The sequence below is a fragment of the Acinetobacter sp. LoGeW2-3 genome (assembly GCF_002688565.1).
GTDB lineage: Bacteria > Pseudomonadota > Gammaproteobacteria > Pseudomonadales > Moraxellaceae > Acinetobacter.
The window spans coordinates 2819355-2934697 of sequence record NZ_CP024011.1; the positions used below are offsets into that span (position 1 = coordinate 2819355).

At 41.6% G+C, this 115343-nt stretch carries 115 protein-coding genes and 1 other RNA gene (2 of these 116 cut by a window edge); 53 read left to right on the forward strand and 63 right to left on the reverse strand.

Annotation, left to right across the window (positions count from 1 at the left end; genetic code table 11):
• A protein-coding gene (locus BS636_RS16400) for a hypothetical protein (RefSeq protein WP_213064241.1) crosses the window boundary here: on the forward strand, positions 1–97 show its 3' portion. 251 nt of this gene lie to the left of the window's left edge; 97 of the gene's 348 nt are visible here — the last part of the coding sequence; its start codon lies off the left edge, out of view; the stop codon is at positions 95–97.
• Entirely contained in the window at positions 94–363 is a 270-nt protein-coding gene (locus BS636_RS13705; protein ID WP_228206910.1) for a helix-turn-helix domain-containing protein, read from the forward strand. Before BS636_RS16400 ends, BS636_RS13705 begins: the two co-directional genes overlap by 4 nt.
• A gap of 12 nt (positions 364–375) precedes the next feature.
• On the opposite strand, the gene BS636_RS13710 is transcribed toward BS636_RS13705, so the two are convergent.
• Positions 376–1638 carry a tyrosine-type recombinase/integrase gene (locus tag BS636_RS13710; RefSeq protein WP_099339282.1) on the reverse strand — a complete coding sequence of 421 codons (1263 nt, stop codon included), beginning with the start codon at positions 1636–1638 and terminating at the stop codon, positions 376–378.
• 972 nt (positions 1639–2610) lie between these two features.
• On the opposite strand from BS636_RS13710, the gene BS636_RS13715 reads away from it, so the two are divergent.
• On the forward strand, positions 2611–3114 hold the full coding sequence (locus BS636_RS13715; RefSeq protein ID WP_099339283.1) for a DUF4760 domain-containing protein: 504 nt from the start codon (positions 2611–2613) through the stop codon (positions 3112–3114).
• 589 nt (positions 3115–3703) lie between these two features.
• Here BS636_RS13715 and BS636_RS16360 read toward each other — a convergent pair.
• From BS636_RS16360 to BS636_RS16365, 3 genes are all read right to left on the reverse strand, one after another.
• Positions 3704–3844: a hypothetical protein gene (locus BS636_RS16360; protein WP_171266031.1), complete on the reverse strand. Its 141-nt coding sequence runs from the start codon at positions 3842–3844 to the stop codon at positions 3704–3706.
• Between the two features lie 390 nt (positions 3845–4234).
• Complete coding sequence (locus BS636_RS13725) at positions 4235–4699, reverse strand: Hsp20 family protein (protein ID WP_099339285.1); 465 nt, start codon at positions 4697–4699, stop codon at positions 4235–4237.
• Positions 4700–5390: 691 nt separating this feature from the next.
• Positions 5391–5531 carry a hypothetical protein gene (locus BS636_RS16365; RefSeq protein ID WP_171266032.1) on the reverse strand — a complete coding sequence of 47 codons (141 nt, stop codon included), beginning with the start codon at positions 5529–5531 and terminating at the stop codon, positions 5391–5393.
• Between the two features lie 465 nt (positions 5532–5996).
• On the opposite strand from BS636_RS16365, the gene BS636_RS13730 reads away from it, so the two are divergent.
• Positions 5997–6632, forward strand: coding sequence for an SOS response-associated peptidase (locus BS636_RS13730; RefSeq protein WP_099339286.1), 636 nt, complete (start codon positions 5997–5999; stop codon positions 6630–6632).
• Between the two features lie 130 nt (positions 6633–6762).
• Here BS636_RS13730 and BS636_RS13735 read toward each other — a convergent pair whose 3' ends face one another.
• The gene (locus BS636_RS13735) at positions 6763–6963 is read right to left on the reverse strand and encodes a hypothetical protein (protein ID WP_099339287.1); all 201 of its coding nucleotides are present in this window, start codon (positions 6961–6963) and stop codon (positions 6763–6765) included.
• A 377-nt stretch (positions 6964–7340) separates the two neighbouring features.
• Between BS636_RS13735 and BS636_RS13740 the strand changes: the two genes are divergently transcribed.
• A complete protein-coding gene (locus tag BS636_RS13740) occupies positions 7341–7601 on the forward strand; it encodes a WYL domain-containing protein (protein WP_099339288.1) in 261 nt (86 codons plus the stop codon).
• A 349-nt stretch (positions 7602–7950) separates the two neighbouring features.
• Here the strand turns inward: BS636_RS13740 and BS636_RS13745 are convergent, their stop codons facing one another.
• The 3 genes from BS636_RS13745 to BS636_RS13755 form a co-directional block, all read right to left on the reverse strand.
• Positions 7951–8232 carry a hypothetical protein gene (locus tag BS636_RS13745; protein ID WP_099339289.1) on the reverse strand — a complete coding sequence of 94 codons (282 nt, stop codon included), beginning with the start codon at positions 8230–8232 and terminating at the stop codon, positions 7951–7953.
• A gap of 382 nt (positions 8233–8614) precedes the next feature.
• Complete coding sequence (locus BS636_RS13750; RefSeq protein ID WP_099339290.1) at positions 8615–8905, reverse strand: hypothetical protein; 291 nt, start codon at positions 8903–8905, stop codon at positions 8615–8617.
• A gap of 264 nt (positions 8906–9169) precedes the next feature.
• Positions 9170–9400 (reverse strand): hypothetical protein, encoded by a 231-nt coding sequence (locus BS636_RS13755; protein WP_099339291.1) that lies wholly within the window; start codon positions 9398–9400, stop codon positions 9170–9172.
• Between the two features lie 250 nt (positions 9401–9650).
• On the opposite strand from BS636_RS13755, the gene BS636_RS13760 reads away from it, so the two are divergent.
• Together BS636_RS13760 and BS636_RS13765 are read left to right on the forward strand one after the other, a co-directional pair.
• Complete coding sequence (locus tag BS636_RS13760) at positions 9651–10133, forward strand: CinA family protein (RefSeq protein ID WP_099339292.1); 483 nt, start codon at positions 9651–9653, stop codon at positions 10131–10133.
• 36 nt (positions 10134–10169) lie between these two features.
• Positions 10170–10787, forward strand: a complete 618-nt coding sequence (locus tag BS636_RS13765; protein WP_416202898.1) for an aminotransferase — start codon at positions 10170–10172, stop codon at positions 10785–10787.
• A 73-nt stretch (positions 10788–10860) separates the two neighbouring features.
• Here BS636_RS13765 and prpC read toward each other — a convergent pair whose 3' ends face one another.
• Positions 10861–12003: a 2-methylcitrate synthase gene (gene prpC, locus BS636_RS13770; RefSeq protein WP_099339294.1), complete on the reverse strand. Its 1143-nt coding sequence runs from the start codon at positions 12001–12003 to the stop codon at positions 10861–10863.
• Positions 12004–12007: 4 nt separating this feature from the next.
• Positions 12008–12892 carry a methylisocitrate lyase gene (gene prpB / locus BS636_RS13775; protein WP_099339295.1) on the reverse strand — a complete coding sequence of 295 codons (885 nt, stop codon included), beginning with the start codon at positions 12890–12892 and terminating at the stop codon, positions 12008–12010.
• A 232-nt stretch (positions 12893–13124) separates the two neighbouring features.
• On the opposite strand from prpB, the gene BS636_RS13780 reads away from it, so the two are divergent.
• Both BS636_RS13780 and argF read left to right on the forward strand, forming a co-directional pair.
• Positions 13125–13778 (forward strand): TetR/AcrR family transcriptional regulator, encoded by a 654-nt coding sequence (locus tag BS636_RS13780; RefSeq protein ID WP_099339296.1) that lies wholly within the window; start codon positions 13125–13127, stop codon positions 13776–13778.
• A gap of 110 nt (positions 13779–13888) precedes the next feature.
• A complete protein-coding gene (gene argF / locus BS636_RS13785) occupies positions 13889–14809 on the forward strand; it encodes an ornithine carbamoyltransferase (RefSeq protein WP_099339297.1) in 921 nt (306 codons plus the stop codon).
• Between the two features lie 53 nt (positions 14810–14862).
• Here argF and BS636_RS13790 read toward each other — a convergent pair whose 3' ends face one another.
• On the reverse strand, positions 14863–16155 hold the full coding sequence (locus BS636_RS13790) for an MFS transporter (protein ID WP_099339298.1): 1293 nt from the start codon (positions 16153–16155) through the stop codon (positions 14863–14865).
• 337 nt (positions 16156–16492) lie between these two features.
• On the opposite strand from BS636_RS13790, the gene BS636_RS13795 reads away from it, so the two are divergent.
• Entirely contained in the window at positions 16493–16969 is a 477-nt protein-coding gene (locus BS636_RS13795; RefSeq protein ID WP_099339299.1) for a hypothetical protein, read from the forward strand.
• A gap of 15 nt (positions 16970–16984) precedes the next feature.
• Here BS636_RS13795 and BS636_RS13800 read toward each other — a convergent pair whose 3' ends face one another.
• The 9 genes from BS636_RS13800 to rpiA all read right to left on the reverse strand — a co-directional run bounded on the left by BS636_RS13800 (position 16985) and on the right by rpiA (position 26627).
• Positions 16985–17338 (reverse strand): YnfA family protein, encoded by a 354-nt coding sequence (locus BS636_RS13800; protein ID WP_099339300.1) that lies wholly within the window; start codon positions 17336–17338, stop codon positions 16985–16987.
• 114 nt (positions 17339–17452) lie between these two features.
• Entirely contained in the window at positions 17453–19729 is a 2277-nt protein-coding gene (gene clpA, locus BS636_RS13805) for an ATP-dependent Clp protease ATP-binding subunit ClpA (protein WP_099339301.1), read from the reverse strand.
• A gap of 9 nt (positions 19730–19738) precedes the next feature.
• Positions 19739–20152 carry an ATP-dependent Clp protease adapter ClpS gene (gene clpS / locus BS636_RS13810; protein ID WP_008304704.1) on the reverse strand — a complete coding sequence of 138 codons (414 nt, stop codon included), beginning with the start codon at positions 20150–20152 and terminating at the stop codon, positions 19739–19741.
• A gap of 19 nt (positions 20153–20171) precedes the next feature.
• The gene (locus tag BS636_RS13815; protein ID WP_099339302.1) at positions 20172–20921 is read right to left on the reverse strand and encodes a DUF6776 family protein; all 750 of its coding nucleotides are present in this window, start codon (positions 20919–20921) and stop codon (positions 20172–20174) included.
• Between the two features lie 75 nt (positions 20922–20996).
• Positions 20997–22052 (reverse strand): N-acetyl-gamma-glutamyl-phosphate reductase, encoded by a 1056-nt coding sequence (gene argC, locus BS636_RS13820; RefSeq protein WP_171266095.1) that lies wholly within the window; start codon positions 22050–22052, stop codon positions 20997–20999.
• Positions 22053–22264: 212 nt separating this feature from the next.
• On the reverse strand, positions 22265–23860 hold the full coding sequence (locus tag BS636_RS13825; protein WP_099339304.1) for a rhodanese-like domain-containing protein: 1596 nt from the start codon (positions 23858–23860) through the stop codon (positions 22265–22267).
• Between the two features lie 74 nt (positions 23861–23934).
• Positions 23935–24876 (reverse strand): aliphatic sulfonate ABC transporter substrate-binding protein, encoded by a 942-nt coding sequence (locus BS636_RS13830; protein ID WP_228206952.1) that lies wholly within the window; start codon positions 24874–24876, stop codon positions 23935–23937.
• Between the two features lie 259 nt (positions 24877–25135).
• Positions 25136–25822 (reverse strand): SprT family zinc-dependent metalloprotease, encoded by a 687-nt coding sequence (locus tag BS636_RS13835; protein WP_099339306.1) that lies wholly within the window; start codon positions 25820–25822, stop codon positions 25136–25138.
• Positions 25823–25955: 133 nt separating this feature from the next.
• Positions 25956–26627 carry a ribose-5-phosphate isomerase RpiA gene (gene rpiA / locus BS636_RS13840; RefSeq protein ID WP_099339307.1) on the reverse strand — a complete coding sequence of 224 codons (672 nt, stop codon included), beginning with the start codon at positions 26625–26627 and terminating at the stop codon, positions 25956–25958.
• A 104-nt stretch (positions 26628–26731) separates the two neighbouring features.
• Between rpiA and ilvA the strand changes: the two genes are divergently transcribed.
• From ilvA to BS636_RS13855, 3 genes are all read left to right on the forward strand, one after another.
• Positions 26732–28270, forward strand: coding sequence for a threonine ammonia-lyase, biosynthetic (gene ilvA, locus BS636_RS13845; RefSeq protein ID WP_099339308.1), 1539 nt, complete (start codon positions 26732–26734; stop codon positions 28268–28270).
• A 188-nt stretch (positions 28271–28458) separates the two neighbouring features.
• Positions 28459–29115: a potassium channel family protein gene (locus tag BS636_RS13850; protein WP_099339309.1), complete on the forward strand. Its 657-nt coding sequence runs from the start codon at positions 28459–28461 to the stop codon at positions 29113–29115.
• A complete protein-coding gene (locus tag BS636_RS13855) occupies positions 29112–30449 on the forward strand; it encodes a TrkH family potassium uptake protein (protein WP_099339310.1) in 1338 nt (445 codons plus the stop codon). Before BS636_RS13850 ends, BS636_RS13855 begins: the two co-directional genes overlap by 4 nt.
• 59 nt (positions 30450–30508) lie before the next feature.
• Here the strand turns inward: BS636_RS13855 and BS636_RS13860 are convergent, their stop codons facing one another.
• From BS636_RS13860 to BS636_RS13870, 3 genes are all read right to left on the reverse strand, one after another.
• Entirely contained in the window at positions 30509–31657 is a 1149-nt protein-coding gene (locus tag BS636_RS13860; RefSeq protein ID WP_099339311.1) for a phospholipase A, read from the reverse strand.
• Between the two features lie 19 nt (positions 31658–31676).
• A complete protein-coding gene (locus BS636_RS13865) occupies positions 31677–34616 on the reverse strand; it encodes an insulinase family protein (RefSeq protein ID WP_099339312.1) in 2940 nt (979 codons plus the stop codon).
• A gap of 165 nt (positions 34617–34781) precedes the next feature.
• Positions 34782–35231, reverse strand: coding sequence for a GNAT family N-acetyltransferase (locus tag BS636_RS13870; protein WP_099339313.1), 450 nt, complete (start codon positions 35229–35231; stop codon positions 34782–34784).
• 274 nt (positions 35232–35505) lie between these two features.
• Between BS636_RS13870 and BS636_RS13875 the strand changes: the two genes are divergently transcribed.
• From BS636_RS13875 to BS636_RS13885, 3 genes are read left to right on the forward strand one after another with little or no spacing between them, the layout of a single operon-like run.
• Entirely contained in the window at positions 35506–36510 is a 1005-nt protein-coding gene (locus tag BS636_RS13875) for an adenosine kinase (protein WP_099339314.1), read from the forward strand.
• A 14-nt stretch (positions 36511–36524) separates the two neighbouring features.
• Positions 36525–36833 (forward strand): Rieske (2Fe-2S) protein, encoded by a 309-nt coding sequence (locus BS636_RS13880; RefSeq protein ID WP_171266096.1) that lies wholly within the window; start codon positions 36525–36527, stop codon positions 36831–36833.
• Between the two features lie 20 nt (positions 36834–36853).
• Positions 36854–37474: an OB-fold-containig protein gene (locus tag BS636_RS13885; protein WP_099339316.1), complete on the forward strand. Its 621-nt coding sequence runs from the start codon at positions 36854–36856 to the stop codon at positions 37472–37474.
• Between the two features lie 56 nt (positions 37475–37530).
• Here the strand turns inward: BS636_RS13885 and BS636_RS13890 are convergent, their stop codons facing one another.
• Both BS636_RS13890 and BS636_RS13895 read right to left on the reverse strand, forming a co-directional pair.
• On the reverse strand, positions 37531–38223 hold the full coding sequence (locus BS636_RS13890) for a YidB family protein (protein ID WP_099339317.1): 693 nt from the start codon (positions 38221–38223) through the stop codon (positions 37531–37533).
• Between the two features lie 103 nt (positions 38224–38326).
• Positions 38327–38797 (reverse strand): DUF6231 family protein, encoded by a 471-nt coding sequence (locus tag BS636_RS13895; RefSeq protein ID WP_099339318.1) that lies wholly within the window; start codon positions 38795–38797, stop codon positions 38327–38329.
• 34 nt (positions 38798–38831) lie between these two features.
• On the opposite strand from BS636_RS13895, the gene BS636_RS13900 reads away from it, so the two are divergent.
• Entirely contained in the window at positions 38832–39704 is an 873-nt protein-coding gene (locus tag BS636_RS13900) for a DUF2797 domain-containing protein (protein ID WP_099339319.1), read from the forward strand.
• Positions 39705–39899: 195 nt separating this feature from the next.
• Here the strand turns inward: BS636_RS13900 and BS636_RS13905 are convergent, their stop codons facing one another.
• The 3 genes from BS636_RS13905 to BS636_RS13915 all read right to left on the reverse strand — a co-directional run bounded on the left by BS636_RS13905 (position 39900) and on the right by BS636_RS13915 (position 42806).
• On the reverse strand, positions 39900–41765 hold the full coding sequence (locus BS636_RS13905) for a SurA N-terminal domain-containing protein (protein WP_099339320.1): 1866 nt from the start codon (positions 41763–41765) through the stop codon (positions 39900–39902).
• Between the two features lie 131 nt (positions 41766–41896).
• Positions 41897–42169 (reverse strand): HU family DNA-binding protein, encoded by a 273-nt coding sequence (locus tag BS636_RS13910; protein WP_004279807.1) that lies wholly within the window; start codon positions 42167–42169, stop codon positions 41897–41899.
• Positions 42170–42326: 157 nt separating this feature from the next.
• Positions 42327–42806, reverse strand: coding sequence for a phasin family protein (locus tag BS636_RS13915; RefSeq protein ID WP_099339321.1), 480 nt, complete (start codon positions 42804–42806; stop codon positions 42327–42329).
• Between the two features lie 202 nt (positions 42807–43008).
• On the opposite strand from BS636_RS13915, the gene BS636_RS13920 reads away from it, so the two are divergent.
• From BS636_RS13920 to fdx, 8 genes are all read left to right on the forward strand, one after another.
• Positions 43009–43653 (forward strand): hypothetical protein, encoded by a 645-nt coding sequence (locus BS636_RS13920; RefSeq protein WP_099339322.1) that lies wholly within the window; start codon positions 43009–43011, stop codon positions 43651–43653.
• A gap of 114 nt (positions 43654–43767) precedes the next feature.
• Entirely contained in the window at positions 43768–44241 is a 474-nt protein-coding gene (locus BS636_RS13925) for an Rrf2 family transcriptional regulator (protein WP_004812744.1), read from the forward strand.
• A 1-nt stretch (position 44242) separates the two neighbouring features.
• Positions 44243–45460, forward strand: a complete 1218-nt coding sequence (locus tag BS636_RS13930) for an IscS subfamily cysteine desulfurase (protein WP_099339323.1) — start codon at positions 44243–44245, stop codon at positions 45458–45460.
• Positions 45461–45563: 103 nt separating this feature from the next.
• Entirely contained in the window at positions 45564–45950 is a 387-nt protein-coding gene (gene iscU, locus BS636_RS13935) for a Fe-S cluster assembly scaffold IscU (protein WP_086174262.1), read from the forward strand.
• A 41-nt stretch (positions 45951–45991) separates the two neighbouring features.
• Complete coding sequence (iscA, locus tag BS636_RS13940) at positions 45992–46312, forward strand: iron-sulfur cluster assembly protein IscA (protein WP_099339324.1); 321 nt, start codon at positions 45992–45994, stop codon at positions 46310–46312.
• A gap of 117 nt (positions 46313–46429) precedes the next feature.
• A complete protein-coding gene (hscB, locus tag BS636_RS13945) occupies positions 46430–46945 on the forward strand; it encodes a Fe-S protein assembly co-chaperone HscB (protein ID WP_099339325.1) in 516 nt (171 codons plus the stop codon).
• A gap of 40 nt (positions 46946–46985) precedes the next feature.
• Positions 46986–48845, forward strand: coding sequence for a Fe-S protein assembly chaperone HscA (gene hscA, locus BS636_RS13950; RefSeq protein ID WP_099339326.1), 1860 nt, complete (start codon positions 46986–46988; stop codon positions 48843–48845).
• Between the two features lie 15 nt (positions 48846–48860).
• Positions 48861–49199: an ISC system 2Fe-2S type ferredoxin gene (gene fdx / locus BS636_RS13955; protein WP_004812732.1), complete on the forward strand. Its 339-nt coding sequence runs from the start codon at positions 48861–48863 to the stop codon at positions 49197–49199.
• A 72-nt stretch (positions 49200–49271) separates the two neighbouring features.
• On the opposite strand, the gene BS636_RS13960 is transcribed toward fdx, so the two are convergent.
• The 5 genes from BS636_RS13960 to aspA form a co-directional block, all read right to left on the reverse strand.
• A complete protein-coding gene (locus BS636_RS13960) occupies positions 49272–50825 on the reverse strand; it encodes an adenylate/guanylate cyclase domain-containing protein (RefSeq protein WP_099339327.1) in 1554 nt (517 codons plus the stop codon).
• A 58-nt stretch (positions 50826–50883) separates the two neighbouring features.
• Positions 50884–51318, reverse strand: a complete 435-nt coding sequence (locus BS636_RS13965) for an HIT domain-containing protein (RefSeq protein WP_004894486.1) — start codon at positions 51316–51318, stop codon at positions 50884–50886.
• Positions 51319–51559: 241 nt separating this feature from the next.
• On the reverse strand, positions 51560–55018 hold the full coding sequence (gene mfd / locus BS636_RS13970) for a transcription-repair coupling factor (RefSeq protein ID WP_099339328.1): 3459 nt from the start codon (positions 55016–55018) through the stop codon (positions 51560–51562).
• A 123-nt stretch (positions 55019–55141) separates the two neighbouring features.
• Positions 55142–55501 (reverse strand): hypothetical protein, encoded by a 360-nt coding sequence (locus BS636_RS13975; protein WP_099339329.1) that lies wholly within the window; start codon positions 55499–55501, stop codon positions 55142–55144.
• Positions 55502–55630: 129 nt separating this feature from the next.
• Positions 55631–57082 carry an aspartate ammonia-lyase gene (aspA, locus tag BS636_RS13980; RefSeq protein ID WP_099339330.1) on the reverse strand — a complete coding sequence of 484 codons (1452 nt, stop codon included), beginning with the start codon at positions 57080–57082 and terminating at the stop codon, positions 55631–55633.
• A 408-nt stretch (positions 57083–57490) separates the two neighbouring features.
• Here aspA and BS636_RS13985 point away from each other — a divergent pair, with 408 nt between their 5' ends.
• Positions 57491–58780: a sodium:solute symporter family transporter gene (locus BS636_RS13985; protein WP_099339331.1), complete on the forward strand. Its 1290-nt coding sequence runs from the start codon at positions 57491–57493 to the stop codon at positions 58778–58780.
• 54 nt (positions 58781–58834) lie between these two features.
• On the opposite strand, the gene BS636_RS13990 is transcribed toward BS636_RS13985, so the two are convergent.
• On the reverse strand, positions 58835–59332 hold the full coding sequence (locus tag BS636_RS13990; protein WP_004786082.1) for an Lrp/AsnC ligand binding domain-containing protein: 498 nt from the start codon (positions 59330–59332) through the stop codon (positions 58835–58837).
• Positions 59333–59450: 118 nt separating this feature from the next.
• On the opposite strand from BS636_RS13990, the gene putA reads away from it, so the two are divergent.
• The 4 genes from putA (at position 59451) to BS636_RS14010 (ending at position 65809) form a co-directional block, all read left to right on the forward strand.
• The gene (gene putA, locus BS636_RS13995; protein WP_099339332.1) at positions 59451–63206 is read left to right on the forward strand and encodes a trifunctional transcriptional regulator/proline dehydrogenase/L-glutamate gamma-semialdehyde dehydrogenase; all 3756 of its coding nucleotides are present in this window, start codon (positions 59451–59453) and stop codon (positions 63204–63206) included.
• A gap of 179 nt (positions 63207–63385) precedes the next feature.
• Positions 63386–64474 carry a tRNA (uridine(54)-C5)-methyltransferase TrmA gene (gene trmA, locus BS636_RS14000; protein WP_099339333.1) on the forward strand — a complete coding sequence of 363 codons (1089 nt, stop codon included), beginning with the start codon at positions 63386–63388 and terminating at the stop codon, positions 64472–64474.
• Between the two features lie 242 nt (positions 64475–64716).
• A complete protein-coding gene (locus BS636_RS14005) occupies positions 64717–64941 on the forward strand; it encodes a hypothetical protein (RefSeq protein WP_099339334.1) in 225 nt (74 codons plus the stop codon).
• Between the two features lie 310 nt (positions 64942–65251).
• Positions 65252–65809, forward strand: coding sequence for a lecithin retinol acyltransferase family protein (locus BS636_RS14010; protein WP_099339335.1), 558 nt, complete (start codon positions 65252–65254; stop codon positions 65807–65809).
• 52 nt (positions 65810–65861) lie between these two features.
• On the opposite strand, the gene BS636_RS14015 is transcribed toward BS636_RS14010, so the two are convergent.
• Entirely contained in the window at positions 65862–66773 is a 912-nt protein-coding gene (locus tag BS636_RS14015) for a bestrophin family protein (RefSeq protein ID WP_099339336.1), read from the reverse strand.
• Positions 66774–66922: 149 nt separating this feature from the next.
• Complete coding sequence (locus BS636_RS14020) at positions 66923–68650, reverse strand: glutamine--tRNA ligase/YqeY domain fusion protein (RefSeq protein WP_099339337.1); 1728 nt, start codon at positions 68648–68650, stop codon at positions 66923–66925.
• Positions 68651–69126: 476 nt separating this feature from the next.
• Here BS636_RS14020 and BS636_RS14025 point away from each other — a divergent pair, with 476 nt between their 5' ends.
• From BS636_RS14025 to BS636_RS14055, 7 genes are all read left to right on the forward strand, one after another.
• Positions 69127–69636, forward strand: a complete 510-nt coding sequence (locus BS636_RS14025) for a peptidylprolyl isomerase (RefSeq protein ID WP_099339338.1) — start codon at positions 69127–69129, stop codon at positions 69634–69636.
• A 104-nt stretch (positions 69637–69740) separates the two neighbouring features.
• Positions 69741–70457: a UDP-2,3-diacylglucosamine diphosphatase gene (locus BS636_RS14030; protein ID WP_099339339.1), complete on the forward strand. Its 717-nt coding sequence runs from the start codon at positions 69741–69743 to the stop codon at positions 70455–70457.
• A 430-nt stretch (positions 70458–70887) separates the two neighbouring features.
• A complete protein-coding gene (locus tag BS636_RS14035) occupies positions 70888–71919 on the forward strand; it encodes a methionine ABC transporter ATP-binding protein (RefSeq protein WP_099339340.1) in 1032 nt (343 codons plus the stop codon).
• 10 nt (positions 71920–71929) lie between these two features.
• Positions 71930–72619, forward strand: a complete 690-nt coding sequence (locus BS636_RS14040; RefSeq protein WP_099339341.1) for a methionine ABC transporter permease — start codon at positions 71930–71932, stop codon at positions 72617–72619.
• A gap of 22 nt (positions 72620–72641) precedes the next feature.
• A complete protein-coding gene (locus BS636_RS14045) occupies positions 72642–73520 on the forward strand; it encodes a MetQ/NlpA family ABC transporter substrate-binding protein (protein WP_099339342.1) in 879 nt (292 codons plus the stop codon).
• A gap of 169 nt (positions 73521–73689) precedes the next feature.
• Positions 73690–74847: a hypothetical protein gene (locus BS636_RS14050; RefSeq protein ID WP_099339343.1), complete on the forward strand. Its 1158-nt coding sequence runs from the start codon at positions 73690–73692 to the stop codon at positions 74845–74847.
• Positions 74848–74965: 118 nt separating this feature from the next.
• Positions 74966–76381 carry an LLM class flavin-dependent oxidoreductase gene (locus BS636_RS14055; protein ID WP_099339344.1) on the forward strand — a complete coding sequence of 472 codons (1416 nt, stop codon included), beginning with the start codon at positions 74966–74968 and terminating at the stop codon, positions 76379–76381.
• 83 nt (positions 76382–76464) lie between these two features.
• On the opposite strand, the gene hpaI is transcribed toward BS636_RS14055, so the two are convergent.
• The gene (gene hpaI / locus BS636_RS14060) at positions 76465–77259 is read right to left on the reverse strand and encodes a 4-hydroxy-2-oxoheptanedioate aldolase (protein WP_099339678.1); all 795 of its coding nucleotides are present in this window, start codon (positions 77257–77259) and stop codon (positions 76465–76467) included.
• A gap of 245 nt (positions 77260–77504) precedes the next feature.
• Between hpaI and nfsB the strand changes: the two genes are divergently transcribed.
• Both nfsB and BS636_RS16500 read left to right on the forward strand, forming a co-directional pair.
• A complete protein-coding gene (gene nfsB / locus BS636_RS14065; protein ID WP_099339345.1) occupies positions 77505–78158 on the forward strand; it encodes an oxygen-insensitive NAD(P)H nitroreductase in 654 nt (217 codons plus the stop codon).
• Positions 78159–78267: 109 nt separating this feature from the next.
• Positions 78268–78489 (forward strand): hypothetical protein, encoded by a 222-nt coding sequence (locus BS636_RS16500; RefSeq protein ID WP_099339346.1) that lies wholly within the window; start codon positions 78268–78270, stop codon positions 78487–78489.
• On the opposite strand, the gene BS636_RS14075 is transcribed toward BS636_RS16500, so the two are convergent.
• From BS636_RS14075 to BS636_RS14090, 4 genes are all read right to left on the reverse strand, one after another.
• Entirely contained in the window at positions 78458–79312 is an 855-nt protein-coding gene (locus BS636_RS14075; RefSeq protein WP_099339347.1) for a DMT family transporter, read from the reverse strand. The genes BS636_RS16500 and BS636_RS14075 overlap by 32 nt on opposite strands.
• A 91-nt stretch (positions 79313–79403) precedes the next feature.
• Positions 79404–80438, reverse strand: coding sequence for a class II fructose-bisphosphate aldolase (fba, locus tag BS636_RS14080; protein ID WP_099339348.1), 1035 nt, complete (start codon positions 80436–80438; stop codon positions 79404–79406).
• Between the two features lie 121 nt (positions 80439–80559).
• A complete protein-coding gene (locus BS636_RS14085; protein WP_099339349.1) occupies positions 80560–80838 on the reverse strand; it encodes a hypothetical protein in 279 nt (92 codons plus the stop codon).
• 165 nt (positions 80839–81003) lie between these two features.
• Entirely contained in the window at positions 81004–82191 is a 1188-nt protein-coding gene (locus tag BS636_RS14090) for a phosphoglycerate kinase (protein WP_099339350.1), read from the reverse strand.
• 140 nt (positions 82192–82331) lie between these two features.
• Between BS636_RS14090 and BS636_RS14095 the strand changes: the two genes are divergently transcribed.
• Together BS636_RS14095 and BS636_RS14100 are read left to right on the forward strand one after the other, a co-directional pair.
• Complete coding sequence (locus tag BS636_RS14095) at positions 82332–82715, forward strand: DUF2237 family protein (RefSeq protein ID WP_099339351.1); 384 nt, start codon at positions 82332–82334, stop codon at positions 82713–82715.
• Complete coding sequence (locus BS636_RS14100) at positions 82715–83308, forward strand: Maf family protein (RefSeq protein WP_099339352.1); 594 nt, start codon at positions 82715–82717, stop codon at positions 83306–83308. Before BS636_RS14095 ends, BS636_RS14100 begins: the two co-directional genes overlap by 1 nt.
• A gap of 49 nt (positions 83309–83357) precedes the next feature.
• On the opposite strand, the gene BS636_RS14105 is transcribed toward BS636_RS14100, so the two are convergent.
• On the reverse strand, positions 83358–84647 hold the full coding sequence (locus BS636_RS14105; RefSeq protein ID WP_099339353.1) for a BapA/Bap/LapF family prefix-like domain-containing protein: 1290 nt from the start codon (positions 84645–84647) through the stop codon (positions 83358–83360).
• Between the two features lie 359 nt (positions 84648–85006).
• On the opposite strand from BS636_RS14105, the gene BS636_RS14110 reads away from it, so the two are divergent.
• Complete coding sequence (locus BS636_RS14110) at positions 85007–86176, forward strand: cupin domain-containing protein (RefSeq protein ID WP_099339354.1); 1170 nt, start codon at positions 85007–85009, stop codon at positions 86174–86176.
• 76 nt (positions 86177–86252) lie between these two features.
• On the opposite strand, the gene BS636_RS14115 is transcribed toward BS636_RS14110, so the two are convergent.
• The 3 genes from BS636_RS14115 to BS636_RS14125 form a co-directional block, all read right to left on the reverse strand.
• On the reverse strand, positions 86253–87032 hold the full coding sequence (locus BS636_RS14115) for a glutathione S-transferase N-terminal domain-containing protein (protein ID WP_099339355.1): 780 nt from the start codon (positions 87030–87032) through the stop codon (positions 86253–86255).
• Between the two features lie 110 nt (positions 87033–87142).
• The gene (rraA, locus tag BS636_RS14120; RefSeq protein ID WP_099339356.1) at positions 87143–87652 is read right to left on the reverse strand and encodes a ribonuclease E activity regulator RraA; all 510 of its coding nucleotides are present in this window, start codon (positions 87650–87652) and stop codon (positions 87143–87145) included.
• A gap of 10 nt (positions 87653–87662) precedes the next feature.
• Positions 87663–88328 (reverse strand): NAD-dependent epimerase/dehydratase family protein, encoded by a 666-nt coding sequence (locus BS636_RS14125; protein ID WP_099339357.1) that lies wholly within the window; start codon positions 88326–88328, stop codon positions 87663–87665.
• A gap of 214 nt (positions 88329–88542) precedes the next feature.
• On the opposite strand from BS636_RS14125, the gene rpsT reads away from it, so the two are divergent.
• Positions 88543–88812, forward strand: a complete 270-nt coding sequence (gene rpsT / locus BS636_RS14130) for a 30S ribosomal protein S20 (RefSeq protein WP_099339358.1) — start codon at positions 88543–88545, stop codon at positions 88810–88812.
• 140 nt (positions 88813–88952) lie between these two features.
• On the opposite strand, the gene BS636_RS16580 is transcribed toward rpsT, so the two are convergent.
• From BS636_RS16580 to BS636_RS14140, 3 genes are all read right to left on the reverse strand, one after another.
• Positions 88953–89075 carry a hypothetical protein gene (locus BS636_RS16580; RefSeq protein ID WP_265735287.1) on the reverse strand — a complete coding sequence of 41 codons (123 nt, stop codon included), beginning with the start codon at positions 89073–89075 and terminating at the stop codon, positions 88953–88955.
• Between the two features lie 121 nt (positions 89076–89196).
• Positions 89197–89946: a histidine phosphatase family protein gene (locus BS636_RS14135; protein WP_099339359.1), complete on the reverse strand. Its 750-nt coding sequence runs from the start codon at positions 89944–89946 to the stop codon at positions 89197–89199.
• A gap of 60 nt (positions 89947–90006) precedes the next feature.
• Positions 90007–90858 (reverse strand): 3'(2'),5'-bisphosphate nucleotidase CysQ family protein, encoded by an 852-nt coding sequence (locus BS636_RS14140; protein ID WP_099339360.1) that lies wholly within the window; start codon positions 90856–90858, stop codon positions 90007–90009.
• 12 nt (positions 90859–90870) lie between these two features.
• On the opposite strand from BS636_RS14140, the gene BS636_RS14145 reads away from it, so the two are divergent.
• The 4 genes from BS636_RS14145 (at position 90871) to BS636_RS14160 (ending at position 93873) form a co-directional block, all read left to right on the forward strand.
• A complete protein-coding gene (locus tag BS636_RS14145; RefSeq protein ID WP_099339361.1) occupies positions 90871–91557 on the forward strand; it encodes an HAD-IA family hydrolase in 687 nt (228 codons plus the stop codon).
• Positions 91550–91990 carry an RNA-binding S4 domain-containing protein gene (locus BS636_RS14150; protein ID WP_099339362.1) on the forward strand — a complete coding sequence of 147 codons (441 nt, stop codon included), beginning with the start codon at positions 91550–91552 and terminating at the stop codon, positions 91988–91990. Before BS636_RS14145 ends, BS636_RS14150 begins: the two co-directional genes overlap by 8 nt.
• A gap of 145 nt (positions 91991–92135) precedes the next feature.
• Positions 92136–93179, forward strand: coding sequence for a recombinase RecA (recA, locus tag BS636_RS14155; protein WP_099339363.1), 1044 nt, complete (start codon positions 92136–92138; stop codon positions 93177–93179).
• Between the two features lie 76 nt (positions 93180–93255).
• The gene (locus BS636_RS14160; RefSeq protein WP_099339364.1) at positions 93256–93873 is read left to right on the forward strand and encodes a regulatory protein RecX; all 618 of its coding nucleotides are present in this window, start codon (positions 93256–93258) and stop codon (positions 93871–93873) included.
• Positions 93874–94434: 561 nt separating this feature from the next.
• Here the strand turns inward: BS636_RS14160 and ffs are convergent.
• Positions 94435–94531: signal recognition particle sRNA small type (gene ffs / locus BS636_RS14165), an RNA gene on the reverse strand.
• Between the two features lie 293 nt (positions 94532–94824).
• Between ffs and BS636_RS14170 the strand changes: the two genes are divergently transcribed.
• The gene (locus tag BS636_RS14170; RefSeq protein WP_099339365.1) at positions 94825–95643 is read left to right on the forward strand and encodes a YbgF trimerization domain-containing protein; all 819 of its coding nucleotides are present in this window, start codon (positions 94825–94827) and stop codon (positions 95641–95643) included.
• A 59-nt stretch (positions 95644–95702) separates the two neighbouring features.
• Here BS636_RS14170 and lpxA read toward each other — a convergent pair whose 3' ends face one another.
• The 12 genes from lpxA to rimO form a co-directional block, all read right to left on the reverse strand.
• A complete protein-coding gene (gene lpxA / locus BS636_RS14175; protein ID WP_099339366.1) occupies positions 95703–96491 on the reverse strand; it encodes an acyl-ACP--UDP-N-acetylglucosamine O-acyltransferase in 789 nt (262 codons plus the stop codon).
• A complete protein-coding gene (fabZ, locus tag BS636_RS14180; RefSeq protein WP_171266097.1) occupies positions 96488–96973 on the reverse strand; it encodes a 3-hydroxyacyl-ACP dehydratase FabZ in 486 nt (161 codons plus the stop codon). Before fabZ ends, lpxA begins: the two co-directional genes overlap by 4 nt.
• A gap of 5 nt (positions 96974–96978) precedes the next feature.
• Positions 96979–98049 (reverse strand): UDP-3-O-(3-hydroxymyristoyl)glucosamine N-acyltransferase, encoded by a 1071-nt coding sequence (lpxD, locus tag BS636_RS14185; protein WP_099339368.1) that lies wholly within the window; start codon positions 98047–98049, stop codon positions 96979–96981.
• A 3-nt stretch (positions 98050–98052) separates the two neighbouring features.
• Positions 98053–98550 (reverse strand): OmpH family outer membrane protein, encoded by a 498-nt coding sequence (locus BS636_RS14190; protein WP_099339369.1) that lies wholly within the window; start codon positions 98548–98550, stop codon positions 98053–98055.
• A gap of 90 nt (positions 98551–98640) precedes the next feature.
• Positions 98641–101142: an outer membrane protein assembly factor BamA gene (bamA, locus tag BS636_RS14195; RefSeq protein ID WP_099339370.1), complete on the reverse strand. Its 2502-nt coding sequence runs from the start codon at positions 101140–101142 to the stop codon at positions 98641–98643.
• Between the two features lie 40 nt (positions 101143–101182).
• Positions 101183–102538 carry an RIP metalloprotease RseP gene (gene rseP / locus BS636_RS14200; RefSeq protein ID WP_099339371.1) on the reverse strand — a complete coding sequence of 452 codons (1356 nt, stop codon included), beginning with the start codon at positions 102536–102538 and terminating at the stop codon, positions 101183–101185.
• 3 nt (positions 102539–102541) lie between these two features.
• Complete coding sequence (ispC, locus tag BS636_RS14205) at positions 102542–103738, reverse strand: 1-deoxy-D-xylulose-5-phosphate reductoisomerase (protein ID WP_099339372.1); 1197 nt, start codon at positions 103736–103738, stop codon at positions 102542–102544.
• Positions 103739–104563, reverse strand: coding sequence for a phosphatidate cytidylyltransferase (locus BS636_RS14210; RefSeq protein WP_099339373.1), 825 nt, complete (start codon positions 104561–104563; stop codon positions 103739–103741).
• Between the two features lie 3 nt (positions 104564–104566).
• On the reverse strand, positions 104567–105319 hold the full coding sequence (gene uppS, locus BS636_RS14215) for a polyprenyl diphosphate synthase (protein WP_099339374.1): 753 nt from the start codon (positions 105317–105319) through the stop codon (positions 104567–104569).
• 7 nt (positions 105320–105326) lie between these two features.
• Positions 105327–105881 (reverse strand): ribosome recycling factor, encoded by a 555-nt coding sequence (gene frr / locus BS636_RS14220; RefSeq protein ID WP_099339375.1) that lies wholly within the window; start codon positions 105879–105881, stop codon positions 105327–105329.
• Between the two features lie 78 nt (positions 105882–105959).
• Complete coding sequence (pyrH, locus tag BS636_RS14225) at positions 105960–106688, reverse strand: UMP kinase (RefSeq protein WP_004812647.1); 729 nt, start codon at positions 106686–106688, stop codon at positions 105960–105962.
• 39 nt (positions 106689–106727) lie between these two features.
• A complete protein-coding gene (gene rimO, locus BS636_RS14230) occupies positions 106728–108071 on the reverse strand; it encodes a 30S ribosomal protein S12 methylthiotransferase RimO (protein WP_099339376.1) in 1344 nt (447 codons plus the stop codon).
• A 351-nt stretch (positions 108072–108422) separates the two neighbouring features.
• Here rimO and glnL point away from each other — a divergent pair, with 351 nt between their 5' ends.
• Entirely contained in the window at positions 108423–109532 is a 1110-nt protein-coding gene (gene glnL, locus BS636_RS14235; protein ID WP_099339377.1) for a nitrogen regulation protein NR(II), read from the forward strand.
• Positions 109519–110991, forward strand: coding sequence for a nitrogen regulation protein NR(I) (gene glnG, locus BS636_RS14240; RefSeq protein WP_071320556.1), 1473 nt, complete (start codon positions 109519–109521; stop codon positions 110989–110991). The genes glnL and glnG overlap by 14 nt, the downstream gene beginning before the upstream one ends.
• A gap of 61 nt (positions 110992–111052) precedes the next feature.
• On the opposite strand, the gene BS636_RS14245 is transcribed toward glnG, so the two are convergent.
• The gene (locus BS636_RS14245; protein ID WP_099339378.1) at positions 111053–111379 is read right to left on the reverse strand and encodes a hypothetical protein; all 327 of its coding nucleotides are present in this window, start codon (positions 111377–111379) and stop codon (positions 111053–111055) included.
• Between the two features lie 204 nt (positions 111380–111583).
• Positions 111584–113464, reverse strand: a complete 1881-nt coding sequence (mnmG, locus tag BS636_RS14250) for a tRNA uridine-5-carboxymethylaminomethyl(34) synthesis enzyme MnmG (RefSeq protein ID WP_099339679.1) — start codon at positions 113462–113464, stop codon at positions 111584–111586.
• A gap of 265 nt (positions 113465–113729) precedes the next feature.
• On the opposite strand from mnmG, the gene BS636_RS14255 reads away from it, so the two are divergent.
• The 3 genes from BS636_RS14255 to BS636_RS14265 form a co-directional block, all read left to right on the forward strand.
• Complete coding sequence (locus tag BS636_RS14255) at positions 113730–114074, forward strand: hypothetical protein (protein ID WP_099339379.1); 345 nt, start codon at positions 113730–113732, stop codon at positions 114072–114074.
• A 126-nt stretch (positions 114075–114200) separates the two neighbouring features.
• Positions 114201–115091, forward strand: a complete 891-nt coding sequence (locus tag BS636_RS14260) for a bile acid:sodium symporter family protein (protein ID WP_099339380.1) — start codon at positions 114201–114203, stop codon at positions 115089–115091.
• 82 nt (positions 115092–115173) lie between these two features.
• On the forward strand, positions 115174–115343 hold the 5' end (the start) of the coding sequence (locus BS636_RS14265) for a bile acid:sodium symporter family protein (protein ID WP_099339381.1). 718 nt of this gene lie beyond the right edge of the window; 170 of the gene's 888 nt are visible here — the first part of the coding sequence; it begins with the start codon at positions 115174–115176; its stop codon lies off the right edge, out of view.

Consider the following 115343-nt stretch of genomic DNA (forward strand, 5'->3'; position numbering starts at 1 on the left):
CGATCAATTTATTGCAAGCGGTGGATTTGATGAAGCTTTTAAAGATGAGTTTGGACTACCTGAAATGGTAAAACAAAGTTTAAAGGAGGTGTCATGATGGCCCTACGTGATTTAAAACAGACAGATGAAAGCCAGCAAAATCACCTGTTAAAAGACTTTATTGAAGCGCCTTTAGATCAAAACTTTGGCCATGAGGTTGTTGCTATGTACCTAGGTTGCTCACCTTGGACCCTGGCACGTATGCGCTGCAATGGATCTGAACTGCCATACACTAAGATCGGACGGCGTATTGCATACAAGAAGCGTGATGTACTGGCCTATGAAAAAAGCCGTACAACAACGTGCACGGCTCAGTATGCATAACAGAAGGCAGGTTTACCCTGCCTTTATTTGTTTTAATCGCTCATCCCAAACGCTTTCATAATTAAAGCAGTCTATTTTTCCTTGATATACAGCTTCAATCATATTCATAGATGCTTTCAGCTCTTCCATGGGAATCTGTACATAGCCACCAGTGACATCAATGCGTGGCTTTTGTGTATGGTTGAGAAGTCGTTTAGTCACATAGATATTGAAGCGTAATAAGTTGCAAATCGTGGCAAATGTACGTCTGAAATCGTGCATCGATACATAATAGCCTACCTGATCACCAAGTACTTTAAGTGCACGATCAACTTTAGTTGCGTGCATATTGGCTGATGTTGGCATTTTGGTTGCCGGGAATACCCAGTCATTTTCACGCAGTAGATAACGATCTTTCAGAATTTTAAGCAGATGATCACCTACTGGGAACAGATGGTCAGTACCGTTTTTTGTATCCCTGAAAAGTACGGTACTAGTTTTAAAATTCACGTCCGACCATTTCAGACCGCAAACTTCCTGACGGCGGCAACCGGTGTACATCGTAAATAAAATGATGTCACGATGCGTATTGGATCTTGCTGTATTTTCAAGATTCAATTCATCCTGGTAATTTAGTACGGCGTTATAGTATTTGTGGATGATGTCTTTATGTAGATGGCGTTGACGGCGTGCAATCACGTTCCAGCCTTTGGTCACCGCTATCACGTCAACCGGGTTAGATTTCAGGATTGGGTTTTCATCGGATGAATACAGCACGTGAATATATTTCCAGAGCGTACCCAGCAATGATACAGATCCATTGGCCGATGACTTGCTGATTTCAGAAACAGATAAAAACTTGTCCAATACTTCATTTTTGGTGATTTCAAATAGCTTTCGATCAGACCAGCCTAGATAAAGATCAAAGTATTTTTTGTACTGGCGAATAGTTTTAGGCTTGAAGTCATTGCGCCGGATGTAGATATCCAGTGCTTGACCTACTGTGATATCCAGTGGATCCTCAGCAGCCTTACCTTTTACTGGTTTCTTATATTCCCCATTGGCAATCTGCGCCAAAATCATTTGTGCTTTGGCACGTGCAGCAAGTGCAGATATTTCATTCGTCTTACCAAGCACAACCCGGTAAAGCTCCCCTGCATGACGGCGCTCAACAATATACGATTTGGATTTAGTGGTGGACCGAACAGCAAACCCAATTAAATCTTGGTCACGGTAAATTTTTTGACCAGAATCAGACAATGGGATAGCATCAACATTAGACTTGTTGAGTTTCATAGATTGTTCATCAAAACTTTAGCGAGTAATGATTTAATCATGTTTCTCAACAGTCTACAAATAGTCTACAAGTCAAATTTTTAGGCAATAAAACACCCCTCAAAATCACTTTAAATTATTGTTTTTATTTAATTTAATAAATCCTCTATGTCTACAAGTATACTATAACAAAAGTAAAAACCGCCGAGTCTGGACTGAATGGGAAGATTGAGCATTTAAATAGCTTTACCTAATAATTCAAAAACTTAAAATATTTGAAATTGCCTTACATTGTATTCTTTTTACCTTTCTTGCAGTTCAATAGTCTACAAATTTTATTTTTTGTAGATGTAAAAATATTTGTAGACTTAATTCTTAATTTACTGATTTTCATATATTTTTTCGATAAAAGTTAGCATAATAAGATTATTTTTCTGAGCGATAGATATAGTGGATTGAGTGGTAATACAACTTTTATATAAAGCACCTAATAAAAAATGGTGATAATTTCAGAAAAGAACTGGACGGGAGCGGGCTTTATATTTGCAAGTAAGTTGGTAATTTTTGAGTAGGATTGAAAGTTAGAGTGTTACCTTGACCAAACTCCCCCCTACTGCTCAAGACAAAAAAAATTTATGATATACTGATAATTATTTTAGCTTATTTATTTTGTATTTAAATGGTAACCATAATAAAAAGAAATATTAAAACTATTGTTCCGTCGATCACATTAAATTACTATTACTTCATGCTAAAGGTTTAAAGAAGTTTAGTAGGATTTTTTATACCCAGCCAATTAATTTTATTACAATCAAATCTTATTTATCACACGTCAACCTAAGGAGTTTATTATGAACAATGCTAAAACTTATTTTGCAGCTGTCGAGTGCTTCGAAGGTTGCAACATCTAATCTAGATTATTCTTTTTCAAGAAGCCCTCTTAAGAGGGCTTTTTAGTGTTTATAGTTTTATTTTTTGCTGGGGTATTAAAGGATGGCATCCGAAGAAATTATTTGGCTGGGGGTTTCGTTAGGTACTTGGATTCAATCAGCAAGTGTAGTTGTGGCAGCATGTGCTTTATTTTTTAATGCGCTGCAAGTTAGAGCGGTAAAAACACAAAATATCCAAAATGAAAAAAAAGCACGACAAAGAGCAACAATAGACTTAGCTCTACATGAGCGAATAGACACTAAATTCATAGAGTGTAGAAAAAAGTTTGCAGAGTTGCGCGATCAAGATAGATTGACAGCTTTAGCTTGTGAAAAAGATAATAAGCTGGACAATGATGCAATTATGGGTTTTTTAAACCATTATGAATTTTTAGCTTGCGGTATTTTTGAAGAGGCTATTGATGGTGAACTCTATAAACGCATGATGAAAACCTCAGTTATTCGAGATTTTGATTCTCTTAAACCATATATAATGGAAATTAGAAATCAACGGAAAAACCAGAATATTTATTGTGAAATTGAGAAGCTAGTTGATCAATGGCGATAAATAAGAAGCCCTCTTCGGAGGGTTTTCTTTCGTCTGAAGTATTAGAAAACATATTAATACCTAGACCAATTTTTTCTTTGATGGGTGCACCATTCTTTACTCTACAGGTGGTTCTGGTTTAGAGAAAATACAAATAGCAGTTCAAAGTTACCCTCTCTTAAATTTTAATCATATCTATAAAAGTTCACATAGAGAATTATTGTAAATGCACTTATTTATATTAAGTTTCTTTTAAGAAATTGCCTTCAAACAATCTTTACATACCTTTATTTCTTCCTTTCTATCCGTGTAATCAAACTCTGTCTTCCCATGTAAAACAAAGCAGCAAAGGATAGAACGAAGCATGATTTGATCTCTAGATAAAAAAATACCTCCTTGGGAAGGAGGTAAAACTTGAGAATCTACAGCCATAGAATCTATGTGCGCATTTTATATAAGTTTGTTTTTTGATCACTGGCGAAAAATTACAATATTTTTCTCAATAAAAATCTTGCTTAGCTCAAGGATAAATTAGGTTAATATTTGATTATTATTTTTTTCTTTTCCAGACAATTGAAGACCCCACTAATTTGTGAGGCCTTCTATCAATTTATTCAGGGGTATTTTCTGCCTTAGGCTCTTTGTCTACACCTTGATGACAGCAGCTTTTGGCATTTCCCTTTTTGCATTTTGCCTTCTTATAACAATAGCCAGCCAGCACACCTGCACCAATTAAAGTTAATAATTTCATTCTTCACCTCAATGTTGTAGAAATAACAACCTATATAGGTATCATCTATATCCATTGCATTCCAAAGCTATTTGGAGTGTTTTTTTAAATGAAAGGTAAATTTATGTGTATAAAATAAAAAAGCTCACATTTCTGTGAGCTTTCCCCTTAATCATTTTGCGCTGATTTAGGATAGTTGACAAAACATACAACGATCAAACATTAGTCAATTTATATAAAATAGAAATATATATAGGAATTAACTATACATCTATAAAAAATAAGTCTAAATATTGATTTTTCAACCAGGTATCGTTGAACTAAACTTATGTTGTGTTATTTCAATCAATAAAAAAACCACCCGAAGGTGGTTTAAATACGCTCTATTCTTATACGAAACCATTTGTATATCTAGTCAGTTTGCGATTCTTGTAATAACTGTTCATTATTTTTATGTCCAATCAGTATTTGTCGTGCCATTGCTTCTTCAGGAACATTACGTTGCAGATCGATGGTCAATAAACCATTGTCATAATCTGCTTGCTGAACCTCGACATGCTCATCCAGACGTAATGACAGTTTAAAGGAACGGCTTGCAATGCCTTTATATAAATACTCAACGTTTGGATCGTTCTTTTCTTCCTCTACTACTTTACCAGTAATAGTCAGCACCTGATTTTCCAAATTGATCTCAAGTTGATCCCGATTGAATCCTGCAGTTGCCACAGATATCCGGTAATTATTGTCTCCTGTCTTTTCAATATTGTAGTGAGGATAATTTGGGGTATCACTTTGCAATGCAAAATCAAATAGATCACTTAAGCGATCAAAACCAATACTACGACGGAATAGTGGTGATAAACTGAAATTACTCATTGCTATAACCTCCTGATTTTATCAACCAGCTGAGATTTCGTTATCAAGTTTGATAACAGAACCAGAAGCAATATCTGTATTGCTATATTATTTATCAGGGTACATGCAGATATTTTCAATAGTCATGGGGAATTGAAAATACATTTTACTATTATTAAAAATTCATAAATTTAATCAATGATTTAAAATATTCTGAAAATTTTATAATGGGTTTTTTAATAAGCAGAATATTTTCTTGATTAAAAAAAACCGCACCTTGGGGAAGATGCGGATAAAACTCGATATTCAATCAAGTGTGGAGCTTTTTGAACACTTAGTAAAATAATCAAGATTCAAACAACTGTCAATCATGCATTCGACTAAAGTCTTTATTGATAAATATAAAATTTTATCTGTATTAAGACTTTTGAGCATCTAACCACTTAAACTCATTCTTTATCCTCACCTATCTCAGCAACATATACCTGATAATCGATTTCAGAAGACCCTCTTAAAGCCAATAAACAAAATATAAGGTTTAGCATAATTTTTCTTCCTATGAATTAGTTTATGGATCTCTAAATGTTTTCCTCTTCTAACTGTATTACTTCAGATAAAATCTTATTTAAGATTAAATAAAATTCTCAACATCACAGTTAAACTTTCTAATAAGAAAATTTGAGGAATATACTTAACAATATTGTTCCAACAATTAGGCTGAGAATTCTTTTAATAAAACTTGTTTGATTGTTTCATCAAAATCCGAAGTTGCGAGCGCTGGCTGATTATTTTTAATAACTTTATAGCAATAGCTTGCAGCCACACCTACACTCATTAATGTCAATAATTTCATTGCTCACCTCAGCTACTTAAAAGTTAAATTTAAACTATCATTCAAAATTGTAGCCTTCCAATCCAGTTTTGATTGTTTTCTGTTCTGTATGTAATTGAATGTAGGTGAAATAAAGATGAGTGGATGAAAAATATACAGTTAGGTAAACTTTGTAATTAAGCTAGTGTCTTCCCATAGAGTTCTGTCAAAAAGGTCAATTAAGCTTATTTACACTACAAATCACCTCCTCTTTAAATGTGCTTTTTCCAATAAAAATAAAATGACAGTTATCTATCAGAGCAGCTTTCAGCTCATTATCAAGCTAATTTCGTTCACACTAAAATATGGATATTTCATGTTTAAGCTTCAAATACCAATTATCCCAAATGGGTGAAAAATGTAATTACGTTTTTAAGTGGTATTAAGTTTCTAGCTGCTCTATCTTAATTTTTATTACCGATAACAATTAGAATGTAGAGGCAGTATATGTGTTCAAACTATGAGTTCCCTTCCAAACAGCGTCTGTCTTTACTCGACATTCATGAAGATCAGCTCGAATTAGACATCAAATCTCATGTCTATCCTATGGCACCCGCTCCCATCATTATGCGTGGTGCCGAGGAATTTGAACTCGACATTGCCCGTTTTGGTCTGATTCCCTCCTGGGCGAAAGAATTAAAATTTGGGCGCCACACCTATAATGCACGTACTGAAACAGTAGCCAAAAAACCCAGCTTTCGGCATGCCTGGGTAAAGAGTCAGTTTGCATTGGTGCCTGTGGATGTCTTTTATGAGCCTAAATATATAGAGGGTGAATCGCAGTGGTTCGGGATCTCACGTGCAGATGGCAATCCTTTTACAGTTGCCGCAATTTATGATGATGCCCATATTGATGGCAAGAAAATCCGGTCATTTTCAATGTTAACCATTAACGCAGATGAGCATCCTTTTATGAAACAGTTTCATCGTCCAGATGATGAAAAGCGCTCACTTATTGTCATCCCCGAAAAGTTACGACAGGACTGGTTGCATTGCAGCCATGAAGAAGCCAATGATTTTTTTCTAGAAATGAAAGACGAGTTTATTGCCAAGCCACGGGATAAAGAAAAATCATTACATTAAAAATTAACACACATGATTACGTTCAATTTCTTTATTTCAATCGTCATTAAAGCAAAGGATTCTATAAAAGCGCTCTGGCAGATAATTATAAGCCCAAATTATATTGGGCTTGGTTAAATAAGAACGAAGTTCACTCATCTACTTCTAAAGGATCACCATCTTCCGGACGGGTATGACTTTTCGCGTCATCAGCTGGATCAACGCTTGAACCATCTTTCGTAATTGCGTTGTATAACTCATCCTCTTTCTTATCATCCATGAATTCCTCATCATCAAATTCCATAGGTTCATTATCATCATCAAAATTTAAAGGCTTTTCTTCATCTTTCATGGCGATCCCTCAATTTGTATAGCAGTAAATCCTCATGCTCAAACATTGGTCAAAGTTATTCAATAGTCAACCATTACCATTTCTGTAACTGGAAATCCAAGAGAATAAAAATCTAAACCTGATTCAAAAAATCTTTGTGCAGTTTGCTTAATAACTAATTACATGATTTTAAAATAAAATTATTTTTTATATGCGCTATTAAAAATAAGCAGATAACTTATGGCAGATTAAAATTAAAAGCATATTGATTAATAAATACACATTAAAACCATAATCTTCTAGAGACACTACATTATAAAATTTTAATTGGAATTATTTTAAAACATCAGCTTATCCATTGTATTTCATGCGATATTTGCATTGATATTGAGGTCAATATGAGTATTCGGCGTATCAAAGAGGTAATTTCCTCAGCTGGACGCAACTTACATACAATTATCATCACTGCCCGTGAAGATGATGGCTCGATTGAAACACGCGAGGCAGAACCTTATAGCTATCGGCGCAAAGGTAAAACTGAGAAATTTTTCTGTTATGACATCCGCAGAGAGGGCATTCGAAATTTCCATGTAGATAATATTATTTCTGTTGAAGAAACTGAAAATACCTTTTATCCACGCTGGATCGTCGAGGTTTAAAAAATTACTTAATGAACAAAGTAATACGTGCGGCATTTATCTTAGCAAAAAAAAGCCTGCATATTGGAATGCAGGCTAACTCTAAGGAACTTAAAAATAAAAAAGAAACTACAGCGTTTTCATATTGTTTAATTTATATTCAATTCTCGTGTTTTTCATTGACTAAATATTCCAAAATTCCATCAATCTTTCTTTATAAGCAGAACGCTTTATCAAACCTAATATGAGTAATTTTGGATTTATGAGTTTTTATTAACTTTGCCGAAATCATGACTTCATATAGAAGTAAATCTAGTTTAAATACCCAAAAGAAAACCGCCTTTCGGCGGCTTTCTGAGATGCTCAAAACTTAGCGTTGTTGTCCGCCTTGGTTTTGTTGATCACGCTGATGCGTTTGCTGGTTTGAATCTTGCTGCTGGCCTTGTTGATTAGGCTGCTGCTGTTGTTGCAGATCCTGCTGATTTTGTTGATCTTGCTGGTTCTGCTGATTTTGCTGACGTTGATTTGGGTTTTGTTGATTTTGCTGGTTAGGCTGTTGCTGTTGCTGTTGATTCGGATTCTGCAATTGGTCTTGCTGGTTTTGCTGACGCTGTTGATTCTGGTTTGGATTTTGTTGGTTTTGATTAGCCATTGGAGATGCTCCTTTTTCCTTTATAAGTAAATGAACTGATCTTTACGAGTTCAATATTTACTCTACAGCCTTCTGCCTAAACTCCAAGTCATAACCTGTTACAGACTGATTCAATGTAAATTAAATCACTTCAACTTATTGATAATGCATTTTTGCACTTACAATATTTACCTAAGCATTGTGAAAATAATAAGTAGATCCATTAATATGATTAAATGAAATCTATATCTTTAAAAATGCAAAAATTTAATTCAATAAAATATAATAATTTCATATAGAAGCGATTAAAACTTATCAATTATGCAATTTTTATTTAATATTTTTTTAAAAATAAAACCCTGTATAAAGCTTTTAAATGCTTTATACAGGGAAAAACCTAAAATCAGTTACATACTAAATTAAAATATGAACCATTCTTAGGAAGATTGAATACTCGAGTTGAGTATGGTGCAAAAATCCAGTTTCCGATGACTTGTGTTTGGGTATAGCCCAACCAGTTTGTACGGCTCTCTACCATATTACAATTCTGCACATAGGGAGAGTCACTGACACCATGCGCTACAACATAGGTACCATAATCTGCAACCATTTGAAGATTGACCAAAGCATTCGCTTGTGAAGAAAGACCGAAGATAAAAGCAAAAGGAATTGCTGCTGCTAAAAGTTTATTCATGATATACCCCCTAAAAAATGAAGGGCAATTCTATTTTTAATTATTAATATTTACTATATAACACAGTACAAAAATAAAACAAACCAACGCTTTAATAATCTCAACTTCTGTAATTTAAAGCACTTTATTTAAATATAATTTAATAAAATTAATGTTATAAAACGAAATTAGTAAGCAAATATTTTTAATGTGTTTTTATCTAATATTTTATTAAAAGAACCTCTATAATAGAGGCTCTTTTTAAAATCTAATTTATAGAATCAATTAAATCGCGACTACTTTTACAATAATCGTTTGAGTGTCTTCTTTTTCATCAGGTAATTGCAGACGTTTTAATTCCTTGCTTTTCACCTTTAATTTTAAATTTTGGTAATTAATAATCGCAGGGATCTGATCAAAATACTGTGCATCCGCATCAATTTCTTCCTGAAATAACGGGGTACCCAACTGATAGTCCAAACTTTTTAGGACCACATATTTAACTGTAGTTTTCATTGTAACAACCTACTTTCATCAAGCACTTTATTTTTATTTTTACCACTGTTTCCACTGAGATGATACCGTTAAATTCAAATTTTGCTTAACTCTTAGCCGAACAGATGGACCAGCTGAACACTAAATATGTGTATGCAATTTTTAGCTTATAACAGCATGTTTTGTATAAATGTATCCAATCGTAAGAGCGATTGAAGAATGCTCATTTCGTCTATACATTCAATACATCTCCCTCAAATAAATGATAGCCATGTTAAAAGACTGTTGTGATCTACTCGAACAAAAAAAACTGAAAGTTGCTTTTATAGAAAGTGCCAGCTCAGGCTATTTAAGCAGCCAGTTTTCGATTTATAAACAATGTGGTGCACAGATCCTATTAGGTGGTCTGGTTTGCTATGACGCTGATCTCAAGATGTCTATTTTAGGTGTGTCTCCAGAGTTAATTGAGGAATATTCACCTGAATCCAAAGAAGTAACTAATGCACTTGCTGTTAGTGGTCATAAGCTTTTTAAAGAAGCCGATATGATCGTGGCTTGTACTGGTTTACTTAAACCTGGCGGTAGTGAATGTGAAGAAAAACCAGAAGGTACGTTTTTCATCTCGATTTTCTTTGAAGGCCAAACCTATGATTATCGTTATTTGATTGATGGTACACCTGAGGAGCGTCTAGATATATTAACGGAAAAGATTGCAGATCAGATGATTGAACTGATTAACCGAAAGGCTGCTTAATCTTACTCGTTGATGGAAATCCGTGGCATGAGGACAATGATGAATACCAAAATCGGCATATTTTTATTTGGTCTTTGTCTCAGCCCACCGAGTTTTGCGACGGTGGGTGGCCCACAGAATATTGAAGTGTTGGGTTATGAAGTGAAAGACCAAAAACTGTATCTGTTACGCCATTATCTGGATGGTCGCGGACGTCTGCCACAACTGTATTATTATAATTTTAAATCCAAAACACCGAATCAGCTGGTTCAGGTCAATTCTCTTTACATCAATCCTAAGACCAAGAAGATTGACTATGATCAAGACAGTAAGAAGTTTGATCAGGAAATTGCCAAAATCAAAAAACGTTTGATACCTGTGATTTCACTACCCAAACAGAACATCCAGCTCAAGGTGTTAAAGACCAGCAAAGGCACATCTCCTGCCTGGCATGATCCAAAACAGAAAGTTCCAAAATGGACTTATCAATACCAGATACAATCAGGTCGTTATAAAAGCCCAATTCAGCAGGCTGTTAGCTATAAACAAGATTTAAGGTTAAACAAGATCTATAAAATTCCGAAACAGGATAAATTACTGGTCACTGTGAAATATTTAGGCATTCCCTTTGAAACCGGGTATCACATTGAAGATCCAGCATTGCTTAGCCGTTAAATAGACATTCAATAAAAATAACCCATAAAAAAGGTCTCATTAGGAGACCTTTTTTATTTAAAATATTTGCACTTTAAACTGCTACGGCGCCGCGCTCAGCAATCGGAACAACTTTACGTAGTTCTGGACCGGTATAGTCTGCACTTGGACGGATAATACGGTTGTCGGCACGTTGTTCCATTACATGTGCTGCCCAACCTGTGACACGTGACATCACAAAGATTGGCGTGAACAGCTTGGTTGGAATACCCATGAAGTGGTAGGCAGATGCATGGAAGAAATCGGCATTACAGAACAATTTCTTCTCACGCCACATCACTTCTTCACAACGAACTGATACTGGATAAAGCACGGTATCACCCACATCTTTTGCTAACTTTTCTGACCATTGCTTGATAATGCCATTACGCGGATCATTGTCTTTGTAGATCGCATGACCAAAGCCCATAATCTTTTCTTTACGTTCCAGCATACCGAGCATTTCACGTTCAGCTTCTTCTGGCGACTTCCAGTTTTCAATCATGTCCATTGCTGCTTCATTGGCACCGCCATGCAATGGACCACGCAATGAACCAATCGCACCGGTAATACATGAATGCAGATCAGATAGCGTTGAAGCACAAACACGCGCTGTAAATGTAGAAGCATTAAATTCATGCTCTGCATACAGAATCAACGATACATTCATCACCTGCTCATGCAGCGCATTTGGCTTTTCACCACGCAGCAAATGCAGGAATTGAGCACCGATCGAATCATCATCAGTATTTTCTTCAATACGGATGCCGTCGTGGCTATAGCGATACCAATAGCAAATGATCGCTGGTAGAGTTGCCAGAATTCGATCTGCCACCTCCTGCTGTTCAGCAAAAGACTTTTCTGTTTCCAGATTACCTAGCATGGATACGCCAGTACGCATCACATCCATCGGATGCGAGTCCGCTGGAATACGTTCCAAAACTTCTTTCAGTGCTTTTGGCAGGCTACGTAGAGATTTCAGTTTAGCTTTATAAGCTGCAAGTTGTTCAGCAGTTGGCAATTCACCAAAGAAAATCAGATAAGCCACTTCTTCAAACTGACAGTGTTCTGCCAGATCCTGTACATCGTAACCACGATAGGTCAGGCCTGCTCCGCTTTTGCCTACTGTTGAAAGTGCAGTTTTCCCTGCAACTTGTCCACGCAATCCTGCGCCAGTGAGTACTTTTCCTTCAGCCATTGTTTTAATTCTCCTGCTTAAACAGTTTATCTAATGTGTCTTCGAAGCTGTGATAGTCTAAAAATTCGTAGAGTTCTTTTCGTTGTTGCATCTTATCCAGTACATTCACCTGTGTACCGTTTTGACGGATCGACTGCATCACTTCTAAAGCCGCCTTTTGCATAGCACGAGTCGCTGATAATGGGTACAGCACCATACGGATACCCTGTTCAGCCAGTTCTTCAGTCGTATAATACGGTGTATCACCAAATTCAGTAATATTTGCCAAAACGGGTACACCGACTGCATCACAGACGGTTCTATACATGGTGATGTCTGTCATTGCCTCAGCAAAGATCGCATCTGCACCGGCTTCTACACAGGCAGAGGCACGATCGATCACACCTTGTAAGCCCTCTTTTTGCAATGCATCAGTACGTGCCATCACTACGAAGTTAGAATCAGTCTTAGCATCCACTGCTGATTTGATCCGATCGACCATTTCTTGTTGTGACACGATTTCTTTATTTGGGCGGTGACCACAACGTTTTTGTGCCACCTGATCCTCAATATGCACTGCTGCTGCGCCCGCTGCAATCATCTGTTTAATGCTACGCGCAATATTAAATGCACCACCCCAGCCAGTATCAATATCGACCAGTAATGGCGTATCAACACGTTCAGTAATACGGCGGACATCTTCCAGGACATTATCCAGACTGGTCATACCCAAGTCAGGCAATCCATAAGAATAATTGGCCACACCGGCACCAGAGACATAAAGGGCTTTATAACCGACCTGTTTCGCCATCATGGCTGCATAGGCATTCACGGTTCCAATGATTTGTAGTGGTTTCTCAGTTTCTAATGCTTCTCTAAACTTTAAACCTGCAGACATTTGTTGTGTCATCTTCCCTTTCCACAGTGTTGGCTTTAATTATTGAAGTTCGAGTATACCTATTCAAATCGCTCAATCCATGGCCTGATAGAATAAAAACTCTAAAACTTTAGTCAAACAGTATAAGTAGATTTAGCATAAATCTTAATCAAAACAATGGATACAACAGTCACCATGAAATGTGTGCACAACTTTGTTATGATGACAACTGAATTCACCAAAAAGTGCTGATTTAGTCGTCAATATGCAGGATCTCGTTCAACTGGAACCCTTAGCCAAAGATGTACCACCAACCAAGCGTGGTCATGAGCGCTGTTTCGCCCTTTTAATCAGTGCGACAGAGCTGTTCCTGGAACATGGTTATGATGCTGTATCCCTGGATGATATTGTCAATCATGCGGGTGGCTCTAAAGCTTCGATTTATAAGTACTTTGGTAATAAAGAAGGTCTGTTTAAGGCAATCTGTGATTATCGCCGTACCCAGTTCTTTAAAGATATCTGTCTACCCTTTTCTTTAGACAGTTCCGAAGATTTTAGAAGTTACCTAATCCAGACTTTACTTAATTTTTATCAGCATATTAAACAACCGGAAAATGCCGCATTTATGCGCCTGATTCTGGAACAAAGCGGACGGAATCTGGATATCGCCCGGCATATTCATGAACAGGGTCCAAAACATATCCAGCATTCTATTGCTGAAGTGTTGTCACAGGCACATGACAAAGGCCTACTCAGCTGTCCAAATCCGTTATTTTCTGCGCAACTTTATTTCGGCATTTTAAGGAATATGGAATGGCGCATTTTAATGGGCTTACCAAGTGATGAAACTGATCAGGAAACTGTCGAATACGTGAATTATTGTGTCGATCGCTTCTTGGACGGTCATCAAAAAGTCTAGTTTTTTTGCAATTTCCTGTTCATATAGTATATTAGCCGATTCCGTATTTTTTTAACTAACCAGCAACTAATTGTTGAACGAGTTTTTCAGCAATTATTGTGGAGTAACGAATGGCTCTCCGTCACTTTCTGACTTTACGCGATTTATCGACTTTAGAACTTAACCAGATTCTGCAACGCGCCATCGAGCTTAAGCGCAAACAGCATAACAATGAAGTTTTCCAACCGTTCGTTGGCAAAGTCATGGGCATGATTTTTGAGAAATCCAGTACCCGTACGCGTGTTTCGTTTGAAGCTGGCATGACCCAATTCGGCGGCAGCGCAATCTTCCTCTCTTCACGTGACACTCAACTGGGTCGTGGCGAACCCATCGAAGATTCTGCACGTGTCATTTCGAGCATGCTTGATGTAGTAATGATCCGTACTTTTGGTCATGACATCGTTGAACGTTTTGCTTCTTATTCAAAAGTGCCGGTGATTAATGCCCTAACTGATGACCATCACCCTTGCCAGCTGTTGGCTGACATGCAGACTTATCTGGAACACCGTGGTTCAATCGAAGGTAAAACTGTGGCGTGGATCGGCGATGGCAACAACATGTGTAATTCATATATTGAAGCTGCGCACATGTGGGGCTTTAAGCTGAAAATTGCTGCACCTAAAGGTTATGAGCCACAAGAAAAATTCCTGTCTGAATTTGCCCACTGTGTAGAGTTAGTTGACTCAGCTGAAGATGCAGCGGTGAATGCGGATCTGATTGTGACTGACGTTTGGGCGAGCATGGGCCAGGAAGAAGAGCAAAAAATCCGTGAAAAAGCATTTGCTGATTATCAGGTAAATGAACGTTTGATGGATCTGGCTCACCCAGATTGCTTGTTCATGCACTGCTTACCTGCACACCGTGGCGAAGAAATTTCAGAAAATATGCTGGATCACAAAAATGCTGTGGTTTGGGATGAAGCTGAAAACCGTCTACATGCTCAGAAAGCATTGGTTGAATTCCTGATCAATGAAAATCTGAAAAAAGATTAAGTTTTGTTTCAATAAAAAAGCACCGAATTTGGTGCTTTTTTATTGCTTATAGATTAATGATCATCTTTCAAGAATTTTGGTTCTTTTGGTAATTGCCAGCTACAGAAGAAACATACAATCAGCATAACAATGACATACACGAAGAAAGTATTTTCGATGCCAGCTGATTTAAACTGTAATGCCACTGAAGGTGCTGACCCACCAAAGACTGCATTACCCACGGCATAAGAGAAACCTACTCCTAAAGCACGTACATGTGGCGGGAACATTTCTGCTTTAACAATACCACCAATCGAGGTATACAAGCTTAGTAACATCATCAGGAAAATCAGCAATAATGCTACGATGACTGGGGTATCACTGAAAGCACGCATACCCACTGCCATGACTGGATAAATGGCAATTGACATTAAACCACTGAACAGCAACATACAGGTACGACGGCCAATTCGATCAGATAACGCACCAAACACTGGTTGTGCAACCATCAACACAAAGATACACGCCGTCATAATGAAGCCGACTGTTCTTGGATCAATGCCGATATTGGTTAAATAGGTTTTTGAATAAACTGTAATCACATAGAAGCTCAGTGAGCCTGCTGACGTATAACCAACCACCAGCAAGAAGGTTTTCCAGTGATTCTTAAACAGTTCGCGCAGCGTGCCTGATTCTTCCTTATCGCTATCTTCATGGGACAAGGTTTCTTCCAGACGGCTACGCGCTAATAAAGATGCAATTGCAGCCAAACCACCAATCACAAATGGAATACGCCAACCACCATCAAGCAACTGTTGCTCGCTCATGAAGCCCAGGAAAATCACCCCAAGCAGACTTGCCAGCAACTGACCACCGGTCAAGGTTACATATTGGAAAGAAGAGAAAAATCCACGTTGCCCTTTTAAACCTAATTCACTCATATAGGTTGCAACAGCGCCATATTCACCACCCACTGATAAGCCCTGTAATAGACGAACCATAAGCAGCAAGAATGGTGCTGCCATACCAACCTGTTCATAAGTAGGTAAAGCTGCGAATAGGAATGAACTGATGGCCATTAAACAGATTGAAATGACCATGGATTTTTTACGACCATGTTTATCGGCAATACGGCCAAATAGCCAGCTACCAATTGGACGCATAAAGAAACTGGCAGCAAATACACCCCAGACATAAATTGCCTGTGTTGAACTGTCCATATTTGGTGCAGTCAACGCTTTAGTAAAATAAACCGCAAATACAGCATAGATGTAGAAATCGAACCATTCAACCAGGTTACCGGAGGCTGCCCCCACAATTCCTTTAATTCGACTGGTCTTTTCCTGTTTGGAATAAGCTTGACTCAAAATATGACATCCTTATTTTTAAATCATTGAAACTTCTTGTTTATAGGCTAATGTTTTCCGCCCTTAAACTTACATATTTTTTGCATGCACCCTGCGTACTTCCCGGTATGCTGCGTGGGGAGGTGTAAGACTATAAACGTAGATGAAATCTCATACAAAAAATAAAATGTAATTTTTAATATATTTTTCACATAAAATTCTTTAAAACTTCACTATTTAAGAATAAGCAAAATGAATGAATTGGAGATAACAGGAGAATTAACCAATGTCGAGTTGCGTGCAGATTTTATTCATGCTCTTATAATCCGCAAAACACAGCTATAATTTGTGGTCTTCAATGAAATATAAAATAAACTTGCTCACAGCTTTAACTCTTGGCATTAGCTTTATTACCAGCCAAATTTACGCGTCTGAATTTGATCAATACCTGCAACAAAAGCAGATCATTGACTCAAAATTTAAGATTAAGAAAAAAGCAGAACTGAATGAAATGCTGGCGGTGCTGAGTGCAGAAGACTCTAAGACTCTGCCCCTGAAAATTGATCACAACACCATTATTGAACAGTTGAAATTAACTGCGAATAAGACCGAACTGAAAGGTTTAATCATAACCCCAGACTTTGCTCAATTTGAAAAAGATCTTGGTCGTAAGGAAGTGACTCAGCTGATCCGTAAAAACTTATTGCAAAACTGCAGTATTTTCTTTGAACACCGTTATCAGTTTGAGAATCCTTATAAGGTGACTTTAGAACTGAATTCGACCACTCAATCCTACGACGTCGAAATTTCGCAGAAAGACTGTAAAAGCAAATAAGGTACAACAAGAGAATTAACGGAGCAGACCGTGGGGCTGCATGATGATAATCAGCGCCCCAAATATCACCACTGCACCACCCAGCAGATCCCATCGCGACAGGCTCACCTGATCTACAAAGCGTAACCACATCAACGCAGTGAAAATATAGATGCCACCATAGGCCGCATAGATCCGACCTGAAGCTGCTGGATGCAAAGTTAATAGCCACACAAAAACTGCCAGCGCCAATGTTGTCGGCACCCAAAACCAGTGGCTCTTGCCTTGATTGAGTATCAGATATGGAAAATAACAGCCAAGAATTTCCATCACTGCTGTGACCAGAAACAGACAGAAAGTTGTAATAAGTTTAATGAACTGAAATTCCATATCTTTATGAATCTTAGGCTAGGCAATAATCTTAATCAGATCATAGCAATAAAGAAATAAAATAACCCGTGCAAGCACGGGTTATTTTATGACTATTAATGATGTTAGTAGAAGTTAGGCTGGTTCGGCAGTCTGGTCTTCAAACACTTCCAGTTTCAGACCCACAGCTTTGCCATTTTCTTTCTTCACAGATACTGCAACATTGCCGCCATTCTCTGCCAGCTCACCAAACAGAATCATTTCTGCCAGTGGTTTTTTCAGGTGTTCCTGAATCAGACGCTGCATCGGACGAGCACCCATTAAGCGATCGTAGCCATTTTCAGCCATCCATTCACGTGCACTCTGATCCACTTCCAGAATAACTTTCTTCTCATCCAACTGTGCTTGAAGTTCAGTTAAGAACTTATCAACCACATTCTCAATGATGGTACTTGGTAAAGCCTTGAATTGAATTACGCCGTCAAGACGGTTACGGAACTCAGGTGAGAAGGCTTTCTTCATCGCTTCCTGATTATCGTTACTGTTATCTTGTTCCATGAAACCAATGCTGACACGGGAAATACTTTCCGCACCAATATTAGTGGTCAGCACAAGAACCACATTACGGAAGTCTGACTTACGACCGTTGTTATCGGTCAAAGAGCCGTGATCCATAATTTGCAGCAACAGGTTAAATACATCTGGATGGGCTTTTTCAATTTCATCCAGTAGCAGTACACAGTGCGGATTTTTGTGAATTGCATCCGTCAGCAAACCACCTTGATCGAAACCGACATAACCCGGAGGCGCACCAATTAAGCGGGATACTGCATGACGTTCCATGTATTCTGACATATCGAAACGAACGAGTTCTACACCAAGAATTTTCGCCAATTGCTTGGTGACTTCAGTTTTACCCACACCGGTTGGACCGGCAAAAACAAAACTACCGACTGGCTTGTCTGGAGATTTCAGACCAGCACGTGACAGCTTGATCGCAGAACCCAATGCTTCAATTGCTTCATCTTGACCAAACACCACACGTTTCAGATCACGTTCCAGATTCTCAAGTACAGTCTTGTCGTCTTTAGACACAGTTTTCGGTGGAATACGGGCAATCTTGGACACGATGTCTTCGATATTTTCAACCGTAATCAGACTATCATCTTGCTCAGCTTTCAAACGGCGTTGTGCACCAGCTTCATCAATCACATCAATGGCTTTATCTGGCAAGAAACGGTCGTTGATAAATTTCGCTGAGAGCTCTACCGCTGACACCAAAGCCTGATCGTCATATTGCACATGATGGAAATCTTCAAACTTGGTTTTCAGGCCACGCAAAATATCAATTGTTTCAGAGATTGAAGGCTCATTCACATCGATTTTCTGGAAACGACGTGACAAAGCGTGATCTTTTTCAAAGACCTGACGGTATTCCTGGAATGTGGTTGAACCGATGCAACGCAGTGAGCCATTTGCCAGTGCTGGCTTGATCAGGTTCGACGCATCCATGGTGCTGCCCATGCTTGAACCTGCACCGATGATCATATGAATTTCATCAATAAACAGCACTGCATCTGGTTTTTTCTTCAATGCATTGAGAAGCTGTTTCAGACGTTTTTCAAAGTCACCACGGTATTTGGTCCCTGCCACCAGTGCGCCGATATCCAGGCTATAGATTTCAGCATTTTCCAGTGGCTTAGGCGCCTTGCCATTTACAATTAACCAAGCCAGACCTTCAGCAATCGATGTTTTACCAACACCAGGATCACCGACCAGCAATGGGTTATTTTTGCGACGGCGGCAAAGAATTTGTGCTGCACGCTCAATTTCTTTTTCACGACCAATCAACGGATCAGTTTTACCTTTTTGCGCTTCGTGATTCAGATTAGTCGTATAAAGATCCAATGGACCTGAAGCACTAGAAGATCCAGTTTCACCGTCCAGCTCCTCGATCTCTTCTTCGTTCTGCACTTCTTCCTTACGGGTGCCATGCGACAGATATTGAGTCAAAGTTAAACGATTAATCTGATGACGTTTTAACAGATACACTGCAAACGAGTCACGCTCTGAGTACATCGCAACTAGAATGTCCGCACCTTCTACGGTACGGTCTCCACCACTAGACTGTACATGGAAAATGGCACGCTGCAGGATCCGGTCAAAACTTTCAGTTGGATGAGGTGCCTGATCGTTATTTTCGCCGAGTTTTGGAGTGTGTTGTTCTACGTATTCTTCGAGTTCTTTACGCAGCACAATAATGTCTGCACCGCATGCTTTAAGCGCATTTACGGCAGAATCGTTGTCGAGTAAAGCCAATAACAAATGTTCTACTGTCAGAAACTCATGTCTCTTTTGACGAGCCATGCTAACAGCCAAACGTAGTGATACTTCTAATTGACGACTGAGCATGCAACCCCCTTAATCTTTAGGCTCAATCTGACAAAGTAATGGATGACCTTGTGATCGAGCGTAATTATTGACTTGGTTCGCTTTCGTTTCCGCAATGTCTCGTGGATAGACGCCAGCAACACCTTTTCCTTCATAATGTACAGTTAGCATTACTTGTGTAGCTTGGTCAAGATTCATTGCAAAGTATTGTTGTAAAATTTCAATTACAAACTCCATTGGGGTGTAATCGTCATTCATCAATACCACAGCATACATCGGTGGACGCTTCAGTTCTGGCGGTGCTGTTTGTACCGCAATATCAGCATCTTCATCATGAAAAGGGTCGTTTGCTAAGCGTGGACTAATGTGCCAGTCAACCACACCAGACTGGTTAAAAGAATTCTTGATTTCACTTAAACAAATATGACGCTTGTTGCTTGGCATAAGATTTACATTTCACACTTTAGTTTGCATTGGCTTCTGTCTGAGGGATCTCCGACAGGAATGCAGATTGATTTTCGATTGCCTCACCCTTACTCCAGCTAAAGCGGCGAGTAACAGGTTTGCTAGTACCAGTCAGACGAACTTCCATAAATTCCGGTACAAAGCCTTTAGGCATGGTCCAACGACCCGTTAGACGTTCATAATTTTCAAAATTGAAATTCTTGTCTGCCAATGGCACGACCAGAATTTCAGTTCCCCGAATCAGGCGCAATTCGACAGAACCGGAAGCGCGGCCCTTACTAGGACTCACCTGAATTAAATCGAGTTGATACTCAAACGCATTTTCAGGTAAAGGCTTGACTGCAAGATGTTGAATTGACAATGGCATACCACCACGTTGACGCAGCACTTCACGATACAGGGTTGCCAGATTTTCAGCTTGCGTATGTTCATCACGCGCTTTATTCATCGCAAGATACAGGTCATTGGCATTACTTACGGCCAGATCACGTTCCTGAGTTGCTGTATTCAGGGTTTTATTCAATGTTTCCAGACTGGCTTTCTGTTTTTGAACTACTTCCACCAGCTGTTCAGCATCTGCCTCAAAACCGACCACAGTCAGCCCCTGACGATGACCCACTGAATAGCCAAGCAGACCACTGCTCAGTACCAGGATTGCAGCACCGATCGCAAGTGGCGTGTTCCCTTTCAGAAATGGCATTTTTTTCTTGTCATCTGCGGTCATATCATTGGGTTCTGTATTCGGCATTGTGATCTCTTCTATCTTTTTCAAGACACACATTTAAATCGAAATTCAAATGTGTGTGAAGTTGTAATACGTTTTTTATGGTAATAACGCAATATTTTGCAAGCCAGCATTTTCAGCAAAACCAAACATCAAGTTCATGTTTTGTACTGCCTGACCTGCTGCACCTTTCACTAGGTTATCTTGTGCAACCAGAATGACCAGTTTCGTCGGTTGTGGTTTATACAACGCAATACGCAGTTCATTCGCGCCACGTACTGAACGTGTTTCTGGCGAGCTACCTGCTGGCATCACATCAACAAACTGTTCATTGGCATAGAACTGCTCATACAGTGCCTGTAAGTCTGCTGCCTGGCCAGCTTCAGTCAAGTCAATGTAAATCGTCGACAGCATACCGCGAATCATTGGCACCAAGTGTGGCACAAACAGGATATGGTCAAATACACCTTTTTGACCTGAGATATTTTCTAATGCTTCTACAATCTCAGGATGGTGACGATGACCCGCTACGCCATAAGCCTTAAAGTTATCTGCATTTTCTGAATAAATGCCACCTAAGCTAGCTTTACGACCTGCACCTGATACCCCTGATTTCGCATCGATAATAATGCTTTCAGGTCTAACCAAAGCTTCCGCAGACTTTAATACTGGTGCAAGACCTAACTGCACAGTTGTGGGATAACAGCCTGGGTTACCAATCACATTCGCCTGTTTGATCTTGTCACGGTTCAGTTCAGACAGACCATAAACAGAATCTTGCAGTACTGATGGACAAGCATGTTGCATGCCATACCACTTTTCAAACTGTTCTAAATTCTGTAGACGAAAATCTGCTGCCAGGTCGATGACTTTAGTATTTGCTGCAACCAATTCTTCAGCATGTTTCATCGCAACACCATGCGGAGTTGCAAAAAATACCACATCGCAAGATTTCAGCAGATCCATGCTCAGGTCAGAAAACTGAAGATCGGTATGACCACGCAGGCTTGGGAACATGTCGTCCACACGGCGGCCTGCTTCGGTACGTGATGTCAGTGCTTTGACGCTAACGTTTGGATGTCGTAGTAATAGACGCAAAAGTTCAATGCCTGTATAACCTGTACCACCAACAATACCCACTGAAATCACGATGATTACCTCAAAATAGATGTTTCCTTTATGGCCTGTAGTATGACAGGAACTTGATATTTTCTAAACTATTTCACTTGGGATTGGTTGTTTTTTAATTTGATCTTTTCTTTTTAAGAGTTTTTTGATTTTTTTAAAAGGTTTAGTTAAACCACTTAGGCTATTTTAAATCTGTTAAGCAGAAGCCGCATAATGCGGCTTCTGCTTATTAAAATAACTTAGACTACAAAAAATCCATGGGTACCATCTTTCTTTAACTGTTCGACCAGTCCATATTCCCAGTCCAGATAAGCCTGCATCGCCTCAAAGGAGTTATCAGTGCCTTCATAAGGACGTTTATAGCGGTCGATCTGTGGTGACAAAGTTTGGACATCTTCTGTCGTCAATTCAAAACTTGCATTTTTCCAGCCTGCATTGCCACCTTCCAATACATATAGTTCCTGCCCCGGTGCCAGATAAGGTTCAATTTCCTCAGCAGCAAATTTGGCTAATATGGCTGCGCCGCAGGTCAGCACGATGGCTTCTTTGGCCTGAAATTCAGCTTGTTGGATCAGCTCAATAGCTTCCGCTTTGAGTAACCATGCCGCGCCTGGCACATGCCCTTTTTTATACTGTGCAAATGGCAGAACATCCCAAATGGCAATATCTTTTTGCTGTTTAAGTTCAGCTAATGCTATTGGTGAAATCAGAGAAATTTCCTTGACTGAAGGCAATTGCGGTTTCCAAGCCCCTTGTTCCGTCAATGCTGCCTTAAATTCAGTTTCCAGCACATAAACTTCCCAGTTCATCTGTCCTAACCATGACGCAGTCATATAGGCACGAACCAGCTGATCATCAACCAATACAATACGTGCGCCACGTACGGCCGCATTATGATCAGTTTCCTGCACCAACTGACCACCTGCGACCCAACGTGAACCTGCGAGATGGCCTTGGATATATTCCTGTTCATCCCGTACATCAAAGATATAAGTTGTACGGCTTGAATCTGCTTTTAATTGATTCAGCTGTTCCAGAGAAATGGTCTGAACTTTCGCCTTGGCAGCAAGCTGTTTTGCATTTTCCAGCAACTCGGGTTTTAAGACTGTCTCTGTATCTTTAAAAGATCGGCTTTGACCATGCTCCAGACTTTGACCCGCTAATGTCCAACCAATCGTGCCATTACGTAGTGCATACACTGGATGTGGAATCTGGGTATTCACCAATGACTGGGCGCCAATAATGCTACGGGTACGGCCCGCACAGTTTACGATGATTGTGGTATTTTCATCTTTCACCAAAGACGGCGCACGTAATACCAGTTCAGCACCCGGTACGCTTTGCCCGGTCGGAATACTCATGGTGTTGTATTCATCAAAACGGCGTGCATCCAGAATCACGATATTCTCTTTCGCATCAATTTTGGCTTGCACTTCTTCAGCACTCAGCGACGGTGTATGCTTGAAATGCTCGACCCATTCACCAAAGGCTTTGGTGGCTGAGTTCACATCAATAAACAGCTCACCACCATCACGTTGCCAGGCATCTACCCCACCTTTGAGCGCATACACCTGGCTATAGCCATAACGAGTTAACTTTGCATAAGCTCGTTCTACCCGACCGTCGCCGTCATCATAGATCACAATGGTGGTATCCAGACGCGGGATACGATTCAGAATTTCGACTTCCAATCGAGATAAAGAAATATTGGTAGTAAATAAAGGATGTGCTTGGGCATAGATATGTTCTTCACGTAGATCGACAATGGCAATTTCTTCGCGCGCAAGTAGTTTTGCTCGAATCTGAGCATAATTCAGTTCTGGAATCTGGGACATGGAAGATCTCTTAGATTTGCTTAGGCTATTTTTAAAAACAGGAAAAGCCTCGATATTCATCGAGGCTTTTAGGATCATTGAGCGTTATAGATATCTGATGTTTTGGCATCAATCGTATTTGGAATCAGCTTTTCATTGAAGAATGCATCTGAAATCTTTTGTTGTTCAGGCATATCATCAATAGATACGGATTGCACGTTGTAGCTTCGATTCGCATTGGCTTCCAATACCACTTCCTGCGGTAAGTTACCCCATAATGGTGCCAGGATTTTTGCCGCTTCATCTGGATTGGTTTTTACCCAAGCTGCTTTCTCTTTTAAGGTATCAATCACATCATTCAAGATTGCAGGATTTTCCTGAGCAAATTTATGACCCGTTAAGTAGTAACGTGTATAACTTGCCAGACCCTCACCAGATGCCAGCACTTTGGCATGCTGAACCACAGTACCACTGGATACATACGGTTCCCAAGTCACCCAAGCATCCACGCCACCATGCTCAAATGCTGCACGGCCATCTGCCGGACTTAACCAGGCTGGTGTAATATCTTTAAAGCTTAGACCGGCCTGATTTAAAGCTGCGATCAACAGGTAATGGCTGCCTGCCGCTTTAGTTACCGCAATTTTTTTGCCTTTCAGATCAGCCACTGATTTTATAGTCGAATTTTGTGGAATCAGAATCGCCTGTGCATTCGGAGAAGCCGTTTCTTTGGCATAGTAAGTTAGATTTGCTTTAGCCGCTTGCGCAAATACCGGAACCGTATCCGCCACATCTGCAGTCACATCGACACTACCTACGTTTAATGCTTCAGCTAAAGGTTGACCACTGGTAAATTCATGCCAGCTGACTTTGACATTTTTTTCAGCCAATTTCTTTTCTAGCTCACCGGTTTCTTTCAACAAAGTCATAAGTGTAGAAGAACGCTGGTAACCAATACGAACTGTATCTGCCTTATAAGCAGCTTCTTCGACTTTTTCTTTTGGTGCTTCTGTCTTATTACATGCAGTCAAGAACACACTAAAGATTAGCGAGAAAATAAATAATAACCTGGATTGAACCATCCTCATCTACCCCATATGCTGGAAAATATGCTTCTTTGCTTTATGCTTAAAGCAGCTAAGAAACGACTAATTTTTCCGCATTCTAGATAAGCAGGTTGCTAATTAAAAATAATCAATTTTCATAAGTGCAGCAGAAATTATTCAAACCTATTTTTATATAAATTTATGATTTAAATATTATTTTTAAGGAATTATATATTAAATGATTCTTATATTATATATGACTGGTCCACCACCATGGCATTAGCGTATTTTTCAAAATTTTGCGATGACTGGAATAAACTGGATCATGCTTTGCCACTTCAGCCCAGAAACGCGGGCTATGGTCAAAATGTCGGGTATGCGCCAATTCATGCACACACAAGTAACGCACAATATGTTCTGGAAACAGGACGATGCCGCTGTTTAGCATAATGTCATGTTTAGCAGAACAACTGCCCCACCGTGTTTTCGGCTGACGGATCTTACAGGCTTGAAATGCTAATCCTGTTTCTTGACTCACTTTTTCTAGATATATAGGCAACTGTTCTTTGGCATAAGAAATAATAAAGGCTTTTAAATAATTTTCAGGATTTCGATCACTGATATAAAGCACACTGTTTTCTGTATCTAAAATAAAGTTATGTTTCTGTGCCTGATATTGCACTGAAAGTGGCTGATCCAGATTAAACAGTTGCAAAGTGGTAGGTAAACTGCGATCTATACTTTGCACCCGATCCTGCTGTGCTTGCCAGGTTTTCAGTAACCAGCTTTCGGAGTCGGTAATAAAATTCTGGATTTGCTTTTTGGTACAGAACACCGGTGCGGTAAGACGAATTTGTGTGCCATCCACACGAAGCCTTAGACGTGTCGATCGAATGTTTCGGGTGATTTGAATTTCAGGTAGGTCGTTTAGGGTCATTTTTATACTATTTTTATGAATCCTCCCCAACCCTCCTTTTTCAAAGGAGGGAGAAAAGCACTTTTATAATGCTTTTAAAGCCCCTCTTTTTAAAAGAGGGGGTTGGGGAGATTAGCTCTTCAATGAGTTAAAATTAAACAGCAGTACGCTCTTCAATACCATTATTGGTCGCAACAATCGCAATATCTGCTTTGTTGATTGCGAAAATACCATTACATACCACACCTGGAATATCGTTAATGGTCTTTTCTAGCTCAAGCGCATTCAGGATATTCAGGTTATGAACATCTAGGATCACATTACCGTTATCAGTCACTACACCTTCACGGTAGGCAGGATCACCACCCAGTGCAACGATTTTACGGGCTACTGCTGAACGCGCCATTGGAATGACTTCTACAGGAAGCGGGAAATCACGACCTAATTGATCCACCCATTTAGAATCATCCACGATACACACGAATTTTTTCGCAATAGACGCAACGATTTTTTCACGTGTCAGCGCAGCACCGCCACCTTTAATCATGTGCATATGACGGTCAATTTCATCTGCACCATCTACATAGGCATCTAAACCGCCTACACTGTTCATATCAACAACTTCAATGCCTAATTTTTTAAGGCGTTGTGCAGTCGCTTCCGAACTTGCAACCGCTGCTTCCAATTGAAGTTCAGGTAAAAGTTCAATTAAAAAGTTTACAGTACTACCAGTACCGACGCCTAAAATGCCCCCTTTTGGTAAGTGCTTTAACGCTGCTTTGGCTGCAGCTTGCTTTTTCTCATCTTGGGTTGCATATAGACTCATGACATCACTCAACTATTTTGGACTTTCGCAGTATTTTTAAACCGCAAAGCCGCGTGGTTTGTTACAATAAGAGCTTATTTTAAACTGTTAGATGGAAAATTAACATGCTGTCTCGTTTGGTTCGACAAATTTTACAAGCAACGGTCTACGATGTTGCAATCGAAACCCCACTCGAAGCAGCGCCACGAATTAGCGAGCGCTTAAATAATAACATTCGCTTTAAACGTGAAGATTTACAACCGGTTTTTTCATTCAAACTACGCGGTGCCTATAACCGTATTAGTCAATTACCGAAATCACAACTCGAACGTGGCGTTATCACAGCTTCAGCAGGCAACCATGCACAAGGCGTAGCGTTGTCAGGGAAAAAGCTGGGAATTCGCGCGATTATTGTGATGCCAAAAACAACTCCAGACATCAAGGTGCAGGCGGTAAAACGTCTCGGCGGTGAAGTGGTTTTGCATGGCGATTCATTTGACGTAGCCAATAAATATGCGATTCAGCGCGCCCAAGAAGATGGCATGACCTTTATTCCGCCTTATGACGATGAATTAGTCATGGCGGGTCAAGGCACGATTGCTAACGAGATTTTACGCCAATGGCGTGATGTGGAATATGTGTTTGTTGCAGTTGGTGGTGGCGGCCTGATTGCTGGCGTTGCAGCATATTTAGGTGATGTAGCACCGCATGTCAAAGTCATTCCTGTGGAATATGACGAATCCGCGTGCCTAAAAGCAGCCCTAGAAGCCAATGAACGTGTGATTCTTCCATCTGTCGGTTTATTTGCTGACGGTACTGCGGTTGCGCAAATTGGCGCAAAACCATTTGATGTGATCCGTCTGCAAAAATCAGATAATTCAGGTCCTATTGTTGAACCTGAAGTTGTACTGGTCAATACCGATGAAGTTTGCGCAGCAATTAAAGATACCTATGACGAATGTCGTAGCATTGTAGAACCATCGGGTGCAATGGCGTTGGCAGGTATTAAAAAATACGTGGCTGAACACGGCATTCAAGGCAAAAACATCGTATCAATTGTCTGCGGTGCCAACATGAACTTTGACCGTTTACGCTATATCGCGGAACGTACAGAGTTAGGCGAACGTAAAGAAGCGATCTTTGCCGTAACTATCCCTGAACAGAAAGGTGCTTTCCTCAAGTTCTGTCGTGCCCTGCAAGGTCGTAACATTACCGAGTTCAACTACCGTGCTAGCGATGCCACTGCTGCACAAGTTTTTGTTGGCATCAGCCTGAAAAATGGTGAAAAAGAACGTCAGGAAATTTATGAAAACCTGAAATTCCAATATGACGTTGACGATCTGTCTGATGATGAAGTGGCTAAACTGCACATTCGTTATCTGATTGGTGGTCATGCCGATATCGAAAATGAACGTTTGTTCCGTGTGGAATTCCCGGAACGTCCAGGTGCATTGCTGACTTTCCTTGAGCGTCTAGGTCCAACCCATAACATCACCCTATTCCACTACCGTAACCACGGCGCAGCTGAAGGTCGTGTATTGGTTGGTTTGGAAGCAGAAGATGCACAGCAAAACCCAGATGGTTTGATCGAGACGTTGGAAAGTATTACTTATCCGTATGATGAGATTACCAACAACTTAGGTTATCAACGCTTCCTGAAATAAGTTTAGATTTTATTTCTGAGTAATAAAAACCGTCTTTCGAGGCGGTTTTTTTATATAAGTAAATAAGGACCAAGGTCTTAGATATTATTTATGTAACACAAATAGCTGAAAGTTCAATAAAGCACTAAGATAAGCAAACGAATCAATAGAATGCGTGTATAAAAGCGCAGCAACTTTAGGAAAAATACATGGCACTGTTTGCTGTGATCGGTTTAGGAAGTTTTGGGGCAACTGTTGCCACACAACTGATGTCACTTAAACATGAAGTGATTGGTATCGACCTGAATAAGAAATATGTTGGAAACATTTCGGATGAACTCACCCATGCCGTGATCGCGGATGCTACTGACGAGCATGTGCTGGATGAGCTCAATGTTCAGAACTGTGAAGCGGTTGTAGTTGCCATTGGTGAAGATATTGAAGCCAGTATTCTCTGCGTGCTACATCTTAAAAATATGGGGGTGAAAAAGATTTGGGCCAAATCCAAGTCCAAAGCCCATCATATGATCCTGACCCATCTTGGGGTCGATAAGATTATTCATCCAGAAGAAGATATGGGCGTGCGGATCGCGCAATCCTTAAGTTATCCGATGGTGAGTCGCTATATGGCGCTTGAGGATGAGCGTTATCTGGTCAAGATTGAGATTCATGCCGAGCAAAGTGGTGTAAAACTCAATCAACTCATGGATCATGTTCCAGAAATTAAAACCATTCTGCATAAGCGTGGCCCTGATGTGCAATATATCATTGACCCACATCTGATTCTTAAAGAGGGTGATATTTTGCTTGTGGAAGGTTTGCTGGAACCTTTGCGCCGTCTGTCCAGGCATTTTAAAAATCTATGAAAATAACTTCTCATAAAAACCGGACCATTAATCTCAGTCCACCCAGCATCATCGCACTGGGATTTTTAGCATTGATTCTGGTTGGATCAATCTTGTTAATTCTGCCGATCTCTCATCATGGTGAAGTGACTTGGTTCCAGGCGATTTTTACTGCCACTTCTGCAGTGACGATTACTGGTTTATCAGTGGTCAATGTCGGTGAGGCTTATACGGTCTTTGGTAAGATTGTAATTATGCTGCTCCTACAATGCGGCGGTTTAGGTTTTATGACTTTTGCTATTCTAGCTGCTATGAGCCTAGCACCTAAGATGGGATTACGGCAACAGGTCATGGCACAGGAATCTATCGGACAGACTAGCCTGAAGAAAATCAGTTTTACCATTAAAAATGTATTTCTTTATTCGCTATTTTTTGAAGCGATTGGCACGGTGATTTTGACTATCGCCTGGTTGCAGGACTATAACTTTAGTCAGGCTTTCTTCAATGCCTTATTTTATAGTGTTTCCGCTTTTAATAATGGGGGCTTTTCCCTGTTCCCAAACAGCCTGATGAGCTTTGCAGACCAGTATTTCATTACCTTTACCATCAGTATGCTATATATCATTGGCGGGATTGGTTTCCTGGTATTGATGGATGTACGTCAGCATAAGCGTTGGAGCAAGCTGAGTACCAATAGCAAACTAATTTTGACTACCATTGCAGGACTGAATCTATCTGCTTTTATCCTGATCTGGATTCTGGAAGCATCTAATCCACAAACGCTGGCATTGATGAGTGTCGGTGATCAGGCAGTCAATGCATGGTTCCATGCTACCGTGCCGCGTTCTTCCGGATTTTATAGTCTGCCATTAGATCAGATGACCAATGCCTCAACCCTTGTGACCATGTTCCTGATGTTTATTGGTGGTGGCTCTTTAAGTACTGCAGGTGGCATCAAGGTTGGAACGTTTATTATTGTCGTGATCAGCGTGATTAGCTTCTTACGGCGTGAAGATGAAATCCGCCTGTTCCGACATTCAATTTCTGAAAAAACCACCTTTAAGGCCTTGGCAGTGGTATGTATTACGGCGCTGCTGATCGCTGGCGGTTTTATGAGCCTGTTGATTCTGGAACCGAATCAGGATTTTCTGGATTTGTTATTTGAAACGGTTTCTGCAGCCTGTACAGTGGGCTTATCCCGTGGTGTCACCCCTGAGTTACAGCCAGCCAGTTTGCTCATTCTGATGCTGCTTATGTTTACCGGCCGTTTGGGCCCACTAACATTGGCTTACTTTATTGCCACACCGAAAAAGAGCCGGCTTAAGCATCCGCCTTCTGAAATTCAGGTTGGATAAAATTTTCAGACTTAAAAAATCCACGTCTAAGCGTGGATTTTTTATAGATGAGGAATCTTTTAAAACCAGTTCATCAATGAGACACCCAATCCGACATAGGTGGCCTTATGGTTATAGTCAATCAGGCTTTCACCATAGCCATCAAACAGTTGAAAATGTCCTCGCAAACGGCCACTGATTGGAAATGACCAGTCAAACTGGGCAGCGCCACGGTTATCATCACCGCCTTTTAAGGTATGACGTAGCATCAGAGAAAAATCATGATCTTTCCAGCGGTAGAATGCAGTCATATCGCCACGACCGATATAGTCGACAATATCCGGATTATTATCATCCGGTAAATCTTCTTCGAAGCGATACCACGGACGTACCATTAACGCGAAGTTATTACGTTCAAAGCCCAGATTCAGCATGACCCTGTTCCAGCTACGTGACAGCGGATCGGAACGACCATTGGACTGATGGTTTAGAGTCAGACCCAGCATACGCCAGTCCAGACCGAACAGGTCATAATTGGTACGGAATACCAAACTCACTTCTGGCTCGTAGTTGGTTTCACGGAATGGTCTTGATTCTTCCGAGTTATACACTTGCCAGCGTGAAGACTGAGTATAAGCCACCCAAAGATCGCCATTATCTCCAAGGATATTTTCAACCGCTTTTGTTTTTAGCGACAGCTGAAACTTGGATTCCATCGACTTCAAGTTCTGGTCTTCTTCGACTGTATTGACCGGGTTTTCACTTTGTGGAAACTCGTTTTTCTTGGAAGTCCAGAAGCCTGGCAATACATATACTGGTTGATAGGAACGGATATTCCAGGTACCAAGTTTACTTTCCGGTGATAATTCCCAACGGCTGTCTAATAACGAAAGATTCGGTTTCAGTGGAGAACCTTCACTCACCGATACCGTAGAAACGGTTTTATCAATTTTGGCTTTCAGGTTATCGGGTTCAGGCGCAATGTCAGCAGCTGCACGACGTTCAGAGACCAATACCACTCTTTCTGCTTCTGGTACTTTAAACAAAGCATCATAACAAGCCAGACGTTCTGCATTGGTTTCTACCGCTGCACAGGCCTCTGCCGTTGCCGGCATTGGACTGCTGGGGATCGTGGTTTTACTTTCTTCCGCATACACCTGCGCCCCACCCATACAGCCAAGCAAAATACTCAGCTGCAAAGTCGGGCGCCTAAACGAATTAAGCGCCATTCAATTTTCCTTTTTTATTTTACTGAACTTGTTGAATCACAAATCCGAGCTGTTCCAGTGCTTCACGTTTTGCTACTGGCGCAACCACTGCACGAGACGGCTGTTGCTCGACTAAATATTGCTGAGCAACACGCTTTAAGTCATCCAGTGTCACATTCAGCAAACGTTCACGTAATTGCTTACGGAATGCTGGAGTACGCTGATGCAGATAAGCATAACAAGCGGTGATCGCTTCACCTGCTGGTGAACCCGGTTTATCCATGCTGGCGATTAAGCCCAAAATCGCTTCTTCTAACTGATGTGGCTGCTGTTCTGCATTCAGTAACCATTGCACGCTCGCGTCAAAATCTTTGAAGGTTTCTGCTAGACGTGGATCACGGTAGCTATAGAAACGGAATGAACATGCATTGCCGTCATAGCTGGCACCACCGCCATAAGCACCGCCTTTTTCACGGATCGCACTATGCAGGTAACCATTACGCAAATAGCCTGCCAAGACCATCAACGGTGCTGCATCAGGATGAGACACTTCTACCGCTGGATAAGCTGCTGCACAGAACTGCACATTGGCCTGAATCAGCCATGCTTCATCTGCTTCATTTAATACTTTTTCAGTTTGAGTCAGTTGTACCGGATTACGGTCTACAGCAACCTTGTCCCAAACATTCTGAACCTCTTCAACAAGATGATCCGCTTGCGGTTCTTCGCAGACCAGCAGGAACTGTTTTGGTGCTTGCAGTAAAATACGATGAATGTGTTTCAGCTCTTCAATCATGGCATCATAAGCGGCTTCATCTTTTTCAATTTTTGAAACCAGATTCATCAGCCAGTTCAAAGCACCTAGACCAGTATTATGATAATCACGGGTTGCTAAAGCACTGTGCTGACGCGAAGCTATTTGCATCGCATAGCTATGACCTGAACCAGAAACACGTGAATGCCAACGCGTTTTACGCTGTTGTAGCAATTCAATAATGCGGCCTTTCTCATCAAAACGAAGCTGTTCAAAACCAGTTTTCAGCAACTGAATCGCTTGCAGGTTATTGACTAGAGATTTGGTGGTTAATGTCAACCAGGCTGAAATCTTGTTCTTGTCATCCACTTTCGAGCGTAATGACGCTCCCATACCTAGACCACCACTCACAGCAGTCTGGATTTGCTGGAATTCAAGATAGTTGTACTCGCCTGCACCGACTTCACCGACCAGAATGGATAGTAGGTTGAAGTATGGCGATTGCACCACTTCATCTGGAATCTGTACCAGCACTTGTTGGTAATAAATACCGTTGGTACCGGCATAATAAAGGTTTAATGGTGTATCGATACCATTCGAGATCACTTCACGCAGCTGACCTTGTACGATTTGCATTTCAGCAGGCACATCTTCTAAACCAACTTTAGGCAATAAGTTCAGATCATCTGGAGTATCTTGACGAATATTCAATGCTTCAGTTTGCGCAATGATTTCAGCTTTCTGCTCTTCAGTCAGTGTCTTGCCAATTTCAGCCAAACGTGCTTTTTCAGCTTCAGCTTCTTTGGCAGATTTAGTCGCATCCGGAACTAAGGTCAATTGCACACGGTGCGGGTTATCAATCAGATGCTCTTTAATCAGATTAGACAGCCACATTGGATCTTTCAGTTCTTCTTTAACTGCAGCAATCGCAGAATCAACATCCCAGACTTCAACCGGATCACGATGATGAATCGCACTACCCAAACCATTCAGAATCAGGCTTAGACCATAAGGCGTACCATCACCATTGATTTCACGTTGATGCAGTTCGATCTGATGCAAAATCGCATCTACTGCCTGCTGATCGACTGGTTTAGCCGCAACATCTTCCAGAATTTTGAACACGCCATCTTTAAATTCTTCAGCATGTTCTGGGTTAGATCCTTGCACTGCGCAGTAGAAGGTCATCTCAAAGTTAGAGTCATCCACGCCCATAAACGGACCGGTTGCATCTGCATAACCACAAGTTTCAAGATAATGACGCAGTGGTGATGCCGAATCTTCCAGCAGAATACCTTCCACCAGACGCATGCCGAGACGAAGTTTGATTTCACTTGCTTCAGGCAATAACCATGAAATTACATGATAAGTTTTGTCACGTAGATCATCTGCATCAACGGCATAAGTATCAGTTACCGATACTGGCGCAGACAAACGGGTTTCAGGCGTTGAATATAAGGTCTGACCTTGTTCAAATTTAGACAATGCCAGCGTTTCAAACTGTTCTTGTAGTTCAAAAGCTGACTTGTTACCAAAAGTCATAAACACTGCATTACTTGGATGGTAATGTGACTTATAGAAATCTACTAACTCTTGGTAAGTTAAATCAGGAATATCTTTAGGATCACCACCTGAATTGTAGTGATAGGTGGTGTCTGGGAACAGATAATAGGCTAACGTATGATAAAGCTGATCTGAAGGTGAACTCATCGCACCTTTCATTTCATTGAATACCACACCTTTATAAACCGGTTCACCATTTTCCAGTTCAATACGAATGCCTTCCTGCGCAAAATCCAACGGATTCAGGTTCGCTGCAAATGCCGCGTCCATATACACTTCCAACAAGTTCTGGAAGTCTTTATCGTTCTGGGTTGCAAATGGGTATGCCGTCCAGTCCGCCGCAGTAAAAGCATTCATGAAGGTGTTCAGAGAACGGCGAATCATCAGGAAGAATGGATCACGTACCGGGAATTTTTCTGAACCGCAAAGCGCCGTATGTTCAAGAATATGCGCTTCGCCTTTCGAGTCCATTGGCTGCGTACGGAAAGCCACTAAAAAGACATTTTCATCGTGATTAGTCGCCAGGTGATAATGAGTGGCGCCGGTCACTTTATGCTTATATTCAGACACTAAAATGTCTAAAGCTTCAACATGGTGTTGACGTACCAACTGAAACGCAGGATGTACAGTTTGTGAAATGGTTTCAGTGACATCTACAGTCATGCGATCTCCTAATTTTTAGATAAAAAACAACTGATCGCATTATAGCTTTAGTTTTTGTTATTATTCACGCTGAAAACCGATCATTTTGATCGAATTAAGTAAACTTGGTCATTCAGAAAATGAATCACCAAGTATTTGAACCGCATTATTTAAATCAAAAATCGACTAGATCAAATATTTAAAGTAGTTGTAATTCGGGTGGTTTTCAACAAAGACATAGTTCTGCTTCTGATAAAAGCTTGCTGCCAGTTTGGTTTCAGTATGCAAACACAGTGCAGAATAATGCGGACGTGCCAGTTGTTCCAGATAAGCCAGTAATTGTTTGCCGACACCATGCTGACGATATTTTGGATGCACATAGAAACGACGTACACGGCCAATACGTTCTTCCACACCATCTGGTCCCCATTGCTGGTTCAAACCACCACAAGCAATCAGCTTGTCACCATCATAAGCGACAGCAAGATATTCATTGTCATTACTAAATGAGTTTTTTCCTGTGCGATATTCTTCAACCAATTTCTCAATTAAATCATAGCCTTCCTTTTTTGCTAAAGTAGCAAAAGTTTCGATTTGATCTGGGAGTTGTTCGGCTTTTACGATTTTAATATCCATATATACACACTGTCAGAAATTGTAGACTCGGGTCGACCTGCACTTGCATGAATATGCAGCTACAGGTGATATAACACTTATAAATAAAATCCGCTATTTAAATCAATGGTACAAACGCAGGATTACGAAATTTATCTGATCTAATTCGACCAAAGTGCGAGATGAATGCCTGATAGCACATCCTAAAACTTTTTGAAAATGATTCAGCACCCTACAGCAAACCTGAGCATTCGTGTAAACTTAAGACTTTCGTTTTTGAATGTGACTCTCTGACATGGCAAATGTTGATCTTTTTGCAATTGGTAATGCGCTAATTGACCAGGAATTTAAAGTATCTGATGACTTTTTAACTGCAAACAATCTGCAAAAAGGCACCATGCAACTGACTGATGGTGAAACACAAGCTGCGCTGTATGAGAATTTAAAAGCGACTCAAAATTATAAAGGTCAGGCTTCTGGCGGTTCTGCTGCAAACACAACGGTTGCCTTTGCAGCTTTAGGTGGTTCAGCATTCTATGCATGCCGCGTAGGTAATGATGATCTGGGTCAAATCTACCTAAATGGTTTAAATGAAGCTGGAATCAACACAACAACCCGTTCAATCAGCGAAGGCGTAACAGGTACCTGTATGGTTCTAGTGAGTCCAGATTCAGAACGTACCATGCATACTTATTTAGGTATTACTGCTGAATTGACGGATGTTCAAATCGATTTCACACCGCTGAAAACTGCAAAATGGTTGTATATCGAAGGTTATCTGTCTACTTCAGAAACTGCCCGCCATGCAGTTGAACAGGCACGTACCATTGCCCGTGCCAGCGATGCAAAAATTGCCTTAACTTTGTCCGATCCAGCCATGGTGCAATATGCACGTGCTGGCTTAGACGAAATGGTTGCTGATGGCGTAGATCTATTGTTCTGTAATGAACAGGAAGCGTTAATGTACACAGGTACTGAAACGATTGAAGCTGCTTTAGTTAAATTGCAAGAAATTAGCCAACACATTGTTATTACATTATCAGCCAAAGGCGCACTGATCTGCAATGAAGGTCAAAGCTTTACTGTACCGGGCCGTAAAGTGGAGGCAGTTGATACCAACGGTGCGGGTGATGCTTTTGCTGGTGCTTTCCTGTATGCACTGAATGCAGGTTTAGGCTGGAAAGCTGCAGCTGAACTGGCAATCCTGATTTCAAGTGAAGTGGTTTCACAATTCGGACCACGCTTGGCAATAGCTGAATATGCGGCATTATTGGAAAACTTCCAAAAGGAATGTGCTTAATGTTTAAAATTTGCATGACCGAAGACATCCCGGAACGTGAAGCACGTTCCTTTGAAACGCCGGATAGCGATACCATTTTTATTACTCAACGTGACGGAATGTTCTACGCCTACCAGAACATTTGCCCACATTTGCAGGTGGAATTAGAGTTTCTGGAAAACCAGTTCCTGGATCGTGATCAGGAATTTATTGAATGTTCAACCCATGGTGCTTTATTTCTGGTTGAAACTGGCGAATGTATTTCTGGTCCATGCCAAGGTCAAGCACTTGAAAAAGTAGAGATTACCGTGCATTCTGATGGTGGAATTTACCTCACAGAATAACTCTTAAATTGGACGCTACCATGCCGGCATTTTTCGTAGACTATAACTTGATGCCTTTTCATCTAAGTTTATTCGCTGTGATTCTGCTAGGCGTGGTAGAAACCTTAGGCTACATATTTAAAATCCGCCCGACTAAATTTCTTAAACAGATTTCCCCTTTCAACTTTCACAATCTTGATCTGCTTAACGTCAAGTTTTCCAAAACCCTGATTGTATTTTTCCTGCTGATGAATTTCAGTTTTGCCGGCTATGTGCTGCAACTGCTGATCTATTCTCAGGAGCAGGAATTTCTACCCGCGTATTATCTGATTATTCCTGCACTAATTATCGCGATTTTCTTTACCGTATTTATGATTCACTGTCTGGATCAGGTGATTCCACCAAAATATAAGAAACACCATGTCAATCTGATTGGTCGTCTGGCAACTATTTCCAGTGGCAATGCCCGCCCTGGATTTTCTGCCCAAGCACGCGTACGAGATGAATTTGGTCAGTTACACTATGTACAAGTCGAACCTGAATTTGGCGAACTGGAATTTCAGTCGCAGATTATTTTAATCCGTATGCGTAAATCGCATTATGTTGCCAAGAAAATCAGCAAGTCCAATCGTCTGTTTAGCCTCGATCTGGAACGCTCATAATTCTTAAAAAATATAAAAGCCCGGCATATGCCGGGCTTTTTTTATAGCAATCTCAGTTAACGCTTTAAGAAACCTGCAACCATATTCAGGACATTCTGAATATCATTATTGGCTTCCTGTTTACTGGTTTGTTCACCTTGCGGGGTTAATGAGTCAATAATCTGCGGCAGGACTTTGGAAATGGCACTATATACATCCTGCTTCGGCGCATGCACCTGTTCAGCAACTTGCTCCACTTCCTGATCGTCAAATAGTAGCTGTAGTTGCTGGTTATCCACGGGAGCATTCTCACCTGGACCAGTAGACACCCAGTCATCCACCTGATTGGTTAATCCCTGTCCTTTAAGCTTATCCAGTGCACCTTGTAAACCACCCTGTTTCTGAATCCAGGCGAGTACCAATGGCAATACAGCGATCAGTAATGTCTTGGTTCCACTTGAACCCAAGCCTGATGATCGAGATTGTTGATTCGTTTGTTGGTTTGGCTGCTGTTGTGGTTGATCAGCGCCGCCTAATTGACTCAGTACAGAACCTAAAATCCCGCCAAATCCGCCTTGCTGAGACTGACCAGTTTGACGCGTATTACCCGTATTTAACTGTCCAAGGACTGCACCCAAAATTCCACCCAAGCCACTTTGAGACTGTTGCGACTGGTTCTGGGATTGATTCTGATTGGTATTCTGCTGTTGCTGACCACCACCTAAGGCTTGCTTGGCCAGTATCTCTACAATATTACTGAGGTTTGTCATACTGCTCATCCTGTCAATCTTTCTTACAGCATACGTGGCGAGCAGAAAGTTGAAATGGATGAATATGTTAATATTTGCAATGAAATTTAGTCGTTTTTTTTCATTACCAACGGAACTTATCCCAGTTTTCCGGATTGGCCCAGAATTTGGAGTTAAACCAGTCTGGCACATGCTTATAAGTCAGGATATTAAATTGCCATAAGGCAAAGTCAGCATCATGTGTCGTTTTATCAATGAGTTGGGTTAAGCCTAAAGAACGTAGTAGTTTCTCATCCTGTAAACGGCTCACCACCACCAGACGTTTTGCAAATAAATCACGTAGTTTAACCAAGATCTGACTGATCATTTGATTGGATAACTCACTCGTTTCAGAAGTATCTAGCATCACTACTGCCAGGTCATAACGTTGCTGAAAAGGCAGACTTAAAAAGTCAGATACGCTAAAATAATGCCATTGAATGGACTGATTAAACTTGACTTGGGTCAAATCCTGACCAATACAAATCGCAGTTTTTATGGGCTGTTCCTGTGCAAAATCGTCTAGCATCGAAGTGATGACATTCTGTTCAGCCATAACAGCATCCTTATGATTTAAGTGAGTAATTTATATGGAACTTCAAGGCATTTGCCATAAAATGCACGCCGGCCTCAAGAACCTTAGTGTAACTGATCAAGATGTACACCGGGCAAATGTTGAATATAAATTCATATTAGATCGTTCAGAAATTGATCTCCCATTTAGCCTGGGTCAGGAAATCGAGATTGAATGGACCGGCAATATCTATTGCGTATCTTGTGGTGCTAAAACCTCAAAGTCTTTTTCCCAAGGCCACTGCTTCAAATGCTTTAAAACCAAAGCGTCTTGTGACATGTGTATTATGAAGCCGGAAAGCTGTCACTATCATTTGGGTACCTGTCGTGAAGATACCTTTGCCCATGAAGTCTGCTTCCAGCCACATATTGTATATTTAGCCAATTCAAGTGGACTTAAAGTCGGAATTACCCGTGTCAATCATATGCCAGGTCGTTGGCTGGATCAGGGTGCAACGCAAGCCCTACCGATCATGAAAGTAGGTTCTCGTCGCTTATCGGGTCAGATGGAAGTTATGTTTGGTACCCAGGTTGCCGACAAGACAGATTGGCGCAAGCTGCTCAAAGGTGAAGCTGAGCCGCTGAATCTAATTGATATCCGTGATCAGCTACTTGATGAATTTGAACCACAAATTACCACAATTCGTGATGAATTCAGCATGAGTCTTGACTTCAATGAAAATGTTGAGATTCTGGAACAAGAGCGACCACGTGAGTTTATCTATCCGGTAGAAAGCTATCCAGAAAAGGTCAAATCCCATAACCTGGATAAAACTCCCGTGATCCGTGGCAAGTTACAAGGAATTAAGGGCCAGTACCTGATTATGGATACCGGTGTAATCAATATCCGTAAATATACCGGTTATGAAATTAAGGTTCGTGCTGAGTAACCGGAACTATTTTAGAAAGCGGGATAAAGTGTCCCGCTTTTTAATTTCCTATTCAGGGAATTATCTAATGAAATTTAAAATACATTTCAGGTTTTCAATATAACTTTCAATTTTAAGATAGTTCTTTGGAACTAAAACTAATTTTGAAAAATAAAAAACCGGCTCGAAAGCCGGTTTTTTATCAAGGAAAATCTGTTATTTGATTTTCGCTTGTGATTTCAGATAACGCGTATAGTCATCAAATTCTTGCTGACCGCGTAACTGAGCATAAAGTTTTGCAAGCTCAGTACGTTGCTCTTCGCTTAAGACATCAATCGGATTCTTCTTCACTTCAGATACAGCAACTACCACCAGCTCATTTGGCAGGCTTGCTGTGGTCACAGACCAGAATCCAGCTTTAGGCGCTTTCACACTAAATGCTGCACGTTGTACATCACGTTTTAGCAGACCTTCAGCACGAGTATAGATCCCCGCATCTTCAAACACCAGATTGCCTTTCGCTACAGAAGCAGCAGGCTTAGTCTTGAATTCATCAAGAGATTTCTGAACTTCGGCTTTTGCCAGAGCAAGTGCTTTTTCTTCAATCAGTTTTGCTTTAACACGTGGTTTCGCTTCAGCCAGTGATTGCTCACCTGCTGCATGGTAATTACGCACTTTTACCCAAGCCACATCACCATTCGCTAACTGAATGCTAGAAGACACATTACGATCGCCATTCTTCACATCATCATTGAAAAGTTTTACTTTCACATTGGCATCGCTTAGCAATGGATCGCGAGTAGATAAAGTCACACCTTTGGCTGATTGTACACGAACACCTTTCACTTCTTGTGTCACCACATCCAGTGAGTCGCTGCTTACGACCATATCATTCAGGCCATTTACCGTATCAGAGAATGCATTGGATTTTTTAGAAGCCAACACTTCTTCACTTAGACGTGCTTTTTGTGATTCAAATGATGGCACAGCAACATCAGGTGCCTGTACCGCAATAATGTGATAACCATAATCAGTCTTCACAGGTGCAGAAACCTGACCTGATTGTAATGAAGCAACAGTCTTGTCGAAGGCATCCCCAAACACACCCACTTCATACACTGCAATTGCACCGCCTTTGGCTTTCGACTCAGGATCTTCTGAATACTCCGCTGCAGCTTGAGCAAACGTTGTACCTGCTTTAATTTTCGCAGCGACGTCTGCAGCCAGTTTTTGAGCTTCAGCTTCAGAACGGTTATCCGCAGTAATCAGGATATGTTTTACTTCTGGCTTAGCAGTCGATTTTTGCGCTGCGACAAAGCTGTTATAAGCATCTTGGAGTTCTGCATCGGTTACCGTAACAGCAGCGGTATTGATATCAGTTGCTTTTAAAACTACGTAATCTACATCAACACTGGTTGGCTGCTTAAACACAGTCTTGTGTTTTTCATAATAGGCTGCAACATCGGCATCCGTAACCTTGACGTTTTTCTTATAGGTCTCAAGATTTACGCTGGCAATGTGTACATGACGTTGTTCAGTCTGTAAGTTTGCAATCTGTTGAATTTCAAGCTTGCTCACCAAAGGATAGTCAATAAATGTAGACGACAGCATTTTCAATGCATGATCCGTACGCAGACTTGCAATCAATTGACGGCTATTCATTCCTACAGAGCGTAAATAGTTTTCATACAGCGCATTGGAAAACTGACCATTTTCCTGGAAACTTGGTTGCTGAGCAATCATCTGTTCAATTTGCTGATCACTGAGGCTGATGCCGAGTTCTTCAGCTTGTTGCAGTAAAACCGTACGTGCAACCAGCGTATCCATTGCCTTTTGATCAATGAATGCCTGATTTAATAATGTTTCATCGCCATTGGCATAACTAAGATATTGTTCTTTGAATGATTTTGTCAGAGATTCCAGTTCTTTTTTAGAGATATCTGTGCCATTTACCGTCTTGGCTGTATCTTTGTTCCCACCACTAAAATATCCTTCAATACCTACAAGCGCTAAAGGGGTCAAAAACAGAACGAGCAAGACCTTGCCCAGCCATCCCTTAATAACTTTACGAAAAGATTCCATAAGTATTCCAATATTTTATTTGCATGGGATTTTACCCGAAAAAACCCACTGAATGAATGTGTTAATCCTGACTATTTAATTAATCAATAAAAAAACGCGCCTAGTGAGGCGCGTTTGGTTGCTGTTGGCGATTAAGCTACAGCGTCTTTTAAGCCTTTGCCAGCTTTGAAGCTAGGTACTTTGCTTGCTTTAATTTCAAGCGTTGCACCAGTTTGTGGGTTACGGCCAGTACGTGCAGCACGTTCTTTAACGCCGAAAGTACCAAAACCAACTAGAGTAACTGTGTCACCTGATTTTAGAGCTTCAGTAACAGAAGCAATTGTAGCATCTAAAGCTTTACCTGCGTCAGCCTTAGATAATCCCCCTTTCTCTGCAATTGCATCAATTAATTCTGATTTATTCATGAAAATTACGTCCTCTTAATATCGTTTATTTAAGGTCCAAGAATTTGTTTACATTGCCATAGCGACTTTATAACAATGGTTTAGGTCTAAACGCAATACTCTTCGACCTGTTTTTTTTTAAAAAATAAGCGAAAAAAACATTGAATAATGAATAAAGTCACTTTCGTTGTGATTTTTTAGACAATTCATCCTGTATTTTTTCCTGTTCTGCCGTCAACTGATCGACTTTAGCATGTAGCTGCAAGATCAGCTTTTCCAGATGCTGTACGTCCTTCAGCGTCACTAATCCTATACGATTCAATGAATGATGAACAGAGTGATCAATTAATTTTTCAACTTTATCTTTGGTATCTGTGACTGACTCTTTAGCCTTTTCTGAGACTTTTTCGACAGTTTGATCAGCAATGTCAGTCGTTTTGGATTCCAGCTCTTCCCCAACCTTGACTAATGAGTCGAATAATTTGTTGCCTTCTTCCTCGGCACGAGAGAATGCGCCAAGTCCAGCCAGCCAGATTTGCTTGGTATATTTACGGAAGTCGAGGACAGACTTACGCTCAGATCCTGATCTGGACTTGCTTTTTGATGTTTTTTGTTCTGCTTCTGGGATTGCATCCTGTGCCGCTTCAGATTTGTCCATGTGCACGCCTCCTGATTATTTTCTCTGCAAATTTTATATAGAAATCTACAAAATGACAGCATATTAGCAAATTTAATACTTGCCAGTTTTGCTAAACTGTTCTACAAAGCAATTTATTTCAAGTTTTAAGTTTAATCCCTGAAATATCAATTAGGCAGGATGCTTTATATTTCAAATTTTCAGGAAAGGATTGGTTGTATCTATGAGCGAATCGCAGCAAAGTCAAAAGCAGCCGCACTTATTGCTGACAATGACTTTAATTGTTTTAGAAACGATTTTCACTTTTATTCTAAAATATGATCGCGTTGTTGCATTACAAGCTAAAAAGTTTATTGATGAAGAAATTGCTATTAAGATTAATAGTTATATTCCTTATTTTGACATTTATGTACAGTTTACCGATAAAGGTTTGCTGTTTGACCATAAAGCGCCGAATAAGATCATTGAACTTGATGTGCGTACTACCCTGTCCGATCTGATCAAAATCTTTATTTTTGGCAATCGTCGCAGCATTAAAGCCATGCGCATTGATGGTAATCAGATCCTTAAAGATGAATTTCGTGATCTGCTGACTTTATTCGCCCTGCCAAAACTGCTTGCCGACTGGAAACAGTGGCTATATGAACCTTCTGATGAATCAGATGTGGTTACTTCTCGTAACCGTTTAGCTCCACTTTTAGATAAAATTGATCAGCAACGTTCTAAAATTAATACCCTGCAGGTGGAAGTTAAACAGTACAAAAACCGGATTCGACGCATGCAACGTCGTCAGAAACAAATAAATATAATCTTTGGTCTTATTACCATAGGTTTAATTACGTTATTAGTATATAATTGGTTCGCGTAATAAATCCTTCTTTTTTGTACGATTTAGCACCTCATTTAGCATAATAAAAAACTTGACTATTTTAGTCAGGATTCTTAAAATCGACACATCTAGTCTAACCATGTGTATCGAATCATGCGCTTAACCACTCGCGGTCGCTACGCAGTGACTGCTCTTCTTGATCTAGCTTTGCAGCCAACTGAACAAACGATCACGCTTGCTGAAATTGCAGCTCGTCAAACCATTTCTGTTGCCTATCTTGAGCAGTTATTTGCGAAACTAAAACGTCATGGCTTAGTTTCAAGTGTCCGTGGTGCCAATGGTGGTTATCATCTGGCGCGTAATGCTCAAGACATCACTGTGTTAGAAATCATTGAAGCTGTAAACGAAACTGTTGACGCTACTCGCTGCGACCATAAAGGCAACTGCCAGAATGGTGCGATGTGCTTGACTCACGATTTATGGCAGGAACTCTCCCACCACATTGCCGATTATCTCGCAAAAATCTCGCTTGCTGACCTTGTAGCTCGTGACAACGTGCAAACCGTTTCACTTCGCCAAAATTCAGCATCTTTTGATTCAGCTCTTTTATCGGTTACAGGTATTTGACATGAAACGTCCGATTTATCTTGACTATGCAGCAACCACTCCTGTAGATCCTCAAGTTGCAGAACGCATGATGGAATGCTTAACTTTCGAAGGTACCTTCGGTAATGCTGCATCTCGTTCACATGCATACGGCTGGCAAGCGGAAGAAAAAGTTGAATACGCACGTGAACAGGTCGCTAACCTTGTGAAAGCTGACCCACGTGAAATCGTATGGACTTCTGGTGCAACTGAATCTGACAACCTTGCATTAAAAGGTGTGGCTCAGTTCTATGCATCTAAAGGCAAGCACATCATTACTTCTAAAATTGAACATAAAGCAATTTTGGATACATGCCGTGAGCTTGAGTCTGAAGGCTTTGAGATTACTTACCTGGAACCACAACCAAAAACTGGTTTAATCACTCCAGAGATGGTTGAAGCTGCGATTCGTCCAGATACCATTCTTGTTTCCCTAATGATGGTCAACAACGAAATCGGTACTACAACTGATGTCGCTGCGATTGGTGAAATCACACGTGCCAAGAAAATTTTCTTCCACGTCGATGCTGCACAGGCTGCGGGTAAAGTTGAAATCGACTTATCTACTTTAAAAGTAGATTTGATGAGTTTCTCTGCGCACAAAATCTATGGTCCTAAAGGTATCGGTGCCCTGTTCGTACGTCGTAGCCCACGTGTACGTCTAAAAGCACAAATGCATGGTGGCGGTCATGAACGTGGCATGCGTTCTGGTACTTTAGCGACTCACCAGATCGTAGGTATGGGTGAAGCATTCGAACTTGCTGGTAAAAATTTACAGTCTGAACAAGCACGTTTACGCGTACTTCGTGACAAGCTTTGGAATGGTTTACGTGACCTTGAACAGGTATTCCTGAATGGTCACGAAACTTACAACGTTGCGAACTACCTGAACGTGAGCTTCAACTTTGTTGAAGGCGAATCACTAATGATGGCTCTGAAAGATGCAGCAGTATCTTCAGGTTCAGCATGTACTTCTGCAACGCTGGAACCTTCTTATGTTCTACGTGCATTGGGCCTATCAGACGAACTTGCACACAGCTCAATCCGCTTCAGCTTTGGTAAATACACCACTGAAGAAGATATTGATCATGTACTTGAAGTCACTAAAGCTGCTGTTGAGAAGTTACGTGAACTTTCTCCGCTTTGGGATATGTACAAAGAAGGTATCGACCTTTCTTCCGTTGAATGGGCTGAGCACTAATCTTGCGTCAGAGATAACAGCATTTGTGCTGTTATCTCATTGATAAAATTTTTTTAATCCCCATATTTAATATTAGGCTGACCCCGAGTTTTGGAGAAGCAACATGGCTTATAGCGAAAAAGTAATTGACCATTACGAAAACCCACGTAACGTTGGGGTTTTAGACAAAAATGCAGAAAACGTAGGTACAGGCATGGTGGGTGCACCTGCATGTGGCGACGTGATGCGTCTTCAAATTCAAGTGAATGATGAAGGTGTAATCGAAGAAGCACGTTTCAAAACTTATGGCTGCGGTTCAGCAATTGCATCTAGCTCACTGGTAACTGAGTGGCTTAAAGGCAAAACTCTGGACGAAGCTCAAGCGATCAAAAACATTGATATCGCAACTGAACTTGCTCTTCCTCCAGTAAAAGTACACTGCTCTGTACTTGCTGAAGATGCCATCAAAGCTGCTGTAGAAGATTACCGTAGCAAAAAGACTAAAGCTTAATTGCTGACGTGTATTTTTGAAGAAAGATTAACGGAGTTTTCATGATCCATTTAACTGAAAATGCTGCAACTCATATCAGCAATTACCTCAAAAATCGTGGTAAGGGTGAAGGCATTCGCGTTGGTGTGAAAACTTCAGGCTGTTCAGGTCTGGCTTATGTGCTGGAGTTCGTCGATGAAGTTGATACCCATGACGAAGTATTTGAACAGTTTGGTGTTAAGGTTTTCGTAGACCCGAAAAGCCTGGTTTATCTCGAAGGTATGGAGATGGACTATGTGAAAAATGGTCTGAACGAAGGCTTCGAATTTAACAACCCGAACAAAAAAGGTGAATGTGGCTGCGGTGAATCCTTCACTGTTTAAGGCTTAATCACTAGCGCACATTTCCCTTTGCAGCATTAAAACAGTGTCATCTACACTGTTTTAATTGCATTTAGGCAGTAGTTTTTAGTTGCATATTAATCGTGGATCCAATCTCCCATGAATCATTTTGAGTTGTTCAACCTTCCTGTCGCACTTGATATTGATCCAGCTGCCTTAAAAGCTGAATTTCTAAAGTTACAGCAACAATACCACCCGGATAAAGCTGAAGACAAAGACCAGGCCCTGATCAAATCAAGTGAAATCAATCAGGCGTTCAAGGCATTATCTGCTGTAGATAGCCGCGCTGCATACTTACTTTCATTGAAAAAACAGGATTATCATCTGGATCAATCCATCAGTGATTTTGAGTTCCTGCAAGACGCACTGGAGATTCGTGAACAGCTTGATGAAGCTGGTTCGGCAGAAGACTTATCTTCACTGAAAGTTGAAGTTCAACAGTGGATTGATGGTTTGGTGCGTGAATTCAAAATTGATTATGAAGATGAAGACTGGGCTGAGGCTCGCGATACTGTGCGTAAACTGCGCTTCTTTGTGAAAGTCATGGCAGATATCGATAAAGCAGAAGACCGCTTCCTCGATGACGACAGCTTTGACCTCGATGACGATTTTTAATTTCTCTCTTTAATATTTAACGTGCAAAGGATGTAACACTATGGCTCTCTTGCAGATTGCAGAACCAGGTCAATCAAGTGCACCGCATGAACACCGCATTGCGATTGGTATCGATTTAGGCACCACCCACTCTTTGGTTGCCACGGTTCTTTCAGGTAAAGCCAAAGTACTTAATGATGAACAAGGACGTGTGTTACTTCCTTCTATCGTTCATTATGCAGAACAAGCGACTCAATATGGCTATGAGGCTGCACCATTCACAACGACTGACCCAAAAAATACCATTGTTTCTGTAAAACGTTTCATGGGTCGCTCTCAAGCGGATATCAAATTCCAGCACCCGTACACTTTGGTGGGTGAAGCGAATGAAATGCCAGCGTTTGAAACTGCGCAAGGTCGTAAAACACCAGTTGAAATTTCAGCACAAATCTTAAAACAGCTGAAAGACCGTGCCGAAGCCAGTCTAAAAAATGAAATTAATGGTGCTGTCATTACAGTTCCAGCCTATTTCGATGAAGCGCAACGTCAGGCAACCCGTGATGCGGCTCAATTGGCTGATTTAAACGTACTGCGTTTACTGAATGAACCTACTGCTGCTGCAGTTGCTTATGGTCTGGATCAGGAAACCAATCTTAGTACAGATCGCAACTATGTGATTTATGACCTGGGTGGTGGTACTTTTGACGTTTCGATCTTACGTTTCTCGCAAGGTGTATTCGAAGTATTAGCCACTGGTGGCCACACTGCTCTTGGTGGTGATGACCTAGATCGTCTAATCCTGAAATGGGCGAAGAAACAGCTAAATATTGAAACATTAGATGATGCGGAATACGCACATTTCATTACCGCTTCACGTAAAGCTAAAGAAGCACTTTCTGATGCTGAATCTGTAGAACTGAAATTATTGGATCATGTCTTAACTTTAGACCGTCCGACTTTTGAAGAGATCATTAAAGTCGCGCTGGATAAAACCATCAGCGTATGTAAGCGTGTGATGCGTGATGCCAAACTGGAACTGGATGATATTCAGAATGTAGTTCTAGTGGGTGGCTCTACCCGTTCATATGCTGTTCAGAAAGCCGTTCGTGAAGTCTTTAATCAAGAACCACTATGCACGATTAACCCGGATGAAGTGGTTGCGATCGGTGCCTCTATTACCGCTAATCAGTTGATTGGCAACAGTAAAGATGGATCATTATTATTAGATGTGACTCCACTATCTCTTGGTTTAGAAACCATGGGTGGTTTGGTAGAACGTTTAATTTCACGCAATACTGCAATTCCTGTCGCACGTCGTCAAGAGTTCACAACTTATCAAGATGGTCAAACTGCCATGCTGATTCATGTGGTGCAAGGTGAACGTGATCTGGTTGAACATTGTCGTAGTTTAGGTCGCTTCGTGTTACATGGTATTCCACCAATGACTGCAGGTCAGGCACGTATTGAAGTGACTTTCCAGGTCGATGCAGATGGCTTGCTGACAGTATCTGCACAAGAAACCACGTCTGGCGTGAAAGCGCATATCGATATTAAGCCATCTTATGGCTTGTCAGGCGAAGATACTGAACGTTTATTGCTTGAAGGCTACAAATTTGCTGAAGAAGACAAAAACCTGCGTCATCTTCAGGAAACCAAAGTCGAAGCACAACGTGAACTTGAAGCACTTACTCAAGCACTAAAAGTAGATGCCAAGTTATTAAGTGAACCACAGTTGACTGAACTGCAAGCTGCTCAAGCCAAACTTGAAAAAGAGTTGCAAGGCACAGATATCAAAGCGATTGAATCTGCCGTAGAACAGCTTAAAATACATAGTGATGCATTCGCAGCTGCTCGTATGAACCAGCACATCGATGCAGCGCTAAAAGGTACTAAACTCGACGACTGGTCAAACTCAAACTAATTTAAGGTAAAGACTATGCCACGTATTAAAGTTCTTCCACATGCGCAAATTTGCCCTGAAGGTGCTGAGTTTGAAGTTGAACAAGATGCCAACCTATGTGAAAGCTTACTGAATAATGGAATCAAGATTGAGCATGCTTGTGATATGTCATGTGCATGTACCACTTGCCACGTGATTGTACGTCGCGGCTTTGACAGTCTGGAAGAAATGAATGATGTTGAAGCGGATCTGTTAGACCGTGCATGGGGCTTGGAGCCTGATTCACGTCTGTCTTGTCAGGTAAAAGTGGTTGATGAAGATCTGGAAGTTGAAATTCCGAAATACACCATTAACCATGCTTCTGAAAATCACTAAGTGATTTATATAAAAAACCACGCTCAGGCGTGGTTTTTTTACATCTGAGTTTTATGACAATAGATTTTTGTTTTAACTAGCGCGACTGGTCTTTTTTTCTGATGGGTCCGTCCCAGTTTCATGTTGCTGTTTTTCAGCCTCTGCTTCTAATACGACAGGCTCTCTGACTGCTGCACTTTCTGGCAAATGCTCAATCACCTCATCTTCCAGTTTCAGCTTCACAATACCTTGGGAATTGGTCATCTTCTGCTGGGTTTGAATCCGCTTGATCATATTTTCAAGTACATTGACCAGTTTTGGATATTCGTAGTTCTGAACTTCATCCAGATTAAGCAATAGATGAAAACCTTTATACTCGTAATCAAACCAGCGCTGATAATCAATTTTCTCTGAAGTATAACGTTCCATGACTTGCCAGGTACGTACTGGTTCTTTAATGCCTTTCAGGAATACTGGTTTCTTTGCTGCACAGAGATAGTCATTCTTGATCAGTGTATGCGTATCTTCAGAAATCAGGATTTCATCGACTTGTGCAGCACTTTGCAATCGCGCTGCCAGATTGGCATCACGACCGACGATGGTATACGCCATACGGTGATTAGCCCCATAATTCCCGACGTGGCAATAACCGGTCGAGATTCCCATACGAATATGTAGCGGCGGATAACCCATTTTCACCCAGCGTTCACGCAGAATTTTCATTTGCTGACGCATGGCAATTGCCATATCCAGACAGTTTTTAGCATCCTGCTCAGCACCATCTGAATGTGGATCCCCAAAGAAGATCAGGATCGCATCCCCCATGAATTTATCAACTGTACCTTCGTAATGCTTGGCTATTTCAGTCATGTGACTGAGATAATCATTCAGCAGGAAGGCCAAATCATCAGGGATCAGCGTTTCAGAGAGTTCGGTAAAACCCTGAATATCTGAAAAGAAGACAGTGAGTTTTTTACGCTTGTATTCAATCTTGGCTTCAGACTCGCCTTTCATAATGGATTGCCACAACTGCAAAGGTGCATATCGACTCAGCTGATTGGCAAATTCCATATAGCGGTTCATCTGATCATAATAATGATTCTTTTTTTGCGCCATATAACGTGCACGCGTTGTTTGATAGTAGTTACCTACGCCAAAGTAGGTTACCAGACAAAGAAAGCCTAGAACCGTCAACTCGCTGCTGGTCGGCTGAAAGTATTCACCAAAACCAAAGATAAAAATATTGCTGACATAAAAAATGGCAATACCAATCAGGCTTGCCAAGGAAAACATCAAAAATGAAATTTTGTTACTGATTGCGGTATACAGCAATGCGAACAATGCCAATAACGACAGCACCAGACTCATATGCATTGCAGAAAGAACTACTGCAATGACAGCAATATCCAGCACAAAGAACACATTACGCTTGATATCAGTATTGTAACGGTAGATCAGCCAGCGTGATAGCTTTGGAAGCGCCAGGATGATTGCAAGAAAGAAAAACGGGATGAAAATCTGGTAGTGCGTATCAGGCTCTGTATAGTGAAAAACGACGATGACCAGAGACAGCATGATATATCCCATCAGTCGATGGAAATATTCAAACTGTTTCGGTTCTTTGTGTACCCAATCGTCTATTTGCACTCAGTTGCTCCTTGCAGCACTGTATATTTTACAGGCCTGATTGCAGCATGGGATCAGATTAATCCATACGCCAGTCGAATGGCATATCTCCCTGACCACGTAGAGCCAGCATTAGCGTCTGACGCATGTGAGCAAGAACTTCGCTGCTGTAAGGAACCGCAGGAGTTCCCCACACTGGTTTTGGCCAAGCCACGTCATTCTGGTAACGAACAACATGATGGAAATGCAGCTGTGGAACCATGTTACCCAATGCAGCTACGTTCATTTTGTCTGCACGGAATACACGTGCCAGTTGACTAGATAACCAGCTTGATTCACGCAGGAACTGCTCCTGGTCAGCCTGGCTAAGTTCATATAATTCTGTAATACCCGGCACACGTGGAATCAGGATTAACCACGGAAATTGCATATCATTCATCAAACGACATGTTGACAAAGGAAAGTCGCCTACAAAAAAAGTATCTTGAGCAAGTTGAGGATGCAAACTAAACATATCTTTATAAATGATGCAAAATTAGAATGATGGCTAATACTAACATATCCAGTGCTAGCTGAATATTGTGAGCAATGTGTTTAAATACAAATTTGAAGGATTTGTTATGAACTCGGTCACAACTCTGACTTTACCGAATCACATAAATTAATCAAGACTTTCTTTCCATTTATGTGTGACTTAGCTATCGATTTAAACGAATGGTCAGAATTCCATTTCTGACGCATTTTAGAAGATCATTTTAATGCAGCTCTTTCAACAAGCTATCCAGTAAATCCATTAAAAACTGAATCCGTTTTTGATAGTCTTCCAGCATCACCATCACCTTCAGACGTTGCCCGCCATTCATCCGGAAATAGGTCGGATGCTTTTGCATCATCTGGATAATACTCACCGCCTGAACCGGAGTATCTGGTGCAAATTCGATATGACCACCCTGACTACCAATGTCGATTTTGGTAATGCCCAACTGCTCGGCTTTGAGGCGAAGTTGATGTACTGCAAACAACTGTTTGACTGGCTGTGGCGGAATTCCAAAACGGTCGATCAGTTCCATACGGATATTGTCGAGTTTGTCCTGGGTATCGGTATTACTGATACGTTTATAGAACAACAGACGCTGATGCACATCGCCCAGATAATCATCCGGAATCAGCGCTGGCATATGCAGATTGATTTCCGCAGTCAGAGACAACGGCGCATCAAAGTTTGGTGTTTTACCCTTTTGGATAGCTTTAGTGGCTTTCTCCAACATTTCCATATACAGGCTATAACCAATCGCCTGCATCGAACCACTTTGCTGTTCACCTAAAAGTTCACCCGCGCCACGAATTTCCAGATCTTCGGTTGCCAGCATAAAGCCTGCACCCAGATTCGAAGCGCGCTGAATCGCATCCAGGCGTTTTTCTGCGTCGCCTTTCAGCCCCTTAATTGATGGTACTAACAGATAGGCATAAGCTTGGTGGTGTGAACGACCAACACGACCACGCAATTGATGCAACTGCGCTAGACCCAGCTTGTCTGCACGTTCAATAATAATGGTATTGGCACTCGGTACATCAATCCCGGTTTCGATAATGGTCGAACATACCAGAACATTATATTCCTTATGATAGAACTGCTGCATCACCTGCTCTAGTTCACGTTCACGCATTTGCCCATGAGCAACGATGACACGTGCTTCCGGTACTAGCTCACGCAAGCTTTCTGCAGCACGATCAATAGTATCGACTTCGTTGTGCAGGAAATACACCTGACCACCACGTAACAATTCTCGTAGAATTGCCTCTTTAATGGTGTCATTGGTCTGTTCCTGTACGAAGGTTTTCACCGCCAGACGACGTGCTGGTGGTGTCGCGATAATCGACAGATCACGCATGCCGCTAAAGGCCATATTCAAAGTACGTGGAATTGGCGTTGCGGTTAGGGTCAGCATATCCACATCGGCACGTAAGGCTTTGATGCGTTCTTTATCCCGCACACCAAAACGATGTTCTTCATCGACAATCATCAGCCCCAGATTCTTGAACTGGACATTTTCCTGCAGGATTTTATGTGTACCGATGACAATATCGACTTTACCTTCAGCCAAATCTTCAATGACTTTGGTATGTGCTTTAGAAGAGCCAAAACGAGATAACACTTCAATGCGGACCGGCCAGTCGGCAAAGCGGTCTTTAAACGATTCATAATGCTGTTGTGCTAAAAGCGTGGTTGGCACCAATACAGCGACTTGGCGATTATTCTGTACCGCCACAAAGGCAGCGCGCATCGCCACTTCCGTTTTACCAAAACCGACATCACCACAGACCAAACGATCCATTGGTTTGGCTTGTTGCATATCATGCAAAGTTGCTTCAATGGCATTGGCCTGATCCAGCGTTTCCTCATAGGCAAAGCCACTGGCGAATTGCATATACAGGCTCTGATCCAGTTCGAAGTTGATCCCAGGCTTGGATGAACGGCGTGCCTGAATATCCAGTAATTCAGCGGCCACATCGTGAATCTGTTCCAGCGCCTTACGTTTCGCCTTACTCCAGGCATCAGTACCCAGCTTATGGAGTGGTGCCAAATCTGGGTCACCACCACTATAGCGGCTGATTAGATGTAGGTTGGTAACTGGCACATAGACCTTGGCATCATCGGCATAGTCCAGTTGCAGGAATTCATGATCCTGATCATCAATACTTAGGGTAATTAAACCCGCATAACGTCCAACGCCATAGTCAATATGTACTACGGGCGCACCAATCGTCAGCTCAGTCAGGCTACGAATCAGAAATTCTTCCGATACTTCCTGCTGACGTTTACGACGGCGTTGCACCACGCGATGTTCGTAAAGCTGATTTTCAGACACCACGCTGATGCGATCCGTCAGAACCAGACCACGTTCAAGCGGTGCACTGGTAATGGCAATTGCATGTAAAGACGCAACAAAATCATCAAAGCCTTCAACTGTTGGGATATCGCCTAAACTTGGACGTAGCGCATCTTTAAGGGTTTCACGACGACCCGCACTTTCAGCCACCAACAGGACTGGATGATTGGCATTATCAATGTATTTTTTAACTTCGGTGAATGGCTTTTCCCGTTTAGGATCGACTGGCAGGCGTGACGGTGTCTGGGTATCTAGATTGATTACACCGGCTTTTTCATCAAAAACCTCTTGTGAGGCAATGATGCGACCAAACTGATTTAGCTGTTCCAGTACAAGATTGGTCTGAGTAAATAACATTTCCGGTGGCAGAATCGGTTGATCCACATTATGACGACGATCTTCATAACGGCGTACCACTTCAGCCCAGAACTGGTTTAAAGATTCTTCTAAACCTCGATCTGTAATGACAATGCCATTCTTTGGTAAGTATGATGCCAGAGTACTATGACTCTGCATCGCTTCTGTACTAAAGAAAAGCGGCATATAGAATTCGATGCCCGGTGAAGCAATGCCATCCATAACATCCTGATACAGCGGATTTTTCTTGGGATTGGCTGTTGGGAACAACTCGCCATAACGGTCACGGAATGTGGCACGCCCTTCTTTCAGCGGAAATTCTTGCGCGGGTAATACGGTAAATTGTTCTAAAGTTTGCGTAGTACGCTGGGTTTCCGGATCAAAGAATTTCAGGGTTTCAATTTCATCATCGAACAGGTCAATCCGGATCGGTGCATCCTGACCTGAGGCATAGATGTCCATGATGCTGCCGCGTACTGCAAATTCACCATGGTCATAAACGGTATCGACCAGATGATAACCGGCCTGAATCAGTTTTTTCTTTTGCTGTTCCAGATCAAGCTTTTGTCCGACACGTATATCAAAATGCTCGCCCAGCACCCATGAACTTGGTGCGACTCGCTGTGCCAGCGTAGAGGCAGATAGTAGCAATACCCCTGTCTGGGGCATATTGGAAAGGATCGCCAGACGTTCCGAGACGATGTCCTGATGCGGTGACAGGCGGTCATAAGGCAAGATTTCCCAGTCTGGAAATATGGTTGGCTTGATGCCATAGAATTCCAGTTCACTTTCCAGCTGACCAAGGTGCTGATTATTGCGGGCCACAATCACAAACAACTGCTTATGTTGCTTGGCGATTTCTTTCAGCAATAATGCCGTGGATGATCCCTGCAAGTTGCCTAACCAGCGTCGCTCACCAGCCTTGAGTTGTTTTAAATTGAGTTGGGAAATTTCTTGTTGGAACATGTATATAGCTTTAAAGTCTAAACAACATGCCCCTTATACTATCACGATGGTATCTGAGCATTTCGTTATTTTTATGCAGTCTTTGCTACCAAGAAAATGAGAGCCTCTTCTCCACTTTAAATGCTACTTTTTCTCTCTTAGGAAATTGCGATAGTAATCATTTAACTTCTTCACAATGGTTTTAAACTGCAGCAGGTTTTCTTCGGTATTACCGAGTCGCTGATTAAAACGCTGATGGGCAATTTCCAGATCAATTTTTTCATTAATGATCATCGCAGTAGAATACAGCTCTTTAAGATCATCAAATGTTTTCATACGGCGGTTGGATAGATATTCCAGACGCCCACCCAGTTCCTGATTCAGGTTGATCCCATCCACGATATAACCCGTGTCTTCTGCATATTGGATATTATTTTCTTCTAAATAAAGCTGTGCCGGCGAAGGTTTATTCGATTTGAATAGAGCGCTGATTTTATCAAACATGCTAGGTCCCGAATTCATCGTGAAGTTTATATAGTCTAGATGAAATTGCCTCAAACCCACAGGTGGGATTTGGGGCAAATGGTTAAAATCAGAACTGTCCTATAAATAGTAGCTTAAAACCTTAAAGTTTCAGGACACCTGTTCCAACTGGTTGACCTCGCTAGGTACTTCAGAAACCAGATTTTCAAAGGCAAAGATTTGATCTAACTGTGCTTGGCTGAGCAAACCAAGTTCCAGTACAACTTGAGGCACGGTTTTATCTTCACGGATACACTGTTTCCCAATTTCATCGCAGGTGGCATGCCCTAACAGTGGCTCCAGTAAGGTGATGATCCCGATACTGCGCATCACAGTATTTAAACAGTTCTGTTCATTGGCCTGAATGCCAGCAATACATTTTTGCTGTAGCGTTTGCATACCTTGGGTCAGCAATTGAATCGATTCATTTAAGGATACTGCAATGACCGGCTCCATGACATTGAGCTGTAATTGCCCTGCTTCTGCTGCCATCGTTATAGTCAGGTCATTACCAATCACGCGAAACGCAATTTGATTGACTACTTCTGGAATGACCGGATTGATTTTGGCTGGCATGATGGATGAACCCGCTTGCAACTCTGGTAGACGGATCTCAGCTAAGCCTGTACGTGGTCCTGAACTTAACAGACGCAAGTCATTACAGATCTTGGACAGTTTGACTGCCAGACGTTTCAAAGTGCTGGAAAGAATAATAAAGACACCACAATCACTGGTCGCTTCGACATAATCTTCTGCGCCTTTTAAAGGCAGTCCGGTAATTTGCGCCAAAGTTTCTACTACACGTTTGGCATAACCTGTTGGTGTATTGACTCCAGTACCAATTGCTGTTGCACCCAGATTGACTTCTAGTAATAGCTGACGCATCTGCTCGATCAGCTTCAGGTCTTCTTTTAATAAAGTCGCAAAAGCGCGGAATTCCTGCCCCATGGTCATCGGCACCGCATCTTGCAGTTGGGTACGTCCCATTTTGATGACATACTGAAATTCTGTTGCCTTGCTATATAAAGTATCAACCAATACTTTTTGTACATTCAGTAGTTCGTCCAGACGTGCATATGTGGCTAAACGTAATGCCGTGGGATAAACATCATTGGTGGATTGCGAAGTATTCACATGATCATTCGGATGTAAAAGGTGATATTCGCCTTTGCGATGCCCGAGCAGCTCCAGCGCACGGTTGGCAATCACTTCATTGGCATTCATATTAATGGATGTACCTGCTCCACCTTGATAAGGATCAAGCGGAAAAGCCTCCTGCCAAGCCTCAGGTTGCTCAATCAACTCTTCACAAGCTTGCTGAATGGCAACAGATTGTTGTTCTGAAATTTTCTGATAATGAAGATTAGTTTGTGCAGAGGCTTTTTTCACCTGCGCCAATGCACGAATAAAGTGTGTTTGCTGACCCACAGTTAGGCCTGAAATTTGAAAGTTTTCCAGCGCACGCAAGGTATGAATCCCATAATAACTGTGCTGTGGAATCTGTTTTTTACCTAATAAATCCTGTTCGATTCTGTTCAAGTCAATTTGAAGCATATTATCCATGTTTTTTACTCTTGGCGATGATGCACCATACTGGTGTACTTCCACTATGGGCAGCCAGACCAGAAACAAATAGAAAACTTTAGGATGATATTTGCAACAAAATATGTCTAATTCGCACTTGTTGTGAGTTTTGTAACTTTGTGTAGTTAAATAACAAAAGTTTAATGATTTTAACCATTTATTAAATATTGCTATTTTACTTGCAAAATAGACTATTTGTGAGCTTATAACTCTATTTTGAATTTATTAAATTTCTAACTAGAAATTCCTTTTTACATAAAAAACACATAAAAACCGCCTAACTGTTACAGAGTGTAATTTTTAAACCGTGTTTGAATCACTGCCCTGTGAATACAGAACAAAAAATCATCCCGGATGATGATGTTTAAAATTTAAGGATACCTGCCTATGAGTTCGCTAAATCCGACACTGATTACTTTTATGTTTTATATCGTCGCCATGATTGGGATCGGTTTATACGCCTATTGTGCGACGTCCAATTTTGATGAATACATTCTGGGTGGGCGAAGTCTGGGCAGTGTCGTCACCGCACTTTCTGCAGGTGCTTCCGATATGAGCGGCTGGTTGCTGATGGGTTTACCGGGCGCAATTTATCTGTCTGGCCTGTCTGAAGTCTGGATTGCGATTGGTCTGATTATTGGCGCCTGGTTGAACTGGTTACTGGTGGCAGGACGTCTGCGTGCCCATACTGAATTTCAAAACAATGCTCTGACCCTGCCTGATTATTTCACTAGTCGTTTTGCGGATAAGAAACGAATCTTACGCTTACTCTCCGCGATTGTGATTCTAGTGTTCTTTGCAATTTACTGTGCTTCCGGCATGGTCGCAGGTGCACGTTATGCCTCCAATATGCTGGAAGGGCTGAGTTTTGTCGCAATTATTTCCAGCTTGGCATGGGGCTTAGGCTATTTTGGTCAGCCACATATTCTGGTTCGTTTTATGGCGGCAGATTCGGTCAAAACTATTCCTGCTGCACGCCGGATCGGGATGACCTGGATGATTCTATGTCTAGTGGGTGCGATGTTTGCAGGTTATATCGGAATTGCCTATTTCGCAGCAAATCCAGATCTTCCTGCTGCTGCGATCGTGAATCAGAATCCTGAAACCGTATTTATGGAACTGACCAAGATCCTGTTTAATCCCTGGATTGCAGGCATTATATTGGCAGCAATTCTGGCTGCGATTATGAGTACGTTAAGCTGTCAGTTGCTGGTCTGCTCGACTACCCTGACTGAAGATTTATACAAAGGCTTCCTGCGTAAAAATGCTTCACAAAAAGAACTGATCTGGGTCGGTCGTGGCATGGTGATTGTGATTGCCTTGATTGCAATTTCATTGGCGATTAATCCAAACAGTAAAGTTCTGGGTCTGGTGGCTTATGCCTGGGCTGGCTTTGGCGCTGCCTTTGGTCCACTGATCATTTTCTCATTGTTCTGGAAACGTATGACCCTCAACGGCGCGATTGTCGGAATGGTAGTTGGTGCTGTAACCGTAATTGCCTGGAAAAATTATACGGGTGATACCGGTCTGTACGAGATCATCCCGGGCTTTATTCTGGCTGCGCTGAGCATTGTGATTGTAAGTCTATTGGATAAAGCACCAAGCCACGATGTAGTCAATCGTTTTGAACTGGCAAAAGCAGAATATCAAAAAGAAATGGCTGAAATGAATAAATAATTTTTCTATTTCAAATTAAAAAGGGACTTTATGTCCCTTTTGTTTTGTCTGAATTTATACCTTAGCTTTAGCCGGCATTTTCAACTTGATCTGCTGGGTTTCCTTGATTACCTCCATGACCGGATAACTCCGAGTTTCTTTTACCCCCGGTAATTGCCACAAAATATCACCGGAGATTTTGCGGAATTCATCCATATTGGCACAGCGAATTTTCACTACAAAATCAAAGCCGCCGCTAATCATATGACATTCCACGATATCGGGAATATGCTGTACCGCCTCAGAAAATTCTTCTAGTACATTCGGTGTGGTTTTATCCAGCAGAATTTCAACAAAGACCACAAAACCGTTATTCAGCATGATCGGATTAAGCCGCGCTTCATAACCGAGAATAAATCCTTCCTTAGTCAGTTTCTGTACACGAGCCAGCACCGCAGTCGGTGAAAGATTTACCATTTCCGCCAGTTTAATATTAGAAATTTTCGATTCAGACTGCAGCAAATCAAGGATGCGAATATCTATTCGGTCAAGGCTTAAATAAGGGCTATTCATTAGAATTATTCTCTAAAAATGATACAAACTATAGTGAGATATTCGTCAATTATTTTGGGATTATAGATTAAAACTCATTCAACTCAAAGAACCGATTGACGCAGTACAGGAAGTCACTATGTCCACCACATTACGCCCAAATTCGCACTCGAATGCAGTGAAGCAATCGAATTACATTGCTGAATTTAAGGATAAAAACCAATACGAACAGCGCATCAATACCGCATGGCGACGTGCCGAATCTGAGTGCGTGGAAACGCTGCTGGAACATAGTGAAATTTCTTCAGAACTGACAGATAAAATTCAGAGCCTGGCGTTTGATCTGGCGCATTCCTTACGCGAACGTAAAGGCTCTGGCGGTAAAGCCGGTATCGTACAAGGATTGCTACAGGAATTTTCACTCTCTTCTCAGGAAGGTATTGCCCTGATGTGTCTGGCAGAAGCCTTGCTACGTATTCCAGATACAGCAACCCGTGACCTGCTGATTCGTGACAAAATCAATCAGGGCAACTGGAAAGAACATTTGGGTCAAAGCCAACTGATGTTCGTGAATGCTGCAGCTTGGGGTTTGATGCTGACCGGAAAACTGATGGAAACACCTCAGCAGAAAAGCTTGTCGAGTTTATTAACTGGTCTTTTGGCACGTAGTGGCCGTGGCATTATCCGTAAAGCTGTGGATGTCGCGATGCGTATGATGGGCGAGCAGTTTGTGACTGGCGAAACTATTGATGAGGCCCTGAAAAATGCAGAACGATTAGAAGATAAAGGGTTCCAATATTCTTATGACATGCTCGGTGAAGCAGCGCTGACTGATCCGGATGCAGAACGCTATTATCAAGATTATCAGGATGCGATTCATGCCATCGGCAAGGCATCAACGGATAAAGACGTTTATAATGGCCCAGGGATTTCCATTAAGCTATCTGCACTGCATCCACGTTATCAACGTTCACAAATGGATCGCGTGAATGACGAGCTATATTCAAAAGTACTCAATTTGGCGGTGCTGGCGAAAAACTATAATATCGGCCTGAATATTGATGCCGAAGAAACTGAACGTCTGGAAATTTCCCTAGAGCTTTTAGAACGTCTGTGTTTTGAACCAGAACTCAATAACTGGAAAGGCATTGGTTTTGTGATTCAGGCCTACCAGAAACGCTGCTTCTATGTCGTGGATTACATTATTGATCTTGCTAAACGCAGCCAGAAACGCCTGATGATTCGTCTGGTGAAAGGTGCGTATTGGGACAGCGAGATCAAGAAAGCCCAGATCGAAGCCATGTCAGATTATCCGGTATTTACCCGCAAGGTGCATACTGACCTGTCTTATATTGCCTGCGCACGTAAACTGCTGGCAGAGCCGGACTATATCTACCCGCAATTTGCGACACATAATGCGCAGACCGTTGCCACTATCTATCAGCTCGCTAATCCAGAACGTTATTATGCAGGTCAATACGAATTCCAGTGTCTGCATGGCATGGGTGAACCGCTGTATGAAAATGTAGTAGGTGATAAAGCTTCCGGAAAACTCGGTATTCCTTGCCGAATCTATGCGCCGGTCGGTAACCACAAAACCCTGCTGGCTTATCTGGTGCGTCGACTACTGGAAAATGGCGCGAATACTTCTTTCGTCAATCGAATTGCTGACAAGAGTTTAAAAGTCGAGGATCTTATTGAAAATCCGCGTCAAACTATTTTAAAAGCAGCTCAACAAGAAAATGCCTTAGGTGCTAAACACCCGCAGATTCCTTATCCAAAAGATTTATACGGTGCTCTGCGTTCAAATTCGTCCGGTTTAGATCTGGCCAATGATGCAGAACTGCAGGCTTTAAATGAAGTTGCAACAGACTTGGCAAACACCCAATTCCAGGCTGCTGCAATGGGTACTGCTTTCTCAGAAATCGATAGCAGTCATCCAGTACAGATTATCAATCCTGCCCAGCATCAAGATGTGGTCGGTACCGTCTATGAAGCTACCACTGAACAGGCTGAAATTGCTCTGACTCAGGCAATGAACGCACAAAGTTTCTGGAGTAATCTGCCAAAGAATGAACGTGCAACCTGCCTCAATAAGGCCGCTAACCTAATGCAGCAACGTCTGTTGCCACTGATGGTCTTACTTTCTCGTGAAGCCGGTAAAACTTATGCCAATGCGATTGCCGAAGTTCGCGAAGCAATTGATTTCCTACGCTACTATGCTGGTCAGATACTAGATTTGTCAGAAAATGCCCGCATCCAGCCTTTAGGAACCGTACTCTGTATTAGTCCTTGGAACTTCCCTTTAGCAATTTTTACTGGTCAAATTTCTGCAGCATTAGTTGCTGGCAATACCGTGATTGCCAAACCGGCTGAACAAACCCCGTTAATTGCCACTCAAGCTGTGCAAATTCTCTGGGAAGCGGGTATTCCACAAGATGTACTGCAATTATTACCAGGTCGTGGAGAAACCATTGGTGCACAGCTCAGCCAAGATTCCCGTATCCAAGGCATCATGTTTACCGGTTCCACTGAAGTCGCCAAGATTCTGCAAAAAACTGTCGCAGAACGCCTGAATCAGTTTGGCGAAAGCGTCACTTTAATTGCGGAAACTGGTGGTCAGAATGCCATGATCGTAGATTCATCAGCGCTTACCGAACAGGTTGTACTGGATGTAGTTAACTCAGCCTTTGACAGTGCCGGTCAGCGCTGTTCTGCCCTGCGTGTGCTCTGCGTACAAGAAGATAATCTGGATACTGTACGTAAGATGCTAAAAGGTGCAATGCGGCAATTGCGAGTCGGCAATCCGGTTCTACTCAAAACGGATATCGGCCCAGTGATTGATGCCGAAGCGCAACAGAATATCCAGAAACATATTGATCAGATGCGTAGTAAAGGTCATCAAGTACATCAACTGATGTTTAATCAAGATGCTTCTGATCTGGCTCAAGGGACGTTTATTCCACCCACCTTGATTGAACTGCCGAATTTAAATGATCTTGAGCGTGAAGTCTTTGGTCCGGTGCTGCATCTGATTAGCTATAAAGCCGGGGAACTATCACAGCTTCTAGATCAGATCAACAGCAAAGGATATGGCCTGACCATGGGCCTACATACCCGGATCGATGAAACCATGCAGATCGTGATTTCAAAAGCGCATGTCGGAAACTTGTATATCAACCGCAATATTGTCGGTGCTGTGGTCGGTGTACAACCCTTCGGTGGTGAAGGTCTGTCTGGGACTGGTCCTAAAGCCGGTGGTCCACTTTATATCTATCGTTTAATGCATCAGGTGTCTGAGAAGAAACTGTCTCAGCCTTATGCGATGCAGTCTGCTCAGGCACCACTTGAAAATCCGGTGTTGCAGGACTTTAAGGATTGGGTAAACAAGACTTTCCCAAGAGTTTCGTTGAAGGCTCCAGCTCAGATTGCCACAGGACATAACTTTAGCCTGCAAGGTCCAACGGGTGAGGAAAACCAGTACATGATCTTGCCGCGTGAAAGCGTGCTCTCTCTAGCAGAAAATGATGTAGATCAGATTCAGCAAATCTTGGCAATTTTATCGGTAGGTAGCCGCCTGGCTGTACTGGCAGACAATACTTTTATACTCAAGTATCTGCAAAGTATGCCCGCGAGTGTGGTAAAAGCCATTAAAGTTATCAGGGATATTGAATCTGGTGATTTTGAGGCTGTACTGCATCATGGCGATACATCTGCATTACTGAATTTGCAGCAACGTATTGCAAGACGACAAGGAGCTATTGTAGGTATCACGCATTTAAGCTCTGGAAATTATGATATTCCAGTGGAACGTTTCGTAATTGAACGTGCAATCAGTATTAATACCGCAGCTGCAGGTGGCAATGCCAGCCTCATGACTATGTCAGGCCTGTAAACAGCTTTAGTACTTAAATTATTTTAATCCCTTTCCTCTTATGGCCAAATCTCTCCCCTTTGAAGATTTGGCCTTTTTTTAACTGCTTTTCAAGCCTGTTTCCCTGAATAGTCTTAGGCAGAACAGCAAATTTTTGCTACCATCTTGGCTTTCAAAATATTTGCGATTTTTTACTGCATATGACCTCATCTTATCAGCAACAACTGGATGCCAAAGTTGAACGCATTAGCGCGCAATTTGCCGAATATCAACCACCTGCCCTTGAAGTATTTGAGTCGCCTGAACAGTACTATCGCATGCGTGCTGAGTTCCGGATCTGGCATACTGAAGATGACCTGTTCTACGCCATGTTTGAACGCGATGAAAACAATAATAAAAAAGTGATCCGTATTGATGATTTTCCTGTTGCACACACAAGCATCAATGACTTAATGCCACGCTTATTGGCGGCACTCAAAGCTGAGCCTATTTTATCAAATCGTCTCTTTGAAGCGCATTTTCTTGCCACTTTAAAAGGTGAAATGTTGGTATCGATGGTTTATCGTTGCCCACTGACTGCTGAATGGGAAGCCGCAGCTAAAGTCATATCAGAACAACTTAATATTAAGATTTTTGGTCGCAGTCGAGGTCAGAAAGTCATTTTAACTGATGACTATGTTGTTGAAGAATTGACTGTGTTCAATCGCAAGTATCAATATAAGCAAATTGAAAGCAGTTTTACTCAACCCAATGCGCAAGTCTGTCAAAAAATGCTGGAATGGGCATGTACGGCTGCTGAACAGTCTGATGCAAACAAGGATTTATTAGAACTATATTGTGGTAATGGTAACTTTACCCTACCACTCTCTACTCGTTTCCGTCGCGTGTTGGCGACTGAGTTAGCAAAATCTTCTGTCTATGCTGCGGAATGGAATATCGAGCAGAACGGTATTGAGAATATTCAGGTAGCACGTCTGTCTGCTGAAGAATTTACTCAAGCCTATAATGGTGAACGCACTTTCCGTCGTCTGGAAGAAGCTAACATTGATATTTCAACCTATGACTTCGATACCGTCTTTGTTGATCCCCCACGTGCCGGTATTGATGATGAAACGCTGAAGTTGCTGCAACGCTTTGAACGAATCATCTATATTTCTTGCAATCCGGACACATTGCATGACAATCTGAAACAGCTGTCTCAGACGCATAAAATTACCAAATTTGCGCTGTTCGATCAGTTCCCATATACCCACCACGTAGAGTCAGGTGTACTACTGGAAAAACGCTAAAAATATTGTTTCAATTTATTTTTTTGTTACATAAATGGAGCTTTCAATGGCTCCATTTTTTATTTTTAAAATAATAGACTTACCTGCAATTTTTGAGATATCAACTGAATAATATCGTTTGAAACATCCTGTGTAATCGAAAATAATGAAGACTGTTTGCTGCTTTTATCACATAGGTCCTCTTGCTTTATTTATTAAATTGGCTATATTTCAAGCTATGTTAAATGGTGTGTGAAGGCTCTATGAGTTTTTGGCAAAAGTTGTTCACTGCTGAACAACAAAATGAACACAAGAATCAAATTGCTTGTGTTGAAAATGACTGCTCTTGCAAGTCAAATGAACAGCTTCTTGAAGCGCTGGCGAAAGCTACTGATGAAGACGTGATTGTCGGCATCAAAAAAGTTCTCGCTTCTCGTGGCTATAGCCGCAAAGAGCTAAATGAACTACAGCACTTGCCATTACAATAATGGTCAGACTCCATTGTTAAAAAAGCATTTGTGGAAGCAAATGCTTTTTTATTGGCTGGAATTTTTAGTTAGAAGATCCTTCTGACAACATCCCCCTACTTTAGATCATACTCCTATCAAAAAATGGTGATAATTAAAAATGCTTAGGCTATTTTAGTATTATCTCTGTGGCTTTTATCAATAATTCGTACACTTATTTTACAACTCATCAGTTCGATGATTTTTCCGACATAAACATCGATAAAATCACAAAAAACCGCTAAACTTGGTTACTTGAAACATTTGTACATCAATTGGCGTTCAGTGGCATATGCAACAGACTCAACGTTTTCCCTTAGGTGCCCACCTTATGGTCAAACATTTCGGCTATACCCATCATGGTATTTACGCCGGACGAGGTCGTGTAATCCATTATTCAGGTTTTGCGCACTTATTTAAGAAGCATCCCATTGAAATTACCTCAATTGATAAGTTTAGTCATGGCAAGCCAATTCTGGTTCAGCAATATGCGCATACCAAATATAAAGGCCGTAAAGTCGTGCGTCGTATGCGCTCACGCATGCATGAAAATAACTATCATCTGATTATCAATAACTGTGAACATCTATGTACCTGGGCGATTACTGGCGTGGAAAGCAGTCCACAAGTCACCCGCATGATGAATCGTCTGACTACCATTGGTTATATCAGTTCGATGATGAGCTTTATGAACAGCATGTTCCTGACGCTTACCACCACCAGCTTTGCCCTTGCCCTCTATATCAAGAAAAAGTTACATGACAAAGCCAATATGCGCATGCAGCAATACCGTGAGCTCAAGGAACAGTTCCAGGAACATACAGATCTAACTAACCTGAAAAAGCGCTAAAAAAAAAGCCCCTATCCAATGGGGCTTTTATATGGATGAAGATAAAACTAATTTAACTCAGATGACCTTTCCGGGACTGTAAAGGCTCTGGAACTTCTCGCCCTATAGAACTTAAAGTTTCACGCTCGACCAGCCGTACAATCGAATCTAAAGCCAGATCATTGTCCTGCAGGCCAAAAGGTTCTTCCAGCTCGGCACTGAGCTCATCCAACCCTAAAAACAGATAGGCAATCAAAGCCACTAAGACTGGCGTCCATAACCCTAAATTTGCTTCCAGACTAAAAGGAAGAATAAAGCAGAAAGAATAAACAGCACGATGTAATAAAACTGAATAGGAAAATGGCAACGGCGTCGACAGAATGCGGTCACAGCCTGCCTGAATATTTCCAAGTTCTACCATATGCTGATTCAAGTTGTTGTAGATAATGTCTGAGATTTGTCCTGATCGATAGCATCCTACCAACTGCTTTTGCATCTGTTCCAACACCCATTGTGCAGGATTGACCTGTTGCTTAATCTGATTGAAAGCAATTGAATCAAACTGGGTATCAGCCAGGTAATGCTCAATACTACTGTCTTGCTGACGCAGACGATCTCGTAATAAATGAGTAAATAGCATCATCCGATATAAGAGGAGTTCCCGGTTTTCAGCATCTAGCACATGCGTATCCCGGCTAAAGTGACGCGTGGTAGCAATCAATGCGCCCCAAAGCTTACGTCCTTCCCACCAGCGGTCATAACAGGCGGTATTTCGAAAGCTCATAAAGATTGAAAGAATCACACCAAAGATGGTGAAACCAATCGCAGGAACTGCAGGCAGGCTAAAAAAGTGCTCCCGACTTAAATAAACCAGCACACCAGAAATTAAAATTACTGAAACAAGTGCGGGCAATACCTTGGGCAAAATAGTGCCATGCCAGGCAAACAGCAGACTAAAACTATTACTTTTATCACGGACAATCATGTTGTTATTTTACGCTCCATAGAAATAGCCCAACCGAAGTTGGGCTATTTAAAGATTTATTGAGACCAAACTGTTTTGACTTCGCTGAAGATGCTTAATATCCTCAGCAATATCTGGTCAATACAATTAAAGGTATTCAGCTAAGTAACTTATTTACCTGGCTTAAAGCTGTCTTTCAGATCCAGAATACGGTTAAACACTGGTTTGTCGCTTGAATGATCATATTGATCTGCCACGAAGTAACCTTCACGTTCAAACTGGAAGCGATCTTCCGGTTTTGCTGCAGCAAGTGCTGGCTCAATGACCGCTTGTACCACTTGTAGTGATTCAGGGTTGAGGTTCGCCAGGAAGTCATCACCAGTTTCAGGATCTGATTCAGTGAACAGACGGTCGTAAATACGAACTTCTGCAGGAACACCTTTAGTTGCAGACACCCAGTGCACTACACCTTTTACTTTACGGCCTTCAGGGTTTTTGCCTAAAGTCTCTGGATCGATTGAACATTTTAGTTCAACTACTTCGCCATTTTCGTCTTTAATCACTTCGTCGCACTTGATCACGTAAGCATGACGCAGACGAACTTCACCACCCGGAATCAGACGTTTAAAGCCTTTAGGTGGCTCTTCTTCAAAGTCTTTACGGTCGATGTAGATTTCAGATGTTAATGGAATGATACGCTCGCCCATATCCACATTCGGATGACGAGAATGGGTCAAATCCATCTCAGCTGGCAGATTAGTCAACGTCACTTTCAATGGATTCAATACTGCCATACCACGTGCAGCAGTATTTTCCAAAGACTGACGGATGCAGTATTCAAGCATTGAAACATCAACGATACTGCCATCTACTTTCGTCACACCTACACGCTTACAGAAGTCACGCAGACCTTCAGGCGTGAAACCACGACGGCGCATACCGACAACAGTTGGCATACGTGGGTCATCCCAACCATTAACATATCCACCTTCAACAAGCTTACGCAGCTTACGCTTAGAGGTAATGGTGTAGTCGACATTCAAACGGCTTGATTCGTACTGACGTGGAACCGCTGGCGACTTAACTTTCTCAATCACCCAGTCATAGAATGGACGGTGATCCTGGAATTCCAGTGTACATAAAGAATGTGTTACTCCTTCAATAGCATCTGATAATGGATGCGCATAGTCGTACATTGGATAGATTTTCCACTTATCGCCAGTCTGATGGTGTTCAGAATGCAGGATACGATACAGAATCTGGTCACGCATATGTACGTTTGGAGATGTCATGTCAATCTTGGCACGTAGTACGGCCTGACCTTCTGCATATTCACCATTGCGCATTTTTTCAAAACGCTCAAGGTTTTCAGCAACTGTTGCATCACGTTGTGGTGAGTTTTTGCCTGGCTCTACAAAGTTACCGCGGTTTAACTTGATTTCCTCTGGAGACTGTAAGTCCACATAAGCATCACCCTGTTCAATCAGTTGAATCGCCCATGTATAAAGTTGATCGAAATAGCTCGATGCATAACGAGGCTCTCCATTCCATTGGAAACCTAACCATTTCACATCATTAGCAATACCATCAACATATTCTTGTTCTTCAGCATCTGGGTTGGTATCGTCAAAACGAAGGTTACACAAACCATCGAATTCTTGGGCAATACCAAAGTTCAGACAGATCGCTTTTACGTGTCCGATATGCAGGTAACCATTTGGCTCAGGTGGAAAACGTGTCACCACTTGTTGAGTACGGCCTGCTTCTAGATCATCAGTGATGACCTGGCGCACAAAATCTAAGCCCGGTTGTTGCTCCTGCTGCTGCGCTGAATCGACTGCATTCTTGTTTTGGGTCGGGTTCTCGGGCAGAGATGTAACAACATCATTTGGCTTCATGATCAATCATTCACTTCTAAAGTTAAAATTAAGGATTTTATGTCCTATTACGGGAGACGTATACACGCCATAAAACATAAACTAAAGTCCCCTAGTTTAACTTTAGGTGATCAATCTCTCAACTGCTAACTGTGGCATTTGTTCCCTATTCAATCATTTTAAAATCACCAAAATGCATCTGCTGCAAATGCATGCAAATTTAAGCGAATCATCCAAATTTTTTTGATCAATATGGTCGTATATCGCTGTTTAAGAAAAGAAACATACTCTTGCAAAAAAATGTGTCATTGTTAATTGGTAAAGCGCAGGCAACCATCCGGATTTTCCTGCCAGAACAATGCATAAATAAGATACTATTTTCAGGATTTTATCCGAGAAAAGTATATTTTTACTTGCCTTGTCGATTACAGTTTGCTTATGCTTCTCTCATTCAAAAAAACCCATGACTTCAAAGGTCATGATCAGGAGATTACACAATGAGTTTTCCTCAAGTCGAATTAAACACCAATAAAGGTCGTATTGTTCTTGAATTAAACGCTGAAAAAGCACCTAAAACAGTGGCAAACTTCTTAGAATATGTACGTGACGGTTTTTATGACGGCGTAATTTTCCACCGCGTTATTGATGGTTTCATGATCCAAGGCGGCGGCATGGACGAAAACTTCAAAGAAAAAGCAACGCGTGACGCGATCGAAAACGAAGCTGACAACGGTCTAAGCAACGACGTTGGTACAATCGCAATGGCGCGTACTCAAGCTCCTCACTCTGCTTCTGCTCAATTCTTCATTAACGTGAAAAACAACTCTTTCCTTAACCACACTGGCAAGACTGCACAAGGTTGGGGTTATGCAGTATTTGGTAAAGTCGTTGAAGGCATGGACGTTGTTGATGCAATCAAAGGCGTTCGTACAGGTAACCGTGGCTACCACGCTGACGTTCCGCTAGAGAATGTTGTAATCGAATCTGCAAAAATCATTTCTGAATAAGAATCCCTCCCAGCCTCCCTTTAAAAAAGGGAGGAGTTTCTACCCGTTATATGCAGGTGGAAAGTCCCTCTTACTTAGGGAGATTCAATAATAGGAAAAGATTCGTGACCCATTTGTTTATCGCTGATTTACATTTGTCACCTGATCACCCTCGACTCGTTCGGGGGTTTTTAGATTTATTAGATGCTTATAAAGATAAGAATACTCAACTGTATATACTCGGTGATTGGTTTAATGCCTGGATTGGTGATGACTATACCGCCCCTTGGTTAGATGAAATTGTCGAGCATTTAAAACAGTTCACGAAAGTGGGTAATCAGGTTTATTTTCTGGTTGGTAACCGTGATTTTGCTCTGGGTCAAGATTTTCTGAAGCAGTTTTCTGGACAACTGTTACCCGATGTTCAGATGCTCAATATAGCTGGTCAAAAGATTCGTATAGAACATGGCGATGCGCTGTGTACTGATGATGTCAGTTACCAAAGATTCCGTAAAATTATCCGTCAACCTTGGCTTGTTGGCTTCTTAAGAAAAATGCCTCTTTCCTTCCGTGCTCGACTGGCGCAAGGCTTCCGTAAGAAAAGCCATGAAGCGCAGCAGTTCAAAAGCTATGAAGTCATGGATGTAAATCAAGACGCGGTTAAAACTGTTCTGAAAGATGTAGATCTTCTTATTCATGGTCATACCCATCGTGCCAACATTCATGATGTGGATGGCAAGAAGCGGATTGTATTAGGTGATTGGAAAGAAGATACAGCGCAGATTCTGGAATTAGGTAATGATCCTGAACAGAAGATTCAGCTAAAGACTTGGCATTATTAATCATTAATAAATATTCTGGATAAATCAAAGTATAGATAGAGCTAATTATAAAACCTAAAATATAATCAGACTAAGCATCTTCTACGATTCAATTTGGTTACCCTAATCTATTAAAACCTATCAGTTTAGGTTACCTACAAATTAGCAGTAGGTTTACGAGCAACAAAATAATAACCTTCATAAAACTTATCACATTTAAGCAAATATATTTTTATGCATTTCTTATCTCTAAAAAATTATTCCTATTGAACCTAACTTAAGCCATTATTAAAAATTTTTTCTTATAAAACATATAAATATATTAGTTTAACAAAATATTTATCTTAAATTTATATATAGATTTTTTTAGATAACCACTCCAATTTTTAATATTTAATATTCGGTTTTTTTTAACGTACATTTCAAACCCCAAATTCTGTGGGTACAGGTCATGTTTGAAATCCGTAATCTTTACAAAAGCTATCCGCTGAAGGATGGCACAGAAGCTCAAGTCTTAAAAAATATTAATATCCAAATTGCCAAAGCAAAAATCACGGCAATTGTTGGTCCAAGTGGCTCTGGTAAATCCACGCTTTCAAAATGTCTGAGCCTGCTGGAACAGCCTAGTTCAGGTGATCTGATTTTGGATGGCATTCACCTGAATCAGCTAAATGCAGAAGAATTACGTCAACAACGCCAGAAAATTGGTCTGGTGTTCCAGTCCTCTGCCCTGTTGCAACGCCGTACTGCTGCTGAAAACATTGCCTTGCCGCTGCAATTCCTTGGCGTGGTCGATCATCAGATCGAAGAACGGGTGAATTATTTATTAAAAAATGTCGGTCTTGCAGACCGTGCCAACCATTATCCCTCACAATTATCAGGTGGTCAGCAACAACGCGTCGGTATCGCCCGTGCTTTGGCATTACAACCCAATATTGTGATTGCTGATGAAGCAACATCTGGACTGGATCCCGACAGTACAACATCTATTCTCAAGCTATTAACTGAACTACGTGATCAGCTAGGCCTTTCAGTAGTACTGATTACCCATGAAATGGATGTGGTTCGTCGTATTGCGGATGAAGTAACCGTGCTTTCACATGGTGAGATTCAGGAACAAGGTTCAGTCATCGAACTGATTCTAGATCCCGCGTCCAGCATTGGTCAAAAACTATTGCCAATTGAGCTACCAGAACAGCTTCCCAAAGATCACCAGTTGCTACAGTGCACTTATTCTTCATTACACGACACACCACTGAACTGGTTAAGCCAACTGGCTGCAGATTTAGGACTGGTATTCGATGTCCATGCTTCTGTCGTGGAAAATGTAAATAACTATACGGTTGGCAAAGTCATTCTTAGTCTGCACCAAGATATTTTCCAGCAGTACCAGCAACAGCTTCAAACCTATTTGGATCAATGGCAGATCCAGTATCAATATCTAAATGCCACTACATCCAAACAACAGCAACAAGCCGCATAAAAGGTAAACCATGTCTACAGATATCGTATTAGACAAGAACACACCATGGGCAGAAATTCCAGCCATGGTACTGCCAGCCTATCTGGAAACATGGACCATGGTCAGTATTGTCATGGTTATGGTCATTGCCATTGGCGGCATCATTGGCGTCCTGTTATTTAACAGCTCACAGCGCGGCCTGTTTCCAAATTCCAAGCTCTATCTAAGCTTGAGTTCAATCGTGAATGTCGGTCGCTCATTACCCTTTCTGGTGCTGATGGCAGCGATTATTCCATTTACCAAATGGCTAACAGGAACCACTATCGGTATTGCAGCTGCAGTTGTGCCGATGACCATTGCCGGCATTCCTTTTTTTGCCCGTCTGGTAGAAGGTGCACTCAATGACTTAGCACCCGAAATGACCTCGGTCGGACGAGTGTCTGGCGGAACCAATTTACAGATTATCTATGAGGTCCAGATCAAGGAAGCTTTACCAAGCCTGGTAGCTGCCATCACCTTAAATCTGATCGCCATGATCGAATACTCAGCCATTGCTGGAACAATTGGTGCGGGTGGTATTGGTTATTTAGCTGTGCTGTATGGCTATCAACGTTTTGATCATCACATCATGATTGCCACCATTGTGACTTTGATCGTGACCATTCAGGTCGTGCAATTCATCGGCAACCAGATCCGTAATCGACTTCTTAAACACGCTTAAAGAAAACATCAACGAGAATGCTATGAGTCAAACTCAATTTGAAATCAAGAAAAAATCTAAACTACCCTGGATTATAGGCCTGATCGTGGTGGTCGTCATCACAGGCGTATTAATGAGTAAAAAGCAGTCGTCAGCATCACAAGCCAAAGCTGAAAGCAATGTCCTGAAAGTGCACTATGAACCCACCATGATTGGAGAAAAAAGTTTGATTGAGTATGCTAATACGCATATTGCCCCAGACTATGGTATCCAACTCGAAGCCGTAGGGGTACAAGATCCGGTACAAGCCAACCGTGCTGTGAATGATGGTGAATTTGATGGCACCATTTATCAACACCAGTGGTGGCTTAAACAGGTATCCGAAGCAAATGGTTTTAAACTGGTTCCAACTACAGAAATCTACCAGTGGGCATTCGGTATTTACTCAGATCGCTATAAACAGGTTCAGGATCTACCTAAAGGAGCAACTTTTGCTGTACCAAATGACTTGGCCAATCAGGCCCAAGCGTTATGGTTATTACAGCGTGAAGGTTTTATTGAGCTTGATTCAGCCATTGAACCACGTACTGCCAAGTTGAAAGACATCAAGAAGAATCCACATGAATTCAAGTTTATCGAAATCGAACTTCTGTCGATGGCACGTACGCTAGATTCAGTCGATGCTGCTATTGGTTATGTGGCTCAGTTTGATGCAGGTAAAGTTCCACGTAGCAAAGGTATTTTATTCCCTGCTGCCCCACGTACTTTTGCTAGTCGCTTGGTCGTTGCTGAAAATCGTCAAAATGAAGCAAATATTCAGAAACTGCAACAAGTATTCGCTGATCCTCGCGTTGAAGAATATTTAAAAACCACAGATGATTTAAATGTTAAAGGTATTTTAACTCCGGTCTCTAAAGATTAATTTAAATCAATCCATTTATTATTAAAAAGGAGAGTTTTCACATTCTCCTTTTTAATTTTTTAAAATTTTATATCTCATTTTTTACTTTATTTATCAAGTATTAATTATTCTATTTTTAAATCCACCCCATATAATCCACTCATCCTTTTTAATCATCAAGTTTATTAACATGTTTAAACCATTATTTATTTCAGCCTCTATTCTAAGTTTATTTTCTCCTCTAGTTTTTGCAGAAACAGAGAATACTGAAAAAAATCTAGATGTCAGCGGAACAATTCGTTTTCAATATACACACAATGATTATCTTGAAGACAGTGGTAATAAAATTGATTTTAGTGATGCAGTATTATGGTTAAATTATCAAAAGGACAAAGTTTCCGGTCATTTGGATTATCGTGTATATGAAGCCCATGACAAGCTTGCAGGCATCCATTTTCCAGTGAATGCGTGGCTCGCTTATAACCCGACACCGGAACATAAAATCACCGCTGGTCTTCAGCCTGTGCCTATTGGTTTAAGCCGATATTACAGCAGTACTTATAATTTAACCCAGCTTTATCAATTAGGTTTAGAAGAGGTTAATAATTGGGGGCTGAGTTACCAATATCAGCCTGAAAACTTTAATTTTAATTTAGCCTATTTTTTTGCGGGTGCAGGCAGCCATACAGGTAAAAGTAAAAATTCTTCCCATTATTCGAGCAATTTAACAGCTGAACCAAGTGCAGAAAATACGACCCAACTGGAAGAAAAAAATTCGATTGCACTAAAAGTCGATAAAACCTTCCAGCATCAGATCGGTCATCAGGATATCCAAAGTACTTTGGGTTCATCTTATTTATATACAGAACTGGATAATCTTAAAACCCATCAGACGGGTGAGCGTCAGGTCTGGACAGCATTTTATAAAACCAAAGTCGATAATTTAAACTTCAATATCATTTATGGTGGCCAGGATATCAATAACAAGGATGACCTAATTAGCAAAGAATCTACATTTGGTTTCTTTGACGGTTATTATAACGTAGCCAATAAAGGTAATTTCCTTTCTACTGAAGTGAATTATACACTTCCATATTCATTTAATAACTGGAGCCAACCATTACTTTATTCCAACTACTCTCGTTATTTTAAAGATGAAAAAGGATATCAAGATTCTGAACGTTTAATTAATGGTGTTTATACTAAATATAAAGACAATCTACAGTTTTATCTAGAATATATCAGCACTCGAAATGATACAGCTTTTGGCGTAGCAGATGGCTATAGCAAAGGATCAAGTAATGAATGGAATAATAAGTTATTCCTTTCTCTTGGCTATTACTTTTAATAACTAAATCTTTTATTTTCATATAAATCTAATCTGCTATGGTTTGAGATTTTTATTATTAATCATCTCAGACCAAATTAATTAAGATAAAGAAAACTTGTAACACTCGTAGAATATTATGACCAAACAAATCCGATTCAATGCCTTTGAAATGAACTGTATCACCCACCAATCACCGGGCTTATGGCGTCATCCCCTGGATCGATCCACAGAATATAAAGATCTAGAATACTGGACAGATCTGGCGAAAATTCTGGAAAAAGGCAAATTTGACGGTATTTTTATTGCCGATGTATTGGGCATTTATGATGTGTATCATGGTTCAGCTGAGCATGCCTTGACCGGTGCAGTACAGGTTCCAGTCAATGATCCACTACAAATCGTGCCTGCTATGGCAGCCGTGACCAAGCATCTGGGATTTGGCGTCACTACTTCCATTTCTTTTGAACATCCCTATCCATTTGCTCGTCGCATGAGTACGCTGGATCACCTAACCAAAGGTCGTGCTGGCTGGAATATCGTGACTTCCTATCTGGAAAGCGGTTCAAAAAACCTCGGCCTCAAAACTCAGGTCAGCCATGACAATCGTTATGACATCGCCGATGAATATCTGGAAGTGCTATATAAACTTTGGGAAGGTTCATGGGAAGATGATGCTGTGTTACGTGATAAAGAGCGCGGCATCTTTGCGGATCACACCAAAGTGCATCCAATCAATCACGAAGGCCAATACTTTAGCGTACCGGGGATTCATATTTGTGAGCCATCGCCACAACGTACCCCTGTGTTATATCAGGCTGGCGCATCAAAACGTGGTCAGAAGTTTGCCAGCCAGAATGCGGAGTGTGTCTTTATCTCAGCACCGACCCAGATTGCTGTGAAAAAACTGGCAGAAGGTGTACGTCATAATCTGGTTCAGGAAGGTAAAGATCCAAACTCTGTGCTGATCTACACCATGCTGGCTATCGTGGTGGATGAAACCGATGAAAAAGCGCAGGCGAAGTTCCGTGAATATCAGCAATATGGCAGCTATGATGGTGGACTAACCCTGGCTTCGGGCTGGTCAGGCGTTGACTTTTCTCAGTTCAAACCAACGGATAAAGTGGAATACATCCAGACCAATGCGATTCAATCCATGCTGGAATCTTATGTCCAAGCTGATCCCAACAAGATCTGGACCATTGAGGAAGTAGCGAAATGGACCAGCGTGGGCGGCAATGGACCAGTGATCGTTGGTTCACCAAGCACTGTAGCCGATAAACTTCAGGAATGGATTGAAGTCACTGGGATTGATGGCTTTAACCTGGCTTATATCCTGGCGCATAAGAGCTTTGAAGACATCGTGGAATACGTGATTCCAGAACTACAACGTCGTGGTGTTTACCAAACTGAATACCGTGAAGGGACACTACGTGAAAAACTGTTTGGTCAAGGTCCACGCCTGCCAGATACTCACCGTGCAGCGCAATACCGTTATAAAGCGAGTCAAGCTGAATCTGTACAAACAGCTGAGCTGATTGCTGAAGTGGTTTAATTCACTTATTGATGAAAATCAGGTAAAGAAAAAGGCAACTGTAATTAGTTGCCTTTATTATTTTTAGAAAACACTGAGTAGAATTAATAACCACCTTCGGATTTCACCACTTCAGTACCTTGCTTATATTTAGACAGCAGTTCACGTAAAGAGTTCATCAGGACACTGGTATCTACACCGACTGCAACAAACTCAGTACCGAGATCAAGATATTTCTGAGTAGCTTCATGTTGAGTTGACAAAATCCCTGCAGCTTTACCAGCAGCACGAATCCGCTGAATCGCATCCATGACTGCTTTTTGAACTTCTGGATGATTTGGATTACCTTCATAACCCATGGTTGCAGATAGATCGACCGCGCCAATAAAGACACCATCAATACCGTCAATTTTTAGGATGTCATCCAGATTTTCCAAACCTTTTACCGATTCAATCTGAATTAACAGGCAGATATCTTCATGGGCAGTTTGATAATAGTTTGGAATGCTATTCCAGCGTGTCGCACGTGCTAATGCAGCGCCGACTCCCCGAATTCCTTCCGGTGGATAACGAACTGCTTTCACCATCAGTTCAGCTTGCTCGACTGTTTCCACCATTGGAATCAATAGACTTTGTGCACCAATATCCAAGAGCTGCTTGATGAGCTGCACACTGCCAATCGGTGGACGCACCACCGCCTGCGATGGATAAGCAGCAATACTCTGTAATTGCGACAAGGTGGTTCTTAAATCACTTGGAGCATGTTCACCATCAATCAGCAACCAGTCATAACCGGCATTGGCGGCAATTTCTGTACCGTAAGCATCTGCCAGACCGACCCAAAGCCCAATTTGCTGTCCGGTCTTGAGTTTTCTTTTGAAGTAATTGGTGTATTGCATACGCCCGCTCGCTTGCATGTCATTGCTTATAGCGTTATTAAACCCCTATTGGCAAAAAGTGCCAATAGTGAAAAGCTCTTTTATCATTAGCCAAAGCTCTAAGTTATTACGTTATAAATGCTATGTATCTACGAAACTTATGCTTTGCCTGAAGGAAATTTATTATAATATTCCACTTCACTTGCAGTATGATTTTACTGCATTCCACCTAATTTAAGATGAACAAAAACGAATGGAGTCCAGTTATGAATTTACTCAAGGTATCTGAATCTCGTTATACTACAAAAGCTTACGATCCATCTAAGAAAATTCCACAGGAACAGTTTGATCGTTTGACTGAGATTCTCCGCCTGGCTCCTTCTTCTATTAATATTCAACCATGGCACTTCTTTATTGCAGATAACGCAGATGCCAAAGTGCGCATTGCCAAAGCTTTAGTAGGTACATATGCCTACAATGCACCAAAAGTATTGGATTCTTCGCATACGATTCTTTTCTGCACCAAAGCTGACATTACTGACCAGCATTTAGATAATCTTTTGCAACGTGATGATGTACTAGGGCGCTTTAAAGATGAAACCGCCAAAGAAGCACAGCGTAATACCCGTACTGGCTATGTCGAATATTACCGTAATGAAAAAGGTGATATTCAGCGCTGGGCTGAAAATCAGACCTTTATTGCACTCGGTCAAATGCTACTTGCAGCAGGAATCGAAGGTGTCGATGCCACACCAATTGGTGGCTTTGATGAAGAAATTATTACTGAAGAATTGAAGCTTAAGGAACGAGGCCTGATTCCATCCGTGATTATGACTTTTGGTTATCGCAGTGAAAATGATTTCAATGCTAAATTGCCAAAATCTCGTCTGAAAGCTGAGGATGTTTTCACCAAACTGTAAGATTTTTATGTTATAAAAGGGGCGCAAAGCCCCTTTACTTGTCATTATGGGCCTAATTTTTGCTTAACTAAAAAACAATCATAATTCAGAATAAAAAATAGAGGTATCCATGTTGGTTCTTCCATCCAGACCTATGAAATTTGAATGCAAACACTGCGATAAAATCTATTTACATCAATATAAGCATGAGCAGCATCGGTATCCACATTGTCCACACTGTAGGCAAGCTGGCCTGCTCTTGGGCCTGGCTGAAAAGGAAGATCTGATTCGCTTGCCACTGGATTATGCCAGTAGCTATGTCAAGCAGACATGGCATAGGCTAAGCAAATAACACTGGTAAGTCCCAGTACCAATCCGATACCGCTTGCAGGTTTTAAGCGCTCTTTAAAGAAGATCAGGCCTGCAAGCACACCAAACACCACTACAAGAATATTCATCCCAGCAAAGACAATCGCTGGTGTATCCTTCAACAGCATATGGGCTTTTACATAAAAGGCAATATTGGCGAAGTTCAGTCCACCTAATGCCAAACCAGCAATAATATGCTTAAGATCACCCAGATGATTATATTTAACCAACAGATAGGCCATTGATAAAATAAAGGCACAGATAAACATCAGGTTCAGCGTGACAGCGAACTGTAGTCCTAGACTGGTGGTATATTTCAATAACACATCAATCAGTGCATAACCGACCCAGACCAGTCCCAGATACATCATGCCTTGTGTTCCCGATCCTGTATCATTTCGATTGGATAACAGGATACAGACCACCGCAGTAATCCCAAGACCAATCCCGATCAGTTTCAGCTGGCTAAACTGTTCCTGAAATATGAAATAAGCCGCAGCGAGAGATAGCACTACGGATAATCGCTGGGCAATTTCAGTCTTTAAAATACCAGCAGTTTGCAATGCTCGAGCCAGCAAAAGAAAAACACTCGGAAGTAAGATGCCTAAGGCAATAATCAGTAACCATGGCGTATGAATGATAGATACATGTGCCAGATCCGGTTTAAACCAGAAATAGCAAAGAATACTTGCTGTAGCATAGTTCCAGGCAATCAGATGAATCGGGTTAAGCCCCTTATTCTTTCCTACTTTCAGCAAAATTGAGACCATGACGCTGCATAGTGCAGCTGCAAATATCAGTTCCATTGTTTACTCATCATTATCTTAAGTGCTTTATTTTAATACAAAAAAGCCCACAAGATATTGTGGGCTTTCAAGCTTGATTTCAGGCTAGCAATTAGTAGCGAGAAACCATTTTTTCCAATGAGATTGGACGAATCTTGTCAGCATTACCCGCTGTACCAAATGCTTCGTAACGATCTACACAGATTTGCTTCATTGCTTCGATTGTTGCAGCGAAGAATTTACGTGGATCGAATTCACTTGGTTTTTCAGCCATCATACGACGCATTGCACCAGTAGAAGCCAGACGCAAGTCAGTATCGATATTGATTTTACGTACACCGTGCTTGATTGCTTCAACCAGTTGCTCAACAGGAACACCATAAGTTTCTTTGATGTCGCCGCCATACTGGTTAATTACAGCTAGCCATTCTTGTGGCACAGAGCTTGAACCGTGCATTACAAGGTGAGTGTTTGGCAATGCTTCATGAATTTCCTTAATGCGGTCAATTGCAAGAATATCACCTGTAGGTGGACGCGTGAATTTGTACGCACCGTGTGAAGTACCAACCGCAATCGCTAAAGCATCAACATTGGTATCAGCAACGAATTGACGTGCTTCTTCAACTGAAGTTAAAAGCTGAGAATGATCAAGAACGCCTTCAGCGCCTACGCCATCTTCTTCACCCGCCATACCAGTTTCAAGGCTACCCAGGCAACCGATTTCACCTTCAACAGACACACCACACGCATGCGCCATTTGTACCGTACGACGAGTGACGTCTACGTTGTATTCATATGAAGTTGGTGTTTTACCGTCTTCACCCAAAGAACCATCCATCATGACTGATGAGAAGCCTAACTGGATAGAACGTTGACATACATCAGGGCTCGTACCGTGGTCTTGGTGCATTACCACTGGAATGTGTGGCCATTCTTCGATTGCTGCCAAAATCAGGTGACGCAGGAACGGTGCACCTGCGTACTTACGTGCACCCGCAGATGCCTGTACGATTACAGGTGAATTTGTTTGGTCTGCCGCCAACATAATGGCACGCATTTGTTCTAAGTTGTTTACATTGAATGCTGGTACGCCGTAAGCATGTTCGCCGGCGTGATCCAAGAGCTGGCGCAATGAAATAAGAGCCATAATGTCCTCCCAGGTAATGCGACATATTCTACATGCGAACTGTATTCAATTCAGCAAGAAAACACATAAATTGATAAAAAATCCCTGCTTTTGCAGGGATTTTAGGACTTGACGTAGCCGTTTATTTAGCAGCAGCTGCTGAACTTTCAGCATCTGTAGTTTCTGATGTCGCCTTACCTGCTGGCATATTTGCCACTTCGGCAGGCACATCAGTATTTTTCTCATCCAGAATCGGCTTATCGATAGCATTAATGGCTGCTTGTTGTTCAGGACTGATCTGCTCTTCTGCTACTGCTGCTGAAGCCTCAGTTGTATTTTCTGTTGTATTGTCTTTTTTGGCACAAGCCGTTAATGCTACAGATGCTATCAACAACACACCAATACTCAGCTGTTTCATCATACTCTGCTCTCATCATCTATCTGTTTATGGCGAATATGCTATGACTGTTGTATTGCAGTTTGATGACGACTTTATGAATGACTTTTGAGAGTAAAAATGAGAATAAAAAAAAGCCGGTATCAAACCGGCTTTTTCGCTAGAAGCATTTACTTCAGGAGAATGTGATTAAGCACGTTCTAAAAGTACTGCAACTGCAGGAAGTGTTTTACCTTCAACAAATTCAAGGAATGCGCCACCACCTGTAGAAATGTAGCCAATTTTGTCAGCCACTTCGTATTTATCGATTGCAGCCAAAGTATCACCACCGCCTGCGATAGAGAAACCTGCAGATTCAGCAATTGCTAAAGACAGTGCTTTAGTACCTTCACCAAACTGATCTACTTCAAATACACCCACTGGGCCATTCCAAAGAATCGTTTTAGATGTTTTCAGAATCTCGGCAAATGCTTTTGCAGTTTCTGGACCAACGTCCAGAATCATGTCGTTATCAGCAACATCTTCAACTTTTTTCACAGTTGCTTTTGCAGCAGCTAATGAACCCAGGAAGTCATCAAAATTGATTTCAGAAGCATCAGCAACAACTACGTCAGTTGGAAGTGGTACAGATACTTTTGCTGCGATGGCTTTCGCTGTATCAATCAGGTCATTTTCACACAGTGATTTACCTACGTTGTAGCCAGCAGCTGCAAGGAAAGTATTCGCAATACCACCACCTACGATCAACTGATCGCAGATGTCAGACAGTGAAGTTAAAACGTCTAGTTTAGTTGAAACCTTAGAACCTGCAACGATCGCAACCATTGGTTTTTCTGGAGTTTTCAACGCACGACCAAGCGCGTCTAACTCAGCTGCCAGTAAAGGACCTGCAGCCGCTACTTTAGCCAGACGAGCTACACCTTCAGTTGAAGCTTCTGCACGGTGCGCAGTACCAAATGCATCCATTACGAATACGTCGCAAAGTGCTGCATATTTTGCTGCAAGTTCAGGATTGTTTTTCTTTTCACCGACATTGAAACGGCAGTTTTCCAGTAGAACCACTTGACCAGGTTGAACTTCAACGCCATCCAGGTAATCAGTGAACAGTTTTACTTCTTGACCCAATGCTTCAGTCAAATATGCTGCTACAGGTGCAAGAGACTGTTCAGCTTTAGGTTCACCTTCAACCGGACGACCAAGGTGTGAATACACCATAACCGCTGCGCCTTTTGCTACAGCAGCTTTAATTGTTGGCAATGCTGCACGTAAACGCGCATCGCTGGTGATCACACCATTTTTAACAGGTACGTTTAAATCTTCACGGATCAGAACACGTTTACCCGCTAGATCAAGGTCAGTCATACGTTGAAAGTTCATCTAGAGCTCTCTTTATAGATATTAAAAACGAGGCGATTTTAAATGATTATGCAGAAAAAGGTTAGCATCTTTTGCAGAAAAGCTAACGATTGCCAAAGTTTTGTTATGATAGGAAAAAGCATCCATCAGATTCATTACTCATGTCGATACATCCAGATCCAGATCTTAACCGTTTAAATGTTTTGGGCGAGCCTTTGGCGAGCTGTTGTTTTGACCCAATCACCGGCTATTTCCGTAATGGCTTCTGCCACACCGCTCCAAGCGACCTTGGCCAACATACGGTTTGTGCACAGATGACTTCGGAGTTTTTAAACTTCTCCCAAAAAGTTGGGAATGATCTGATCACGCCATTGCCTGAAGTAGGTTTTCCTGGGGTGCAACCAGGTGATTTTTGGTGTATCTGTGTGACGCGCTGGGTGGAAGCCTATGAGGCAGGATTTGCCCCACCAATTAAGCTACAAGCTTGCCATAAGGCAGTTTTAGCTTATGTCCCTCTCCATGTTTTAGAAGAATACGCTGTCTAATGAATACCGCAAAAATCATCCTGGCTTCTTCTAGCCAGACCCGTAAAGAATTGATGAATCGTTTACGTCTTGAATACGTATCGATCGTCCCGGACATAGATGAATCACCGCAAGGTGAGAATCATGCGGATGATTTAGCCAAGCGACTGGCATTTGAAAAAGCCCGTCATGTAGCTGAACAACACCCGGATGCAATCGTAATCGGTTCTGACCAGGTGGCTTGGCGTGAAGGTGCACCCGATATTTTCATTGGCAAACCTTTAACTCCTGAAAAAGCTGTTCGTCAGCTCCAAGCCAATTCAGACAAAATTGTATATTTCAGTACAGCACTGAGCGTACAACAGAAATCGACTGGCTTTGAGCAGACTTTGGTTGAGCACTACAAGGTCAAATTCCGCAAGCTGTCTCAGGCTGAAATTGAACGCTATATCGAAATTGAACAGCCTCTGCACTGCGCTGGCAGCTTTAAATGCGAAAGCTTAGGTATTAGTCTGTTTGAAGAAATGATTGGTCAGGACCAAACAACTTTAATGGGTATGCCAATGATCAAGCTCTGTAGTATTTTGCGTGAACTAGAGATTCTGGTTCCTTAAAAAGTTAAAAAAGCAGTCTTAGGACTGCTTTTTAGCAAGTATTAATCATTCAACCCATAATTTGTGATTGATCAGATAAAAGATGTTGTGCCATAAGATCAGACTGATTTTCCCATATGAATGGGTCGGTATTTTGAGCAGCCTCTTCCATGTCGGTCTGGATGATAATCTGGTTATCTTCACTTCCCACCACAATAATGTTGTCTATATTGCCAGAATCCGAAAGCAGCTCAGCTAATGAAACAGTATCTGATTGCATAAATTCGATACCCATCAAATGACTTTCTTGTCCTGCTCCCTCTAACAACAGATCCATCTGATTATTTAGATTTGAAATTGTATCAGCTGTGTTTAGTACTTGATAAACCTGTGCATCTCTATCCAAGTCTGAAGAAATAAAATTAATAAGCTGTTCAGCCTCTACAACGTCATTGTTCACTTCTGAGCTAATAACATTATGATCATTTACAGTCACGCCTAATTGCTCATCAGAACTATATGCTATTAATTCTTGTGCTGCCTTGAACATACTTGCAGCTTCTGGATCATTCGCCTCATCTTCAACTGATTCAACCAGACTTAATAGAGCTACTCGAGCTATTGGATTCGTTGGTTCTGTTGGCACTTCTGGCACTTCCACTGGCGGATCTACCGGTGGCTCTTCCACTGGTGGATCTACTGGTGGCTCTTCCACTGGTGGGTTTACCGGTGGCTCTTCCACTGGTGGGTCTACTGGTGGCTCTTCCACTGGTGGATCTACCGGTGGCTCTTCCACTGGTGGATCTACTGGTGGCTCTTCCACTGGTGGATCTACTGGTGGGTCTACTGGTGGCTCTTCCACTGGTGAGTCTACTGGTGGCACTTCCACTGGCGGATCTACTGGTGGCACTTCCACTGGCGGATCTACTGGTTCTAATGGTTCATCACGCTCTGTTTCTCCCCCATCCACACTTGCAAGTCCACCAATGAGCAATGTACCAAGTGTAATCCACTCCCAGTTTTCTCCAAGAAATGAAGAGGATGGATACAATTCTTCAATTTTCGAAATTTGCTTATATTGTTTAGTTATCGTATCAAACCAATATAGAGTACCGCTACTATCCTCGATCACTAAATTTGAAGGCAAAATTTCAGGATATAAAGGATAAAAATTCTCAATAATCAGTTTTTCGCCATTTCTTAAGACTACAATCAGATTGGTACCTTCTTGTGATAATTGCGCAATATCTGATTTAGACGCTTTGATTTTCACTATGGAACCCTGGTCAAGTCGGATCGTATCTGCTTGGAGCTGTTTAATGGCTTTAGTCTCTTTATTAATTATTTGAATTTCTTTCATTTTATTATCCATATTATTTTTATTTTCTTTGTCAAAACTGTGACATTTTTATACTTCTGTCAATCAAACTATGCTTTTCACTATTTTAGTTATGTAATTATCATTTTGATGATGATTATCTGTCTTTTACCTATCTATCCATAATTATTTCTGTTTATTAAATTTTCTAAAAAAATTAAGTCTGTCTTACTTTACTAAAATTTTAAATTTTCACTTAAACCGTTTTTCTTTTTTTGAAAACCGATAAAGCTTGTTCTTATATGAAATGTTAGATCGTTAGAAATTCATTACTCAGAATCTCTCTTGCGTCATTCAATAACTCAAGGGACAATAAGCAAAATTTATCTGTAGTTAATCCTATGTCCCAACCTTTAGATGTATTAGGCGGAATTACCGCTGAACAATTCCTTGCTGAATATTGGCAAAAAAAACCTCTCCTCGTACGTAATGCCATGCCTGAAATCGCAGGTCTGCTTGAACCAAGTGATGTGATGGAACTTGCCCTTGAAGAAAACGTGACTGCACGTTTGATCAAGCAAAAAGATCGTGATTCGAACCAGTGGTCAGTAAAATCATCACCTTTATTGAAAGCTGATTTTCAGAAGATGCCTAAGCTCTGGACCTTACTGGTTCAAGCTGTGGATCATTATTCTTTTGACCTGTCGGAAATGTGGAAGAAATTCCCATTCATTCCACAATGGCGTCGTGATGACATCATGGTGTCATATGCACCTCAAGGTGGCTCCGTAGGCAAACATTTCGATTTCTATGATGTATTCCTGGTACAAGGTAATGGTCACCGTCGCTGGCAATTAGGCCAGATGTGTGATGCAGAAACTGAGTTTGTTCCTGGTCAACCATTAAAATTGCTTCCAGAAATGGAAGTAAACTTTGATGAAGTTCTTGCACCCGGTGATTTACTCTACGTTCCACCAGGGCTTTCTCACTACGGTGTTGCTGAAGATGACTGTCTGACTTTCTCTTTCGGTTTTCGTATGCCAAATGTCAGCGATATGATGGACCGTGTTGGAGACAAGTTTGCTGAAAATGAAGTTTTGCGTAATCCATTGACTGATATTATTCGCGATCAAATCAGTGCAGCTGGTGAAGTCACAGGTAATGAGCTTGAATATCTGAAAAGCAAAATCATGGAGCAGCTGCATAACTCCAATGTGCTTGAAGATGCCATCATGAGCCTAATGTCCGAACCGAAGTACGAAGAGAATATTCCTGAAGCTGAGGAAATTGGTACTGGAGATCTGGAAGAAGCATTAGATCAGGGCTATAGCATCATGCTCGAACCTGCTTCACGCCTGCTCTATACTGAAGAAGACGGCGAAGTGTTGTTCTGGGGCAATGGCGAAGGCCTATGTATCTCAGAAGCTTTTACAGAAAAACTCAAGCTGATTGCTAATGGTGAGTCTGTCATGCTTGATCTGGACTTTGCTGATGAAGATATGCTGGAAGATCTAGCGAATCTACTGAATGAATCGATTCTGATGCTGGTTCCACCTGCGGAAGAAGAATAAGAGCCAAAAAGAGGATCATTCGATCCTCTTTTTATTTATGGCTTAGGCAATTTTTTTAATTCAAAAATGACAAGAATTAAGCCCCATACTGACGTTTTAGATAATCCACAATATCTTTAGATTCGAACATTTTTACGTTGGTATTTGGGTCAACCAGATAAGGGACCTGAATATTATTTCCCATTATTTTAAATAGTTGGTCACGCTTACCGCCTGTTAAGGGCTCATACTTTCCTGGCTTTAAGCGCAGTTTTGCTGGTCCATAATCTTGCCAGCGCTCTTTCGCCACATTATGAAAAATAAAGGGTATTTCCAGCTCGCTTAGAACAGCACGTACTACTCGAGTAAACGGGCTCGCTTCAAAGCCCCATAATTCTAATAATTGTTCAGGTGCTGGACGATTAATAATCTGCTTATCCACCCAAACACCACGTGCGCCATTTACAATCGTTCCAGCAAGAGCCACTGCCGGAATTTTAGGATAATGAGCATATTTACTCGGTGTCTTGCCATTTTTGCCATAATGCTTAAATAAATGATGAATAATATCTTGTGACTCATACATCCGATCTCCCGTGTTTTCATCCATTAAAAATGGAAAGCGAGTTTTGCCGCCCAGCTGTTTTACGATCGGCCGGTATTTGGTACCACCTTTAGGACATGGATAAACTTCATAATCCAGATTAAGTAAGGTTAATACCTCACGAACCCGACGACAAAATGGCGAACCTTCAAATTCATACAGCTTGATTGGCTTTTCAGGCTGATTTGGAAATGGCGTACCCACCATACCTCGACCGCCTTGGGTAAATGAAGATGCCAGCGCTTGAGCAACTTTGATTTGATGTGGGAGCATTGTAGAGTAATCCTGTTTTTGTTTTAGTGACCGTGAAAGTATGCAGATTGACTGACTTTCACGGTATTGCCGATTTTTATTATGTTCTGTCAGTTTAAACAGCTAGCTGCTTAATCAACTAGTTTTTCTTGCGAAAGCACAATGCCGTTATTGTCGGCATAAACGTATTCACCTGATTTAAAGGTCACACCACCGAAGTAAAGTGGTACATCGACTTCACCAATGCCTTTACGATTGCTTTTTTGAGGAATCGAAGCTAAAGCGTGCACACCTAAATCCAGCTCTGCAATCGCATCGACATCACGTACACAGCCGTAGATAATCACGCCATTCCAGTGATTCTTCACCGCAGATTCAGCAATCAGGTCACCCATCAATGCACAGCGCATCGAAGCACCGCCATCAACGACTAAGACTTTTCCTGTACCATCTGTTGCCAATAATTCTTTAACGCGGGAATTATCTTCAAAGCATTTTACTGTGACAATCTGGCCGCCAAAGCTTTTACGTGCACCATAACTTTTAAAAAACTTACCGTCTAGGCATGGTGTTACTACTTGCAGGTGTTCATCAGGATTGTCATCAAGCAAGTCACAAGTTACAAATGGTACGCTGGACACGATTTTACCCTCATTTCATTTTTTGTATGGCTAAATTATCATAAATTTCAAATTTTACAGTCTGATTCAGGGCTGCATATACCATAGTATGAGCTACTTGCTCGGCTGTCACTGGCTTGTATTTAAAAGAATCGGGTACCAAATGCGAAAACTTGCCATAAAGATTTTGGGCAGCATCTTCTAATAAGCGCTGATGACCTCGTTCACCAATTAACAAAGATGGCCGGATCAGACTGATGCGCTCTAAAGTTAGAGTCTGAATATAGTCTTCCAGTTCGCCTTTGACCCGATTATAGAAAAACCAGGATTCAGCATTCGCCCCCATTGCACTGATTAACAGATAATGTGCATCCGTCTGCTGAACCAACTCGGCAAAATGAGCATTAATCGTGTAGTCCACATTATAAAAAGCATCCTTAGAACCAGCCTGCTTTAATGTGGTACCCAGACAACTGAAGGCATGTGTATGCCCACTGACATCCTGATCATTCAGCATCAGGAAATCCTCAAAGACTAGTTGTTTGACTTTGGGCCATTGCTCAAACTCTGGCTGATGCTTGCGTACTACCACACTAATACGCTTGCAGCTTGGCTCATTGACCAGCTGTTGTACCAAGGTCTTACCCACCAGACCAGTGGCACCAATGATGATTGGATATGTTATGGTTTTAGTCATTTTTTGTACGATCTCCCTGCCTGAATACTAATCTAACGTTTTCTTTAGAATTTTTCTGCAACTAAAATGTTGTCAAAGCATGTCAAGACTTGACTTAAGCCCTCAGTTTCCTCAAAATATGGCACTTGTTTACGGGCTGGTGATAGTTCTTCTGATGTTGGTTTTCAGTTGAGTTTCAGCCCGCCCAGACCAATCTATTTCAAGGAGTGCACGAGTGGCAAACTCTGCTCAAGCTAAAAAACGTGCTCGTCAAAACGTTAAAGCACGCAAACACAACGCAAGCTTGCGTTCTATGGTTCGTACATATCTTAAACGTACAGTAGCTGCTATTGCTGCTGGCGACTATGCTGTTGCTACTAAAGCTTACAAAAAAGCTGTTCCAGTAATCGACCGTATGGCTGACAAAGGTATCATCCATAAAAACAAAGCAGCTCGTCATAAGAGCCGTTTGAACGCGCAAGTTAAAGCATTAGCTTCTAACTAATCGCAAATGAAAAAAGCCCTTTTTAGGGCTTTTTTTGTGCCCAAAATTTGATACCAAATAGAAATATAATAATTTTTAACACAAGAAAATTTCTTGGTCTTAATTACAGAAATCTTTCTATCTCACAAAACCAGAATAAATTATTCATCTTTGTCCATAGAATGCGGTGTCGTGGTTTTGTCCTGTTCTGCATTATCTGTATCACGCTGACACCCAGTTAAGCCAACCAAAAGAACTAAGCTTAAAATTGTGATTATTTTCATGACCATTCCTATGCCTTAAATATTGATTTAAATATCAGCATAGTGATATTTCATTGTTACTCTATTTCACTTTCATACAATAAATGTAAAAAAGCTCAATCGAATTAATTAAGCTTTTAACTTATTTTTTGGCTTTTAATTCTGCATTCTGAAACTGAGAAATATCCAGTTCATGTACTTTACCGCGCCAGATCCATTTCAGTTTAGACTCTTCGAATACATCGCCTTCAAACCAGACAAACAGACCTTCCATCATTTTTGGCCAGTCTTCTCGACTGACTTCCTGATGACCTGACATTACTGCAATCATAGCAGCCAGAATCGTGTCATGACTTACCGCCAGACTGAGTCCATACGGTGTCTTTGGATGCGTGTTATAGATGAGCTCCAGCACATCAACAACGCCACGAATTGGATGCTTCATACCTGGTAAGGCATTATTCACAAAGCTATTGATAAAGCCTAATGCACCCTGTTTCTTGAAATATGGCCCTGCTTTCTGGATATCCAGTACAAAGCTACCAGGTTCGACTAACAAGCCTTGCTCGACGATTTCAATATTATGGGTATGAGATGCTTTATTGGTTGCATCCGCCCCTTCAATCATCAGTGCTGCAGTATCAACACAACGCTGAATCGGACTGGAAATACAGTGCTGAATATGTCGATCGGTCTGATTGACCAAATAAGCGCCCCACTCCTGCGCCAGATCGCGCCCTTGTGGCGTCAGTTGCAAGTCATAGCCTGCCAGTCCCTGACCGGCGACCTCTTCGCGCAAGGAATGGCGCGTAAACAGGGTCACAGGCGTCTTGGTATCAGGCAATAAATCTATTGCACTGAGCATACTTGGTGGAAGCAGTTTTAATGCCACAATCTTGCCAACTGGTCTATCAACGGAATCTTCTTCACTATAACATGAACATTACACAGCTCAATTACTGTCTTGCATGTCAGCCAGTGCCTTAAATGCCAATATCTTCATATCTTTGGTCTTATATGCAATAAAACCGCCATTTAATAAGGTTTCGCGCTGATTATAGCTAAATGGTCGACCTTGGAAATCCACCAACCCACCACCAATGCGCTCCAGCAGGCATTGTCCGGCGCTGGTATCCCATTCGCAGGTCGGATGGAAACGCGGATAGATATCCACCTGATCCTCCAGAATCATACAAAATTTATAAGCACTGCCCGCCTTAAACTCATCAAAATCTGTAAATTTAGCCAGGCTTTCCAGATAAGTCGCATACTTTGGCTTTTTCTGACTGCTCTGACTCAGGCCTACATGCACTATGTCTTCTTGAGTTGCATGAGTATATTCATACCAATGATTTTGCTGAATATCATATTTTAAAGGCATACCCTGTTCTGGACAGAAATAGACCAGCTGTTGTGCCGGAATGGCAAGAATGGCAAAAGTTGTCAAATTGCCTGTGACCAGACTCAGGTTAATGGTGAATTCTGGGCGCTTATGTAGAAACTCTTTAGTACCATCCAGAGGATCAAGCAACCAGAATGCTGACCATTCATCTCGTCCATCTTGCTTACCTTCTTCAGAAAGTAAAGGTAAATCAGAAATTTCAGCAAGGGCTTGGGTTAGAAAAGTATTGACTCGATAATCGGCCTGTGTGACTGGCGAATCATCTTTTTTTGTTTCAATGTCAAAAACCGCACCGGAACAATACTGCTGATATTCTTCTCGCAAAATTTCACAGGCTTGTGTCAAAATGGGCACAAACTGCAAAATCATTGGATCTTGTGGTGCTGTTGCTGCTTTAAACATAGAAAACCTTATATGCCGAATTGCTCAGAAAAGCCGCCCATTATTTTTGATATGGATGGAACCCTACTTGATCTTGCTTATGACGATTTCATCTGGAATGACCTGCTTCCCGTTCGTTATGCTGAAACGCATGGCTGCAGCCTGGAGCAAAGCCGAACAACGTTATATTCATTCTATCAAGAACATAATCATACCCTAAACTGGTACTCATCGCGCTTCTGGACGTCTAAAGTCGAAGTTGATGTTTTGGCGATGCAAATCGAGCATAAATCGAAAGTGGCATTAAGACCGCAGGCACTTGAGTTACTGGATTATCTCAAGGCTAATGGTTACCCGATCTGGTTAGCGACTAATGCTGACTGCGCAGGCTTAAATTTCAAGCTAGAACATACTCAACTTAGAGATTATTTTGATGTGATTGTCAGCTCAGAAACGATTGGCCATGCCAAGGAATTTGTTGAGTTTTGGCAAGGTTTAAATGCGCTATATCCTTTTGCCCCTGAGCAAGTGTATTTTATTGATGATACTGAAAAAGTCCTAAATGGTGCCAAAGCCTATGGTATTCAGAACCTGTTTAGTATCCAGCAACCCTCTTCCAGCAAAGTTGCCCGCGAGACTTGCAATTACCCGATGCTGCACCAATTAACAGATTTAATCCCTTATTTAAATCAGGCTGAGGTAAACAAGCAATATGCGTAAATCGTCTTTACCCGAAGATGCGGTAGGCATGCGTATAGACAAATGGCTGTGGGCAGCACGTTTTTTTAAAACCCGTTCCATTGCCAAGAATGCCATTGAAGGCGGTAAAGTGCATATTGGCGGCGAACGTGTCAAAGTCTCTCGCGAAGTCCGGATCGGCATGGAAATTACAGTTCAACAAGGCATCGACAAAAAAACGGTTGTTGTCAAAGAGCTGTCTGATGTTCGTGGACCTGCACCAGTTGCGCAAAAACTTTATGAAGAAACTGAAGTCAGTATTGCTCGACGGGAATTGATTGCATCACAAAGAAAGTTGCATAATCTAGCTCGTCCGGATCACCGACCAAGCAAAAAAGATCGCCGTGACATTAGTAGATTTAGAGACGAAAATAGTCAGTTATTTGACCAGCATTGGTCGTATAATGATGATTAAATTCAAGCGTCAGCGTATGTCGTTCATGCACTGACTTTTATAGAATATCAGGGAATTTTCTGTCACTATTACCCCTGTGGAAAGAGATCTAATTTAAGACATCCACTTGAGTACTAAGTAAGTGACATCGTATTGAGGTTGTAAGATGGATGAGAATAAAAACAAGGCGCTCAACGCTGCCTTAAGCCAAATTGAAAAACAGTTTGGTAAAAATACAGTAATGCGTCTTGGTGACAATACCGTTCAGGCAGTTGAAGCTGTTTCTACAGGTTCTTTAACGCTTGATATCGCACTCGGTATTGGTGGTTTACCTAAAGGCCGTATCGTAGAAATCTACGGTCCTGAATCATCAGGTAAAACCACAATGACATTACAAGCAATTGCTGAATGTCAAAAAGCCGGTGGTACTTGTGCATTCATCGATGCCGAGCACGCACTTGACCCTCAATATGCACGTAAGCTCGGTGTAGATATCGACAACCTGTTGGTATCACAGCCAGACCACGGTGAACAGGCACTTGAAATTGCTGACATGCTGGTACGTTCAGGTGCGATTGACCTGATCGTTGTCGACTCCGTTGCTGCCCTAACACCTCGCGCTGAGATTGAAGGTGAAATGGGCGACTCGCACATGGGTCTGCAAGCACGTTTGATGAGTCAGGCACTGCGTAAAATTACAGGTAACGCAAAGCGTTCAAACTGTATGGTGATCTTCATTAACCAGATCCGTATGAAGATTGGTGTGATGTTCGGTAGCCCTGAAACCACGACTGGTGGTAATGCACTGAAATTCTATGCTTCTGTTCGTCTTGATATCCGTCGTATCGGTCAAGTGAAAGAAGGCGACGAAATTGTTGGTTCGGAGACTAAAGTGAAAGTCGTGAAAAACAAAATGGCGCCTCCATTTAAAGAAGCGTTATTCCAGATTCTTTACGGTAAAGGTGTGAACCATCTTGGTGAATTGATTGATCTTGCTGTGCAACAGGATATTGTGAATAAAGCAGGTGCTTGGTATTCATATCAAGGTGACAAGATTGGCCAAGGTAAAAATAACACGATTCGTTATTTGGAAGAGCATAAAGAGCTTGCTGAAACCATCGAGAAACTTTTACGCGAACAGCTGTTAACTAAAGCCGTTCCTGTGGAAGAAAAAGATGAAGAAGAGCCAGCAGATTTTCTGGATGCATAATCCTTAAACGTCTTACAGAGCGCCCTACGGGGCGTTTTGTTATTATGGTGATGTAATAAGATGAATTGGGTTCACTATGTCAGATGCAAAGTTCACTAAGCTCCTGGATTATGAAGCGATCAAGCAGCAGTTTGGTGATGCTGATGAAGTCTCGCAGCCAGTAGTTACTGCCCAAGCTGATACCCTACCTGAGTTTGATCCTGAAGAAAGCTTATTTGGTGACAAGCAGGAAGATAAAAAGAAACCGGGCTTAACTGGCTCCCGTTTGCGTTCTTATGCCTTTGCGGTACTGACCCGTAAAGAATATGCCAAAGCAGAACTGATCGAAAAACTATGCTTATATGCAGAAGATCGCGCTGAAGTGCTAGAGCTTGTGGATGAGCTTTCCCGCGAGAATTACCAAAGTGACCAACGTGTCGCAGAAACTTTGCTTTCTAGCCAAAAGCGCAAAGGCAAAGGCCCAAATCAAATTAAAATGAAGCTCAAAAGTAAAAAGATTGATACAGCTTTGATTCTCGATGAACTCAAAGAAACCGACTGGGTTCAGCAAGCTTATGAGCTGAAGGTCAAAAAATATGGTACTGAAGTCACTAAAGATCCTAAAATCAAAGCCAAACAAATTCGCTTTTTGATGTATCGCGGTTTTGAAATGGATGCGATTATAAAAGCCATTAGTCGTAAAACTGAAGATTAATAGCCATCTGCATTTGACTAAACAATCTCCAAGTTTTCGAGTTAAATATTACTCATAACACTGTAGTCAGTCTTATCAAGAAAAGCTTTTCAAATCATTTCGAGTAATAGAGAGCATACGGATATTTTTCAAAGAAAAAGGTACGAAGTTCATCATAACGATCTAAACATTCATAAAGCCTAAATTGAGGTTTATTCCGTCCTTTTAGAAAAAGATTGATATGCATAAAGCCATTCACTGTCCGCTCATTAACTTTTTCAATTTGCGATAGTGCGATGACTGTAGTTTTAAAACCATGAATGCTTAAACTATTTGCATCTAACTCTATTCGATAACGCCATAATCGAACTATATACAAAAAAGACAGACAGCAAATTACAGCACACAATATGACCCGAAAAATTTGAATATTGAGTGATTGAAATTGAATGAGTAATAAGGGGGTTAAAACAGATAGAAATACAACCACCACATAGAAAATACTACGTGTGATTTTAAAATATAGAGTGGTAGAACTCGTAAAAGAAGTTTGCATAGTTTTTATTATAAAAATGGTGGCAACCCTACCAGCAAAGCTTCGGCACATCACAAATCTACTACCGTTGCTACCTTCCGGTCCTGGCGGGGTTCGTAAACCGTAATTGCGAAGTAACCGGCAGGGCTACCATTGCAAGAACAGAGTATAGAGATTTTTAATCAACTTGCAAGTAAGAATACCGAAAAATCTAGGATAAGCTATCCGTTTGATTATTTTAAAAACAATGTAGGATTAATTCAGGATTTTCTGTAAATCTGAGATACAAATTCCTGTCCGGAAAACCCCTCTAACTTTGTAAAAGCATGTTGCAATTCCCTGCAATGCCGTTTTAAATGTGTGGCATATACATTGAATAATTTATTTGATTGACCGCATTGAACGTCGGTCCATTCAAAACAATATGGATAGAATAGATGATGTTTAAAAAACATGTCTTATACACACTCAGCATGCTCTGCACCACTCCACTCTTTGCTGCAGTCCCGATTGAATCTCGCGGTTTAAGCCAAAGTGGTAATGGCTCAGCACCTGCCAGTACCATGCCTGCAATTGCTTCAGGGGTAGATACGCCGGTACAAACCAATATGAGCTGGCAATTACTGCAAAAAAATCAGCAACTGGAAAATGACATCCGTAGTTTACGCGGCAAGATTGAAGAACAGGACAATGAAATTCAATCACTGAAAAGTGAACTTGCGAATCGCTATGCCGATCTTGATCAACGTTTTGAGTTGTTACAGCAGAAGATTGATCCAGAATCACAAGGCACTGAGGAGGATAATCAACAGGATACTGCACCCAGTTCAGGGTCAAGCAACGGCAAGCTAAGCCAAGCTCAGACATCTACCACAACGTCTGCTCAACCTTCCGAGCTGGAAAAAGCAGCATATACCGTTGCTCTGGATGCCTATAAGAATGGCGGTGCAGCAAAAGCCATTGCACCGATGCAGAATTTCATCAAGAACAATCCAAACAGTGTCTATATCAGTAATGCCTACTTTTGGTTAGCTGAATTCAACCTGTCGATTGATCCGCCGAACTTCACCGAAGCGAAGCGAAATTATGCCATTGTGGCAGATCGTTATCCCAACTCAGCCAAAGCTGCTCGTGCTTTGTATCAGTTATATAATGTCAGTGAGGAAGTTGAGAAAAACAAGACTTTAGCGGCACAGTATAAGGCTCGTTTACTAAAGAATTATCCGCAGTCTGAAGAAGCTAAATTCTTTAAATAAAAATATTCAGAAATAAAAAAAAGACACCTCAATGGGTGTCTTTTTTTATAAATAGCTTATTAACGTACAATACCGCGTTTAGACTGCTCTAAAGAATCAAGCAAACGCTGTGCTTCAGCGACTTCTGGCAGAATCTCTGTACGAATTTTTTCAATCGCTTCTTGTGTAGTCAGACCTGATTTATAAATCAGCTTAAATGCCTCACGCAGACCATTGATCACATTTTTCGACCAACCTTTACGACGCATCCCTTCTACATTCATCGCAAATGCATGTGCAGGATTACCGGAAACCATCACATAAGCAGGCACATCTTTCAAAATCAGTGATGCACCGCCAATCATGCTATAAGAATCGATCTTACAGAATTGATGAATACCCGAGTTACCACCAACCACCACATAATCACCTACATGGACGTGGCCCGCAACACCTACGTTATTGGCAAAGATGTTGTAATCGCCCACCATACAGTCATGTGCAATATGGGTATTTACCATGAGCAGGTTATGACTGCCAATTTTGGTAATACCATTGTCCTGAACCGTACCGCGATGCAGACTGCAATGCTCACGAATCTTGTTATGATCGCCAATTTCCAGCCAGGTTTCTTCACCCGCATATTTCAGATCCTGACAAACTTCTCCCACACTCGCAAACTGGAAAATCTCATTATGTTCGCCAATGCGTGTGTATCCACCCACAACAACGTGTGAATGAAGTTTAGTACCTGTACCAATAGTGACATTTGGCCCGATGATACAGTAAGGACCAATTTGAACATCTGAAGCAATTACTGCAGATGCGTCAATAATGGCAGTTGGATGAATAAGGGAGTTATTGCTCATGCCTGCTCGACTTTCTGATGCGAAACCATAATTTCCGCGGTTGTTGCGACTACGCCATCTACTGTGGCAATACAATTATATTTGTAAATGCCACGTCTTTGCATCACTAATTCAGCTTTTAATACCAATTGGTCGCCTGCAACCACTTGTTTTTTAAATCTAACCTTCTCAGCACCCGCAAAAAGGAACAAAGAACCCTCTGTTGGAGTCTCATTATTCATGACGAAACCAAGAATACCTGCAACCTGCGCCAGCGCTTCAACAATCAAGACACCCGGCATAATTGGGTAATTCGGAAAATGGCCCTGCAAAAACTCTTCATTAATTGAAACGTTTTTATAACCCACGATGCCATTGTCAGTAATATCTACCACGCGATCCACAAGCAAGAACGGATAGCGATGTGGTAAATATTCACGAATCTTTTGAATGGTCATTGGCAATTCAGGCTTCGTGAATGTAGGCAAATTCGATTCTGTCATCATAATTATTTACGCAACTTAAATGTTGATTCAATGGACTCAATTTGAGACTGCATATGATCAAGGCGTTTAACCACCTGGGTCAATGGCACATCTGCTAATTGTCTTAAACGAACCACAGTGCGTTTCCACTTTTGATTTTCAAACAATCCGATACCAGAAGAATATTTTCCAGCTTCAGAAATATTATTTGTCACCATTGACATTCCAGTCAAAGATACATTATCGGCAATATTCAGGTGTCCTGAAATCGCTGTAGCTCCACCAATGATACAGTTTTTGCCAATCGTGGTACTACCTGCAATTGCAGTTTTTGCTGCAATCGCTGTATTGGCACCGATTTTAACGTTATGTGCGACTTGCACAAGGTTATCAATAATGACGCCATCTTCCAAAATGGTGTCATCCAGCGCACCACGGTCAATACTACAATTAGAGCCAATACGAACATCATCACCAATGTGTACTGAACCCAATTGTGCAATCCGGTTCCATTTACCTTGATAAGGAGCAAAACCAAAACCTTCACTGCCAATAACGCTATTGGCATGAATACGCACCCGGTCACCAATTTTTGTAGCACCGGTCAATGTCACATGTGCATCAATAAAACAGTCTTTACCAATTTCAACCTGATCATCAATTTGCACATGCGGTTGTACAATCGTATTAGCCCCTACTACACAATTTTCACCGATCACGACAAAGTGGCCAATATAGGCATCCTCCGCGATGACAGCCGAAGGATGAATCTGTGCAGTGCTTTCAATACCACGCTGGGTCTGCTTTTTTTCAAATACATGCGTTAGCATTGCAAAAGCAAGATAAGGATTCGCCACGACAATAAAATTCTGATGTGAACTGAGCTGCTCTTTCAGCTCAGCAGTCACAATCAGGGCACCCGCCTGGCTTTGAGCCGCCTGCTCAAGATATTTGTCAGCAGTAACAAATGCCAAATCTTGTGATGTTGCATGCTCAAGACTCGCCAAGCCTCTTAACTGCAAATCGGCCTGACCCACACACTCACCTTGTACTAGACGAGCGAGGTCAGCTAATAGAAGCTGTTGATGATTCATTGATTATTTAATTGCATTAACCTTTTGAATCATTTTATCAGTTAAATCATACTTAGGGTCATAGGCAAGCGCGCTATTTTTATTCAAAACCACATCCAGCTTATTTTCTTGACGTAACTGTTCAGCGACTTGTTTTACACGTGCATCAAATATCGTACGAACTTGCTGAATAGAACTTTGCGCACTCGCCTGTACAGATTGCTGTAATTGACCTAATTCTTTAAATTTTGCCTGATATTGCTCTTCAATCTTTTTCTTGTCTGCCGCACTCATATTTGGATTGGCCTGAGCACGCTGTTGAATAGCTTCTAATTCCTTATTAAGCTGTTCAATTTTGGTTGTTTGCGGCTTAATATTCTGCTGGAAAGTCGTGTTCTGCTGTTTTAGATAACTACTATTTTCTACCAGACGTTCCAGATCTATTACACCAACTCCGGCTGCTTGCACCGTCGAAGTTAAAGTTGCTATAGCGATACCCATCGCCACTATCATTTTTTTCATCTGTATTTCTCTATCCATAAAAATGGTCTTGTGAATAGTAATTTCTTACTACTCTACAAGACCAAGTAATATTCACTTTGGTGAATTAAATTAGAAAGTACGACCAATTTCGAATTGGATATTCTTGGTATCGTCGCCTTTCTTCTCATTTAATGGGAAGGCATAGCTAAGTGATAATGGGCCAATCATGGTAATCCATGTGAATCCAGCACCTACGCTATAACGCATATTTTCTGTATCAAAATCAAAATTATCTTTACAATATTTTTTGGCATCTACATCAGGATTGTTTTCATTTAGATATAGGCTGCCGCGAGGCACTGTACATTGTGTATCGAAAACTTGCGCACCTTCAGCAAAGATTACTGGTCGAACTTGACGTGCCCAATCCCCTTTAAACGGAACAGGTAATACCAATTCAGCACCAAACTGCACTAACGCATTACCACCTACTTCTTCAGGGTCATAATCACGTTGTTTGGATTCACTATAAGCAACGCCTGGATATCTTGGACCAAGCGTACTGTTTTCATAACCACGAACCGAACCAAAGCCACCTGCATAGAAGTTCTTATAGAAAGGCAGATCATTACCATAACCTAACTTACCATAACCACGTAGTACGAAGTCTCTACCTAATGGGAAGAATGCTTGTGCATCATAAGTGATTTTTTGATATTCAACATCACTACCTGGCAATGCCACTTCACCGTTAACACGGTGTGAAACACCAGATGTCGGGAACATTGGACGGTTCAAAGTATTATATGACCAACCTAAATTTAAATTATAGGTTAAGAAATCACCCTTAAACTCATTTGCATATGTTTGCCACTGATCATCATTAGGACCACATTTACCATCTGTAGTAGATAATCCTTGAGGACAATAACGTCCAATGCCCGAATCTTGACCACCATTTGCAAGTAGATAATCACGTACATATGTAGAAACATATGGACCTGTAGTAACATCAGTCTGATCAATATTCAAACCAATACTTAAGCTCTGATTTTCATCAATCGGATAACCAAAGTTAATACCACCACCGAAACTATCCGTCACATAGTTGTTAACGTTATAGTCATCATCCAACTTAGTTTTGCGATAGTAGAGGTTATAACCACGACGTACACCATCAATGGTGAAGTACGGATCGGTTACACTTAAATTATAGTAGTCTTGTGTTTCAGAGCGAGATAAGTCAATTGCAACACTATTCCCTGTACCCAAGAAGTTCGTTTGGCTTAAACCCGCCTGAAAAGTCACACCGCCACTTTGAGAGAAACCAACAGCCAGAGTACTGGTACCAGAATGCTGTTCTTCAACTGCCACATTTAAATCAATCTGGTCTGGTGAACCTGGAATACGCGCCGGTTTGATGTCGACGGTTTTAAAGAAACCTGTACGCTCTAAACGCACTTTAGACAGGTCAATTTTTTCATTGCTTGCCAGTGCGCTTTCCATTTGGCGCATTTCACGACGTAATACTTCATCTGCAGTTTTGCTATTACCAGTGAAATTAATGCGACGTACAGTCACCTGCTGACCTGGATTGATGTAATAGTTCAAATCAACCAGTTTGGTGTCTTTATTAATTTCTGGAACCACATTTACTTCTGCGAAGTAGTAACCGGCATTACCATATTTACGTAGTAACAACTGCTTAACGGCATTCACTTTTTCTTGTGAATAGATTTCACCGTTTTTATATAGTTGTAAAACTTTCAGCTCATCCGTTGAGTAAAGTGCATCGCCCAAGAATTTGGTTTCACCAAACTTGAACTGTTCACCTTCATCTACAGATACTTCAATGAAGACATGCTTTTTATCTTCACTCAGGTTCAGGCTCGAGTTATTAATATTGAAGTTGATATAACCACGGTTCAGGTACATGGCACGCAAAGCTTCAAGGCTCGCTGCCATTTTTTCACGTGCATAGCGATCATTGCGGGAAATAATCGAATTCCAAGAGCTTTCCTTAATTGCGAAAGCCTGCTTGATCTCATCTTCTTTAAAGACTGTATTACCAATGATGTTGATGTCAAAAACTTTGGCAGCCTTACCTTCAACAAATTCAATCAGCAGATCGACACGGTTGTTAGGCTTTGGCGTAGTCTTAACTGTAATATCTGCGTCATAACGACCTTGTTGCATGTATTGCTGTTCAAGCTCGGTTTCTACAGTTTGCAGTGCAGATTTTTTCAGGACCTCACCTTCCGTGAGACCCATTTTTTTCAAACCTTCTTCCAAAGCTTCTTTTGGAATCAGCTTGTTACCTTTCAGTTCAATCTTGGAAATAACAGGGCGTTCAACAACCTGGAATATTAAGGTATTACCAGCTTGTGTTGCCTTAATGTCATCAAACAAACCTGAGGCGTACAGACTACGGATCGCATTGGCAATAATAGGATCATTGACACGATCACCACTATTGATTGGCACCAGGCCATACACATTTTCGGGAGTGAGACGAACCAGTCCGTCAAATTTTATATCTTGTACTACGAACTCATCTGCCGCATATACTTGTTGTGCAACTGCCATAGCACTAACGAGTGCCAAAGGCATAAATAAATGTGTGTGCTGCATGCCAGTCTTTTCCGCTTGTTAATTTATTCCATCTACGTTGTTATAAACGCATAAAATCATTGAATAGTGCGAGTAACATCATACTACCCAGCAATACCATACCAATTTTTAAGCCAACCAATTGTATTTGTTCAGAAACAGGTTTACCACGTAATAATTCGATAAAATAGTAAACCAGATGTCCGCCATCAAGCATTGGAATCGGCAGTAAATTTAATATCCCTAAACTTACACTCATTAGCGCCATAAAGGAAATAAAAGTTTGCCATCCCATTTCCGCGCTTTGACCTGCCACTTTAGCAATCGTGATTGGACCAGATAAATTATCCAGACCGATCAGCCCACGTACCATTTTCACGATCGAATTCAGGATCATGGAAGATAGCTGCGTAGTTTTATCAAAAGCCATGACCAATGCTTCAGTCGGACTATATTGAATTGTTTGTTTGTATTCTGCCGGAATGGTGATTTTGCCTGGGTCACTTTGTACACCCAGCATACCGGTCACTTTACCCATATTGTCACGTTTCGCCTGTGGCATCACCTGCAAATGCACCACCTGGTTATTACGCAACACCTCTATTTTTAGTAATTTTTCTGGTGATGCCTGTACCACTTGTACTACATCAAACCAGTTTTTCATCGCCACACCATCAATGGCAATGATCTTATCACCTTCTTTCATCCCTTGACGGATCGCAGCACCATCTTCACTCAGCTTAGACACCACTGCCGGAATCTCAGGACGATACGGTATAAAACCCAAAGTATCTAATGGAGATTGTGATTGATCCTTTAGGAAGTTCTGAATTGGTAGATTAAAGTTTTTTAGCTGTCCATTACGTTCAGCCTGAATCGAAATTTGTCCGGTTTCACCGACACGATCCACCAAGGCATAATTCAGCTTTTCCCAAGTCGCAACTTGAGTCCCATCAACCGCAGTGATTTTGTCACCTTGCTGCATCTGTACCGTAGCAGCAGGTGTATTAGGAAGCACTTGTCCCACACGAGTGTTTAATTGCTCTTGCGCTGGCAGAAATAAAATCCAGAACAGGATCACGGCAAAGAAAAGATTGATTAACGGACCCGCTGCAACAATAGCGATACGCTTCCATGGATGTTGACGATTAAATGCTTTAGGCTTTTCTTCTTCAGGAACCTCACCCTCACGCTCATCCAGCATTTTGACATAGCCGCCAAACGGCAAAGCAGAAAGCTGATACTGAATACCAGATTTCTTTGAAGTCCATTTGATCAGCGTTGGGCCAAAGCCAATCGAATAAACCAGCACCTTCACGCCAAGTTTTCGCGCTACAAAGTAGTGTCCAAATTCATGGATCGCAATCAATGGACCCAATAACAGAATTGCAGCTGCGATAATAAACAAGGCGTTCATGTCTTAACTTCCTTTATTCACAACGAATTGACGTGCGATATCACGCGCCTGCTGATCAGCCTCAAGAATCACTTCCAGCTGATCTGCTGTCTGATTGTCCATCGAATTCAGCGTATGTTCAACTACCTGAGGAATTTGTGTGAAAGCAATTTTTTCATGCAAAAATGCTGCTACGGCAATTTCATTGGCTGCATTCAGAATTGCAGGTGTAATTCCGCCTTGCTGCATCGCTTGACGTGCAAGTTTTAATGCAGGAAAACGCTGGGTATCCGGTTGCTGGAAATTCAGTTGTGAATGTACAAATAAATCTAATGGCGCGACATGAGTACTGATCCGCTCTGGCCATGCCAAGGCATGTGCAATCGGGGTACACATATCCGGATTACCCATTTGCGCCAAAGTTGAACCATCTACATATTGAACCATGGAGTGAATAATACTCTGTGGATGCACAACAACTGTAACAAATTGTTCTTTTACCGCAAATAAATGACAGGCTTCAATCAGTTCTAAGCCTTTATTCATCAAAGTTGCGGAATCTACCGAGATTTTTTGTCCCATCGACCAGTTAGGATGTTTGCAGGCTTGAGCTGGTGTAACAGTTTGCAGCTGATCAAGTGTATGATTTAGGAATGGACCACCTGATGCAGTCAGCAGAATCTGCTGTACACCCAGTTTAGGCTTACCATTGCGTTCAGCATCGAAGTAATTGGCAGGTAAACACTGAAAAATTGCATTGTGTTCTGAGTCCACAGGTAGCAATAAAGCCCCATGGTCACGGGCGGCCTGCATCATGATGTCACCTGACATCACCAAGGCTTCTTTATTGGCCAGTAATACCCGTTTACCCGCTTTGACCGCAGCCAACGTTGGCAACAGACCAGCAGCGCCAACAATGGCCGCCATCACTACATCCACTTCTGGATGTTCGGCGACTGCGATCAAACCCGCTTCATCGTGGAGAATTTCAATGTCGGATAATTGCTGTTGTTTCAGTAATTCTGCCAGTTCATCGACTTTAGATGTTGGCACTACAGCAATTTTCGGTCGGAACTGCTTACAAATTTCGACCAGTTCTGCAATACGGCTTTGTGCAGTCACAGCATATACGCTGTAGGCTTCAGGATGTCGCTGCAGGATTTTTAAAGTACTTTGACCAATGGAACCTGTAGCACCTAATATACAAACAGCTTGTGACATTTATAAATCTACGCCAATAAGTTTTAAAACATACATGCCTGCAGCAAAAATCGGTGCTGCAGCAAGGAGAGAATCAATCCGGTCCAGTACACCACCATGTCCTGGCAGAATACGACCTGAATCTTTAATACCAGCACGACGTTTGATCATTGATTCAAACAAATCGCCTAGCACAGAACTAAATACGGTTAATACCGACAAAATCAGGAATAAAATCAGCTCAGGAACACTGATATCGAGGTAAAGTAATGCCACTGTAATGACAATCAGCATCGAAGTCACGATACCGCCATACAAACCTTCAACCGATTTGTTTGGACTGACATTTGGGGCAAGCTTTTTATTACCTAACTTGCGTCCAACAAAATAAGCACCACTATCTGCACCCCAAACCAACAGGAACAGATACATCAACCACCATGGTGAATTCTGCCAAACTGAATAGATCGCAGTGACAGCTGCTGAAATTAAGATCACGCCAATGCCATTTAAACTGACATTGTACCAGCCATCATATTCCGGATAGGATTTGACCCAATAGATGCTGAGGATCCAGGTTAGAATAGAAGCTGCCCATAGCAGCATGGAGATGTCTGCAAAATATAATGCAAGTGCTGAAAGAACTGCGGTGATTAAACCATAACCCCAAGCAAATGGCTTAATTACTTTTTTCCCTTGGCGTGGCATGAGTTTGAACCACTCATAACCGGCAACGCCTGCAGCAACGACCATCAACACAAACATTGGATAATATGAGGTAGTGGCAAACATACAACTGAGTACAACAGCCACCAATACCAATGCGGTTATAATCCGCTCTAACATGTATTAATTCTCAAGTTTTTCTTGCTGAATCTGCTCTGAGGTCTTACCAAACCGACGTTCACGTCCACCAAATACGGCAAACGCATCATCTAATTCTTCTGTGGTAAATTCTGGCCACAAGGTCTCAGTGAAATACAGTTCCGCATAAGCCGCCTGCCAGAGCAGAAAGTTGGATAAACGGAAATCACCACCGGTACGGATTAACAGATCCACAGGCGGTAAATCACTAAGGCTTACATATTGACCAAAGACATCAGTATCAATTGCATCAAGTTCTAATTTATTTGTTAAAACATCCGCGGCAATTCGCTTCGCAGCCTGCGCCATATCCCACATACCACCATAACTAATGGCAATTGTGAGCGTCATGCTATCGAACTTAGCAGTCCTTTCCTCCGCATGCAACATTAAAGCTTGCAGTTCAGGAGATAAACGACTACGGTCGCCGATAAAGCGCAATGCAATATTGAATTTTTCCATACGCGGTAGCTGTTCATTGATTGTGTCTTCAAGCAATCGCATGAGCAGATCCACTTCAAACTGCGGACGATTCCAGTTTTCACTAGAAAAGGCAAATACAGTTAAAGCCTGGATATTTCTTTTTCTACAGTGTTCTACAATCGGGTCAAGGACGCTTTTACCTTCACGGTGTCCTTCACCTTTTTGCATCTGATTTTTTTTGGCAAAACGGTTGTTGCCATCCATGATGATGGCAACATGTTTTGGAAGACGGGGACTTTCTTCAGTAACGGTCATTGATGAATTAGACCTTCATCAATTCAGCTTCTTTTGCAGCTAAACGTTTGTCAACTTCAGCAACATATTTATCTGTAACTTTCTGGATTTCATCAGAAGCACGACGCTCTTCATCTTCAGAAATTTCTTTCTCTTTCAATAAAGCTTTGATGTCGCCCAATACATCACGACGGATGTTACGGATTGCAACTTTTGCGTTTTCTGCTTCGTTACGTGCAACTTTTTGCATATCACGACGTGTTTCTTCAGTCAATGCAGCCATTGGTACACGGATTGCATCAGCAGTAATCGGGTTAAGGCCCAAATCCGATTCACGGATCGCTTTATCGATTGCCGCAACCATTGAACGTTCAAATGGTTGAACCAGCAATGTACGTGAATCTTCAACACCGACGTTGGCAACCTGGTTCAATGGCACGTCAGAGCCATAGTAAGGAACCATGACACCGTTCAGAATCGATGGATGCGCACGTCCCGTACGAACTTTTGCAAAACCATGCTCTAACGAGTCAAGTGACTTGTTCATACGGTCTTCTGCGTCTTTTTTAAGATCGTTAATCATATGATCTTCCTTACTTAATTCTAAAAAATGTAATAGCTAAATTTGTGACTAGTATAAATGGCTTGAAGGCTCACGTCATTAATTGGTGACGTGAGTACCCTCTTTTTCACCCATAACAACGGACAATAAAGCACCAGACTTGTTCATATCGAATACTTGTAATGGCACGTTGTGGTCACGGCATAGGCAGATTGCTGTTAAATCCATCACACCTAGTTTTTCATCAAGCACTTGGTCAAAGGTTAGTGTTTCGTATTTTACTGCATCTTCGAATTTGCTTGGGTCTTTGTTGTAAACACCATCAACCTTGGTAGCTTTCAGAATCAGGTCTGCTTCGATTTCAATACCGCGCAAGCAAGCTGCTGTATCAGTTGTGAAGAATGGGTTACCTGTACCTGCAACGAATACACAAACTTCACCACGAGTCAGGTGACGAATTGCATCACGGCTTGAATAAGATTCTACAACTGTGCCAATTGGCAGTGCTGATAGTAAACGTGTCTTGATGTTACGACGTACCAGTGCATCACGTAGCGCCAGACCGTTCATCACAGTTGCCAGCATACCCATTTGGTCACCGGTTACACGACCAACCAGACCATCTTTTTGCAATTGGCTACCACGGTACAAGTTACCGCCACCAACAACAATACCAACCTGAACACCCAAACCGACCAAGTGCGCAATTGCTAAAGACATCTGGTCAAGGATTGGCGCATCAATACCCATGTCCTTGTTACCAGCAAGCGCTTCACCTGAAAGTTTCAGCAAAATACGGCCAAAACGCGGCTTTTTAGAATCCAACATCATCAAACTCCAAATTATTTCATTAATTTTATCTAAGTATTAAGCTGATTTAATCGAAATCAGTTTTGCAAACAAGTCATATTCGTCTGCATCGGTAATTTCGACTTCAAGCAAATCACCTGTCTTAATCAGGCTCTTGTCTATATCTTCAACAAATACATTACCATCAATCTCTGGTGCATCAGCATAAGAACGCGCCACAGCAACTGGGAATTCTTCTTCCAGATCATCGACTAGCACAGTCATCTTCTGACCGATACGTTTTTGCAGTTTCGCTGCTGAGATCGCTTGCTGAACTTGCATGAAGCGTTCATAACGTTCTTGCTTGATTTCTTCTGGCACGTGATCTGGCAAATCGTTCGCCGCTGCACCTTCAACTGGTGAATAGGTGAAGCAACCCACGCGATCCAGCTGAGCTTCTTGCAACCAGTCCAGTAGTATTTGGAAGTCTTCTTCGGTTTCGCCTGGGAAGCCCACCACGAATGTCGAACGGATCACCAGCTCAGGACATTTTTCACGCCATACTTTCAGACGCTCTAATGTATTTTCACTGTGCGCAGGACGCTTCATCAGCTTCAATACTTTAGGGCTTGCGTGCTGGAATGGAATATCCAGATAAGGCAGAGTTTTGCCTTGTGCCATCAGGTCAATGACTGCATCCACATGTGGATATGGGTAGACATAGTGCAGACGCACCCAGATGCCTAACTGACCCAGTGCTTCACACATGTCATAGAATTTGGTTTTAACTGGCTGGCCGTTCCAGAAATCCAGCTTGTATTTGGTATCTACACCATAAGCAGAAGTATCTTGGGAGATCACGAGTACTTCTTTGACACCAGCACGTTTTAGCGCTGCAGCTTCTTCAAGCACAGAACCGACTGGACGCGATACTAAATCACCACGCATGCTTGGGATAATGCAGAAAGTACAACGGTGGTTACAGCCTTCTGATATTTTCAAGTACGCATAGTGTTTCGGAGTAAGACGAATGCCTTGCTCAGGGACTAAATCAATAAATGGATTGTGTTTTGGCGGTTCAGGGACATATTCATGCACCGCATCCATGACTTCTTCATATGCCGCAGCACCTGTCACTTTCAGGACATTTGGGTGCATTTGGCGAATCTTGTCTTCGTCTTTACCTAGACAACCTGTTACGATAACACGACCATTCGAGCTCATCGCTTCACCGATGGCGTCTAGAGACTCTTGTACTGCAGATTCAATAAAACCACAGGTGTTTACAACTACTAAATCAGCACCGTCATAATCCGATGCGACATCATAACCTTCAGTTTTCAACTGAGTTAAAATTCGTTCAGAATCTACCAATGCCTTAGGACAACCTAAAGAAACAAAACCGACTTTGGGGGACTTCATGAATCTGCGCTCCACTAGAATGCGCGTATTGTATGTCTTTTCGAAACATAAAAACAGTTGAAATGGCGACTGATTACATCAAGCACCAAAATAAAGCCATAAAATATTCAATATAATTATACACGCACCAAAATTGAACATTTATGATTTACACACTGTTTTTTATCAGCTATACCATTAGTGAATCATGCATCTTCATGACTCCACTTCTATTTCATTGCAATAATTTAGGGATTATTTAAAAAGTTGGCGTGCATTTTGCTTAATGTGCATCAAATGAGAACTTAAGACTTTAAATTTTGCTTTATGAAGATGCCATTGCGCTATTTTAATACAGGAAAACCACCGCTAATGGATCAGCCCCTTTCCATCGACTATCGCCTTCTGGTGGACAACCTGACCACTGCTGTCATGCTAGTTGATAGCAACCTGAATATCTATTATTTGAATACTGCCTGCGAGGCAATGTTTGATATCAGCTTGTTACGCGCGTCTGGCACACCAGTATTAAACATCCTGCAAGCACCTACAGATGAGTTCAATACTGAAGAATCGCTGTATAACACGCTGCATACTGGACAACCCTATACTCGCCGTGAGGCGACGATTATCGTCAACTTTAAAGATATTCATGTGGATTACACGGTTTCTCTACTCAATGCAGGCAAACCTCACCATCCTTTACTCCTGATTGAACTAAATCAGCGTGACCGCATGCTGAAAATCTCGCGTGAAGAAAACTATATCCAGCAACATCAGGTCGCTCGCCAGTTGATTCGCGGTGTCGCACACGAAATTAAAAACCCGCTTGGTGGTATTCGTGGTGCAACACAGCTTCTAGCACGTAGCCTAGATGATCCAAAATATAAAGAATTTACCGACATCATTATCAGTGAAGTAGATCGCCTGAGAAATCTGGCGGATAGTATGCTGGGATCGCGTCAATTACCAAGTTATGAAATGGTCAATGTGCATGAGCCGCTAGAACGTGTCCGCTCACTGATTGTAAATCAGACCAAAAAGAAAATTAAAATCACCCGGGACTATGACTTGTCCTTACCAGAAGTTTTGGCAGACCGGGATCAACTGATTCAAGTCATGCTAAACATCTGCGTCAATGCAGTTCAGGCGATGACTGAAAATAAAGATTTCTTTGTCGAGCATCAGCCTGAACTGGTGTTAAGAACCCGGATCCAGCGTTTATATACCATTAATGGCGTAATACATCGCTCAGTAGTACGTATTGACATTGAAGACAATGGTCCGGGCGTTCCAGACGATATTATTGAAGCCGTTTTCTACCCACTTGTGACCAGCCGCGCCAAAGGAACCGGCCTGGGCCTCAGTATTGCTCAAAATATAATGCACCAACATAACGGAATGATTGAATGCCAGTCAGTTCCAGGAAAAACCGTATTTAGCTTATTTTTACCTTGGGAGTCAGATCATGTCGCGAAATAAAATATGGGTGATTGATGACGATCGTGCCATGCGTTGGGTACTAGAAAAAACATTCAAAGAAGAAGGTTTCGACGTCACCAGTTTTGAAGAAGCCCAGTCAGCACTTGATCAGTTGGGTGTGGATGCACCAGATGTGATCCTGACCGATATCCGTATGCCGGGTATCGACGGTCTGACCTTTTTGGGTAAAGTGAAAAATACCAATCCTGATCTGCCTGTCATTATTATGACAGCGCACTCGGATCTAGAATCTGCAGTGTCGAGTTATCAGACGGGTGCATTTGAGTATTTGCCAAAACCCTTCGATATTGATGAAGCGCTAGCATTGGTAAATCGTGCCATCCTGCACATCACCAAATTACAACAGCAGGAATCTGCGAAAGCAGCGCCTACGATTCAATCGACTGAAATAATCGGTGAATCACCTGCGATGCAGGAAGTTTTCCGTGCCATTGGCCGTTTGTCTCAGTCGCATATCACAGTGCTGATTAATGGTGAATCAGGTACCGGTAAAGAACTGGTAGCTCATGCCCTGCACCGCCATTCACCACGTAGCAATAAGCCGTTTATTGCATTGAACATGGCGGCAATTCCAAAAGACCTGATCGAGACTGAATTATTCGGTCATGAGAAAGGTGCTTTCACAGGCGCGAATACACAACGTCAAGGCCGTTTCGAACAGGCTAATGGCGGCACGCTGTTCCTGGATGAAATTGGTGATATGCCATTTGAAACCCAGACACGTTTACTACGTGTATTGGCAGATGGTGAGTTCTACCGTGTCGGCGGTCATATTCCGGTAAAAGTTGATGTGCGAATCGTGGCAGCAACGCATCAGGATCTGGAAAAGCTGGTGCATGATGGCCGCTTCCGTGAAGACTTATATCACCGTCTGAATGTGATCCGTATTCATATTCCGAAACTGGCACATCGTTCTGAAGATATCCCAATGCTGGCGCAGCACTTCCTGGCGCGTGCAGGAAAAGAACTCGGTGTCAATCCGAAGATTCTGCGTCCTGAAACTCAGGAATATATGCAGAAGCTGCCTTGGCAAGGGAATGTACGTCAGCTAGAAAACACCTGTCGCTGGTTAACTGTGATGATCACAGGTCGTGAAGTCTATCCTGAAGACTTACCACCTGAATTGAAACAGATTCCAATTCAGCAAGACAACGGCGCACCAATTCCAAATCTGAATCAGGTTGCACCACATCATTGGGATGAGTTACTCAATCAATGGGCGATTCAAAAGCTGAAAAATGGCGAGATGAAGATTCTGGACATTGCAACACCAATGTTTGAGCGCACACTGATCAATGCTGCACTTCAGCAAACCCGTGGCCGTAAACGCCATGCAGCTGAGCTACTTGGCTGGGGTCGTAATACCCTTACCCGTAAGCTGAAAGAGCTAGGCATGGACAGTGCTGATGATGACGTCGAAGAAGAAGTTGAAGGTTAATTTTTATAGTTAGCATTTAAAAAAAGCGCCAATTGATTTGGCGCTTTTTTCATTTTGAGATTTAAGCAGTAAGTCCGATGTAACGTGAATAACCTTCCACACCCAGATCAGACTTTAAGATGATAAATTCCGGATAAGTACTTGCTGTTAGTTCTGCAAACATATTTAGCTGGTCATCATTCGCATGCAAATCATCAACTGTATGCTGCATGGTCTGCTCAAACTCATCAGTGATATATTCAAAGCCAATATCCATGGCAATAAACAAAGTATGCTCACATGGCTGGATATATTGTTCTTCTTGCCAATTAATAATCTCTTGATAGCAATGTGGGCAAGCGATATTGTCAGTGGCTTGGATGTCGAGTTCTACAAGTTGATATGGCATCTTTAATGTCTAAATTCAGGACTTTCATTATTTTAACAAACGATTGAATATGAAATCTAATCATTATGACTTTCTCTCTCCTTTTAGGAGAGGGTCAGGCAGCGGTCTACTTATAAGTAAAATAAATCCCACCACACAACTTTCATAAAAATAATTTGCCATAAAAAACCCGCACTCAGCGGGTTTTTTTATTACTTTAAAATCTTAAGCAGATTTTTTCGCTTGAGCATTCTTACGAATAGTAATCATCACCAATTGAACTGCTGCTGGTGTTACACCCGGAATACGACTTGCTTGAGCAAGTGTTTCAGGACGAATATCTTTTAACTTCAATGTGATTTCACGAGAAAGACCAGATACCACATCGTAATCAAAATCAGCAGGAATCTTGGTTTCTTCCAGACGTTTCATTTGTGCCACGTCTTGATGCTGACGGTTGATATAACCTTCGTATTTCACCGCAATCTCAATCTGATCACCAACTTGTGCTGAAACTTCAGAACCAGTCAATTCAGCAATTTGAGCAAATGTAATGTTTGGACGTTTCAGCAAATCAATCGCAGAACATTCTTTAGAAAGATCAGCACCAGTCATTTCCACGAACTTTTTACCCATTGAGTTGTTTGGCGCAGCCCAAAGGTGTTGCAAACGACCTGTTTCTTTCTCTACAGCTTCCATTTTTTCACAGTAAGCTGCCCAACGTTCATCATCTACCAGACCCATTTCACGTCCAATTGGTGTTAAACGTTGATCCGCATTGTCTTCACGCAGCATCAAACGATATTCCGCACGTGAAGTAAACATACGGTACGGTTCTTTGGTACCCAAAGTAATCAGGTCATCAACCAGCACACCCATGTACGCTTCATCACGTTTTGGTGTCCATTGTTCTTGATCCCATGCACGGCGTGCAGCGTTCAGACCTGCAAGCAAACCTTGAGCACCCGCTTCTTCATAACCTGTTGTACCATTGATCTGACCAGCAAAATACAAGTTATTGATCGCTTTAGTTTCAAGTGTGAATTTCAACGCTTGGGGGTTGAAATAATCGTACTCAATTGCATAACCTGGACGAAGAATGTGTGCATTCTCCATACCACGGATTGAGCGTACTAATTCAAACTGAACATCAAATGGCAATGAAGTAGAAATACCATTTGGATAAAGCTCATGCGTATCCAGACCTTCAGGCTCAAGGAATACTTGATGTGAGTCTTTATCAGCAAATTTATGAATTTTGTCTTCAATCGATGGGCAGTAACGTGGACCTACACCTTCAATCACACCTGTGTACATTGGTGAACGGTCTAAACCGCCACGGATAATATCATGGGTACGTTCATTGGTATGCGTGATATAGCAGTTTACTTGCTCTGGATGCATGGATGCATCACCCATGAATGACATGGTTGGAGATGGAAAATCACCCGGCTGTGGTGTCATCACAGAGAAATCTACTGAACGCGCATCAATACGTGGTGGCGTACCCGTTTTTAAACGACCTACAGGCAAGTTTAATTCACGTAAACGATGTGCCAATGAAATTGATGGAGGATCACCGGCACGACCACCTGAAGCATTGTTTAGACCGATGTGAATCACACCACCTAAGAAGGTACCAGCAGTTAACACCACAGTTTTCGCATCAAAGCGAATACCCATTTGGGTCACTACACCTTTAACGGTATCGCCTTCAACAATCAGGTCATCTGCCGCTTGCTGAAAAATATCCAGGTTCGCTTGATTTTCTAAAGTCTCACGAATCGCCGCTTTATAGCGTACACGATCCGCCTGCGCACGTGTTGCACGTACCGCAGCACCTTTACGTGAGTTCAGGATACGGAACTGGATACCACCTTTATCAGCAGCAAGTGCCATGGCACCGCCTAAGGCATCAATTTCACGTACTAAGTGCGATTTACCAATACCACCGATGGCCGGGTTACAGCTCATCTGCCCTAAAGTCTCAATGTTGTGAGTTAAGAGTAAAGTCTGTCGACCCATACGTGCTGCAGCCAATGCTGCTTCCGTACCTGCGTGACCGCCACCGATAACAATGACATCGTATACTTTAGGATAGTGCATAGTGGTAAATAGAGAGATAGAAAAAGGATAGCTGAACATTATAGCAAACTTCGCTCCAAAGTTGACAAATTCAGTGGAATTAATTCATTGAAGACCGAACCCATTTTTATAAACATTATTAATTGTCACTTAATCTTTCATTTGTTAGCAAAACATCGATAAATCAATACATAGAGCTTGTATTTGTTACCTGATTTCAATTGTGTGCAGCTGTGTATTTTCTAAGATGTAACTTTGACGCTCGCGAAGAAAAAAGGTGAAACACATGGATAAGAAAATATTATTTTCAATAATACTCGGTGCACTATCAGTTACAGGTATGGCAACTGCGAATGATAAAGTTGCCAAAATTTATAATCCGGATCTGTATCAGAAAGTCTGTAAAGGCAAATCTGCTGGCGATGCCGTAACTTTTGCTCATCGTGGCATCATCTGGAACGGAACCTGTGAACCGCAGTTTTTCTCTAACTCCAAAACTGGCTTAATGGGCGATGAAGCAGAAATCTATAGCGCTTGTCAGGAAGCTTCTGGAAATACCACAACCACCATTAATGGTCAGGAAGTGAGTGGTAAATGTGCTCTAGGCTTTGCCCCACCTCGACCTAAATAAATCTTTAAAAAGCACCAGGCTAATAAATGGGCAAAACTTAGGTTTTGCCCATTTTCTATTGATTATTTAATAATTTAAGTTAAACTGAATTTAAAACTGAAGATCCAATAATAAAAAGGACATTGTATGGATTCGGTATTTTTTGTCTTTTTATTGCCGGTACTACTGGCAATATTAATGATGGGGTTAGGACTCGAATTACGCGTCAAGGATTTTATTCGCGTATTTAATTATCCTAAGGTGATCTTTATTGCCTTATTTACTCAGCTGATCTTGCTGACCAGCCTAGCCTTTCTGATCTGTATCGTACTGAACTTACCGCCGCTACTGGCCGTAGGTTTAATGTTGCTTGCAGCTTCTCCAGGTGGCCCGACAGCCAATCTCTTCAGTTACCTATATAAAGGTGATTTAGCCCTTAACTTCACCCTGACCACCCTTAATACCTTTATAACAATCTTCACACTGCCTTTTATTGTTAATCTGTCCTTACAATTCTTCCTGAGTAATGATGAGCCCATCACCATGCCCGCCATGAAAATGGTGCAGCTGTTCTTAGTTATTTTAGTTCCAGTTCTATTAGGTATGGCATTACGTGCCAAATTCCCAAAACTCACGATCACTATCAGCCGGCCAATGCGTGTTTTCGCAATTAGCTGCCTGATTGCATTCTTTGTATTTGCAGTAATTCGGGAACGTTACAACCTGCTGGAGTATTTCAGCAGCATCGGAGTCGCAACTGTTATTTTCGGTTTTTCTAGCCTGTTTATTGGTTATTGCTTGCCTTTGTTGCTTGGTATTCCAGACCGTCAGGCACGTGCCTGCACCTTTGAGGTAGGGATCCATAATACGGCTGTCGCTATCACCGTCGCTATTTCTGTATTAGGCAATAATACCATTGCCATCCCTGCGGGCATCTATACGATCATCATGTACACTTTTGCGACTTTATTTGGCATTTTCCTAAGCCGTCAGCGAATCACTTATCAGGAATCCAAACAGCGTTTATCAGATTTGTAACTGCGCTATGTAAACCAAACTTTCCTCTGTATGCTGGACTGAAAAATAGATAAAAAAAGACAGTCAAATAAGGAGCATACAGATGGATTCTGGCTTTATAACTATATTATTGCCGTTGGCACTTGCAATCATCATGATGGGGCTTGGGTTAGAACTCACCCCGCGTGACTTTAGCCGTGTAACTAAACATCCCAAGGCCGTACTGATCGCGCTTTTCTGCCAGCTGATTATTCTGGTCGGAATCGCCTTTGC

Excerpts from the sequence above, each read along its gene's own strand:
- BS636_RS14045 (WP_099339342.1), top strand. The coding sequence starts at position 72,642 with ATGAGTCAAACTCAATTTGAAATCAAGAAAAAATCTAAACTACCCTGG.
- BS636_RS14020 (WP_099339337.1), bottom strand. The coding sequence starts at position 68,650 with ATGAAGCCAAATGATGTTGTTACATCTCTGCCCGAGAACCCGACCCAA.
- putA (WP_099339332.1), top strand. The coding sequence starts at position 59,451 with ATGTCCACCACATTACGCCCAAATTCGCACTCGAATGCAGTGAAGCAA.
- BS636_RS14005 (WP_099339334.1), top strand. The coding sequence starts at position 64,717 with ATGAGTTTTTGGCAAAAGTTGTTCACTGCTGAACAACAAAATGAACAC.
- BS636_RS13900 (WP_099339319.1), top strand. The coding sequence starts at position 38,832 with ATGGAACTTCAAGGCATTTGCCATAAAATGCACGCCGGCCTCAAGAAC.
- BS636_RS13930 (WP_099339323.1), top strand. The coding sequence starts at position 44,243 with ATGAAACGTCCGATTTATCTTGACTATGCAGCAACCACTCCTGTAGAT.
- BS636_RS14025 (WP_099339338.1), top strand. The coding sequence starts at position 69,127 with ATGAGTTTTCCTCAAGTCGAATTAAACACCAATAAAGGTCGTATTGTT.
- BS636_RS13750 (WP_099339290.1), bottom strand. The coding sequence starts at position 8,905 with ATGAATAAACTTTTAGCAGCAGCAATTCCTTTTGCTTTTATCTTCGGT.
- ilvA (WP_099339308.1), top strand. The coding sequence starts at position 26,732 with ATGCTGTCTCGTTTGGTTCGACAAATTTTACAAGCAACGGTCTACGAT.
- glnL (WP_099339377.1), top strand. The coding sequence starts at position 108,423 with ATGGATCAGCCCCTTTCCATCGACTATCGCCTTCTGGTGGACAACCTG.
- BS636_RS13825 (WP_099339304.1), bottom strand. The coding sequence starts at position 23,860 with ATGTCCCAGATTCCAGAACTGAATTATGCTCAGATTCGAGCAAAACTA.
- BS636_RS14255 (WP_099339379.1), top strand. The coding sequence starts at position 113,730 with ATGGATAAGAAAATATTATTTTCAATAATACTCGGTGCACTATCAGTT.
- BS636_RS13920 (WP_099339322.1), top strand. The coding sequence starts at position 43,009 with ATGAGCGAATCGCAGCAAAGTCAAAAGCAGCCGCACTTATTGCTGACA.
- BS636_RS14115 (WP_099339355.1), bottom strand. The coding sequence starts at position 87,032 with ATGCTCCCACATCAAATCAAAGTTGCTCAAGCGCTGGCATCTTCATTT.
- BS636_RS13895 (WP_099339318.1), bottom strand. The coding sequence starts at position 38,797 with ATGGCTGAACAGAATGTCATCACTTCGATGCTAGACGATTTTGCACAG.
- glnG (WP_071320556.1), top strand. The coding sequence starts at position 109,519 with ATGTCGCGAAATAAAATATGGGTGATTGATGACGATCGTGCCATGCGT.
- BS636_RS13870 (WP_099339313.1), bottom strand. The coding sequence starts at position 35,231 with ATGGATATTAAAATCGTAAAAGCCGAACAACTCCCAGATCAAATCGAA.
- BS636_RS16580 (WP_265735287.1), bottom strand. The coding sequence starts at position 89,075 with ATGAAAATAATCACAATTTTAAGCTTAGTTCTTTTGGTTGGCTTAACT.
- BS636_RS13850 (WP_099339309.1), top strand. The coding sequence starts at position 28,459 with ATGGCACTGTTTGCTGTGATCGGTTTAGGAAGTTTTGGGGCAACTGTT.
- rimO (WP_099339376.1), bottom strand. The coding sequence starts at position 108,071 with ATGAAGTCCCCCAAAGTCGGTTTTGTTTCTTTAGGTTGTCCTAAGGCA.
- rseP (WP_099339371.1), bottom strand. The coding sequence starts at position 102,538 with ATGAACGCCTTGTTTATTATCGCAGCTGCAATTCTGTTATTGGGTCCA.
- BS636_RS13910 (WP_004279807.1), bottom strand. The coding sequence starts at position 42,169 with ATGAATAAATCAGAATTAATTGATGCAATTGCAGAGAAAGGGGGATTA.
- nfsB (WP_099339345.1), top strand. The coding sequence starts at position 77,505 with ATGAATTTACTCAAGGTATCTGAATCTCGTTATACTACAAAAGCTTAC.
- BS636_RS13885 (WP_099339316.1), top strand. The coding sequence starts at position 36,854 with ATGCCGGCATTTTTCGTAGACTATAACTTGATGCCTTTTCATCTAAGT.
- BS636_RS13705 (WP_228206910.1), top strand. The coding sequence starts at position 94 with ATGATGGCCCTACGTGATTTAAAACAGACAGATGAAAGCCAGCAAAAT.
- BS636_RS14145 (WP_099339361.1), top strand. The coding sequence starts at position 90,871 with ATGCCGAATTGCTCAGAAAAGCCGCCCATTATTTTTGATATGGATGGA.
- BS636_RS13975 (WP_099339329.1), bottom strand. The coding sequence starts at position 55,501 with ATGTTTGATAAAATCAGCGCTCTATTCAAATCGAATAAACCTTCGCCG.
- BS636_RS13865 (WP_099339312.1), bottom strand. The coding sequence starts at position 34,616 with ATGACTGTAGATGTCACTGAAACCATTTCACAAACTGTACATCCTGCG.
- argF (WP_099339297.1), top strand. The coding sequence starts at position 13,889 with ATGGCTCTCCGTCACTTTCTGACTTTACGCGATTTATCGACTTTAGAA.
- ispC (WP_099339372.1), bottom strand. The coding sequence starts at position 103,738 with ATGTCACAAGCTGTTTGTATATTAGGTGCTACAGGTTCCATTGGTCAA.
- BS636_RS14040 (WP_099339341.1), top strand. The coding sequence starts at position 71,930 with ATGTCTACAGATATCGTATTAGACAAGAACACACCATGGGCAGAAATT.
- BS636_RS13860 (WP_099339311.1), bottom strand. The coding sequence starts at position 31,657 with ATGGCGCTTAATTCGTTTAGGCGCCCGACTTTGCAGCTGAGTATTTTG.
- prpB (WP_099339295.1), bottom strand. The coding sequence starts at position 12,892 with ATGACACAACAAATGTCTGCAGGTTTAAAGTTTAGAGAAGCATTAGAA.
- BS636_RS13915 (WP_099339321.1), bottom strand. The coding sequence starts at position 42,806 with ATGGACAAATCTGAAGCGGCACAGGATGCAATCCCAGAAGCAGAACAA.
- pyrH (WP_004812647.1), bottom strand. The coding sequence starts at position 106,688 with ATGTTGGATTCTAAAAAGCCGCGTTTTGGCCGTATTTTGCTGAAACTT.
- prpC (WP_099339294.1), bottom strand. The coding sequence starts at position 12,003 with ATGGCTGAAGGAAAAGTACTCACTGGCGCAGGATTGCGTGGACAAGTT.
- BS636_RS13925 (WP_004812744.1), top strand. The coding sequence starts at position 43,768 with ATGCGCTTAACCACTCGCGGTCGCTACGCAGTGACTGCTCTTCTTGAT.
- iscU (WP_086174262.1), top strand. The coding sequence starts at position 45,564 with ATGGCTTATAGCGAAAAAGTAATTGACCATTACGAAAACCCACGTAAC.
- BS636_RS14095 (WP_099339351.1), top strand. The coding sequence starts at position 82,332 with ATGTCGATACATCCAGATCCAGATCTTAACCGTTTAAATGTTTTGGGC.
- BS636_RS13730 (WP_099339286.1), top strand. The coding sequence starts at position 5,997 with ATGTGTTCAAACTATGAGTTCCCTTCCAAACAGCGTCTGTCTTTACTC.
- BS636_RS14050 (WP_099339343.1), top strand. The coding sequence starts at position 73,690 with ATGTTTAAACCATTATTTATTTCAGCCTCTATTCTAAGTTTATTTTCT.
- BS636_RS13875 (WP_099339314.1), top strand. The coding sequence starts at position 35,506 with ATGGCAAATGTTGATCTTTTTGCAATTGGTAATGCGCTAATTGACCAG.
- fdx (WP_004812732.1), top strand. The coding sequence starts at position 48,861 with ATGCCACGTATTAAAGTTCTTCCACATGCGCAAATTTGCCCTGAAGGT.
- BS636_RS14090 (WP_099339350.1), bottom strand. The coding sequence starts at position 82,191 with ATGAACTTTCAACGTATGACTGACCTTGATCTAGCGGGTAAACGTGTT.
- BS636_RS13890 (WP_099339317.1), bottom strand. The coding sequence starts at position 38,223 with ATGACAAACCTCAGTAATATTGTAGAGATACTGGCCAAGCAAGCCTTA.
- BS636_RS13725 (WP_099339285.1), bottom strand. The coding sequence starts at position 4,699 with ATGAGTAATTTCAGTTTATCACCACTATTCCGTCGTAGTATTGGTTTT.
- BS636_RS13815 (WP_099339302.1), bottom strand. The coding sequence starts at position 20,921 with ATGCCGAATACAGAACCCAATGATATGACCGCAGATGACAAGAAAAAA.
- BS636_RS14140 (WP_099339360.1), bottom strand. The coding sequence starts at position 90,858 with ATGTTTAAAGCAGCAACAGCACCACAAGATCCAATGATTTTGCAGTTT.
- hpaI (WP_099339678.1), bottom strand. The coding sequence starts at position 77,259 with ATGCAATACACCAATTACTTCAAAAGAAAACTCAAGACCGGACAGCAA.
- frr (WP_099339375.1), bottom strand. The coding sequence starts at position 105,881 with ATGATTAACGATCTTAAAAAAGACGCAGAAGACCGTATGAACAAGTCA.
- BS636_RS13735 (WP_099339287.1), bottom strand. The coding sequence starts at position 6,963 with ATGAAAGATGAAGAAAAGCCTTTAAATTTTGATGATGATAATGAACCT.
- bamA (WP_099339370.1), bottom strand. The coding sequence starts at position 101,142 with ATGCAGCACACACATTTATTTATGCCTTTGGCACTCGTTAGTGCTATG.
- BS636_RS14100 (WP_099339352.1), top strand. The coding sequence starts at position 82,715 with ATGAATACCGCAAAAATCATCCTGGCTTCTTCTAGCCAGACCCGTAAA.
- BS636_RS14010 (WP_099339335.1), top strand. The coding sequence starts at position 65,252 with ATGCAACAGACTCAACGTTTTCCCTTAGGTGCCCACCTTATGGTCAAA.
- BS636_RS14190 (WP_099339369.1), bottom strand. The coding sequence starts at position 98,550 with ATGAAAAAAATGATAGTGGCGATGGGTATCGCTATAGCAACTTTAACT.
- BS636_RS13710 (WP_099339282.1), bottom strand. The coding sequence starts at position 1,638 with ATGAAACTCAACAAGTCTAATGTTGATGCTATCCCATTGTCTGATTCT.
- BS636_RS13835 (WP_099339306.1), bottom strand. The coding sequence starts at position 25,822 with ATGACCCTAAACGACCTACCTGAAATTCAAATCACCCGAAACATTCGA.
- BS636_RS13855 (WP_099339310.1), top strand. The coding sequence starts at position 29,112 with ATGAAAATAACTTCTCATAAAAACCGGACCATTAATCTCAGTCCACCC.
- BS636_RS13765 (WP_416202898.1), top strand. The coding sequence starts at position 10,170 with ATGATGAATACCAAAATCGGCATATTTTTATTTGGTCTTTGTCTCAGC.
- BS636_RS13965 (WP_004894486.1), bottom strand. The coding sequence starts at position 51,318 with ATGTTTAGTTTGCATCCTCAACTTGCTCAAGATACTTTTTTTGTAGGC.
- BS636_RS14150 (WP_099339362.1), top strand. The coding sequence starts at position 91,550 with ATGCGTAAATCGTCTTTACCCGAAGATGCGGTAGGCATGCGTATAGAC.
- BS636_RS14015 (WP_099339336.1), bottom strand. The coding sequence starts at position 66,773 with ATGATTGTCCGTGATAAAAGTAATAGTTTTAGTCTGCTGTTTGCCTGG.
- BS636_RS13780 (WP_099339296.1), top strand. The coding sequence starts at position 13,125 with ATGCAGGATCTCGTTCAACTGGAACCCTTAGCCAAAGATGTACCACCA.
- BS636_RS13715 (WP_099339283.1), top strand. The coding sequence starts at position 2,611 with ATGGCATCCGAAGAAATTATTTGGCTGGGGGTTTCGTTAGGTACTTGG.
- BS636_RS16360 (WP_171266031.1), bottom strand. The coding sequence starts at position 3,844 with ATGAAATTATTAACTTTAATTGGTGCAGGTGTGCTGGCTGGCTATTGT.
- BS636_RS14035 (WP_099339340.1), top strand. The coding sequence starts at position 70,888 with ATGTTTGAAATCCGTAATCTTTACAAAAGCTATCCGCTGAAGGATGGC.
- mfd (WP_099339328.1), bottom strand. The coding sequence starts at position 55,018 with ATGTTCCAACAAGAAATTTCCCAACTCAATTTAAAACAACTCAAGGCT.
- BS636_RS14160 (WP_099339364.1), top strand. The coding sequence starts at position 93,256 with ATGTCAGATGCAAAGTTCACTAAGCTCCTGGATTATGAAGCGATCAAG.
- recA (WP_099339363.1), top strand. The coding sequence starts at position 92,136 with ATGGATGAGAATAAAAACAAGGCGCTCAACGCTGCCTTAAGCCAAATT.
- lpxA (WP_099339366.1), bottom strand. The coding sequence starts at position 96,491 with ATGAGCAATAACTCCCTTATTCATCCAACTGCCATTATTGACGCATCT.
- BS636_RS14105 (WP_099339353.1), bottom strand. The coding sequence starts at position 84,647 with ATGAAAGAAATTCAAATAATTAATAAAGAGACTAAAGCCATTAAACAG.
- hscA (WP_099339326.1), top strand. The coding sequence starts at position 46,986 with ATGGCTCTCTTGCAGATTGCAGAACCAGGTCAATCAAGTGCACCGCAT.
- iscA (WP_099339324.1), top strand. The coding sequence starts at position 45,992 with ATGATCCATTTAACTGAAAATGCTGCAACTCATATCAGCAATTACCTC.
- BS636_RS16365 (WP_171266032.1), bottom strand. The coding sequence starts at position 5,531 with ATGAAATTATTGACATTAATGAGTGTAGGTGTGGCTGCAAGCTATTGC.
- aspA (WP_099339330.1), bottom strand. The coding sequence starts at position 57,082 with ATGGATAATATGCTTCAAATTGACTTGAACAGAATCGAACAGGATTTA.
- uppS (WP_099339374.1), bottom strand. The coding sequence starts at position 105,319 with ATGACCGTTACTGAAGAAAGTCCCCGTCTTCCAAAACATGTTGCCATC.
- BS636_RS14075 (WP_099339347.1), bottom strand. The coding sequence starts at position 79,312 with ATGGAACTGATATTTGCAGCTGCACTATGCAGCGTCATGGTCTCAATT.
- BS636_RS13755 (WP_099339291.1), bottom strand. The coding sequence starts at position 9,400 with ATGAAAACTACAGTTAAATATGTGGTCCTAAAAAGTTTGGACTATCAG.
- BS636_RS14170 (WP_099339365.1), top strand. The coding sequence starts at position 94,825 with ATGATGTTTAAAAAACATGTCTTATACACACTCAGCATGCTCTGCACC.
- BS636_RS14085 (WP_099339349.1), bottom strand. The coding sequence starts at position 80,838 with ATGATGAAACAGCTGAGTATTGGTGTGTTGTTGATAGCATCTGTAGCA.
- BS636_RS13905 (WP_099339320.1), bottom strand. The coding sequence starts at position 41,765 with ATGGAATCTTTTCGTAAAGTTATTAAGGGATGGCTGGGCAAGGTCTTG.
- fabZ (WP_171266097.1), bottom strand. The coding sequence starts at position 96,973 with ATGACAGAATCGAATTTGCCTACATTCACGAAGCCTGAATTGCCAATG.
- clpA (WP_099339301.1), bottom strand. The coding sequence starts at position 19,729 with ATGCTCAGTCGTCAATTAGAAGTATCACTACGTTTGGCTGTTAGCATG.
- hscB (WP_099339325.1), top strand. The coding sequence starts at position 46,430 with ATGAATCATTTTGAGTTGTTCAACCTTCCTGTCGCACTTGATATTGAT.
- BS636_RS14125 (WP_099339357.1), bottom strand. The coding sequence starts at position 88,328 with ATGACTAAAACCATAACATATCCAATCATCATTGGTGCCACTGGTCTG.
- fba (WP_099339348.1), bottom strand. The coding sequence starts at position 80,438 with ATGGCTCTTATTTCATTGCGCCAGCTCTTGGATCACGCCGGCGAACAT.
- BS636_RS13880 (WP_171266096.1), top strand. The coding sequence starts at position 36,525 with ATGACCGAAGACATCCCGGAACGTGAAGCACGTTCCTTTGAAACGCCG.
- BS636_RS14110 (WP_099339354.1), top strand. The coding sequence starts at position 85,007 with ATGTCCCAACCTTTAGATGTATTAGGCGGAATTACCGCTGAACAATTC.
- BS636_RS14055 (WP_099339344.1), top strand. The coding sequence starts at position 74,966 with ATGACCAAACAAATCCGATTCAATGCCTTTGAAATGAACTGTATCACC.
- trmA (WP_099339333.1), top strand. The coding sequence starts at position 63,386 with ATGACCTCATCTTATCAGCAACAACTGGATGCCAAAGTTGAACGCATT.
- BS636_RS14210 (WP_099339373.1), bottom strand. The coding sequence starts at position 104,563 with ATGTTAGAGCGGATTATAACCGCATTGGTATTGGTGGCTGTTGTACTC.
- BS636_RS13760 (WP_099339292.1), top strand. The coding sequence starts at position 9,651 with ATGTTAAAAGACTGTTGTGATCTACTCGAACAAAAAAAACTGAAAGTT.
- clpS (WP_008304704.1), bottom strand. The coding sequence starts at position 20,152 with ATGCCAAGCAACAAGCGTCATATTTGTTTAAGTGAAATCAAGAATTCT.
- BS636_RS13800 (WP_099339300.1), bottom strand. The coding sequence starts at position 17,338 with ATGGAATTTCAGTTCATTAAACTTATTACAACTTTCTGTCTGTTTCTG.
- BS636_RS16500 (WP_099339346.1), top strand. The coding sequence starts at position 78,268 with ATGTTGGTTCTTCCATCCAGACCTATGAAATTTGAATGCAAACACTGC.
- BS636_RS14260 (WP_099339380.1), top strand. The coding sequence starts at position 114,201 with ATGGATTCGGTATTTTTTGTCTTTTTATTGCCGGTACTACTGGCAATA.
- BS636_RS13990 (WP_004786082.1), bottom strand. The coding sequence starts at position 59,332 with ATGAATAGCCCTTATTTAAGCCTTGACCGAATAGATATTCGCATCCTT.
- rpiA (WP_099339307.1), bottom strand. The coding sequence starts at position 26,627 with ATGAGTCTATATGCAACCCAAGATGAGAAAAAGCAAGCTGCAGCCAAA.
- lpxD (WP_099339368.1), bottom strand. The coding sequence starts at position 98,049 with ATGAATCATCAACAGCTTCTATTAGCTGACCTCGCTCGTCTAGTACAA.
- BS636_RS13740 (WP_099339288.1), top strand. The coding sequence starts at position 7,341 with ATGAGTATTCGGCGTATCAAAGAGGTAATTTCCTCAGCTGGACGCAAC.
- BS636_RS13795 (WP_099339299.1), top strand. The coding sequence starts at position 16,493 with ATGAAATATAAAATAAACTTGCTCACAGCTTTAACTCTTGGCATTAGC.
- mnmG (WP_099339679.1), bottom strand. The coding sequence starts at position 113,464 with ATGCACTATCCTAAAGTATACGATGTCATTGTTATCGGTGGCGGTCAC.
- BS636_RS13985 (WP_099339331.1), top strand. The coding sequence starts at position 57,491 with ATGAGTTCGCTAAATCCGACACTGATTACTTTTATGTTTTATATCGTC.
- BS636_RS14245 (WP_099339378.1), bottom strand. The coding sequence starts at position 111,379 with ATGCCATATCAACTTGTAGAACTCGACATCCAAGCCACTGACAATATC.
- BS636_RS13745 (WP_099339289.1), bottom strand. The coding sequence starts at position 8,232 with ATGGCTAATCAAAACCAACAAAATCCAAACCAGAATCAACAGCGTCAG.